This window comes from Brucella thiophenivorans (assembly GCF_002252445.1).
GTDB lineage: Bacteria > Pseudomonadota > Alphaproteobacteria > Rhizobiales > Rhizobiaceae > Brucella > Brucella thiophenivorans.
Genome location: NZ_NNRJ01000061.1, coordinates 1 through 115,343, shown reverse-complemented (window position 1 = coordinate 115,343; position 115,343 = coordinate 1). Strand labels below are relative to the sequence as shown.

The window sequence follows — 115,343 nt, the reverse complement described above, 5'->3', positions numbered from 1 at the left end:
ACCGCGAAATCAATGGTCGCATCCATTTCGGCGGTGATGCCACTATCCATTGCCTCAAGCTCTGTTTCCTGCGCAAAACCTTCTGAAACCAGCCGGTCACGCGTGAATTTCACCGGGTCTTTTTTGCGGCCTTCAGCTTCCTCCGCTTCCGCACGGTACGGGCTCTTATCCATGCGGGCATGACCGAAGAAACGATAGCACGTTACGGATAGGAAGCCGGGCTTTCCAAGACGAGCATCGTCGATAAGCCCTTGCGCTGTGGCTTTTACTTCTTCCACATCAATACCATCGACAATCGCGCCGTTGAGGCCGAAAGCATGTGCGCGCTGATCAAATGCCGTATTGGCCGTCGCCTGATCCACACGCGTTCCCATGCCATACTGGTTATTGATGCAGACAAACACCACCGGCAGGCCCCAGAGAGCCGCCATATTCATGCTTTCATACAAAATGCCCTGCTGCATAGCGCCGTCGCCAAAGAATGCGAGCGAAACAGAATTTTTCTTGAGGTACTTGCTGGATAGCCCTGCACCCACGACCGAAGGAATACCACCGCCGACAATCGCATTGGCCCCAAGATGACCCAGCGCCATATCGGCAATGTGCATGGAACCACCCTTGCCATGGCAATAGCCAGTTTCCTTACCACCGATTTCCGCCATCATCTGTTTCGGATCAGCGCCGCGTGCCAGAAAAATACCATGGCCACGATGATGCGTTGTAAACGTGTCCTGCGGCTGCATGGCAGCGCAAACACCGGCGGCTGCGGCTTCTTCACCAATCGACAGATGAAGCATCGAACCCGCTGTCTGGCCGCGCACGAACAATTCGCCGACGCGCTCTTCAAAGGTACGGATGCGCCGCATCGTACGGTATAGTTCGAGAAGATTAGAGTTACTCGGATTTTGCACGTGCGCCTCCGACAGACCTGTCTGTTGCAAATGTTTCATGATGTTTAGTTCAAGCCTTGCATGTGCTCTCAAAGGAGCTTCAGTTTGGTGGTGCGCGAAACAACCGCGACCGCGACGAGAATGATAAGACCCTTCACGATGCTCTGAATATATGTGTCCATGCCGATGAGGTTGAGGCCGTTATTGATGACACCGATAAACAATGCGCCAAAGAATGTGCCCGCTATCGTGGCCGTCCCCGGACGAAACATCGTCATTCCGATGAACACTGTTGCAAGGCCGTCGAGCAGATAGCGTTCGCCCGCATTTGGCTGACCAGAGCCAAGACGTGCCGCAAGAAGCGCACCGGCAACCGCTGCAAAAATCGAACACACGACAAGAGCGGCAGCACGATAAAACCGACCATTCACACCCGAAAGCTCCGCGGCTTTGAGATTACCGCCAACCGCATAGATGTATCGACCGAAAACAGTGCGCTCCATCAGGAACCAGGCGAATAAAACCACGATCACCATGGCATAAGCGAGCACCGGAATTCCAAACAACTGCCCCTGACCGAGCCAAAGATAATTTGCTGGCAGACCGCCATAGATTGCCCGCCCACCGGTCATCAGAAAATTGATGCCATAAAGGATCGATCCTATGGCAAGAGTGGCAATCAGCGATGGCACACCGACAAATGTAACCAGAATTGCATTGACCGAACCAACCAACAATCCAGCACCGAGGCCAGCAAGCAAGGCCACGGGCAAAGGAAATCCTGCAACCAGCATAAGTGGCACAAGAATGCCTGCCATGCCGACCATGTAACCGACCGAAAGATCCATTTCACGCGCCGCGAAGCCAAATGTGAGGCCTGCGCCAACGATGGTAAGCATCGAAATCTGCTGGATAATATTGAGAAGATTGTTTGCCGTCAGAAATCGGTCAACGGTTAGCGAAAAGCCTGCAAACAACAGGAAAAGCACGAAGAGTGTGCTATATTTAAGCAGCCACTCGCCTTTCAGCTTTTTGCCAAAGCTTTGGGCATGGCGGGATGATTGCGGTGACACCGCTGAAGATCGGGCATTCATGGGGTAACTCCTGCCATTGCGGCAATAAATTTCGCTTCGGAAAATTCGCCGCGCTCAATCTGAGGCCCCGGACTGCCATTTGCGAAGGGGATAACGCGGTCTGCGACGTCGGCTATTTCCAAAAGGTCAGATGAGGTAACGAGGATAGCGACGCCCTTGTCGGCAAGCCTGCGCATCTGCGCGTGAATCTCGCGCTTAGCGCCAATATCCACACCCTCGGTTGGCTCGATGAAGATCATCAGACGGTAATGATCATCAGCTCCGTAAAGCCATTTTCCAATCGAGACCTTTTGCTTGTTGCCGCCGCTCAAATCTTTGACGAACTGGCTGCGTGAATGCGCCTTCACGTTCATGATCTGCATTGTGCGGTCTGCTTCACCGGCTTCGCGACGCATGGACAAAATGCCTGTACCGCCCAAGGTCGCATGAGATGGATGCACCATTGCAAGGTTTTCACGTACATCCCAATCGCCTATGAGGGAGTTTTCCATTCGATGATCAGGTACGAGCGCCACACCCTTTTTCTGCATGGTTCGCGCATCGACCCTGTTTACGATTTCGCCCTGAAAGCGAAGACTGCCGCCTGTCACGCCGCTCGCGGCATAAAGTGAACGAGCAAAGCCAAAATGCCCTGCGCCAGTCAAACCGATCAGTCCTACGATCTCGCCTGCACGAATGATAAAGTTATCGGCACGAACACCCCCAGCCTGCCAATCACTGACCTCCAACACCACCGGACCAAGATTGCGGTTATGTTGGATTTCATTCTCCGGCGCATCCGTTCTTCCCGAACGCTGCAGCATCAGGTCGATCAGTTGCGCTTCACTTGAATTATCAGCATCAAGTGTTGCTATATGCCTTCCATCACGAAGGACAGTTATACGGTCACTCAGCGCTTTAATCTCAGAGAGAAAGTGGCTGATCAGTACAATGCCAACACCGTGTTGCGGCAAGGTTTTGATGATCTCCCAAAGGCTTTCTTTTTCGCGCGCAGGCAATGTTGCTGTTGGCTCATCAAGGATAAGCAACCGAACATTTCCACGCAGAGCACGGACAATCTCGATTATCTTCTGATCTGCCATCGGCAGCATATCAACCTGCTCATCAAGGTCGATATAAACTTGCGGAAACCAGCGTTTGAGAAGTTCTTCTGCGCGAGCGACAAGCTTTTTCTTGTCTATGATGCCAAGCCCCATGCGCGGTTCATCGCCCAGCAGAATATTTTGCGCAGCCGTCAGCCCCGGAACAAGGCTCCCTTCCTGCGAAACATGCGCGATACCCTTGCGCAAAGCGTCACCCGCGCTTGCAAGCTTCACCTCAACACCATCAATAGTGATATTACCAGAGGACGGGCTTTTGCTGCCGCCGAGAATACTGACCAACGTCGTCTTCCCGGCACCGTTTTCTCCGATCAGGCCATGCACCTCATCGAACCGGAATTCTGCACTGACCTGATCAAGCGCCAGCGTTCCGGGATAAGACATGACGATCTGTGAAAGGCTCACGGCCATCGACAAACTCCCGTGAATTGCATTTTCAAGCTTCAAAAAAGGCCGGAACGCGGAACGAACACGCCCCGGCCAATTGCAGGCGGGGTGGCCTATTTCTTCGGGAGGAAGTCTTTACAGTTCTGCTTTGTGACGAGCGGCGCATCGAGATAGACTGTCTTGGAAGGAATGACTGTTGCAGCATCTTCCTTCTTTACAACAATGCTTTCGATCCATTCACCTGTCTGCGCACCCATTTTTTCAAAGGGCTGCGAAACAGTCGCAATCATCAGGCTGTCTGGCTTGCAGACTTCTTCAATTGCCTGCGGATGCCCGTCAATACCAATCACTTTGACATTCTTCAAACCGGCTGCATTCAGAGAATTGATCGCAGCTTGTGCAGGCTCATCCCATGGTGCCCAGACTGCATTGATTTCTTCGCCAAAGCGCGACGCATAATCCTGCATGGAGCTGGTGGTGTCTTCAAAAAACGCAGTATAATCAATGTTGTGCTCTGCAAGAACTTTGATTTCTGGATATTCTTTTAGCACTGTGGCCATGACGTCGCCGCGTTTACGCGTGCCGTGATGCTCTGCCATACGCAGGAAAATCAGATTGCCTTTCCCACCCATTTCATTGAGCAGATAGGGGGATACTGCAGCCGACATCGCCCAGTTATTCGTCGTAACATCGACGAGAACACCATCGACCTGACCGCTATCAATGGCGAAAACTGGAATTTTTGCAGCAACGGCGGCATCAATGGCGGCGCGCGAAGCACGCAAATCCGACATGCTGACGATAATTGCATCGACACCACGCGATGCCGCATCCTGAATATTGGATGCGGTGCGCTCACCAGAACCACCGCTATCAAGAACACTCACATTCCAGTCCTTAGCGGTGTCCTTGAGCCATGCATCAAAGCCCGCTTTCGCACGCTGTTCAGACTGCGCGGCAGCATTCGAATGCACCCACGCAACATTCGTAGCCGATGCGCTTGCCGTACCCATCAGCACGGCCAAAGCTGCAACAGCGATAGATTTCTTGAAAAATCCCGATCCCATTTATTCCTCCCAGAAGCAACGTGGTTGGCTCCACTGTCCTGCTTCACATTGTTGAACCTCCGCATTGAGGACCAATGATGACATCTTGTTTGATGTCACATCTTCCCCAGACGCTTTCGGCGAAAGCTACGCGTTCCCCCGCCGCTCCTCCAAAACTGCCGCAATAACGCCGTCTGTCTCTGCTCCTCCAGAGAAAGACGTCCTCATTCGCTATCACTTCCGTCTCGCATTCCGATTGACCCGATCACTCATTCGCGCTCTTGTCCGTCGCAATGAATGATATTAAGCGTCGACAAATTACAAATGTCAAATAAAAATACATTTGTAATTTTGGGGCAGTGGATTGAATGAGGAACCAATGAGCGAATCCGAAGACAGCCTGATGGTACGCGTGGCATGGCTCTATTACGTTGGAGGATTCAACCAGGAGGCGACGGCATCCAGACTTGGATTGACGCGTGCCCGTGTAAACAAGATTCTGGGCGAAGCCCGCGAAAGCGGGCTGGTGAGTATTTCAATCGATCATCAGAATGCCGGTACGCTGCCTGTTGAAAACGAGCTAATGCGACGCTACGGATTGAATTTCTGCGTTACTACCCCGCCATTTGGCTTCGATATGGCTGATGATAATGCCTCTGAAATCCGTAAACAGGTTTCGTTCAGAGCTGTAGGTGTTGCAGCTGCAACCTATCTCAAAAATTTTCTGGCTGACAATCAGGAAGCAACCGTTGGCACCGGATGGGGACGAACCATCGAACAGATGACATTGCAACTTGCAGGTGTACGTGCACCGCAGGCCCGGTTCATTTCGGTAATGGGGTCGTTGACGGCAAATTCGGCCTATAATCCGTTTGAAGTCGTGCACATGTTGGCCCGTCGCACAGGCGGACAAGGCTTTTTCTTGCCTGTTCCGTTTATCGCTGATTCCGCTGAAGACCGAAAAGTTTTGATTTCTCAACGCTCCGTAGCTCGTGCGATGGAGATCGCTCGTACAGTATCGGTGTGTTTTATCAGCGCGGGCGAACTGACCGAGGATTCATTGCTGCGTCGTCAGAACATGTTAAGCAAAACCGAACTGGAAAGCCTGCGAGCAGCAGGCGCAATTGGTGATACCAACGGCATTTTCTTCGATAAGGAAGGCCATCAAATCGACCATGAGATGAACCAGCGCACCATAGCTCTGGGTTTTGCGGAGTTGCAAAAAGTGCAAGTTGTGCTTTTGATAGCGGGCCAAGAGAAAGCCGCTGCAGCCAAAGCACTGCTGAAAAGCGGCATCGTCAATGGCCTGATCATAGATGGCGATGCGGCAGAGGCGCTATTAGCTCTCTCGTAAGTTTATTTTTTGAAAATTACGTAAAATCGCAATCAAGGTCTATTTAATCGCTGCCTTCAAAGCTTCGAAAGTTTTGTCGGCAAATTTTCCTAAAACTCCTTTTTGCTGGCGATAATCTATGCCCTGAACAACACTGACTGTAACATTGTCGACATTGATACATTGCACAACGAAAGCGCCTTTTCCTTTGACGCCGCCTGTTACAACGACAAGCTGTCCGGGAAAATCCTGTATATCCGATCTTAAACCGGCTTTCTGTGCAGTTTCGGTGACAACATCCCCGCATTCCTCAATAGTGAGTTTGCTGGAGGGAGTGCGTTCGACATGATATGTCAGGTTGAAATCGTCATCCTGCGCAAGCGTCGGCGCAGTCATAGCCAAAATGGCGACGGATAAACCAAGGAATCGAATCAAATCAGGGTCTCCGCTTGGGTCTGTAGGCAGCTAGTTTAACGGAAACTATAATCAGAGGCACGGCCCCAAATTTTGTACCTTCACCATGCATGGGATGGTGAAGGTACACTTTGGGCGACTATTTAAAAACGGTCGCGATAGCTTTTGCCGTTGCATCAACGACCTTATCCGCCTCTTCGCGTGTCAGGCAAAGTGGCGGCGCGAAGCCAAGGATGTCACCCTCTGGCATCGCACGAGCAATCACGCCATTCGCAAGAAGTGCAGTGGAAATTTGCGCGCCAACCTTCAATGACGGATCAAAGAATTTGCGATCATCACGATCATCAACAAACTCGATCGCTGCCATCAGGCCTTCACCGCGTACATCACCGACATGTTTATGATCGCCAACAGCATCTTTAAGCGCTTTGCGGAAATATGCACCGGTCGACCCTGCATTTTCGACTAGTTTGAGTTCATCAATCAGCTTGAGGTTGGCGACACCGGCAGCAGCACAAATAGGGTGAGCGGAATAGGTCCAGCCATGGCCAATCGGACCCATCTGGTCGGATCCCTGTACCAAGACCTGCCACATGCGATCAGAAACGATTGAACCCGAAAGCGGTGCATAAGCCGATGTCAGGCCCTTGGCGATGGTTATCAGATCAGGCTTCATACCGTAATGATCGGAACCAAACATGCTGCCAAGACGACCAAAGCCAGTCACCACTTCATCGGCAACAAGCAGAATGTCGTAGCGATCAAGAACTGCCTGTATCTTTTGCCAGTATCCGGCTGGTGGCGGCACGATACCGCCAGTGCCCAGAACAGGTTCGCCAATAAAAGCAGCGATTGTATCTGGCCCTTCAGCAAGAATCATCTCTTCAAGCTTATCAGCACAGTGTTGCGAGAACTGTTCCTCGCTCATCGAACGATCTTCACGGCGGAAGTAATAAGGCGATTCCGTATGCAGGATCGGTGCGCGCGGCAAATCAAAGGCATTATGAAATGTCGCAAGGCCGGTCATGCTACCCGTCATAACACCCGAACCGTGATAGCCGCGCCAGCGTGAAATGATCTTTTTCTTTTCCGGGCGACCCAGAATATTGTTGTAATACCAGATCAGCTTGATGTTGGTTTCATTGGCATCCGAACCGGACAGACCAAAATAGACGCGGCTCATATGATCTGGCGCACGGTCGATAATCATCTTTGCAAGCGTGATCGACACTTCGGTGCCATGACCGACATAGGCATGATAATAGGCAAGCTTGCGCGCCTGCTCGGCAATTGCATCCGCAATCTCGGTTCGGCCATAACCGACATTGACGCAGTAAAGCCCCGCAAAGGCATCCAGACTTTTACGGCCATTGACATCAGCAATATAGACACCCTCGCCGCCTTCCAGTACGCGCGTGGGCGTTTCGCCGCGCGCATGCATTCCCATATGCGTGGAAGGATGGAAGAAATGATCGCGATCCCAGGCAGTGAGTTCGTTGCTGTTGTTCAACATCGGTTTGTTCCTTTCCTGTCGCAACGCTTTCACGCAGCGGTATCAATGCAGAGATATTTGAGTTCGGTGAAAGCTTCGATGCCCTGATGCGATCCTTCGCGGGCCAGCCCGGATTGTTTCCAACCGCCAAATGGGATCGGCGCACCGGTAATTTTTGCACGATTAATAGCAATCATGCCGTATTCGAGCGCCCGTCCCATCCGCAATTGCCGCGCACCATTCGATGTCACTACATAGGCCACAAGGCCATATTGCGTGGCATTGGCGCGTTTGAGGACTTCGGTCTCGTCATCAAAAACCGTGACGGCTGCGACCGGACCAAACGTTTCCTCATGCATAATGTCTGCATCATCTGAAACATTGGTCAGCAAAGTCGGCTCGAAGAAAAGCGTGTTATCGCCGATGCGCTTGCCGCCGACTTCGATCTTGGCGCCGCGCTTTTCTGCGTCGCGCACATGTTGCTCGATTTTATCGACCGCCCGGCTATGCATCATCGGACCGATCTCGACATCTACATCAAGACCATTGCCTGTTTTCAAACCACGAATGCGTGCGGCAAATGCCTTCGTGAACGCTGAAAAAATATCACGCTGGACAAAGATGCGGTTCGCTGCGAGGCAATCCTGTCCCGAGGTTGCAAATTTAGCCGCCATAGCAACATCGACTGCACGGTCAACATCGGCATCATTGAAGACAATTAAAGGTGCGTGCCCGCCAAGCTCCATCACCAGACGTTTGACGGTAGCTGCACATTTTGTGGCAATCATCTTGCCGATTTCAGTAGAGCCCGTGAAACTCAATCCCCGCGTGCGTTCATCCCGACAAAGCACGTCAACGATTGGTGCAGCTTTGCCTGTTACCACGTTGAAAATGCCTGATGGCATCCCCGCACGCTCTGCCAGCTCGGCTAAAGCCAATGCGGATAGCGGTGTTTCAGACGACGGATGAACAACGACCGTACAACCAGCGGCGATGGCCGCCGCAGCCTTGCGGGTAATCATGGCGTTCGGAAAATTCCATGGCGTTACAAGTCCGACAACCCCGAGCGCCTCGCGACGCACCAGCATTTCCGCATTGGGCAGATGGCTCACGATGGTTTCGCCATTCAGTCGCTTGGCCTCTTCTGCATACCATTCGATGAACGCTGCACCATAATCGATTTCGCCGCGCGATTCATTGAGTGGCTTACCCTGCTCAAGCGTCATCAGCAAAGCGAGATCTTCACGATGAGCAAGAACAAGCTCATGCCAGCGACGCAGAATTGCAGAGCGTTCCTGCGGTAACTTATCGCGCCAAGCTGGGAAAACCTTTTCAGCCGCATCAATGGCAAGCATTGTTTGTGCTTCGCTCAGGCTTGCAACACGCGCCAGTCGCTTTCCCGTAGCGGGATCGGAAACGGCGAATGTCTCAGCTGTGTCGCCAGCGACCCAGCGCCCGTTGATATAACTTAATTCGCGAAAAAGATGTTTGTCCCGAAGCCTGCTAAGCCCATCATGTTGTAGCGGATGATCCAGAACGGCATTCATTGTGCTTCTCCCAAATTCTGGAAGAACCATCTCATAGCTTCGACATCTATTCAGACCAAATATGCGAGAGCGAACAGTATGATTGGGCTAAACTTCGTCAGTCAAACAGACGGTTTAGACTATTCAACATCGTCTGCCATGATCGAAAGCGGCGTGCCGGTTCTTTCATCCTTCACCAGTTTGGTCACGATATAAGTGAAGTATCGCTCAATGCCGATATTCTGATCAAGCAACCGATCAACCAGCCGCTGATAGGCATCAATGTCACGCGTCATGATCATCAGAAAATAATCGACACCACCGCCAACCGACCAGCACGAGATGATTTCTGGAATGGCTGCAACCGCCCGCTCAAAGCGGTCAAAATCGCTTTGCCGATGGTTGCCGAGCGTAATCTGTACCATGACATGCGCGATGGCCGCAATTTTTCGATGGGCGATCCGCGCGTGATAACCCGTAACAATGCCCGCTTCCTCCAGCTTGCGCAGCCGCAGCCAGCAGGGTGTTGGAGAAAGACCAACCTTTTCCGCCAAGGCAATCTTGGTGATACGCGCATTTTCCTGAACAGCTTCAAGAATGCGAAGATCAACAGCGTCGAGCTTGAGAGCGGATTTCATTCGATCCTTCCAGATACATCAGCAGTTACACCATACTCATTGGCACGGTGATGCGCGCCGTTCAAGACTGAAGCACCAAAAGTCGTGACAGTACATAATTGTAATGATCCAATATAGTTATTGACATGATCAATCTCGTCTTACAATCATAGTCATAACGATAATAATCAAGCATATGGGGAACGAGAATGTGGCTTTGCGGCCGCAGACGGTGCTTTATTGCGCCTTATGTCAGCTCGTTTATGACGCAGCCCGATAACGGGATGCAACGTTTCTCCATCTGTTACAAAGCTGTGAGAGGCAGACAACGTGTCTGATATTATTGGCGTTGATAAGATAGAAAAAGCGCGTGACCGGCTCGAAGGTCAAATTGAGCGTACACCGCTTATGCGCTCTGAAAGCTTAAGCCAACATTCTGGCGCACCTGTTTTTCTCAAGCTCGAAAACCTTCAGCCGACCGGCAGTTTCAAACTGCGCGGAGCAACCAATGCCGTTCTGAGCCTATCGCCGGAAGAAACGCAGAATGGCGTTGTTACCGCCTCCACCGGCAATCATGGCCGCGCATTGGCCCATGCTGCGTCAGCGCAGGGGCTGACTGCAACAATCTGTCTTTCCTCACTTGTGCCCCACAACAAGATCGAGGCAATCCGAGATCTTGGAGCAGACATACGCGTTATTGGAAAATCTCAAGACGACGCCATGCTAGAAGTCGCACGTCTTGTCACGGAAGAAGGCATGAAAGCCGTTCCGCCTTTCGATGATCCGCGCATCATCGCCGGTCAGGGAACGATAGGACTGGAAATCATCGACGATCTAGCCGAAGTCGAAGCCATTCTCATTCCCCTTTCAGGTGGAGGACTGGCGGCAGGCATAGCCACAGCGGTAAAAGCTCGACGCCCACAAACCCGAATTATTGGTGTTTCCATGCAACGTGGCGCGGCCATGGATGCAAGCCTCAAGACGGGTAAACCCATTGACGTCGAAGAGGTGGATACATTGGCAGACTCTCTTGGCGGGGGCATTGGGACGAGCAATCGCTGGACATTTGCAATCTGCAAGGCATTGCTGGATGAAGTCATCCTGCTTGACGAAGAAGAAATCGCTGCCGGCATCAAGCATGCCGCTTTGCAAGAAGAACAGATCATTGAGGGTGCGGCGGCGGTTGGCATTGGTGCACTGTTGAGCGGTAAATTCCGTCCTGTCGGACCAACCGCCCTCATCATATCCGGTGGTAATATCGATCCTGAACAACACCGCGCAATCATGGAAGAACGCTATCGGAGGGCTGGCTGATGGCCGAAATGCGAATTCTGACTGAGGCCGATCTACGCGAGATCATATCGATTGATCTGGAAAGCATCGCTTGTGTTGAAGATGCCTTTCGCGCACTTGCAGGCGGAAAAGTCAGTATGCCGCCTATTCTGCGGCTCGATATTCCCGCAGAACGCGGCGAAGTCGATGTCAAGACTGCTTATATTTCTGGTCTCGATAGTTTCGCCATCAAGATCAGCCCGGGATTTTTCAACAATCCTTCCATTGGCCTGCCTTCCACCAATGGGCTGATGATCCAGTTTTCTGCAAAGACCGGGCTGATCGAAGCGCTGCTGTTGGACAATGGTTACCTGACCGATGTGCGCACCGCTGCCGCAGGTGCAGTCGCTGCAAAACATCTGGCACGTAGAGATGCACAAATCGCCACTGTCATGGGGGCAGGCATGCAGGCCAAGCTACAACTAAAGGCACTAACGCTTGTGCGTCCAATTACCGAGGCTCGCATATGGGCGCGCGATCTTGAGAAGGCGCAACGTCTTGCGCGTGATTTAACTCAACAATTTGGCTTTCCGGTCAATGCGTTAAGAGATGCACAGGAAGCCTGTCGCGGTGCTGACATTATCGTCACAACGACGCCTTCTGAAACGCCGCTCATCAAGGCCGATTGGCTGGAGACGGGACAGCACATCACCGCAATGGGCTCGGACGCAGAGCACAAAAACGAGCTTGATCCAGCGACTTTCGAGCGCCCGATCATCTATATAGCCGACAGTTTAAACCAGACCCGCAGGCTTGGTGAACTGCACCACGCCATCAAAGCAGGTGTTGTCGAGGCCGATGCAGCCTTTCAGGAGCTTGGTCAGATCATTCTTGAAGGCGACGTAACCCAACGCGATCGGAACGCCATTACGATTTGCGATCTGACGGGCACAGGCGTTCAGGACACGGCGATTGCCCATCTTACTACACAACGTGCCAGCCTTCGCGATGCAGGCGCAAAGATTGATTCAAGCAAAAACGCAGGAGCCAGCCGATGAGTGCGGAACTTAATTTCACGCGCGCAGAATATGATCTGCGGATTGCCAAAACACGGCGCGCCATGGAGAAGGCGGGCTTTGATGTCATCATCGTGACTGATCCTTCTAACATGCATTGGCTGACAGGTTACGATGGCTGGTCCTTCTATGTTCACCAATGTGTCGTACTGGCGATGGATGGTGAGCCGATCTGGTATGGTCGCGGTCAGGATGGCAATGGCGCCAAGCGCACCGCATGGATCAGCTTTGATAACATCATCGGTTACCCCGATCATTATGTGCAATCACTCGAACGCCATCCCATGGATTTGCTGGCCTCTATCCTCGAAGACAAAGGCTTTGGCAACAAAACGATTGCCGTAGAATTCGATAATTACTGGTACACCGCAGCCGCCCACCATGCGTTACAGAAGCATTTGCCGAATGCGAAATTCAAAGACGCGCAGGGCCTTGTCAACTGGCAACGCGCGATAAAAAGTCCGACCGAAATCGACTATATGCGAAAGGCTGGCCGCATTGTCGAAGTCATGCACCAGCGAATTGTCGAGAAGATCGAACCGGGCATGCGCAAATGCGATCTGGTTGCCGAAATTTATGATGCAGGTACGCGCGGCGTTGACGGCTTTGGCGGCGATTATCCGGCAATTGTGCCGCTCTTGCCATCGGGTGCAGATGCCTCCGCACCGCATCTCACCTGGAATGATCTGCCGATGAAATCAGGCGAAGGCACATTCTTCGAAATTGCCGGATGCTACAAGCGATACCACTGCCCGCTGTCGCGCACGGTATTTCTGGGCAAACCGACGCAGGCCTTCCTTGATGCGGAAAAGGCAACATTAGAAGGCATGGAAGCCGGGCTTGCAGCGGCACGCCCGGGTAACACATGCGAAGATATTGCCAATGGCTTCTTCGGCGTGCTCAAAAAATACGGGATTATCAAGGATAACCGAACCGGCTACTCAATCGGTCTGTCCTATCCGCCTGACTGGGGCGAACGCACCATGAGCCTGCGGCCCGGCGATCGGACGGAGCTACAACCCGGCATGACGTTTCACTTTATGACGGGCCTTTGGCTTGAGACGATGGGTCTCGAAATTACCGAAAGCATCGTCATCACCGAAACCGGCGTCGAGTGCCTGTCAAACGTGCCACGCAAGCTGGTCGTGAAGGATTAAGGACGGTTCATGATGATGCACAGCTTGCCTCCTTCCCGGCCTTCACCAATCACACCGACTGTCGATCTGAACCGCGACGGCATACAGCATGGCCATTTGCGACTGCCATGGTCGCGCGACGATTCCGCCTGGGGATCTGTGATGTTGCCGATTTGCGTGATCCGCAATGGCGATGGACCGACGGCTCTATTGACCGGCGGCAATCACGGCGACGAATATGAAGGGCCGGTGGCACTTTATGATCTTGCTGCCAATTTGAAACCCGAGCAAATCAACGGTCGCGTCATTATTGTTCCCGCAATGAACTATCCCGCTTTCATAGCTGGAACGCGGACATCCCCCATAGACAAAGGAAATCTCAATCGCAGTTTTCCCGGACGTCCCGATGGAACGGTTACGGAAAAGATCGCAGATTATTTCACCCGCTATCTGCTGCCAACAGCCGACATTGTAATGGATTTTCATTCAGGCGGTCGCACACTGGATTTTTTGCCTTATGCTGCTGCACACGCCCTGCCAGACACGGCACAGGAAGCCCGTTGTTTTGCTGCGGTCAAAGCGTTTTCCGCACCGTTTTCCATGCGGATGATCGAGATAGATGCGGTGGGAATGTACGACACCACCGCTGAAGAGGCTGGCAAGGTTTTTGTAACGACCGAGCTTTCGGGTGGTGGCACAATCACAGCCCACACAGCGGCAATCGCCAAACGCGGTATTCGCAATATTTTGATTCACGCGGGAATACTGGAAGGTGAGATCGAGACATCACCGACCAAATGGCTGGATATGCCATCAGACGAATGTTTCGGATTTGCCGACACTGATGGATTGTTGGAACCTTTGGTTGATTTAGGCGCTACGCTTCGAAAAGGTGACGTTATTGCACGCGTTCATCAAGTTGCACGCACCGGAAGCCCGCCACAGGAATATCGCGCTGCACTCGACGGAATACTCGCAGCCCGCCACTTTCCGGGTCTCATCAAGATGGGCGATTGCCTGTCTGTTATCGCCACAAACAGCGAGGAACCAACCTCGGGATAGACTATTCAACATCAATAAATTGACAAGCCGGAAAACAAACAACCGGCATTCATAAAGAGGAGTGAACACCATGCGCATGAAACTTACTTCGATCTCAGCTCTGCTTTCGGCAGCAGCATTTATCGTCATGACCATTCCGTCGCAGGCTGGCACAATTGACGATCTGAAAAGTGCTGGCTTTGTACGGGGGGCGACCGCCAATGAGGTGCCCTATGGCTATATGGATGCCAGCGGTGCAGCCAAAGGCATCGGCCCGGATGTTGCCGCGGCTATTTTCAAGAAGCTCGGCATTGAAGAAGTCGACTGGACTGTGACACCATTTGGCTCGCTTATCCCCGGCCTTAAGGCAAAACGCTTTGAATTTGTAGCCGCAGAACAGAATGTTCTGCCAGACCGTTGCAAGCAGGTTCAGTTTTCAGTTGCCAATTCCAGCTATGGCGAAGGTCTTCTGGTACCAAAAGGAAACCCAAAGAAAATCCATTCCTATGAAGACATCAAGAAAGATCCGTCGCTGAAAGTAGCCATCGTCTCCGGTGCAGACCAGATCGACTTTTTGCATGGGATGGGTATCGATGAATCCCAGATCATTATGATCCAGGGCAATGCCGATGCACCATCGACAGTGCAGACCGGTCGCGCCGATGCCTATGCAGCAACCGAGTTGACGGTCGCAAAGCTTGTCGAAAACGCACCACAGCTTGAACAGGCGCATCCATTTACCGATCCTGTCGTCGATGGAAAGCCAGCGCGCAGCTTTGGCGCCTTCAGTTTCCGTCCTGAGGATAAGGAGTTCTATGACGCTTTCAACAACGAGCTAATCGAGTTCAAAAAAACCGACGATTATGCAAAAATCCTTATGACATACGGACTTAGCGAAGAAAGCGTTGAGGCAGCAAGAACCGTTGATACAGCCAGCCTCTGCAACCCAAAATAATATTTCCTAACGCCTGCCAGGCCTGAAAACGGCCTGGCAGGCTTTGTCTCATCTCAGACGGGAGAGGACCATATGCACTGGACGGAATATCTACCCGCCCTTTTCAAAGGGGCTCAAGTCACGGTTGTCCTTGCGCTCAGTTCGATGGCCATCGGTACGATACTGGCATTTGCCGCAGGTATTGCGCGCTTTGCTGGCGGTCCGATTCTGTCTGCGATTGCAGTCGCTTATATCGAAATATTTCGCGGCACATCGCTCCTCGTGCAATTGTTCTGGCTCTATTATGCCCTGCCCTTGATCGGCATTTCGTTCGATCCGGTCACAACCGGCATCATGGGGCTTGGTCTGAACATTGGGGCTTATGGCGCGGAAGTGGTGCGTGGTGCACTGCAATCGGTTCCAGAGGCACAGCACGAGGCGGCACGCGCCCTTAACTTTAGCAAGACACACACCTTGTTTCATGTCGTTTTACCGCAGGCTATCGTTGAAATGATGCCGGCCTTTGGCAATCTTGCGATTCACAATCTGAAGGATACCGCTCTTGCATCGCTGATCGCGATTAGTGATCTGACCTTCCAGGCCCAGCGTTTGCGCAATCTGACACTTGATAGTGTTACGATCTATTCCCTGACGCTGCTTGGCTATTTTGCCATGGCGCTCGTGCTTGCATCAGCCATTCGTTTGCTCGAACGACACCTTCGTCGCAAAACAATGGCGGGAGGCTTCGCATGATTTACGGTTATGCATGGGACACCTCGTCCACGCTCTCCTTTGCTATCTCCATCCTGCCAATTTTAGCAATCGGCCTAACGGTTACGTTAAAAGCCGCAGCCGCTGGGTTTGCCATTGCTTTGGTTCTCGGTCTTGTCTTCGCGCTTTTGCGCCGCAGCCCTTACAAAATCATCTCATGGCCGACAGTTGTGGTGGTGGAATTCCTGCGCGACACACCACTCTTGGTTCAACTGTTCTTCCTCTATTATGTGCTGCCGGTTTATGGGATCGTGCTACCAGCCTTCATGACCGGAGCCTTGGCGCTCGGCCTGCAATATTCCGCTTATACGTCAGAGGTTTATCGCGGCGGCATTGAAGCAATTCCACGCGGACAATGGGAAGCCGCACGGGCGTTAAACCTCACCCCCTGGCGTACATATAAAGACATTGTCATACCGCAAGCTGTGCCGCGCATCATCCCAGCAATGGGCAATTACCTTGTCTCTATGCTGAAAGAAACGCCGGTTTTATCCGTCGTCAGCATCGTGGACATGCTCAACCTCGCCAACCTGATCGGCGATCGGACATTTGAATATCTCGTACCACTCTCAATGGTCGGTTTGATCTTCCTCGTCCTGACACTCATCTGCTCGGCACTCATTCGCCGGCTTGAACGCACACTTCCAAAGAACGGGATCGCTCTCAAATGACCCAGGAAATCATCCGCTTTCAGGACGTAACAAAGCGCTTCGGCGCGCTGACAGTACTGGATCGCTTCAATTTCTCGGTCAAAACGGGCGAGAAAGTCACCTTGATTGGCCCATCTGGTTCGGGAAAATCAACCGTTCTGCGTATCCTTATGACCCTGGAGCCATTTCAGGAAGGAACATTAGAGCTCGCTGAAATGCCCTATCACGAACCGAATGGCAAAGGGCATTTTCAGGCAAGCGAAGCACATTTGCGCAAAATCAGATCACATGTCGGCATGGTGTTTCAGAGCTTCAATCTGTTCCCGCATATGTCTGTTCTGCGCAACATCATCGAAGCTCCGGTTCATGTGCTCGGCATGAAACGCGCTGAAGCCGAAGCGCGCGCACTTGATCTTTTATCGCTTGTCGGCCTCACCGATAAGAAAGATCATTACCCATCACAGCTCTCCGGTGGGCAGCAACAACGTGTTGCGATTGCACGTTCGCTGGCAATGCGTCCACGGGTTCTGCTGTTTGACGAGCCGACATCAGCGCTTGATCCACAGCTCGTTGGAGAAGTGCTAGCGGTCATTCGCTCACTCGCACAGGAACACGATCTGACAATGCTTCTGGTCACCCATGAGATGCGGTTTGCACGCGAAGTATCTGATCGCGTTTGCTTTTTCGACAAGGGACGTATCTGTGAACAAGGAACCCCAGATCAGATATTCCAATCACCGAAAGAAGAGCGGACCAAGGAGTTTTTGCAGTCTGTACTCTGACGTCAGGCGATAGAACTCACATCATAAACCGGAGGCAATTGCGCAAATGTTTCGCGAATTGTCTCCAGAGCTGTCTGCAAAGCAGACCGCGAAAGCCTTCCGCCAAGACAGATACGGATACCGCCATTTCCTCGATCACCACCGGCAACAAACGGTTCCGAAGGTGTCACCGCAACGCCTTTACTTGCGAGCGCCCGCACCAGACCATCTTCCGACCAGTTGCGTGGGATATGCAGCCACGCGCAAAGTGAAAGCGGATTGCTTCCGGCCACATGTGTTCCCAGAATATCGCTAACCAATGCCTGTCTCAGACGCAACTCGCTGCGCTGAATATCAAGCAATCGCGAGGCCGTTCCATCCTCAATCCAGCGGCTGGCCATTTCCGCCACCAGGTTAACACCGCTCCAGCTCGTCACGCGCAGAATGGAGGTAACACGAATGGAGTAATGGGCTGGCACCACTAGATAGCCGGTGCGTAGACCGGTCATGACTGTCTTGGTAAAACTGGTGACGAAAAACCCCAATTCAGGCAGAAGTTCAGGCATTGATGGCAATTGTTCTTCGAGAATTGGCTTGTACACTTCGTCCTCAATGACAAAGACACCATATTTTTGGGCGATGTCGGCAATAGCGATGCGTCTTTCAGCACCCATCAGATGACTGGTTGGATTTCCGAGCGTCGGGATAAGTACCAGCGCTTTTACGTCACCGACCTCGCAGGCCGTTTCAAACGCTTCAGGCAATATGCCTTCACGATCGGTAGGCAACCCGCGCAAAGTGAAGCCGAGAACATTCGCCATTCCAATAATGCCGTGATCGGTAAGGCTTTCGGTCAGCACCAGTTCACCAGGCTGCACAACGGCAGCGACGGCCAGAAACAGTCCGTGCGCTGCACCATTGGTGATAATCACTCGGCCGGGGTCGACCGCAACTGACAAACCGCGCAGCCAATCGCAGGCAACGTTGCGATGATGATCCAATCCTGCAATGGGACGGCATGGCCGCATAAAGCTCGAATTGTCAGACTGGCTTAACTCTTCGAACAATTGTCGTGAAGCATGCTCATGTGCACCCATATAGACCGCCCGAATAATGGACAGATCGGCTGCGCCGCTCGGGTCTCGATCAAGCATAAATCGATCAGCGCGTTCTGTGACGCGATGACAAACATAAGTGCCACGTCCAACCTCACCGCGCAGATAACCACGCCGCTCTGCTTCTTTATAACTGATGCTTACGGTTTGAACAGATAGCCCAAGCTTATGCGCCAGATCGCGATGCGTTGGCATCCTGGTTTCTGGCTTAAGGACGCCCTTCTCAATATCTTCAACGATCTTTTCGGTCAGAAGCCGATGTTTGGTAGACCCCTTACGCATTTCCAGCACGGGTTGCCACACGTCGAAAGTCACAAGATCATTACAAGACATCGATTGTCCTATTTACAGGAATTTACCCCAGGACAATTTATCCTTCAATCATCGCGATTTGAAGCTAATTTTATGTGTTCATGATGATTATTCGATATCTCATGAGATGGTCTTTCTACCAACCCTCTCTCAGGACGGCTTCCAAAGTGTCGACGAAATAATCGGCACTCTGTTTTGTCAGGCAAAGCGGAGGCTTGATCTTAAAGATATTCAGATGATCGCCTGTTGGCTGCATGATGATGCCCAATTCCAAAAGACGATCACATAGGGCCATCGTTTCCTCTGTCGCAGGCTCCAGAGACGTGTGATCCCGAACGAACTCAAGCCCCATATAAAGCCCCATACCGTGTATGGCACCGATCAACGGATACTTTTGCTTAAGCTGTTCAAGCCGCTGTTTGATATGATCGCCGACAATGCGCGCATTTGCCTGCAGCTGTTCATCTTCCATAATATCAAGCACGGTATTGCCGACGACTGACGAAACGGGACTGCCACCAGCGGATGAAAAGAAATAGCCTTCCTTTTCAAGTGAATCGGCAATTTCCTTACGCGTGATCACGGCCCCCAATGGATGCCCGTTGCCCATGCCCTTTGCGATCGTGATAATGTCTGGCACAACTTGCTGTTCCTCGAAGCCCCAGAAGTAATGGCCCGTGCGTCCATAACCCACCTGCACTTCGTCCGCGATGCAAAGACCACCACGCGACCGGATTTCGCGATAGACTTTTTTCAAATAGCCCGCTGGCAGCGGTATCCCACCTGCATTGCCGTAGATAGGCTCACAGATAAAGCCCGCCAGCCCTTCCCCGTTTTGGTCAAGCTTTGCGAGCTTGCTTAAAACTGTTTCGACATATTCTTCCGCAGTCAGCTTGCCCCGATATGAATTGGGCGACACAACCGGATGCACCCATGCCGGTCGGGTTCCCAGCGCATTGGGATTGTCTGCCGTGGAAGTGGAAACAGCATCGCTGCCGACCGTCCAGCCGTGATAGGCTTCCAGCAAGCAAAGAATATTGCGTTGACCAGACCACGCCCATGCCAACCTCAATGCAAGGTCATTGGCTTCCGAACCGCTGTTTACCAAAAAAACGGTATCGAGACCGTCTGGCGCAAGCGCCGCAAGCCGTTCCGAAAAATCGGCAACTTCCGAATAATGAAAACGTGAGTTCGTGTTAAGCTTCAGCCATTGCTTGTGAACATTCGCCGCCAAACGCGGATGCCCATGGCCTACGGTGGTCACGTTATTGACCATATCGAGATACGCACGCCCTTCAACATCGAACAGATGTTCCTTCCAGCCACGCTCGATTTGTGGTGGCGTTGCGTAATAGTGTTTCTGGGTCCCGGCCAGGTTTTTGTAACGCTTTTCGAGCAAGGAAGCCTCATTGCTTTGAGACTGCTGAGGTTCAAGTCCAAGAAGGGCTGCCGGTGACTGACATAGCATCGACCATGCGGCTGATTGAGTCGGCTTTGCAAATTTTGGAAGCTCGTTACATGCCACATTGCAATGCTGTACCCGAACGATGCCGAAGTCATTCTGATCATTGCTGATTGTTCCAAGCAGATCACCTGACGAAATTGAACTTGTAAGGCCATCCGCCAGTTGCAAACCGTCGATATGCAGAAGGCCGTTGTCATCTTGAAGAATAACGCCACCATCAGTGAACGAAATATCCGCATCAAACGGAGCAACTATTCTCGTTTGGGCAGATGCACATACTGCAATATGTAATGCAAAGCTCTCTGGCTCTGTTCGACTGTTGATCTGCGTGCGTGTTAGTCGATATTCGCCATAACGCGTTAAGCTGGAACCCGCTTTAGCGGCTGCGTCCAGAAGAATTTGGCTTTCAATCTCCCGTGCTCCCCAATTGCCAGCGACCAAATCGTCGTTGGCTGTCGAGAGATCAACAATACTAGCTGATGTCAAATCAAGGTCGGGAAACAAGAGTTTCGCTTCACGGCGATGGGTTTCACTGATTTCGATCCCAAGCGCCTGAAATAGTGCCTTTTCCATGAGTAACGGCGGAACAGATGTTGCAGTATCAAAAATGGCCTGCTCATGTGCCGCATTTGCAGCGGCATAATCATTGCCGGGGTCGAGCTTTAATTGCTGCTGGGAAGCTGCCAGCAAAACGCATGCCCGCTCCACAATAAGCGGCCAGAGAGCGAGCAACTCTTGCTCATTCAGCGGGCAGACGGCATGAAAAGCCTGGACAGCTGGCAAAATTGAGAAAGGATCGTTATCACCGTGATGCAACAGAGAGGCACAGGTAGTAGCAAGTTCTGCAACCAGCCAACTCATCGTCATGTCACCGAAATCAATCACTGCATAGGGCGATATCGAGCCTGAAATATCCCGACGGCCAACAACATTATCATCGGTAATATCATGGTGGATCGCCTGAACACGTAAACCTACCTTGACCGGAGCAAGCCGGTGCCTGACGTCTTCCATAGCCGCAATAATTCGCGCCGAAATATCGCTGGATGTATCGCCCTGCAACAAAAACGGCACAACGGCTTCTGCATATGCAAGGTCCCACTGCGAGCCTCTCTCAAGACCCGGATGCGTAAAATCGGCCAAATTCCGTGCAACCTGTCCGGCGATTGCACCGAGCGTGCTGATAGCATTAGCGCTCAAGTACTTACGCGCAGTCAGCGTATCGCCTTCAACAAATGTGAGAAGACGAACGTAATATTCCAAACCACCAACGCTGGCTGTGCTGATGCTTTCACCATTTAGAGACGGGATTAAAGCAGGAAAAACGACTGTCGTGTCGGTATTGCTATCCCGCTTTAAAGCCAGATGTTGCAGAATGGCATTCTGCGCTTCAAGTTCCACTTTAGGATATTCGATGCGGCAAATTTTGAGAACATAGCCGTGGGTAGCAGTATCAACTTTGAAATTCCGGTCCTGCTGACTGCCAAGCTCCCGTAAATCACCCTTCAATCCATAGATCGAGCCAAGAATTTCGGCAGCGTCCTCAATTGAGATATTAGGACGAGGCAGCTTTGCTTTTGAAAAAAGTGGCATGTCAGACATCGGGGCTTCCAATAGAAAATTGTTCTGGCTTAGTAGCAGTTTGTGCGCCCGTTTCATGGGCGCACTAAAAACAGATTGTAAACTTACCGCTTATTGTGACGCGCGTAGTAACGCTCAATGCGGGACTGGATAAATTCGAACGAGATTGAGAGCATCCAGTAAATCATAGAAGCGGTAATCAGCATTTCGATATGACGGAACTCAGTCTGACCTTGCGTTCTGGCGACATACATCAATTCCCACACACCAATGACGGAAACGAGCGACGAATCCTTGAGCATAGCGATGAACTGATTGCCTGTTGGCGGAATGATGATACGCATGGCCTGAGGCAGAATAACGAGCCACATTGTCTGTGCCGATCCCAATCCGAGCGCCGTTGCACCTTCAGTTTGACCGCGCGGAATGCTCTCAATGCCTGCACGGAAGATCTCCGTCATGTAAGCGCCATAGCAGAGCGAAAGAGCAAGAATACCTGCAGGTATTGCACCAATCACATATCCGATCTGAGGAAGACCAAGATAAATGATGTAGATCTGCATCAACAGCGGCAGACCACGAAACAGCGATGTGTAGAAAGTTGAAAGACCGTAAATCACACCATTCGACGACAACTTCGCAATTGCACCAATCAGCGCGATAATTGTCGCAATCACAATGGAGATCGCGGAAATATAAAGTGTCGTGACTGTACCCTGTGTGATCAGGAAGCTGATTTTTCGGGCGATGAACGAGAAAGACAGATCAAATGAATAGAAGAAAAGCATCAGCAGCACAAAAAGCTCAACCCAGACGGCAACAACCTGCTGGTTTCGCGATAGCCGCTTTAGCATTTTCCAGTTTAGAAACAGAACAATAGAAATCAAAAACGCCGATGCCACTTTAGCTAAAGCAGGGTTTTCCTTCACCCAGGCTGCGAGATCAGGCGACAGAAAGCCAAACCAGTTTGCACTGATCCCCATCGAATAAAGAGCAATCATCGTAACGGCAAAGAGCACCAGACCACCAAGCCTGCGGGCAGTATCGGGATAGTTGAGAATAAATCGCCCAAGCATGAACGGTCTCCTTCAATTCAATGTGCACCTTGGACCCGTTGGCTCAAAGGATGTCGATATTCTGTAATGTATTTCAGATTTCAGGCTGCGCGCTCGCGCCACCAATCAAGAGCTTGCAGTTTCCAGTAAGTGAGTTGCGCAAACGCAAGTCCGGCATAACCGCCCGCCCATACCAGCCCGAATGGAGCAAAGAGCTTATATCGATCCGTCGAACCCAATATCGCTTCTGCAACCACCTTGCCGCCAATCGCAGTCGTGTTCAGACCATGTCCGCCAAATGCAGTGCAATACCAAACACCGTCCGGCATCTTGCCGATCTGCGGCATCAGATGCCGGGCATATGCCATCAGACCAGACCAGGCGAGCTCGGTTTTTAGTCCGGCTAATTGAGGATAGGTATTCGTCATCTCGCTGCGCAACTCGCGCACAAGGCCTTCTGTCGAAGCAGCCCGCGTCGTAATTCGCCCGCCCCACAACACGCGTTTGCCACCTTCAACGAGGCGATAATAATCACCAGCCCGACGATTATCGCCTATAGCAGCAGACGTTTTGATCGCTTCACTGATCAGCTCTGGTGCCTCTTCCGAGATCATCACATAGGTGGCGATTGGCAAATAGGATCGTTGCAACTTCTTGCTCAACGACCCAGTATAGCCCCCGGTTGTGATCACCAGATTTTTGGCACGAATTGTCCCTTGGCTCGTTCGGACCTGTTTCTGTGCTCCCGTGGCTTCAATCGCCTCGGCAGCAGAGTTTTCGTAGATCTTACCGCCAAGACGCTCAATCTCCTGCGCAACTCCGCGCGCATAATTCAGCGGATGGATGTGAAAGGCATTCGGATCACGAATAGCCTGATAATATCGATCGGACTTCAGCACCGATTGAACTGCATCACGGGACATATATTCGAGATCGTAATTGAAATCTCTTTTGGCTTCATCCACTTCGCTCTTCAACGCATCCGCGTCTTCGTAGCGCTGTACGCTGATCAAGCCCGCTTTGGGATCGGCTGAAGTGATATTGAGTTCATTGATCGTTTCGCGAACAAAATCCATGCCCTCTACAGAAAGCATATGGAGTTTTCTGGCTGCGTCCTCACCAATCCTTCCGGCAATCTGATCATGGCCAGTCGCATATCCGGGGCTGACGAACCCACCATTTCGTCCCGATGCACCAAAACCGACGCTTTCAGCATCAATGATGATGACAGAATGCCCAGCTCTTGCCAGTTCCAAGCCTGCGGACAGACCTGCTAGTCCTACACCAATGATGAGTGTTTCACACTCCTCCTTCCCAACGAGCGAAGGACGCGTCTTGGTGTCAGCCAACGTTCTTAGATAATGTGTATCGGGATAGGACATGTTGCTACCAGATTGATTATGCCTGCCGACTTCGTTCTCAGATCAACGCCCGCCTCCCTCTTGAAGTGAGGCTGGGCGTTGAATTCTACCGAGACAAAATCAGTGGTTACTTATTGGCGGTGATTAGTCTTTGCTGTAGTCCGCGCCGTACCACTTCGTCGTAAGGGTCGCGAGGGTACCATCATCTTTCATCTGCTTGATGATTTCGCCGATCTTTGCAGTCCACTCAGGATCGTTCTTTTCCGCAATCACGACAAGCGGCTCACGGAATGCATAACCACCCTCAAGAATGCGAACCGGATAGCCGTTCTTGATAGCCGTCTGCGCAGTCTGCTCAGGTGCAATCACCGCATTCAGACGCACGCCATCGCCCAGACGAAGATCGTCAAACGGCATCATAGAATCTTCGAAAGTCCGCACTTCACCCGGCGTTACTTTATATTCGAACGCTGGCAGATCCGGTGCATCAATTTCAAGACGGCGATTAATGAAGTCTTCAGAGGTCGTACCTGTCTCGACACCAATAATCTTGCCGTTCAGATCGTCGGTAGAATGCGCTGGACTGTCTTTGTGCACGACATAGACGTAAGGGCTGTAATAATAGATGCCAGCGAAGTCGATTGCCTGGGCACGTGCCTTGGTCGGCGTAACCGAACCAACACCGACATCGTAACGTCCCTGCCAATGGCCACCTGTCAGCGTTGGCCATTCCGGCGTTTCAAAACGAACCATGATACCAAGCCGTTTGCCAATCTCGTTTGCAACATCAATGTCGAAACCAACAAGTTCATTATTGTCATCCAGAAACCCTTGTGGAGGCCAACCCACATTGGTTGCGACGACCATTTCCTTCTTTTCATTCACACGATCAAGCGTTGGTCCGGCATGAGCCAGCCCGGAAATCAGAAACAGCGATGCTGATGCAAGTGCCACGAATTTATTCAAGTTACCCTCCGTTGGTGCGGTTATGTTTTTGTTCGAGTTGAAATCAGTGCAGAATCTGGCTGAGGAACAGTCTTGTGCGCTCATGCTGCGGATTGTCGAAGAATTCGGCTGGCGAATTCTGCTCAACGATCTGGCCCTGATCCATAAAGATCACGCGGTTTGCAACCTGACGCGCAAAGCCCATTTCGTGTGTGACGCAGATCATGGTCATGCCTTCATCGGCAAGGCTTACCATTGTATCAAGCACTTCCTTGACCATTTCCGGATCAAGCGCAGAAGTCGGCTCATCGAACAGCATGACTTTCGGGTTCATACAGAGCGCACGGGCAATCGCCACACGCTGCTGCTGACCACCTGAAAGCTGACCCGGATATTTGTTCGCCTGTTCAGGAATTTTGACGCGCTCCAGATATTTCATGGCCACTTCTTCGGCCTGCTTCTTTGGCATCTTGCGCACCCAGATTGGCGCGAGCGTGCAATTCTCCAGAATGGTCAAATGCGGAAACAGGTTGAAGTGCTGAAACACCATGCCGACTTCGCGGCGCACTTCATCAATCTTCTTGAGATCGTTGGTGAGTTCAATGCCATCAACAATGATCTGGCCCTTCTGGTGTTCTTCCAGACGGTTGACACAGCGGATCATCGTCGATTTTCCTGAACCCGAAGGACCAGCAACCACGATACGTTCGCCACGCATAACTTTCAGATTAATGTCACGCAGAACGTGAAACTCACCATACCACTTGTGCATGTTCTTGATCTCAATCGCCACATCGGTCTTCGAGACTTCAAGTTTCGGGCGGTCGATTTCAAATTGTGGGGTGAGGTTTTTGGGGATTGTGTTAGTCATCCTATCGCCCGTGAGCAATCATGACGTGACGCACTGTCGTGTAGTCTTCCAGCGCATAAATAGACATGTCTTTGCCATAGCCGGATTGCTTCAAACCACCGTGAGGCATTTCATTGGTCAGCATGAAATGCGTGTTGATCCAGGTACAACCATATTGAAGGCGGGCCGCGGCCTTGAGGCCTTTACTGATATCTTTGGTCCAGACAGATGATGCCAAACCGTAATCACTGTCATTGGCCCAGGCGATTGCCTGATCGTCTTCACTAAAGCGCGTTACGGAAACAACAGGTCCAAACACTTCGCGGCGGACAATTTCATCCTCTTGTAATGCACCAGCAACAACGGTCGGCTCAAAGAAGAAGCCCTTGTCTCCCGATGTCTTTCCGCCCGCAGTAATTTCGATATGTGCATTTTCGCTGGCACGTGCGACGAAGCTTTCAACACGGTCTCGCTGGCGGCGCGATATGAGTGGTCCCATCTCGTTCTGCGCATCGTCTTCGAGGTTGAAGCGAATGCTCGAAACAGCGGTCGATAAATCCGCGACAAGTCGATCATAAATGCGCGCGTCAGCATAAATGCGACAAGCGGCAGTGCAGTCCTGCCCTGCATTATAGAATCCGAATGTTTTGATACCTTCTACAACTGCATCAATATCCGCATCAGCAAGAACGATTACAGGTGCTTTTCCGCCCAGTTCAAGATGCGTGCGCTTCACCGACTTTGCAGCTGCTTGCAGAACCTTTTTGCCCGTCGCAACATCGCCAGTAATCGAAACCATGTTGATAGACGGATGATTAATCAGAGCGTTACCAACGGTTTCGCCGCGCCCAAGCACAACATTCACGACGCCCTCTGGCAAAACATCAGCCATAACTTTCGCCATTTTCAGTGCGGTGAGTGGTGTCTGTTCCGATGGTTTAAAGACAACCGTATTACCGCCCGCAATAGCTGGCGCGAGCTTCCATGCCATCATCATCAACGGATAATTCCACGGCGCAATCGAGCCAATAATTCCCACCGGATCACGACGGATCATCGATGTATGTCCGGCAATATATTCTGCCGCGAGTGGCCCCTGCATATTGCGAACGGCACCTGCAAAATAACGATAGCAATCAACGACCGCCGGTATTTCGTCATTCAACACAGCGTGCAACGGCTTACCACAGTTGAGAGCTTCAAGTGCTGCAAAGGCCTCGGCGTCTTTTTCAACTGCATCTGCGATTTTGAGCAGATAACCCGAGCGCTCTGCTGGCGTTGTGCGCGACCACGATTGAAATGCTTTTTCAGCGGCTTCTACAGCCTTGTCGACCTGCCTTAGCGAAGCTTCCGGCAATTTCAGAACCACATCCCCATTTTTTGGATTAAGGACGAGTTCTTCATTTTCAGTTCCAAGTTCAAAACGGGAACCAATAAGCATTTCCGAATTCATTATATTCTCCGGCATAAATTATGGATGCTTTCCGTTTGAACACACTTGTTCGGTGCCCTATCCGCAACAACGAAGCCAAAACTTCGCAAATCGTCTCACGACTTCACTGGTTTAAAAGCGAAGAAAATTTTCAGATCGTTAGTTTTGGAAGGCTTGGAAAGTTTGTTTCTTCGATACTTAACGGCGATGACCAAGACCAAATGCAGGCGACGACGCCAACACATTGAAGAATATAAAACGTGATCTCATCATTCTCTCCATTTTGCCGTTTTCCGGCTTTTCGTTCCTTGAAGAGAAGGTGATCTAAACTGCAAACATTCGCAAATTCATTTATAAGAATGTTGCTATCGGTTTTTCCGATTGATATAATAGAAAGGCAAGGAAACCGTAAAATAACTCTATAAAAATATAATAATTACATTACCTTGGAACTGTTTTCTCCTCACAGAAAATTGCATTATCGCTGCCTGCCAGACCGCGCTGCTTCCGCAATGCAATAAAATCACGGGCAGATTGTGGAAGACTTGAACCTTTGCGCCACACCATTCCGATCTGTACAATCGGTAATGAACCTGACACATCACGGCTTTCGATACGATCGCCTTCAAGCGACCATGGGCGATAGACCAAATCCGGCAGAAGAGCGACGCCAGCGCCTGTCGCCACAAGACTGCGCACCGCTTCAACAGAACGGGTTCTGAAAGCCACATGAGGTCGTGCGCCAAGTGCTGCAAGAAGCTTACCGGTATTCTCCTCAATTTCATCGACTGTGAGCATGATCAAGGGTTCTTTGGCCACATCGTCAATCGATATTCCATCAACTGAAACCAGTGAATGCCCTAATGGCAGCCATAATCTGTAAGGCGATGTTTCCAGAATTTCTGCATGAAGTGCCATGCGGTCGCGCAGACTGGAAATCACCACAACCGCAACATCAAGTTCTCCGCCGATAAGCAGATGCTCTAGATACGAGCCGTTATCCTCAATGGCGCTCACCACCACATCGGGGAATGCTCGTCTATAGCGCGCCAGTAAATCAGACAGCACATAGCCCGCAACAAGCGACGTGACACCCAGATGCAAAGTTCTCTTTTCGGTGACTTGCTTACTCGATATTGAACGCCGCGCATCAGAAACGTCTGCGAGAATCTTCGTCGCATGGCGCATGAATTGATGGCCACTATGGGTGACGATCAAACCGCGTGGATGGCGCTCGAAAAGCGTGACGTTGAGATCTGCTTCCAGTTCTTTGATCGCCTCGGTGATCGACGATTGCGAAATAGACAGAGACTGTGCAGCACGCGTTACGGAACCTTGCTCAGCACATGCGATGAAATAACGTAACTGCCTGAGCGTGAACATTTCTCTATCAACCGGTATCTTGCTTTGGGTTCGATGAGCCCGTTACTATATAAATATCAATTCATAACGTTAAAATCGCAAAACTAAAATGCCATGAGGACATGTTTCCTCATGGCTCCATACTTTCAAATTTTACTGACATAAAGACCAAGAACAGCGAACAAATTCAATTTTGGCTCTTCATTTTATCAATAAAAGGCGGTGGGTTAAACCCACTGCCTTTTATTAAAATCTCAATATCAGTTTTTTACAGTGTCCTCCAGGAAGAAGCGACCAAGCGGGTTCTGATAGAAGTTATCGATATTCTTGCCCGTAACGTTGATGTATGGGCTGTAATAGAGATCAATCCAGTTGACGTCGTCTTTCGCCATTTTCTGCAAGTCAATATACATCTCTTCGCGTTTTTTCGGATCGAGCTCCAGACGCGCGGCAGCGACTAGGTCTTTGACCTTTTCGTTATTGTAGCGTGTCATGTAATTCATATTGGTATCGTGACCCAACACGAATGTTGTCTTTTGATCGGGGTCGAGAACGTCATTGGTCCAGTACATAACCGAAATATCGTAATCACCAGCGACCAGCATATCCCAGCTTTGGCTCGCATCTACTTTCTGCAAATTGACCGTAACGCCAGCCTTTTGAAGCTGCTGCTGCAGAAGAACTGCAATCTGTTCGTCGGTTTCATTGCCGGCATTGACGATATAATTGAGCGAAAGATCGGATGCACCAGCATCGGCAAGCATCTGCTTGGCCTTTTCTGGATCATATGGACGCTTAAGATTATCCGCATAATGATAAAGCGCACCTTTTGGAATATAGGAATTTGCAACCTGACCAATGCCAAAAGTTACCGTGTCGACAATCGACTGTTTGTCGATGGCCATATCCAGTGCCTGACGGACTTCCTTCTTGGCAAGTGCGCCGTGCTCATGATTGATGAGAAGGTGATCTTCGCGGGTCGACGTATCTTCCTGAACCTTAAGATTAGGGTCCTTTTTCAGCTCCGCGACGCGTGAGAATGGAACGAAAATTGCTGCATCCAATTGGCCTGCCTGCACGTTCAGCATACGCGTATTATCATCAGGTACCGAAATCCATTCAACACCATCAAGCTTGACGCGATCCGCTTCCCAGAAATGCGGATTCTTTTTAAGGATCACGCGGTCGCCACGACGCCATTCGTCCACCACAAATGCACCGGATGCAACTGGCTTTTCGGCATAAGCATCCTCACCCAATTCCTCCATTCCTTTCTTCGAAAGAACAGAAACATTGGGAAGTGCAAGCGTTGACAAGAAAGGAGCCGAAGGCGTTTTCAGCTTGATGACCAACGTCTGGGGATCGGCAGCTTCCGCGGTATCGATCACCTTGTAAGAGTCGCTCCAGAGCGATGCCGGATTGTCGCGAACACGCAACAGCGAGAACGCCGCATCCTCAGCCGTGATCGGCGATCCATCCGAGAATTTCGCATCGCGCAGCTTGAATGTATAGGTCAAACCATCGTCCGAAATCATCCAGCTTTCAGCCAGACCCGGCTCAAGCTTAGTGCCTGTCTTGTCGACGCGAACAAGCACGTCGTAAACATTCGAAAACACCCAGTTATCAATGTTTTGTGCCGTTTTGATCGGATCAAATGTCGAGGAATCCTCGCGGCGACCGATTGTCAGAACACCTGCGGCTTCAGCAAGCGCTGCACCCAATGTCATGCTCGTCATGACTGTGACGAGACCGATTTTCATCCATTTTTTGAGCATATCTGTATTTCCCCTTTTATTTTCGGTTGGTGCACGTCATTCTTGATGTGTGTTCAGGATGCTTCCGCCAAAGCGCGCTCTTCAAACAACGATTTTGTTGGATCAATATCGGGTATCGCGTCGATAAGCGCCGCTGTGTAAGCCTCTTTCGGATGGGCAAACACGTCGGCGCTCAGCCCTTCTTCGACAATCTCGCCGTGGTACATCACGACGACACGCTCGCAGAGATTGCGGACAACAGCGAGATCATGAGCGATAAATAGCAATGTGAGTTGCATCTTGCTTTTAAGCTCGCGAAACAACTCAACGATTTGCGCCTGGATCGTCACGTCGAGCGCTGCAATGCACTCATCAGCGATGATGATTTTCGGATCAGCAGCCAGAGCCCGCGCAATGCCTGCGCGCTGGCATTGTCCGCCGCTCATGCTGCGTGGCTTTCTCGTTGCAAAGCTCTGATCAAGCCCCACCAGATCGAGAAGTTCAACGATCCGTTCCGGGATTTTTTTCACATCAATCTTGCGCTGAACACGGAGCACTTCGGCCAGCGTATCACCGATTGTCATGCGCGGATTGAGCGAGTTAAACGGGTCCTGAAACACCATCGCCGCATCACGACGCAATGCGGCTCGCGCCTCCTTGCGATCAGCACTCAGTGTCAATCCGTCAAAAGTGATGCTGCCTTCCGCGATAGGCGTCAGGCCAAGAATGGCACGTGCAAGCGTGCTTTTCCCACTGCCGGATTCTCCAACAATACCGATGGTTTCACCGGCCCGCACTTCAAGGCTCACACCTTTGAGTGCACTTGTTGTGCGACTTTTGAGAAACCCACCGGCAACCGGATAACGCACATGCAGATCATTGACCTGCAATAGAGGTGCCTCGCCCGGACTGGCCGGAGAATGCAGCACAACGTTATCAGGCATCGATGGATGGCTTGCGATAAGATTGCGCGTATAGGGATCATGCGGATGGCTCAGCACATCATGCTTTAAGCCCTGCTCGAGCAGTTTTCCGTTACGCATCACCGCAATGCGATCGCAGGTTTGCGCAACTACGCCAAGATCGTGTGTAATGAGGATGATTGAAAGGCCGCGCTGATCACGAATATGCATCAAAAGCTGAAGGATCTGCGCCTGAATGGTCACATCAAGAGCAGTCGTTGGTTCATCCGCAATCAGAATTTCGGGATCGCATGCAAGGGCAACAGCGATCATCGCACGTTGGCGCATTCCGCCTGAAAATTCATGCGGATAGCTGCTATATTGACGTTCCGGGTCGGTAAATCCAACCTGAGCCATGATTTCAACGGCTGACGCTCGCGCCTTAGCTTTATCCAGTCCTTTGTGAAAACGGATGCCTTCCGCAATCTGATCACCAACGCTCATCACCGGATCAAGATGGCTGGTGGGGTTTTGAAAAATCATCCCGATCTTGCCACCACGCACGCCAAGCATTTCGGCTTCGCTTGCCTGCATCAGATCAACCCCATCAAGCATCACTGACCCACCAGTGATCTTTAAAACCGACGACGGAAGAAGCCGGACGATTGAGCGGCAGAGCAGACTTTTTCCCGATCCGCTTTCTCCTACCAATCCTAGGATTTCCCCCTTGTTGAGATCGAATGAAACGCTATCAATCAGCCGACGATTTTCGTGGGGCAGTTCAGCCTCGACTTCGAGTTTGTGGATGGAAAGAGCTGGCTTGGTCATTCATTTACTCCCAGCGCTTCACCCAATCCATCGCCGAGCATGCTGAACCCGAAAGCCAGAAACACAATCGAAAGTCCTGGAAACAAGGTAATCCACCATGCGGTCGTCACGAATGGCTGACCTTCGGCAACCATCACGCCCCATTCGGCTACAGGAGGCTGCACGCCTAAACCCAGATAGCTGATCGCCGCACCATTGAGCAGCACGAGGACCGCATCTGACATCACGAAAACCAGCGAACCGGCAATCGCATTGGGGAGAAGATGACGGAACATGATGCGGAAGCGGCTAAAGCCAAGGCTTTCGGCAGCAACGGCATAATCTGTCGATTTCAGAACCAGAATTTGCGCCCGCACGAGACGGGCATAAGAGACCCAACCGACCAGCGCCATGGCAATATAGAAGCTCGTCAGGCCCGGCCCCAAAATTGCGATGATAGAGAGCATCAGGACCAGAAATGGAAAGGCCAGAATAATATCAATGATACGCATAAAGATCGTATCGATAATGCCGCCAAAGAAGCCTGCAATCGTGCCGACGATAGTGCCGATGGCAAACGGGAATATCACGCCGAAAATTGCGATCTGAAGATCAATCCGAGCACCCCAGATAACGCGTGACAGCACATCACGACCAAAATTATCGGTGCCAAACGGATGTAGCCATGATGGCGGTTGCAATCGCACTTCGGCATTCTGAATAACAGGATCGAAGGGGGCGATCAGTGGCGCGCCAAAAGCCAACAGCACAAAGCAAGCGAGAACGCCAATTCCGATGGCCAACGTGGTGCGACGACTGAGAAAACGACGCCAATCGATGAAGGTCGAAGGCAAAAGGCGCGCGCTCATAGCTTCACCCGTGGATCTAGCGCAACAGTCGCAATATCCGCCATGAAGTTGACCAGAACCGTTGCGCAGGCAAAAACCATGGCAACACCCTGCACCACCATATAATCACGCGAGAAGATGGCGCGCACCAGCAACTGTCCCATGCCAGGAAGTGCGAACACGCTTTCCACCACCACAGTGCTGCCGATCAACCAGCCGATATTGACCGCGAGTAGATTGACCGTTGGCACCAGTGAATTTGGCAGCACATGACGCCAGAAGACAATACTTTCCGGCATTCCGCGTGCACGCGCAGCCGTTGCAACATCGGAATTCAATGATTGTATCATTGCTGCGCGAAGGCTGCGGGCAAGTACCGTCGAAAGCGAAAGCGCAATTGTCAGGCTCGGTAATATCAGATGTGCGAGCTTTTCTTTGAACGTATTGCCATACCCAGATACGGGCAGGAGATCGAGTTTTACGCTGAACAGAATAATCAGCATCAAGGCCAGCCAGAAGGGCGGAAATCCGATGCCGAATGTCGAAACAGTTCGGATCACATGATCGCTTAATTTGCCGTTTTGCCGCGCAGCAATTGCAGCAAGTGGAACAGCAATAAGGATTGAAAGAATAACACTGCAAATCACCAGCATCAAAGTCGGTTCAATGCGCGTGGCAATCAGTTTCAATACGTCAATCTTATAGAGGATTGATTTGCCCATTTCGCCATTGGCAATGTTGCGCAGAAAATACAAATACTGAAGCCACATCGGCTCATCGAGACCATATTGCGCACGAATATTGGCAATCGCCGCAGGCGTCGCGCGCGTGCCTAAAAGTACGCGCGCCGGATCCCCCGGAATAAGCCTGACCAGCACAAAGGTTATGACGCTGATACCGAACAGAACCGGCAATAATTGCAGCGGGCGACGTAATACGAATTGAAAGCGATGCATGAGCTGCGCAGTTTCTCCCTAATAATCTGGTCTATCGAGAGGAACGATGTTGATTGAGAAAGCCGCTTAAGGCCGGATAATAATAAGCCGGATTTTCATAAAATGGCATATGGCTGGCATTTGGCACCACATGCAGTTCCGCATTCTTCAAGGCCATTTTCATGCGCAAGGCGCAGGCAGGCGTCAACTCATCATGCTCGCCGACCGTAATCAGCACAGGCACTTCGATTTTACCAAGGTCAGGTATGCGATTCCAATCTTTCAGATTGCCGGTATAAAGAAATTCATTCGGCCCCTGCATCGTGCCATATGGCCCCATATTCCAGTCATTAAGCGAACGTGTGACCGGTGCAGGCCATTCCGACAGGCGACAAACATGCCGATAATTCAGAATAGTAATCGCTGCGGCATATTCCGGATGATCCAGCGTCCCTTGCGCTTCATGCTTTTGCATCATCGCAACTGTTTCAGAACCCAGCGCACTGCGTAGCCGTTCGAGTTCGCTAACCAGATGCGGCATATCCGCAACCGTATCTTCAAGAATAAGCGTTTTGAGATTTTCAGGGTAGGTCAGCGCATAATCAATGCCAAGCCAGCCACCCCAGGAGTGTCCGAGCAGATGGACCTTGCCAAGACCGAGCGCGTGACGAACAGCCTCGGTTTCCTCGACATAGCGTCCGATTGTCCATAAAGCCGGGTCTGTCGGACGGTCAGATGCGCCTGTGCCAAGCTGGTCGAACGCAACAACCCGATAACCCTCATCAATCAGGCAGGAATGCGCATCTCGAAGGTAATCACAGGGCAGCCCCGGCCCGCCATTCAAGCAGAAGACCACATCATCGCCCGTTCCAAAACTATAGGCTACAACCTTATCAGCGCCCACAGACACTTCATACCGGTCATCCGGTTTCATCTCACGCCACATATGTTCCCCGATCGCCGCTCCGACTCGTTTCCCGCGTCGAATTGTCAGCATCATTTTTCTTTTGATTTTGGACCGAATAACTAAACTACACCAGCTATAAGAAGTGATAGGATGCACTTCATAACTCTGGGGGAAAGAGTTTGGCGGGAGGAAGTTTCGGAGAGCGGGATGCGAGACCAGATTGAAAACTTCAGGCAGAACTTTACCGCTCATAAGACGCTCGACGGGCGCATTGATGAGATATTTCTGGCTATGAAGCCACTTGGCTTCGAGGCTCTCATTTACGATTATACTCCGTCCGCTTTCGACATGAATGGCGAAATGATGGGGCCATCATTGATGAAACTGCGCAATATCAGCGATGACATGCCGGAGTTCTGGGCCGAAAAAGGCTATTTTCGTATTGATCCCGTTCAGCGGCTCGCTTGCCGCGCGTCAGTTCCATTCTTCTGGAACTATGAGGAAAAATCTGAATCATTGCTGCAAGAATTCATGACGGAAGATACGGCACCGGTCGCCCATTACCTGCACGAACGCGATATATCCGCAGGTGTCACCGTCCCCATCCATATGCCGCATGGCGATTACGCGACCGTCACCGGCGTTTTTTCCGGCACACGCTCGGATTTTAAACAGCGCGCCTTGCGCTATGTTGCCGATTTCAATCTGATGGCGCAAATTTTCCACCAGACCGCCTACGAGCTTTTCGATGAGCGCACGCGAGGCATTGGCAAGGTGCATCTGACCGACCGGGAACGTGAATGTCTGCGCTATGCAGCCGAGGGCTTCTCTGCAAAAGAAATATCCCGCATCATTACGCGATCAGTGCCCACTGTTGTGATGCATCTGAATGCGGCGGCAAAGAAACTCGGTGCAAAAAATCGCACACAGGCGGTTGTGCGAGCAACGCGCGCGCGCCTTCTCGACGCCTAGGCACGTCAGGACCTATAAGTTATGATAGCTGCCGCAGGCAAAGAAGCGGCGTTATGGTTCTCCAAAAACAGATAAATGGAGGATCAATTGGCTTCAATCAGGCAGACAGAAGGCTTTGTGCCTTTCCGTGATTATCAGACCTGGTATCGCATTACCGGCGCGCTCGATTCCGAAAAACTTCCACTCGTGGTCGCTCATGGCGGTCCGGGCTGCACGCATGATTATGTGGACGCCTTCAAGGACATTGCAACACTCGACGGTCGTGCGGTCATTCACTACGACCAGCTTGGCAACGGAAACTCCACGCGCCTCGTCGAAAAAGGCCCGGATTTCTGGACTGTCGATCTGTTTCTGGAAGAGTTGGATGCTTTGCTGAACCATCTTGGCATTCAGGATCGCTATGCCTATCTCGGCCAGTCATGGGGTGGCATGCTTGGTGCGGAACATGCCGTTCGGCAACCGGCAGGGCTCAAAGCACTGATAATCGCCAACTCGCCCGCCAACATGCACACTTGGGTCGCGGAAGCCAATCGCTTGCGGCTCGAACTTCCCACCGATGTGCAGGAAACTTTGTTGAAACACGAAAGCGCGGGCACGCTGACGGATCCTGAATATATCGCTGCGTCTCGTGTGTTTTATGATCGCCATGTCTGCCGCGTAAGCCCATGGCCCAAGGAAGTCGCACGAACTTTTGCCATCATGGACGAGGACAATACCGTCTATCGCAACATGAACGGCCCGACCGAATTTCATGTGATCGGCACAATGAAAGACTGGACGATTGAAGACCGCCTCAATCGCATTCAAGCGCCCACGCTTGTCATATCCGGTTACTATGACGAGGCAACACCCCTGGTGGTCAAACCTTATGTCGATAATATTCCCGGCAGCGAATGGGTGCTTTTTAAGCAATCAAGTCACATGCCACATGTTGAGGAACGCGACCTCTGCATGCAGACCGTATCAAAATTTCTGAGCGATGTAGAAGCCGTTTAAACAAAAGTCGCCAGATTTTAGTCTGGCGACCTGCTCAGCCATATATGCTGATCAGCTCATCATAGACGTCAGCATTGCCAGCAATCAACCTGTTACCGACCCTTAAACCATCATCCGCCAGAAAATCATTGGTGACCAATCCTGCGCCACGGATAACGGCTATTGCGCCAAGGCAATCCCATGAATTGATATGCGGTTCGATATAGCCGATCAGTCGCCCCGATGCGACATAGCACAATGTGAGTGCGCCCGATCCCTCGCGGCTGAACATGCCACCGGCGCGCAAAAGGCGACCAAACATCGGCAAAAACTCATCCGGCTTAACACGCGGCGAATAGCCAACACCGCAAATTCCATCTTTGACCGAGCGAGCCGGATGACGCTCCATAGGCTGACCATTCAGGGTGGAGCCTTCGCCCAAACCACTCGCGAACAACTCATCACGTGCAGGCGCATAAACAAGACCGAATTTCAATTCCCCATCAAGTACGAAGGCAATCGAAACACACCAGCTCGACATACCCGATATGAACGGCTGTGTGCCATCAATGGGATCAACCACCCAAATGCCCTGACCCGGATTAAAGTCGGTCATGCCAGTTTCTTCGCCAAGAAAGGCATCGTCAGGAAAGTTTTTCTCTAAACCGGATTTTATAAGCAGTTCGGTCTGCAAGTCGGCCTCGCTGGCCATATCCTGCAATCCCTTACTTTTAATCTCAAGCGTTTGACGGCGCTTGAAGTAATCATGCGCCAGATCACCGGCATCGCGAATGAGCTTAAGCGCATAATCATAACGCGCTTGGAGATCGGAAGAATTGGTCATGTGAAAATTCCAGACTTTAAATGGGGATGATTTGACATCTTGCGAGCATCACGCAGCAGCATTTTTCCAGAGCCAGGCAGCGCCACGCACGCCACTTGAATCACCATGAACAGCCTTCTTTATCGGCGTGTGAAACACGGTTGAGAATGTTCGCTTCGTCAATGCAGGCGGTAAATCCTCGTACAGTTCGTCCACATTGGACATGCCACCGCCCATGACCAGAACATCGGGGTCGAGCGTATTTACAACCGTTGCCAAACCGCGAGCGACCCGATCAATATAGCGTTCCCAAAGCATGGTCGACAATCGATCACCCGCACGCTTTTGTTCAATGATCTCACGCGCTTTCAACTCTGTGTTGGTATGTGACGTATATTCCGCTTCGAATGCACGGCCGGAAACCCATGTTTCCATACAGCCATGACGTCCGCAATAGCAGGGACGTCCCGGAATCTCCGAAGTCGTTGGGAAAGGAAGTGGATTATGCCCCCATTCACCGCCACTGTTGTTGGGACCATGATGCGCCTTACCACCAATCGCAATACCAGCACCGGCACCCGATCCCAAGATCACCGCGAAAACCACATTATGCCCTGCGCCTGCACCATCGACGGCTTCAGATGAGGCAAAGCAATCAGCATCATTTTCAACGCGCAAATCCCGGTTTAATGCCGCGAGAAGGTCTTGTTCAACCGGACGACCAAGAAGCCACGTCGAACTAGCACCCTTACCCAATCTGCTTACTGGTTCAAGCGAGCCCGGAATACCAATTCCAACCGAACCTTTTGACCCAGTCGTCATCTCGATTGAATCGATCATGTCTTTGATGATCGAAATACATCCGAAATAGTCGTGGCGAGGGGTCACTTCGCGCACACGCAGAAGCTCGCGCCCATCGGCATCCATCGCCACGCCTTCGATCTTTGTCCCACCCCAATCAATACCGATTAACATGCACAACTCCTCCTTGCCGTTTTCAAAGAAAACGGCTCTCCGATTCGCTAACTCAATAAATCAACTAAATAATATGTCTCGATCTCTGGCATATTCCGCGAGAAGCGGCAGGCTCGCCGCGCCTAAAACGCGCGCATCACTGCCGGTTTGCCCCTCCACAATTTCAACCGGCGCCACGCCCTGCATATTCATATTTGCCATTTTCTCGCGCGTGCGTTCTGCAACCTTCGAGCGCACATGCGCGGGAAAACCGCCATCGATGACGACGTAATGAAAATCGATGATGGAGATTGCAGAAACGACGGCGAAGGCAAGGCTATCAGTGGCCTGTTCTATCCATCTGTCCAGAACTGGACCGAGATGGCTCCAGTCGTCGGATTTGTGCCAGACGACCGTAGGGTCGCCACCTTCTTCTTTTATCATGCGCTCCAGCAGATAGATGGATGCACACTGAATAAGTTGTTTTGGAGTCTGCCCCGCAATTGGGGACGGCACGAGCGTTGAGCCGATAGAGCCTGCATAGCCACGCCGCCCCGGATAAAGCGATCCATCAAGCACAACGCCACCACCGATCAGCGTTGCAAAAAAAACATAGAGGAAATCAGGGTAATTGCGGCCTGCTCCAAATGCTATTTCGCCAGCACATGCCGCGGTGGCATCGTTATAGGAGTGAACCGGAAGTTTGAACAGGATCTCCAGCGTCCGCGCCAGATCGAAGTCTTTCCAGGCCTCGACCACATCGTGCGGGGCACCAACCTCTTCTTCCCAACTCCACATTTCTGATGGAACAGCAATGCCGATTCCGCGAACACGGCTGAACTGAAGCCTTGTCATATTATCGATAATCTCGTTGATACCTTTATCCACAAATTCTGTCAGAAGTTGCGGCGTCGGATATGCGTAATTTTGCTCCAGAGAATGGCGCTGCTGCCCTGCCATATCCATCAATACGATTTGTGCACTTCTTCTTCCAACCTTCACGCCGATTGAAAACGCACCTTCAGGGTTCAGAGACATTGGCACCGAAGGCTGGCCCACCTTCCCGCGCTGTGGCTCGCCACGCAACAACAGGCCGTCATTTTCCAACTGGGTCATAATGACGGAACTTGCCTGCGCGGATAGCCCGGTCAGCCTTGCAATCTCACCTTTGGATAGAGAACCATGCGCACGCACGAGCGAAAGTACCAAACGCTCATTGTATAGCTTAATGCCGGTCTGATTGGTTCCTCGACTGGGATCCGCCAGATTCTGGTGCGAATTTTCGATTTTCTCCATATCCAACGCAGCCCATTCTCCCGAAAGCATAGCCATGTTTATAACTTCCCAGCCATGACCATTGATGCCACTTTCCATCGCAGTATGAAAAAATCCAAATGCTTGTCAAATAAATAAATCATACCGATTGTCTAATCTGGCCCTATGATTACTCCATAATACGTAAATTATCGGCTTTTTCCTATTTTTTTTCTACGATAATAAATCATATGATGTTATGTATTGACAGATATGTCTTTTGCTGTTTGGAATAATGAGGAGCGCCGACGGAGGAGAAAGTGCTCTATCGATATCGCATCATCGACGAATTGCCGAAAATTCCAGGGAGGGAATGATGAGAGCAGTTACAGTTGGAGCTATCACAAGTTTTGCTATCGCAGCCGCGCTTTCAACGCCTGCAAAAGCCGAAGATGTCTCGGTCTGTCTTGTGACCAAAACAGAAACCAATCCATTCTTTGTAAAAATGAAAGAGGGTGCTGCGGCGAAGGCATCTGAACTCGGCATCAAGCTGATGACCTATGCCGGAAAAATGGACGGCGATGCCGACACACAGATTGCCGCAATTGAATCCTGCATTGCAGCAGGCGTCAAAGGCATCCTGCTGGTGCCAAACGATTCCAGTGCCCTTGTGCCGGTCGTAGAACAAGCGCGCAAGCAGGACATTATCGTCATCGCACTCGATACGCCGCTGGATCCTATTGATACTGCCGATGCAACTTTCGGAACGGATAACTTTAAAGCAGGCGAACTGATTGGCGAATGGGCTGCAGGCAAAATGGGCGATAAGGCAAAGGATGCCAAAATTGCACTTCTGAACCTCAACGCGCAGCAGATTACCGTCGATTACATGCGCAATCAGGGCTTTCTGTCCGGTTTTGGTATCGACATAAAAGACAAGACCCGCATTGGCGACGAGGATGATCCACGCATTGCAGGCAACGAGGCCAGCAACGCCAATGAAGAAGGCGGGCGCACCGCCATGGAAAGCCTGTTGCAGGTCAATCCAGACATCAATGTCGTCTACACTATCAACGAACCAGCAGCTGCAGGCGCTTTTGAGGCGATCAAGGCTGCGGGACGCGAGAAGGACATCACACTCGTATCGATCGATGGTGGTTGCCCAGGCGTACGCAACGTCAAGGATGGCGTAATCGGCGCGACATCGATGCAGTTTCCGCTCATCATGGCTGCAAAGGGCGTTGAGGCCATCAAGCAATTTGCTGATACCGGCGCAAAGCCTGCACCGTCATCAGGACTTGATTTCGTAGACACCGGCGTTGAGCTTGTGACAGACCAGCCGGTTGAAGGCATCAAGTCTATCAGCTCCGAAGAAGCCCTCAAGAAGTGCTGGGGCTAAATAATTTCGGGAGCGAACAACATTCTGGCTGACTTTGCGGTCGGCCAGAAATCGGGAAATTGACGTAATAACTGCTTTATGATGGCCGCTGTGCCATTATGGCCTTGCATGTCAGATCAGAGCGCACCCTATTTTGATTGACGCTGGGAAAGCGCTCTAAGTATTTGTTTTATCGCATTATCCCACGCAAAACCGCTACGCACTTTTGCTGGAAATGCTCTAGAAACGCAAGCCAGCCAGTGAATATGTCGGGCAGAAGGCATCGCTATGACAGAAGACCCCAATTCGACATCCGCGGATACGCTGCCGCAGAACCACGGCTATGCCCGGTTTGATGATGAACAGGTTGGCATCGTTGGTCGCATTCAACGTTTCCTGCATTCCTATCCCACGACAATTCCTTTGATCGTTCTGGCAATATCGCTTTTAGGCTTTGGGATTTTTGCAGGCGAACGGTTTTTCACGCCCTACAATATGTCATTGATCGTTCAGCAGGTTTCGATCATCGGCATTCTGGCCGCAGCGCAAAGCCTCGTTATTCTAACTGCCGGAATTGATCTGTCGGTCGCTGCAATCATGGTTTTGAGCTCGGTGGTTGCCGGTAATCTTGCCATCAAGCTCGGCCTCCCTCCGGCACTGTCAATTGCCGCTGCCTTTGCCTGCGGTACATTGATCGGCCTGTTCAACGGTTTTCTGATCACCCGCATCAAACTACCGCCATTTATCGCAACACTCGGTACCTGGAACATATTTTACGCGCTTAATCTCTACCTCTCAGGCGCACAATCCATAAGAGGCAGCGATATTGACACCACGGCTCCGTCGCTCAAATTCTTCGGCCAAACGATTTCGGTTTTCGGCACGGATATAAGCTATGGATCAGTTCTATTGATCATTGTTTTCATGGTGCTGTGGTATGCTTTGACTCGCACATCATGGGGGCGACACGTCTATGCCGTGGGTGATGACCGAGAAGCCGCGGAACTTGCAGGTATCCGCACGGATCGTGTTCTCCTCTCCGTCTATGCAGTCGCCGGGTTTATCTGCGCACTCGCTGGCTGGTCTGCAATCGGACGACTTGGTGCGGTTTCCCCCACCAGTTTCTTCGAAGGCAATCTGCAATCGATCACTGCCGTGGTGATTGGTGGAATATCCTTGTTCGGCGGACGCGGTTCCATTCTCGGCCCCTTGGTCGGAGCGCTCATTGTTGGCGTTTTCCAGTCAGGCCTGCGCATCGCCGGCGTGGATGTTCTGTGGCAACTTTTTGCAATTGGATGGCTCATCCTCATCGCCGTCTCGATTGATCAATGGATCAGAAAGGTATCGGCATGACCGACGCTGTCAGACCTGTCCTTGAAGCAAAAGGACTTACCAAGCGATACGGGCGTGTTGTTGCGATCGATCAGGCAGATTTCGATCTCATGCCCGGCGAAATCCTTGGCGTCATTGGCGACAATGGCGCTGGAAAGTCGAGCCTCATTAAAGCACTCTCCGGTGCAGTCAGACCGGATGGCGGGGAAATTCTGCTCGATGGCAAACCGGTTTCATTCGGCTCACCCATTGAAGCCCGACATGCCGGCATTGAGACCGTCTATCAAACGCTGGCTCTTTCGCCTGCTCTGTCGATCAGTGAGAACATGTTTCTTGGACGTGAACTTTATACGTCAGGACTGATGGGGCGCTTCCTGCGCCACATGGATCGGCCTGCCATGGATCGCATTGCGCGTGATAAACTCTCAGAACTGGGACTTCTGACTATCCAAAACATCAACCAGCCGGTCGAAACCCTTTCGGGTGGACAGCGACAGGGTGTGGCTGTGGCAAGAGCTGCGGCCTTTGGTTCCAAAGTCATCATCATGGATGAGCCAACAGCGGCTCTTGGTGTGAAGGAATCGCGCAAAGTGCTCGATCTTATTCTCAAAGTGAGAGCGCGCGGCGTTCCAATCGTGTTGATCAGCCATAATATGCCTCATGTATTTGAAGTTGCAGACAGAATCCATATTCACCGGCTTGGAAAAAGAGCAACGATTGTCAAACCCGGCGAAGTATCCATGTCGGACGCAGTTGCAATCATGACGGGTGCAATGCCTCCGCCAGTTCATTGAATGGGTTACTCACCAAGGCTTAATTGACCTCCCTTTAACAACATGCGACGAATAATTGTCATGCATCAGGCAGCAAATATCGAGCGCAAAACATGTTCGACTATTGTATCGTGGGAGGCGGGATCGTCGGCTTGGCGACCGCATTAAAGATTGTGAAAAGCGAGCCGGATGCTCGGCTTCTTCTGTTAGAAAAAGAAAGCACGCTCGCCGCTCACCAGACCGGGCATAATAGCGGGGTGATTCATGCCGGGATTTATTATAAGCCCGGCAGCCTGAAAGCCGAGCTTTGCCGCGCAGGCGAGCGCATCACAAAGCAATTTTGCGACGAGAATAATATTCCCTACCGCACACCCGGAAAACTTGTCGTCGCAACCAACCAGATCGAATTGCAGCGTCTCGCGAACCTCGAAACAAACGCGGGCGCAAACAATATCAACTGTCGCAAGTTATCTGCCGCAGAGCTTATCGAGATGGAACTCGCAGTGACCGGACTTGGTGCCTTGCTGGTCGAGCAAACGGGCATCGTTGACTATCGCGCAGTTTCCAAAGCCATGGGCAATATGATCAGAGCTACGGGTGGCACAATCATATTCGACGTCAAAGTTGATCACATCGAAGAGCGTTCCGATAGCGTCCGGGTGCATACCGATAAGGACGTATGGGAAAGCCGCTATGTTATTGCCTGTGCCGGATTACAAGCTGACCGGCTCGCGCGACGTTCAGGGCAGGCCGTCGATTTCCAGATTGTACCATTTCGCGGCGAATATTACGCGCTAAAGCCGGAACTGAGTAATCTCGTCGAGCGCATGATCTATCCGGTGCCTGATCCAGCCATGCCATTTCTCGGCATTCACCTCACTCCCATGATGGATGGCAGATTAACCGTCGGGCCAAACGCCGTTCTTGGTATGTCACGCGAAGGCTATGCAAAATTCTCGATCAATCTTCAGGACATGGCCACCTATGCGAAGTTCCCTGGCTTCTGGAAGGTCATTTCCAACAATCTTCGCTCCGGTATTCAGGAGATGAGAGACAGTGTCTTCAAATCGAGCTATCTGGAAAAATGCCGCAAATATTGCCCGTCGCTTCAAGTTGATGATCTTTTGCCTTATCGGGCGGGAATACGGGCGCAGGCCGTTTCCAAAGACGGTGAATTAATACATGATTTCAAATTCTTACAGTCAAAGCGCGTTCTGCATGTATGCAATGCGCCCTCGCCGGCAGCAACCTCAGCAATCCCAATTGGCGATCTGATTTTCAGAACGTTGCGCCAATCAGAGAGCTAAACGCGCTTTAACTCTCCTCAATCACGCGAACACTATGTCCGGCACCAATATCCATCAATTGCGTCAATGGCGGCGGCTGATGCACATCATGCGTACCAAAGCTCGTTGGATAAAACGCATAGCCTTGCGGTGCTAGAGGCGCAGTTCTCTCATCAATGAGGCGCGTGCCGGTCAGCTCCGCAATCGGATCTGGAATGGCGGATATTAGTCGACGCGTATAGGGATGCGTCGGGTTTGAGAATATCCGATCCCATGGCCCGGTTTCAACAATCTGTCCAAAATACATGACAGCTACCCGGTCGCTCATATGTTCAACAACGCTCAGATCATGGCTGATCATGATGTAGGATAACCCCAGTCGTTCTTTGAGTTCCAGCAACAGATTGATGATCTGTGCGCGGATGGAAACATCGAGCGCCGAGACTGGTTCATCAAGCACGATGACTTTTGGATTGAGCAACAATGCGCGAGCTATGCCGATACGCTGGCGCTGACCACCGGAAAACTCATGCGGAAAGCGCTTAGCCTGCTCTGGTTTCAAGCCAACGAGCGTCAAGATTTCCTCAACACGTCCATCGACTTCGCTGCGGGATTTAACACCATGAAGCTTGAGTGGTGCAGCAAGCGACGTATAAATCGTCTGACGGGGATTGAGCGAAGCGAATGGATCCTGAAAGACCATCTGCGCCATTTTCGCGCGTTCAAGACGCGACGGTTCGTTTGTGCCGGTAATCGGCTTGCCCTCGAAATAAATCTCTCCGCTGCTGGGCTTCTGCAATCCCACAATTGAAAGGGCGAGCGTGGATTTACCGCAACCGGATTCGCCCACAATCGACAGACACTCGCCTTTGTTCAGATCGAGGCTCAGATCATTGACTGCATGCAAAAATTGCTTGGAACGGGTGAAAATGCCGCCACTGACCGCAAACTTAACGGATACATCTTCAATGCGGACGAGAGACTCTGTGGCTTTGGTGGAAAACATCTCATTCATGATGAAAGCACCTCACCGAACCTGCATCTGGCAAAGGTGTCCATCCCGGTTTTTCAGCGCGGCAAATATCCGTTGCACGCGTGCAACGTGGCTCAAACCTGCAACCTTGAGGAAAGGCAGAAATCGACGGAACAACGCCTTCAATTTCCTGCAATGGGTGCTGTCCCTGCTTTTGGCGCGAACCCAGCCGGGGCAGTGATGCCAGAAGACCATGCGCATAAGGGTGCGTTGGGTGCTGAAAAAGACCCGCTGTTGCTCGCTCCTCTACCAGATGCCCGGCATACATGACGCCGACACGGCGACACATTTTGGCAATCACACCAAGATCATGGCTGATCATCAGCACCGAGGTTCCGCGTGCCGTGCAAAGCTCCTGCATGAGACGTAGGATTTCCGCCTGCACCGTCACATCAAGTGCTGTGGTGGGTTCATCGGCAATCAGCAAATCAGGATTACAGGCAAGTGCGATGGCAATCATCACACGTTGCCGCATACCACCAGACATTTGATGCGGATAGTTTTTCACCCGCTGATCGGGTGCAGGAACTTGCACACTTGCCAGTGCTTCAACAGCCTGACGCTCCGCTTCATGCCATGTTGCACCCTGATGCAGCACGAACATTTCCGCGATCTGTCGCCCAACAGGTGAGACGGGATTGAGTGCTGTCATCGGCTCCTGAAAAATCATCGCAATGCGATTGCCACGCAATTTACGCATATCTCGCGATGACAGTGTCCGTAAATCCTGCCCTTTGAAGCGGATTGCACCGCCAGTCACAGAAAGCGGTTTGCGCAACAGCCCGATCATCGCCAGCGCTGTTATGCTTTTGCCGCAACCAGACTCACCCACCAGACCGAATGTTTCCCCCGCGCCAATCTTGAAAGATACGTCCTCAACCACATTATGCCGGGTTGAGCCCGACGTAATATCGATGCGCAGGTTTTCCACCTCAAGAAGTGCGTTTTCGCTCATACCTTGCGCGTCCTCATATGCGGATCGAGCCAGTCTCTAAGGCCATCACCGAAAAGATTAAGCCCAAGCACAGCGAAGAAAATGGCAAGGCCCGGGAAGATTGCAGCCCAAGGCGCGTTCACAATCAGTTCGCGCGCGTCGCTCAGCATATTGCCCCAGCTTGGCTCAGGCGGACTGATGCCGAGGCCAAGATAAGAAAGCGCTGCTTCCGCGAGAATTGCATCACCCATTCCAAGCGTGCCGATGACAAGGATCGGTCCAATCATATTGGGCACAATTTGCGTGATCATGATGCGGGCATCACTATAGCCAAGCATTTTGGCTGCCTGAATATAGCCCTGCTTTTTAAGCGAAAGTGTCGAACTTCGCGCGATACGGCATGTCCATGACCAGTTTGTAAGGCCCAATGCAAGCAAGAGGCTTGGAAGCCCGGGCCCAAGGACCGCCATGATAGCAAGCGCAAAGATGAGCGAGGGGATTGCCAGCATCAGATTGGTGAGACCGCTTACAAAATCATCCCACCAGCCCCCGAAATAGCCTGCTGAAATGCCAAGGCAAAGCCCGATGACCGTGTTGATACATTGCGACACCACACCCACGGTCAAAGAGACTTGCGCACCGTAAAGCAGGCGGGAAAAAACATCGCGCCCCTGCGCATCGGTGCCGAACCAGAACTGGCTGTCTGGCGGCAGTTCAGCATTCATAAGATCGGCATCCATAACCGGATGATAAGGGGCAATCCACGGCGCAAAAATCGCGCCTGTCACCATGATAGCGCAGATGACGCCGCCGAATACGAGATTGAAACGCAGCTTCATAGGCCTACTCGTGGCTTATACGCGGATCGATGACCGCGTAGAGAATATCAACAACCGTATTAATGATAAGAAACCACAACACGATCACGAGAATAGCCCCTTGCACGACTGGAATATCGCGCATCGAAACACTATCGATCAAAAGCGATCCAAGCCCCGGCCAGGAGAAGAGCTTTTCAACCACCACGGCCTGCCCCATCATTGAGCCGAACTGCAAGCCGATGGTTGTGATAATAAGCACCAGCGCATTGCGCATGACATGCCATTTTACAAGACGAAAACTGCTCATGCCTTTGGAACGCGCCGTGCGGATAAAATCGGCGCCCATCACTTCAAGCACGGCTGCGCGTGTGGTTCGCGCCAGAAGGGCGAGCGGTGCCACACCCAGAGTGAGTGCGGGCAGGATCACATGTCTTATGCCACCATCGCCATAGCCGAAACTCGGCAACCAGCCGAGCGTCAGCGCGAAAAAATACATTAACAGCAAGCCAAGCCAGAACTGCGGCAACGACAGACCGGAAACCGCGCCAATCATTGTCACGCTGTCGAGAATACTGCCGGGTTTGAGCGCTGCCAGAAAGCCGAGCGGCACGCCCACAAGAATCGCAAAACCCATGGCCGCAAATGCGAGTTTCAGCGTCGGCCCCATACGCTCCTGAATCAGCGAAATGACCGGCTGTCTTGATCTGTAAGATGTCCCGAGATCAAATTGCGCAAGCTGAACCATGTAATTGCCGAACCGCACGTGGACAGGCTTGTCGAGGCCGAATTCCTGCGTGATCTTTTCGACCATTTTTGGGTCATTCATGCCCTTGCCATTGGCGATCAGCCCCGAGGCGATGCTACCCGGAACCACGCTGAAAATGACAAAGATCAGCAGTGACACTGCAATGACCGTCGGTATCATTTGCAAAACACGGCGGACAATAAAATAGAGCACACAGTCCTCTTTTCGGATCAGCGGCCCGCCCAGAACGGGCGAGCCAAACCTCGTCAAAAAGGCTTAACGCCCGGATGGAACCGTGTCGTCAACCCAAAGCTTTTCATAGGACTGAACTGCAAGTTCCGCCGAGTTGGGCTGAAGACCGTGCAGCCATGGCTGATGCGCCATTACAGCTTTATTGTAGTTGAAGAACCAGACTGGCGCTTCTTCCTGCAACAGATTGTTAGCTTTCTTCAGCAGTTCGTTCTTTTCTTCTTCGGTTTTTGCAAGCTTCGCTTCATCGACAATTTTATCAAAGTCAGCATTTGCGAACTTCTGATAATTACAGGACGATTGTGGTGTCGTGGAATAGAAACACTGCATCGCAGTCAGTGCATCAGGACCGCTTTCGAGCGACCACATATAGGCCTGGAAATTACCTGACGGAACCACATCTGCGAGCACGGAAGCCTCGACCGGCTTTGCTGTGACCTTGATCCCGACTTTAGCTAGCATCGGAATGATGGCCTGAACGATGGTCAGCCCCCAGCTTTCATTCTGGGTCGCGGTCAATTCAAACTCGAAGCCATCCGGGTAACCGGCCTCTGCAAGCAGCGCCTTCGCCTTTTCAGGATCATATGGATAAGGCTTTGCATCCTTATCAAAAGCAGGCGATGAATTTGGCAGCCAGCCAACCGCACGATAGGCCTTATCCTTCACAAGACGCTTGATGATCAGATCGCTGTCGATGGCATAATTGATCGCCTGACGAACGCGCTTGTCCTGAAATGGTTTGAAATCCGGATTGAAGCCCACGGTACGCGTGTAAACTTCCGCGACTTCCACCATGTTTTTCGCCAACTCAGAATCGGCAAGATAGGCAGTATATTGCGCAGGTCCAAGCACTGCGACATCGATTTCCTTGTTGCGGAAAGCCACATCGCGTGCAGAGGCATCGCCCATGATCATGATATTGATCTTGTCCGCGAAAGGCTTGCCCTTTTCGTAATATTTGTCCCACTTCTCGACCGTCAGACGCGAACCGGGAACATATTCGGCAAATTTATACGGTCCAAGGCCTATCGGATGACGCTGAAATTCATCGCTGTCACCCTCCCCAGCCGGATAGATCGCAGTGTTATTGCGCATGAACTGGTAGCCGGGGTCAATCGGCTGCTTGAGTGTGATTTCCAGCGTATGATCGTCAATCTTTTTCAGACCGGAAATTTCTTTGGCCTTGCCTTGGGTATATTCTTCAGCGCCCTTGATTTCGGAAATATAACGCGCTGGAGGAAAAGCCTTTTTCGGGTCCATTATCCGGGTAAAGCTCCAGATAATATCGTCAGCCGTCAACGGCTTGTCATTATGGAAAAATGCGTCTTCCCGCAGCTTGTAAGTATAAACAAGCTTGTCATCAGATACAGTTACATCTGTCGCCAAACCCAGCACAGGCTTGTTCTGATCAGCATCCCAATCATAAAGCGTGCGATGGATGGCCTTAGCATAAAACTCATCCTGCGTGGTGGGTGACGCCTGAATATCGAGCGTAGAGAAACTATCGCCGTAAGGTGCTACGAAATTGATGACGCCACCAGAACGTGGCTCATCCGCAGCAAAAGCAGCAGTGCCGGTCATTAGAGCAGCCGACAATGCCGCAAGTAACGCAAACTTTCTCATATTCTTCCCCATCTTATCCTCCCTGTTATTTTATTAAGAACGTTCGAACACCACTTCACCATCGCGGATGGTAAGAACGCAATGCGTATCGTTGAGAATTTCTTCTGGCTTGGCAGTCAACATGTTGCGTGAAAAGACAGCTATATCAGCAACTTGCCCGGCGATAAGCTTGCCTTTGACATCTTCCAGCTTCTGAGAAAACGCACCATATTCCGTATAGACCTGAAGCGCCTCTTCAATGCTCACCCGCTCGCGCGCATCCATTACTGTGCCTTTGCCCGTCTTGCGCGTCAGCATCGAATAGATGTTCGGATAGGGATTTGGATGACAGACGGGCGCATCGCTACCCGTTGCAGGCTTGAAGCCAAGGTCTTTCCAGGTCTTGAGTGGATAGCTGGACAAGGCCTTTTCTTCGCCCAGAACCGAAATATAGGCATCGCCAAAATCATAAATGAATACCTGCTGCGGGCATGGATAAATCCCTGCCATCTTCATGCGTTCATGCTGTTCGGGCGTTGAGAAGCCACAATGTTCAATACGATGACGACGATCAGGATCAGGTTGGGCGGCAAGCGCCTTTTCATAAGCCGTGATCAATTGTCCGATCGCTGCATCACCAATAGCGTGGCAAGCGAGTTGATAGCCTCTCTTGTGGGCATCAAGCACCAGCGCTTCAAGCTCCGCATCGGGCAATATCTGCACACCGATATTGTTGTCATCGCCAAGATACGGCTTGCTCATCCATGCGGTGCGACCGCCTGCAGAGCCATCAAGGAAAATCTTGACGGCACCCACTGTCAGCATGTCGTCGCCAACGCCCGAGACGAGACCAGCCTCATAACACTTATCGACAATCGAAGTGCCTGGATCGCCCAAAAGCACCAGCCAGGTGCGAACCGGCAAGCGCTTTTGGAGCTTTGCAAGATTGTAGGCGCGGATTTCATCAAAGCCTGCAACATGCCCGACCGCTGCATCCATGACACTGGTAATGCCATAGGACAGCAACAGATTGCCTGCCGATTCAATCGCTTCGATCATTTCTTCCGTGGTTGCCGTCGGGATAGCCTGACGCACAACGCCTTGTGCATTTTCGGCAACCATGCCGGTCAGTACACCGTTTTGTTGTTCGATCAAACCGCCATCCGGCACCGGCGACTTTTCGTCGATCCCGGCGAGCTCAAAAGCTTTAGAATTGAAAATCGAAACGTGACCGCAGGCCCTCACCAGCATAACCGGATGATCTGGAGCAGCCGCATCAAGCTCGGACTTATGCGGATGGCGACCAATATCGAGTTTGGTTTGATCGTAGCCGCGCGCTTTGATCCATGTACCGGCAGGCACTAAAGCCGCTTGTTGGCGTATTGCGTCAAGCAGTTTTTCCAATGTGGGCGCCGCTTGCGGCGTCGCATCAATCCAGTTGAGCGTCAGCCCAACGGATATGAGATGAAGATGCGCATCATTTAAGCCGGGAGTGGCAAACTGCCCTTCAAGATTAATCAGCCGCGTGTTTTCACCTTTGAACGACCAAATCTGGTCCTTCGTGCCTGCTGCAAGAACCTTGCCCTGCCAGATAGCCAGAGCGTCAACTATGTCCTCTTCATATCCACACCAGATAGTACCGTTATAAAGTATCGTATCGGCACGCAATTCGGGCACTGCTGACATTTGGCGATCTCCTCCTGAAAACGTACTGATCATATCGGCACGTCTTATTTTTCTTGTTTTGGCACATAAAAAGAAAACTATTTCACATTCTCAGGTTATGCGCCAAATCCCTACTTTATGGAGGATGATCAGAGTCCCGCTAATCTATCAACTGATTAAGCTGCGGAACCCTTAAAATTTATGAGCCAACTTATCCAAAAAGCGGTTAGGCTACAGAAAGATGGTTATCGACAAACGAGCGTGCGTGCCGCGCCAGTTCAAACCCATCGGACCATGTATCGCGCCAAATGGCGAGATCGTTTGATAAGCCTTCCGCAATCACTGCGGACGAGAAGGACTCGAATGTTATCGGTCCTTTATACCCAATATCAACCAGCGCGTGGAAAAAGCCCGTGAAATCAATATGGCCTGAACCAAGATAGCCGCGATGGTTTTCGCCAATGTGGATATAGCCCAACCGATCACCGACCTCATGCAACGGACGGATCAGATTGTCCTCCTCGATATTCATATGGTACGTATCAAGATGAATAGCCGTGTTATCGGCACCAATATCATCAGCCAATGACAATGCCTGCCGCGCCGTATTGATGAGGTGTGTTTCGTAACGGTTGCAGACTTCCAGACCCAGCGTAATGCCAAGCTTGCTGGCTTCATTGGCCAGATCCTTGATAACCGCAACGGCATTCTCACGCCCTTTGGCGCTGGCCGGTTTGCCATATTTGCCCAATGCACTGTAAAGCGCGCCAGTGAGCAGCTTTCCGCCAAGCCCATGAGTTGCAATCAGCGACTGATGCAGGAGTTCTGCACCTTTGCGCACAACGGCGGTGTCATCGCTTGAAACATCGGCATCAAAAGCCAGTCCACGCGAACAGACAATCGAAAGATCAGAAGCACTTAAAACAGAGCGTGCATGTTCAACATCGAGATTATCGAGATCATGCAGCGAAAGCTCAAGCAGATCATAGCCGGCTTCCACACTGCGCTTTGCAGCAAGCTCAATTGAAGCTTTGGACGTGTCGCCGGTCCAGACCAGTGCATGAACGCCGATCAGATTGTCATAGTTATTCATTATGCGTTCTCCCTCGCACACGTTTCCACATCGACCCAACCGTTTGCGGCCTGATTGGAGCGGATGCAGGCATCAATAAAATAAAGACCATTCAGGCCATCTTCGATTGTCGGATAGGCGATCTTGCGCGGATCGCTCACGCGTTGCTGATGACAGCGAATGGCAGTGGCTGCGGATTTATAAATATTCCCAAAGGCTTCAAGAAAACCTTCCGGATGACCGGGTGGAACACGTGCGGAATGCGTATTACCATAGGTCGCACCAGTGCCTGCGCGTGTGAGAACACTGCGCGGTTGGCCAGCTTTACAATACCAGAGCCGGTTCGGGTCTTCTTGCGACCATTCAAGCGAGCCTTTGGTGCCAAAGATACGGCAGTTCAGCCGGTTTTCATTGCCGATAGCAACCTGACTGATCCAGAATTGCCCTTTGGCACCATTATCATAACGCAGCAGGATCGAGGCATTATCATCGACCCTACGCCCCTTGATAAAGGACGTGAGATCAGCGCAAAGCTGACCGGGTGTCAGCCCCGTCACATAGGATGCAAGATTATAGGCATGGGTCCCAATATCTCCGATTGAACCACCCGCGCCGGCCTTTGACGGATCAGTGCGCCATTCGGCAGCTTTTGAGCCATGCAGTTCGACAGGTTCGCTCAGCCAGTCCTGCACATATTCGCAATTGACGAACCGTATCTCGCCCAATTCACCGGAAAGCACCATGTCCCGCATCTGCCGAACCATGGCATTGCCGGTATAGTTATGCGTCAGGAAGAACAATCCCGGCGCGTTTCGGACAATATCGACAAGCGCGACAGCATCTTCCAAGGTGGACGTCACCGGCTTGTCGCAGATGACGTGAAAGCCGCCCTGCAAACAGGTTTTGACTGCTTCAAAATGCAGATGATTTGGCGTCACGATTGCCACGACTTCTGCACCGTCAGGTCGGTTTTTCTCGCCTTTGATCAGATCTTCCACCGTGTCATAAACACGGTCTTGGGCAACGCCCAATGAAGCTGCGGACTTCAAATTGCGTTCAGGATAGGAACTGAAATCACCCGCGACCAGTTCAAACTCATTATCGAGACGTGCAGCTATGCGGTGGACATTGCCGATAAGAGCACCTTCGCCACCACCAATCATCGCCAATCGAATTTTTTGCATAGTTTCCTCCCGGTCAAACTGTTTGGGATTTAGAGCTGTTGCATGAAACAACGGATTCCCGAACACGCATCTCCGTCATATGTGTAACATGTGAAAGTGATCGATCCGGCTCGCCAATTCTCTGCATAAGAAGCTGCCATGCGCTATCGACCATCGCATAAATCGGCTGAGCAACCGTGCTGATGGTCGGTGTTAAAACCGTCATCCAGTCGGAATCGTCAAAACCCAGCAAAGACAGATCACGTGGGATTTCCAGCCCTGCCTGTCTTGCCGCCTTAATCGCCCCAAGCGTGACGATATAGGCAGATGCAAACAAGGCCGTCGGCGGCTTTTGGTTGAAAACCTGATGCTGTAAGGAATGTCGGCATTCCTCTATCGTCACACCTGCATAAATGACCCGGACGTGATCCGAAAGACCAGCTTCCGCCATGGCACGTTGATAGCCTTCAACGCGCTGTTTCATATGAACCAGACTATCACGCGTTGCGACAAAGGTGATGTCGCGATGTCCCATTTCAACGAGATGGGACGTACCGGCATGGGTTGCCGCGATATTATCAATGGCAACCGTATCAAAATCGGGAAGTTCTGCACCACGATCCACAAGGACAGTGGGAACGGAGCGGATAAGCGAACCACCGCTTGATGAAATTTCTTCGTCGCTGAGGAAAACAATCATGCCGTCCACCTGCCTTGCAATCAAGGTATTAATCAGATCAGCCTGCGTTGCCAGAAGCTCGTTGCTGTTCATCAGCAACAGCTGCATTCCATCCTGCATTGCCACCGTGCCAGCACGCTGCACAAATTCCGAGAAGAACGGATTGGTAATATCGGGCACGATAATCCCAATGGAATTGGTGCGTCCCTGCCGCAGACTGGAAGCCACAAAATTCGGCTTATAGTTCATCTCCTCTACGGCTGCGAGAACCGTTTTTCTGAGATTTTGATGCACGAACTTTCGTCCGGTCAGCACATTGGAAACAGTGCTTGGGGCAACACCGGCATGCTTTGCCACATCCTGAATAGTGACCGGTTTCGTGTTATCTGGGGGGGACTGTCGAGTCATGATGGCAGGCAAACGCTCCTGTTCACTTTTTGGTAGCAATCAATCGATCAAGCGTAACCGCTACAATGATGAGACCGCCCATGACAACCAATTGATAGAACGTTGGAACCCGCATCAGATTAAGACCATTGCTGATCGTACCAATGATAAGACCACCAATCACCACGGATGGAATACGGCCCTTGCCGCCAAAGAAGCTGGTTCCACCGATGATGGCCGATGCAATCGCGAAGGTTTCAAAGCCGGTGCCTGCGGCGGGTTCTGCTGCCCCCAGACGTGCCGTACTCAACACGCCTGCTAGTCCCGCACAAAGGCCTGAAATCATGAATACAATCAGCGTGTGGCGCTTGACATTGATGCCAGAGAAAAACGCCGCTTCACGATTGCCACCGATTGCATAAATGTTTCGGCCAAGTCGCGTCTGTTGCGTGAGATACCACAGAACTGCGGCCATACCGAAAGCCACAATCACCGGAACTGGAACCCAGAAAATCGTTCCCGCAAAAGTCTCTGTGAAACTATAGGGAAAGCCAAAGACAGGGCTCGCACCGGAAATAATCAGCGTAATGCCGCGGAAAATGGCATTCGTGCCCAAAGTGATAATGAAGGGATGAAGGCCGGTAAAATTGACCAAAAGGCCGTTGAAGGCACCAAGTGCCAGCCCGACACCAGCGCCGCCAATGAGTGCCGCACTATAAGGATCAAAGCCTGCAAGCAACAGTTTGCCGGTCACAATACCGGCAAGCGCCAGAATGGAGCCAACGGAAAGATCGATACCCGCAATCAGGATTGGGAAGAACTCACCCAATGCCAAAAGTATGGTAATCGAGCTTTGCAGCATAATCTGAACAAGGTTCTGACGACGCAAGAAATATTCAGGTGAAAGGACACTGAACAGAACGAGAATGACGACTAGAATGCACAAAGTGCCGTATCTGTCCCAGTTTTCCTGAAACTTTTTCATGCTGCTGCTCCACCAATCGCGTGGCTTAAAAGTGTTTCTTCGGTTGCGCTGTGTCCGTCGACGATTGTGGCAATGCCGCCATCGCGATAGACCGCAATACGGTCACAGACACCGAGCACCTCCGCGAGTTCTGACGAAACGACGATGATCGCTTTGCCCTGCAAAGCCAGTTGTCGGATAATGGCGTAGATTTCAGCTTTAGCACCCACATCGATACCGCGTGTCGGCTCGTCAAAGATGATGAGATCGGGCTCGGTCGCCATCCATTTGGCAACAATCACCTTTTGCTGGTTGCCGCCGGAAAGTTCCGTCACCATCTGATCAACGGAAGAGCTTTTGACCGCCAGCTTCTTGCGTTCGATTTCAGCAAGTCTGCGATCATCGCGTCTGTTGACCACCGCACCCATTCCGCCCAGCGGCGCATCCTTCACACGCTTGGAAATGATGATATTTTCCAAAATAGTGAAATTCTGAAAGAATCCGGTTTTCCTGCGGTTTTCAGTGATGAGGGCCATCCCGTTCTTCAAAGCCTGGGACGGCGAACTGGGCGTAATATCACGGCCATTCAGTTCGATTTTGCCAGATGAGCGCTTGTCCGCACCAAAAAGACATTCCATCAATTCCGTACGGCCCGAACCAATAAGCCCCGCAAAACCGAATACCTCGCCATCACGCACCTCAAAACTCACATCGCGCACGCGATCATTGGTGGCGGAGCTGACATTGCTGACTTTGAGCACCACCGGCGATAAATCATCAAGCGCCGGATTCGTATAATTGTGAATGAGCGCACGACCCACCATCATCTGCACCAACTCATCATTGGTGTAATCCCCAATCATGCCGGTGCCGTTGGAACTGCCGTCTTTGAGTACCGTAAAGCGGTCGCCAATCTGGCGCACTTCGTCGAACTTGTGCGAAATGAACAAGATTGCCATTCCCTCTTGCCGAAGCTGGTTCACCAGTTGCAGAAGGCTTTCAATCTCGACGCGCGTCAGCGACGACGTCGGCTCATCCATCACCAGAACTTTGACATTCCCCATCAGCGCTTTAGCGATTTCAAGAATTTGCTTATGTGCAATCGGTAGATCCCCTGCCCGCCGATCAAGATTGATATTGATCTTGAGCTTGGCAAGAATGGACTTCGCGCGTTCACGCATCTGCGCCCAGTCGATCTTGGTCAAAAGCAGCGTTCGCTTGACCGGCAGATTGCCGACGAACAAATTTTCGAGCGCGGAAAGCTCATCAATAATGCTGAGTTCCTGATAGATAATCGAAATGCCGGCCTGTGCCGCCTGACCAGGCGTGAGGCGCGTATGCGTTTCATCACCGATGGTGATGTCACCGCTTGTCGGCGCAAAAATACCCGACAGAACTTTCATCAGGGTGGATTTGCCCGCACCATTTTCACCGAGAAGCACGTGAACTTCGCCGGCATGAATATCGAGATCGACGCCTTTCAATGCCTGAATGCCGCCAAACGACTTCGCAATGTTGCGCATCTCGATAAGAGGACGTGACAATTCGTGGCCAGAATCCGGCATAAGACTCTCCCGGTTTAGGCTTTGTTGTGAATTTGGGTGCGGTGGTCAAATGATTTACACCGCACCCCGCATTCCTATTCCTTGGTCACAAGCACCGATTCAATATTGACCTGTGGTGCTTCGGCATCCGGTGCAATCAGCTTACCAGATTTAACAGCTTCAACAGCAGCAACCAGCGCATCTGCACCAATTGTAGCAGGATTTTGGGCAACCGTCGCATCAAGACGTCCGGCCTTGACCGATTCACGCGCTTCCGGTGCACCATCGGTGCCAACAACAATCACTTCGCCGGTTTTGCCTGCATTCTGCACGGCCTGAACAACGCCGAGCGCCATTGTATCATTGGCGCAATAGAAGGCTTTGAGATCAGGCGAAGATTGCAGAATATTGGCTGCAACATCGAGCGCCTTCAGACGATCCCAATCCGCAGGCTGACTGGCAACCAGCTTGATATTGGATGCCTTGCTGAAGGCATCAGTGGCACCGGCCTTGCGGTCTTCACCGGATGCAACGCCTGCCTTGCCTTCAATGATCGCAACTTCACCACCATCAGCACCAAGCTTCTCAATGATGAAATTGGCACCATTGGCACCAACGGCCTTGTTATCGGTAGTTATGAAGGCCTGAATATTCGCGCCTGCCTGCTTAAGCGCAGCCAGATCGACCTTCTCGTCGATATTGATCAGCGGAATATTCTTTTTATAGGCTTGGGCCGCGGGCTGAACCAGATTGACCGGAGAAATCGGTGCAAACATGATCGCCTTATAATCGCGGTTCAGCACGTCCTCAAACAATTGAAGCTGTGCCTGCGTGTCGTCTTCGGTGGGTGAGGCAAAAATATCGACTTCGACGTTGAGTTCTTTGGCCTTATCCTCGATCCCCTGCTTCATCGACTGCCAGAACGGGTTGGAAAGGGTTTTCAGAATAACAGCATAATCAGCAGCTTGAACGGCAGATGCGTTGATCAACGCACCGACGGCAAAAACAGCTGACAACAAGAGTGATTTACCGGCTTTCATGTTCATTATCCTCCATAGAACGTGAAAATATTGGTAGGCTTGTTTTATGTTTATGAAATAGATACCGGCTTAGACCGGAGTTTCGCAGCCGTTGCCGGATCGGCCCGGCGGCATAATTGCGGCGGCAAACCTTTCATGATCAGTTCTGCGTCTGCGACGGTCATCGAACCAATTTCATAAAAGGCATCGCGGGTTCCGCCCGTGCGATGTGCCGAAAGCAGAAGTCCGTCGATAGAGCGCACGGGATCATTGGCGGCAACTGGCTCATCGGGAAATACATCGGTTGCAGCCTGAATGTGACCTGATTGAATGGCTTCAAGCATGGCCGGAAAGTCGACGACAGCAGCACGGCTCATCAGCAGAAACTTTGTGCCCTTCTGCATCATCGCAAGTTCACGCGCACCAATCAGCCCCTGATTTTCGCTCGTGACGCTGGCAAAAACCAGAATGAACTGACTTTCCTTCACGACCTCATCAAGCGATGCCGGGATACAGTCAGCCCGCTCGATAATTTCAGTCGGCAGCCATGGATCATAAACCAGTGTCTTGTTGCGAAACGGACGGATCAGATCGCGGAACTGTCGTCCAAGGTCACCAAAGCCGATTATGCCGACCGTTGCGCCCATAAAACGGACGGTATCAACATTGCCCTCAAGACCATATTGTTCTGTGCCTGCACGAACTTCACGGTCGGCAGTGGTAATCCCGCGTGCCAGATCAAGCGCCATAGCAAGGGCAGATTCGGCGACCGGACCAGCAAAAGCAGAGGCGGGCGTAAGCACCCATATGCCGCGCTCAACGCAAGCCTGGTAATCAATGTTGGGCAGAAAATTCGTTTCGACGTTGAAGATGCCCTTGAGCTTTGGTGCGCGATCAAGCCGCTCTTTCGGCATGGCCGTCTGGCCAATCAGAAGAACCGTATCAGGCAAATATTGCTCGATGACATCGTCATCCATCGGCTTGTCTTCGCTGATGACAAGTTCACCAAGCGCCTCAAGCCGAGCCCTCACATCCGGACGCATAATCAAGTCCAGAGTCCGCGGCAACGGATCCACGAGAATTATATTCCTAGTCATAGCTCCTCCCACAAAGCTTGATCAGCTTGGTGGAAAAATCGATTTTCTGCAACAGAAATCTTAAGCAATCGTATAATTTTTGACTTTTCCATTTTCGAAGGCGGGAGTTTTCAGGCTTCGCACCACTACTCGGCTAAGCGCGTCAGAAACGAAACCTTATTCGGACAGGAAACGGAAGACGTAATTCTGCCGTCCTCGGTTAGATGCGCGACGAAAACATGCCCGTCTATTGGATCGCCCAGAACATAGTGGCCTTCTTTAGGCCGGATAAGTCCTTCGGCCAGACGATAATCGTTATCCCGCCAGATAACATCTGCTTCCCATGCCCGGCCCAGACATTTCTGTGCCAGACGCACATCTCCTGCAATCAATGCCTCGCGAACACGAGTGGACGAAAATTCTCGCTGTAGCGGGATAATATCAACACCAATGCCAACACTGCCTGCAAGTTCAACAAGCGATGTGCAATCGCCTTTACGGCCTGCGCCGAAGCGAAAATTTTCACCAACAATTATATGCGAAACATCGAGCTTGCCATGCAGAATATCGATGATAAATGCCTGCGGCGTCAGCGATGCAAATTCCCGGTCAAATGTCGGCTCAAAGATAAAATCAAGCCACAGCGTTGCAGCCGTTCGGTGTTTTTGTTCGGGCAGAGCCAGTCTTTCAATCAGAGTGTCAGGATTAAAGAACTGACGCGGATGCGGCTCAACCGACATGATGGCAACGGGGCGCATTCCGCGTGCAATCTGATGCGCCTTTTTGATCAGGAACTGATGGCCCAAGTGAAAGCCATCAAAATTACCCAACGCAATCACCGCCCCCGCCAGACTGGTATCTGTCCGAATACCAGTCCGTACGATCTCAACAGGTTTAACAACTGCGGGAGATGAAGCAGAAATACGTTCAATAATCATGCTCTCCCCCTGTTGCTATCTCGCGCCACGCACAAAGCTTTCGCCCAATGCCTGCGGCAGGCTGGCTTTTCGGCCTGCGATCAGAAGTACCAGCATCACCATCACAAATGGCAGCATCTGGATGATGTCGGTCGGCACATTGACGCCTGCCACCTGCAAGGCGGTCGCCAGAGAAAGGCTTGCACCAAAGAGCAACGCGCCGCCGAGAACCCATATAGGTCGCCCGCGCGCGAGCATGGCAAGAACAATCGCGATAAAGCCATTGCCGTGACTCATGAAAGGAATAAAAACGCCAGCCACTGCCACCGACATAAATGCACCGCCAAGTCCTGCCAGCGCACCGGTGATCAACACGGCGATGCTTCGTGTGCGAACAACGTCGACACCCGTTGCATCCAATGCCGCTGGCTTATCACCCGCTGCCTGCAATGCCGTGCCCCAATGTGTCATCCGGTAAATCCATGCGAATACGGCAACAAGAACGATTGCCAGATAAACGATTGGATTGTGATTAAACAGGATCGGCCCCAAAATCGGAATTTCCGATAATGGCCAGATCGGCCATTTGGATGCGCCATCCAGACGCGGATAGCTGCGCGAAAACTGTACAAAATGCAAAAGCGCGGTCAGACCCTGAACAGCCAAAGTCAGCGCAATGCCGATGACGATCTGATTGAGGCCCAGCCGTACGCATAGCAAAGCCATGAAGGCTGCAACAAAAGCACCGGCCGCTGCACCGCCAACAAAGCCCAGCCCCATATTGCCCGTGCTCCACGCGGTCAGAAACCCCGCATAAGCACCAGCCAGGATCATGCCTTCAAGTCCGATATTGAGAACGCCTGCTTTCTCGGAAAGCTGCTCTCCCAATCCTGCAAGCAACAAGGGCGTTCCAGCAGCGATTGCCCCAAGAAACAAAGTGATGATGAAACTTTCTGTAAAAAGTGACATTTTTTATTCCTCAGAACTTCGCACGATATTGACGATGCTTGTCGATATATTCAGCCAGTGCCAGTGTGATCAGCAGGAGTGCCACAATGACCAGCGAGAAGAAGCTCGGCACACCAAGGCGACGAGCGGCACTCTCACCGCCGATTGTGAGTGCTGAAAACAAAAACACATAAGCGATTGAGCCAAACCCGTTTAAACGGGCGAGGAAAACCAGCGGCACGACCGTAAGACTGTAAGCGGGGTTCCAATCGGCACGCACATTGCCCTGTGTTCCAAGAATATCCACTGCACCGGAAAGACCGGCAAGACCGGCAGAAATTGCAAACACCGCGATAGTTAGTTTTGGAACCGAAAGTCCGGCATGAACCGCCGCACGAGGATTAGCACCCACCAGACGCAGTTTCATGCCAAACGACGTGCGCGTCATCATCAGATGCATGGCAATGATAACGACCAGTCCGATGATAAGGCCCGACGAAATCGTTGTATCGAACAGCTTCGGCAATCGCGCATCAACAGGCAACGTACGGGTCTGGGGCGTGGTGGTTGCAGGGTCCAGAAATGCGAGCTTCACAAGCACATTGGCGAGCGAAACGCCCAGGAAACTCATCATCAGCGTTGTGATGATTTCATTGATACCGTGCCAAGCTTTCAGCATTGCAGGCAGCAGCCCCCAAAGCGCGCCAATAATCAGGCCTATCACCAAACCAATGGCAAGGTTAAGCCAGATCGGCAAACCAGCCTGATGCATCAAGGGCGTGGTGGCAGCAACAATCACCGCAGCAAGCAAAAACTGCCCATCGCCGCCGAGATTCCAGATGCCAGCGCGAAAAGCCACGATCAGGCTGGCTGCGATAAGCAGAAACGGTCCCATGCGGGTGAGTGTTGCGGACAACCCTGATGGCGACAATATTGCGCGTTCCACGACGTAGCCATAATAGTTCAGCGGATTGACGCCCATTGCGAGAAGGATCAAGCCTCCCAGTACCAGTGCCGCGACCAGTGGCCCGACGCTGACGGCGAATATTTTGCTCCAAGCCGAAAAAGGGGATCTCATTGTGGCACTCGCCACTCCAGCCGTGCTGGCTTGTTGATCACTCATTCTTCTTCTCCGGCACTCATCAGGCGACCGATTGCATCGCGCGCGCCCGAACCATTTTGAACGGTACCAACTATTCTGCCCTGGTCGATGACAGCGATCCTGTCAGCAAGCTCCAGAAGCTCATCGAGATCGGTTGAGATCAGTAAGACCGCCTTACCAGCATCAGCCGCATCACGAATACGCTGCCGGGTGGCGCGAATATTTTTCACATCAAGCCCATAGGTAGGCTTTGCAAAAATCACAGCTTCTGATGCCCCCGTGAGCTCGCGTGCCAGCAGAACCTTCTGTATATTGCCACCCGAAAGGGTTCCAACCGGGGTCTGAACATCCGGTGTGCGAATATCAAAATTTCGAACATGCTCTTGCGCCTGCGAGCGAATGGATTTCGGCTTTTCGAGACCATTGCGCCAGAAAGGCGATGAGCCAATATCTTTGAGCAGAAAATTAGTTGCGACGGCAAAAGCTCCTACGGTTCCTTCACCCAGCCGATCGTCTGTGACATATCGCAAACCGGCAATACGGCGCTCACCGACGGAGCAATGCGCAATCTCGGCACCATGCAGTTTTACACTTCCCGAAGAAGGAGACTGTCCTGCCAATGCTTCCGCCAGTTCTTTCTGGCCGTTGCCATCAATACCGGCAATGCCCAGCACTTCCTTCGATTTAAGGACGATTGAAACATCGCGAACAGGAATTCGACCTGCATTGGAATTGAGTTTCGACACTTCCAGAACGACTGGTCCCAGCTCACGATTGCCAAGAAATGCGCTTGCATCTTCACCGGTTGCCGACTGTCCAAACATAAGCCGAATAATATTGGCCGTGTTTTCCTCGTCGCTATTGGCATGAAGTTCATCAGGCGCGATGGCCCCAGCATTTTTGCCAAGCCGCAAAACAGAAATCCGGTCCCCACAGGCAAGGGCTTCATTCAGCTTATGCGTGATAAAGATGACCGCAAGCCCTTCCGCAACCAGACGCCGCATCAATTCCCCAAGCGAAACAGCTTCGTTTGGGGTGAGCATTGCAGTCGCTTCATCAAGGATGAGGCAACGACTACCGCGCATCAACGCGCGCAATATTTCGACCTGTTGGCGTTCACCAAGCGAAAGGGTGGAAACCAGTGCAAACGGATCAACCCGCAAACCAACCCGGCTTGCAGTTTCATTGATGCGTTTTGCGAGACCTCTGCGGTCAGGCTTGCGCCACCAGACGCCGCCCAGCGTAAAATTATCAACAACCGTCAAATTTGGCACCAGCATGGAATGCTGGAAAACGGTTCCAATGCCCAATGTCAAAGCATGGCGCGGCGATGTCACGCTAACCTTCGAGCCGTCAATTTCAATCCATCCGTCATCGGGCTGTTGCAGTCCCGAAAGCATCCCAACGAGTGTGGATTTGCCAGCGCCATTCTCGCCAAGAAGCACATGGACTTCGCCGGGCCAGATATCCGTGCTGACATTGTTATTGGCAATCACACCGGGAAAACGCTTGGTTATGCCACGCAGACCGAGAAAAGGCTTGGTCGTGGAATTTGATGAAAAGGCTACTTTTTCAGTTGTCGCCTGCATCTTACTATCCTTCATGCAAATCCGTCTCGTCGCATTGTGATAGATCGCTACAAAGTGCGATCCATCACAATCTACCTGGAACCATTCACATTGATATGCGATCACCTAAAGCGGTGGCACAATCGAAAGCGACGAGACGGGTTCGAGCGGTTCCAGTTAAAACGGAGCCATTGGAACCGCTCTAACTTGTTATTGACGCATTATCCTACGCAAAACCGTTTCGCACTTTTGCTGGAAATACTGTGAGCAGGCTAACTCACTTGGCTGCGACAGTCTTCACCAGCTCATGAACGCTGGCCGCATCAAACTTCGGCTCAACCTTGATCGCACCGGAAACAATCTCGGCCTGAAGGTCCTCGATCGCTTTCCAGACATCATCCGGTATGTTCTTCGTCTTCAACAGTCGAAGGCTGCCGTCGCTGAGCTTGATGTTATAGTTCTGATCACCGTATTTTCCGTCTTTCACATCCTTGATCATCGCGGAATAAACAGGCGTCAGATCCCAGATGACAGACGACAGCAGATGCCCCTTATCGATGGATGTTTTATCGCCTATAACATCAATGAAATACGCTTTCCCGCCATCAGTCGCTGGTGTGGTTTCAACCGCCTGCAACATGCCGAAGCTCGAACCGTTGCCCTGTCCGAAAATAATATCAGCACCCGACGCAATAACCGTTTCGGTCACACGCTTTCCGCCCGCAGCATCCGCATAAGCAGCAGGTCCGATCACCGCATAACGCACATCAACTTCTGGGTTCTCCGCCTTCACGCCCTGTGCAAAAGCAACCGACATATTGTTCCACGATGGCGGCTCACCCGAAACGACAATACCCACAACCTTAGTGCGGCTCATTTTGGCAGCAAGGCGGCCTGCGAGATAAGCACCATCACTACCCGCAGCCGTGTAATCGGCAACTTTGCCAGGAGACAACTTGTCAGGGCTATCGACAATAGCGACAGGAACTTTCATTTCTTCGCCGATTTCTGGCGCAGAGGTATTATAACCGGAAGCGTGCGCAATCAGCAGACCGGCACCATCTTCAGCGAGTTCGCGCAATGTTGGGCGCACATCGCCATAGCCAAGGTTTTCGGCAACGATAACCTTGACTCCAGCAGCCTCTCCCGCGGCCTTTGCAGCATCGACACCCTGCTGATTCCAACCCATGTCGGTTCCCATTTCAGGTGCCAGAATGGCGATGGATTCAATGTCTGCCGCCAAAGCAGTGCTGGCCATCATGCCACTTAGGGCAAATGCAATGACAGCACTACTAATTGTTCTTTTTTTCATTTTATTGTTCCCTCTTATAGATTTTTGTTGACTATTTACTCAGTCCCGGATGATTTTTGAAGTAGAAACCGGGAGCAATGTTTCAAAATGCAAATTCACATCGCCTTTCTTGCTACAGCATTTCTTGGTCTTAACACTGCATCAGCGTCTGTTAACAACCAATCATTTGACATCACGATTGAGAACAGCGGCAAGACGCCGTTGGTCTGCTCTGCTTCAATTGCGCATTGGTTTTCTGCCGATCTTGGCGAGGTCACTCCCGGTGCAAGCCGTTCCTTCAGCTTTGGCGTCGATGTAAAATCGGGCAAAGTCTTCCAATTAAATTCGGTTGGCGACGAGATGGCAGTGCAGCGGGTCTGGTGTGGGCATAAAGGCAATGATTGGGCCACGCGTGCAGAAATTCCAATGGAACGCCGCGCCGGAGTAAGTCCAAAACCTGTCCGCCTGCGCTGTGCAGCAGATGTAAAGACAACCCGATGCGCTGCAAAATAGCAGCGTTCAATCAAGCTGATTTTAAATCCCTTACAGCCTTGCATCTGACGCCTCCGTTCGGAAGGGTCGCTCTATGAGGAAGATCACCGAGAGATCTGCGGCTCATAAAACCATAACCCCGATTGACAGTGCGAGAATACGATAGCATGATCATACCGTAATACAATAATGAAAAATCAACTGTTGGAAAATTTCGGAAAAATCTTTTATCCTACTGGATAATAAGGGAAAAATCTAAAATAGTCCCAGTTAGCGTTCGCGAGAGAGTTAAAATGCGCACAGCAATTGTCACTGGAGCCAGTCGTGGATTGGGTAGAGCCTTCGCCCTCGCACTGGCAAAAGACGGATTCGCGCTAAGCCTTTGTGCCCGCGATGCAGACGCACTCAAAGAGACTGCCGAGCTTGCTCGCGCAGCAGGCTCACCACAAGTTATCATCATTGCAGCCGATTTGTCGCAAGTTGGCGCAGCCGAAAAAGTCATCTCCGAGACGCTTGCCGCGACCGGACAGATTGATGCGCTCATCAATAATGCTGGCGCAACCAAACGCGGTGATTTTTTATCACTGACAGACGAGGACTTTCAGGAGGGTTTTGCGCTCAAATTCCATGCAACAGTGCGCTTCTGCAGAGCAGCCTGGCAGTCTTTGACGGACAGCAAAGGCGTAATCGTCAATATATCGGGTGTCGGCGCGCATACACCTGAACCAGATTTTACAATTGGCGGCTCGGTCAATTCCGCGCTCATCAATTTTACAAAGGCTATTTCCAAACGCGCTCAAGGCACAGGCATGCGGATCAACACGCTCTGCCCCGGCCATATCCTAACCGACCGCTTGAACCGTCGCATCGAAGTGCTTGCGAAAGAGCGTAATATTTCCATTGAAGCGGCGCGTGAGGAAATCCGTGAAGCACAGGGCATACAACGCTATGGTGAGGCTGAAGAAGTGGCCGACGTTGTCCGCTTTTTATGCAGTCCTGCCGCAGCTTACGTGCATGGTACGGTCATCAATGTCGATGGTGGCGCAACGCCGGGAATATAATTCAAACATAAACGCCGGGGACAAATCCCCGGCATCAAAATTAAGCGTCCGCTTCTTCGGCCAACCGCTCGCGCAGGATGGCGATGGCGACCTTGCCTGCATTCATGACGTGATGGGCGGCTGCCTTGCGCGCTTCCTTGCCACGTCTGGCGGCTAGGTGTCCGACAACTTCTTCAAGTTCAGCAAGGCTTTCACGCGTACGCCCCGGCGCGCCCAACGACGTCGCACGCAAGACCATGACGCGCGCATTCAGCGAAGAAAGCGTATGGCCAAGCGCTTCGTTATGTGCACCAAAAATCAGGCAATCATAAAACGCATTCTTGGCTTGCAGGCGCTCGAGCGGATCGGTGACTTTGTCGCCTTGCTTTAGCACTTCAAAAGCGGCTTTAAGCGCGTCAATATCTTCGTCAGTTGCATTGCGGGCAAACAATTCGCATGCCAGCCCTTCAAGCTCAATACGGACCTGATAGATGCCTTCCGCCTGCTCCGGCTTCAGACGTGCCACAATCGGTCCACGATGCGGCACAACCTCAACCAGACCTTCACTTTCAAGCTGCCGAAGTGCCTCGCGCACAGCCGTACGGCTGACACCGGTCATCTCGCACAAGTCACGTTCCGTGATACGCTGTCCCGCGGTAAAATACCCAACCGCAATCGAATTACGGATACTCTCCGTCACGCTATGACGCACGGGAGCGGCAGCTTTTACCACTTTAAAATCAATCGGCGGAGTTCGTCCGTTCATAGATACAGCCATAAATTTGTACCCCGTCGGTTTATGGGGATCGGTATTACCGTATTACTATACGCTAATTGCTTGTTTTGAAAGCACCAGATTACCGCCCTGCCTGTTTTAGGTGCAAAACCTTAGTCTTATGCCGCATCTATAATCGACATCGTGGCGGCAACGCCTGCACCAATATCGATCCCCTTGATACCCGCAGCCTGCAATCCACCAGCAATCGCTGCAACGGATATAAGCGAATAAGTCGGGCGTGCTGTTGGTCCCATATGCCCGATCCGCGTGAGCTTACCCAGCGTCACGCCGCGACCTGACGAAAAGACTACGCCGTAACGCTCGCGAATGGACGCACGCAATTTTGCTTCATCTATTCCATCGGGAATAGCTACGGCGGTACAGGTCGCAGATGCAATTTCTTCGCGTGCCGCCCAGAGTTTTAGACCTGCGGCCTGCACACCTGCGCGACAGGCTTTTGCCGTCAGCGCATGACGTGCCCAAACAGCCTGCTCACCTTCTTCGAGATAAATATCAAGCGCTGCATCCAGCGCATTGATTTCGGAAACCGATGGCGTGAAAGGAAACGGCCGATCAGCCCTATGCGCCTCTTTCCAGTCAACAATCGAGAGGATGGAAGCCTTTGGCGCGTCCGGATTTGCTGTCATTTTTTCCCACGCGGCTTCGCTCACATGCAAAAGCGTCAATCCGGGCGGGCAACCCAGACATTTATTCGGGCCGGTCACAAAAATATCGGCACAAGAAGTTTCGGGCAACACATCCATTCCGCCGAAAGCCGAAACAGAATCCACAATGAACAGCTTTCCCGCGTCCCTCACGACGGCACCAATTTCAGCCACCGGATTAACCGTACCGGACGGCGTATCGTGATGGCAGATCGAGACAACTGCAATGTCAGGACGCTTTTTTAGAAAGTCAGCAACCGCTTGAGCCGTGAGCACTTCATTATAAGGCACTGCAAGTTCAACAACGTCCTTTGCATAGCGTGCAGCCCAAGAACCAAAGCCTTTGCCGTAGACGCCAGATACCAGATTAAGGACGACATCATTTTTGGTAATCAGCGAGGCTGCGGCAGCTTCTAATCCTAAAACAGGTTCGCCCTGAAGAATGACAGGCGGTGTAGAGGTGTGAAACACGTGCTGCACCTTGGCATTGACCGATTCATAAAACGCAAGAAATGCCGGATCATAATCATAAAGCACAGGTCGCGACAGCGCGCGCAGCACGGACGGATAAGCATCGACCGGTCCTGTGGTCAAAGTGAATATTGGATCGGCAATTTTCCCGTGGCTCATAGCACTCTCCCTTAGCTATTCCTATTATCTCGCGTCATAGCGAGAAAAGCAGTTCCATCCACCGCATCTTCAATCGTCTCAAGCGAAGCGATCAGCGCATCACTTTTGAGTTCAATACTGCGCCATCTAACCTGCGCGCGAAACTTCGTCGCCAGATCGGCATCGGTCATCGGATAAATCAATCCGCCTTTGGCAGCATCTACCCTTCGCAACAGCCTGCGCCCATCCTGAAGGGTCAGACAAACTTCAGCAGCTTCGAATGTAAAGGAATGATCATCTAAAAATGACAGCTTGCTACCCAGTGCCCTGATATGCGGATCAATAACAGCCTGATCGGAGAAAGCTTCCCTATCTGCCCTGCCCCATAGCAGACTGACCGCCACGGCGTGCTGCGCACTGACTTGCGATAATCTGCCAGTGGCAACATCAGGCCGATCCGTACGTTGGCGTAAAAGCGGATGTCCAGTGAGAGTTATGGATGCAATATCGTCCGCAACGAAACTCGCTTCAGCCTGAAGTGCAAGGCAGGCTTCAATGACCGGGTTCAGCACCACGCCGCATGGGTAAGGCTTGAACGTATTTTTCAGTATCTCCCAACGCTCACCCAACCCTTCAGTCAGTGCCGAAACGTCGGGGGCCTCGGCGTGAAGCGCAAGGAAACCACGCGAACCCTCAATCGGCGCTTGCGGTCCGGTATAGCCATTGGCTGCAAGCAGCGCAGACATCAATCCGGCGCGTGCAGCCTGCCCCACGGATAGGCTTTTCGACATTGTACCCAATGTTTCAACGGAGCCGGAGGCTTGCGCCAGCGCGTGTCCCAGCGCGTCCACAAGCTGCGAAGGCGTAAGCTTCAAAAGTCTGCCTGCTGCGAGCGCTGCTCCAAATGTTCCGCAGGTCGAAGTAATATGCCAGCCACGCGCATAATGCACCGGATGCAGAGCGTTACCCAGTCGGCAAGTGATTTCTGCACCCAGAACAAAAGCTTCGATCAGCGCCTGCCCCGACACGGGGCGGCCTTCCAGAACCATTGTCTCAGCCAGCGCCAGAACAGCCGGTGCGACAGGGGCCGAAGGATGAATAACTGTCGGTACATGCGTGTCATCATAATCAAAGATATTGGCCGACGCCGCATTGATATAAGCAGCCCAGAGCATGTCGGCACGTTCAGAACGGCCAATGATCGTCGTAGTTGCAGGACCGGAAAAAGCTGGCAACATTGCCACCAGTTTTTCAATTGTAGCCTCATTCGAGCCGCCTATCGCCGTGCCGACCATATTGAGCAAGGAGCGACGCCCGGCGGCACGCACCGCTTCGGGCAGTTGCGGCGACGCATGCACAAATTCAGCAATGAATGTGCTCAAACCCGCCATGTCAGACGCCAGCAGCTTTGCCACGCACTTCCGTCTCCGCCCATTGTTCCAGAGGCCGGATAATTGCGGTCATATCCGCATCCGGTCCAAGTTCGGCCTTGGTAATCGAAAAGAGCATGCGAACGGCGTTACCGACCATCATCGGAACGCCAAGACGCTCGGCCTCCTCAAGGCAAAGCCGAATATCCTTGAGTGACAACGAAATCGCAAAACCAAAATCAAAGCCACGCGGCAAGACAAAACGCGGAATCTTGTCGAAACTGGCCGATGTGCGACCTGATCCGGCATTGAGCACTTCAATCATCACATCTGCATCAAGGCCTGCTTTGGCACCCATGACCATTGCTTCCGATGTGATTGCGAGGGCTGCCGCCGAGCAGATATTATTGATTAGCTTCATCACCTGTGCCTTGCCCGGCTCTTCCGCAACGCGGATCACTTTTCCAAGCGTCAGAAGCATCGGCTCGACAATGGCAAAATCCACAGATGGACCAGCGGCCATCAAAGCCAGTGTCCCCTTTTTAGCACCTGCAACACCGCCCGATACGGGACTATCGATCAAGGAAACGCTGGCAGCAGACAATATCTCCGCCAGATCCATCTCAGCTTTTGGTCCGGTCGTCGACAGATCGACAACGCGTTTCACAACACCGGGATTTGCAGCAATACTTCGCCCGACAGCCAGCACCACATCAGGCGTTGGCAATGAAAGGAAAATGGTTTCAACCCGGGTTGCCAGTTCATCAAGGCTAGAGGCTTCCTCAGCACCCGCTGAGGTCAGCGCCGCAACCGCTGCTTGGGCCCGATCATTAACGACAAGCTTATAGCCCGCGCCGATCATGCGTTCCGCCATCGGACGCCCCATATTGCCAAGGCCCACAAAACCGACTTCGCTCATTCCACTCTCCTGTTATCGTGGCCCCGCTTTCAAGCGAAGGACCAGCCATTATCTACCGGGATAGCCGCACCATTGATGCCTTCGCTGGCAGCGCCGCAAAGGAACAGCGCGAGCGCCGTCACCGTCTCCACTGGAATAAATTTGCCACCCGGCTGACGGGAGGAAAGGAAAAGCTGCGTTGCCTCATCAAAGCTTAAGCCGTTTTCAGTGGCCAGCGTTTCAATGCGGCCAAGCGCTGAATCTGTCGCCATCAGTCCCGGACAAATCGCATTACAGGTAATCGATGTGGCAGCAAGCTCCAGCGCCACCGTGCGTGTCAGCCCGATCATCGCATGTTTGGTGGTAACGTAATCCACCCGTCCCGCAAGCGCGATCAAACTATAGACAGAAGCCATATTGATGATCCGCCCCCAGCCCCGCGCCTGCATTTGCGGCAGACATGCACGGATCAGCCGGAACGGCGCGGACAGATTGACCTCCATCGCGCGATCCCAATCCAAATCGGCAAGCGATTGCACCGGGGACATTTTGCGAATGACAGCATTGTTTATGAGAATATCGACCGAACCAAGATGCTCTCTTGCATGAGCAACAAGCCGATCAGAAGCGCCTTCTTTGGATAAATCAGTTTCAAGCGAACCGACAGGCTGACCTGTTTCTTCAGCCAAAACCAGTGCAGCATCGCGCACATCAGAACGAATATCGCTCAGAAACACCCGATCACCAGCTTTTGCAAAGACCCGCGCAAGTTCCAACCCCAATCCAAGTGCTGAACCTGTGATTAGAACGCCGCGTCCCCCGCCATTGCTCATCGCGCAAGCTCCTGCCAGCTTAACATCGGCGCAACATCCAGCCTTGCCACGATGCCTTCCAATGCTGGTGACAAGGCAGGATAGGCTCGCATGACTGCTGGATCATGTCCCGGCACGATATGATCAAGGCTTGGCGCAAGCTCAATCAATCGCGCATAGCCCCGGATCAGCGCAGCTTCATCAAACAACACTGGAAATGGATTTTCCCGCTCCATATTGGCATAAAAATGCGTGGCATCAGATGCGATAACCACCCAGCCACGCGCAGTATAAGCGCGAACGACCTGCAAGCCTGCGCTGTGGCCCGGCACGGAATGCAGCCATAAGCCGGGTACCAATTCTTTGTCGCCGCGATAAAACTCAATTCTACCGGCATAAAGATTGCGGATATAAGCTACGATGTTTTCTACATCGAAGGGCGCACGCGCCTTTGTATCGCACATACAAGGCCCGGTCGCATGGCCTGCTTCATCGACCTGAAGATGAAAATGCGCTGCCGGAAACTCTCCGAGCGTGCCTGCATGATCATAATGGAGATGGGTCAGAATCACCTGACACACGTTCTTTGCATCGACATCCAACAAAGCGAGTGCATCCACAGGACGGCGTAACAATGTGCGTCCACGGGCATCGGCAGCTTCTTGACCAAAACCCGTATCGATAACGAAAACCTCGTCACCCCGACGGGCTAGCCAAATGAAATAATCGAGATTTTCACCCTGTTCATGCGGATCGGCATAAAGAAAATTGTCTTTCGCCTTCCGTCCCTGATGGGTAGCATAACGCAGGGCATAAAGCTCAAACGGTGCTATTTTCTCATCGATGTCTGATGCCGGACCCGCCATGATTCCCCTGCTTTGCACCTTTGTCTGCTGAAACAAATCCGACCTGGCTGAAAGAACAATCTCGCCTGAAGTTTTCAGTATGACCGTAATCTTGTCATACAATCTATTGACAGGTCAAGTCCGACATGTCTAACCTTGAGACAATCAGAACAGCAAAGCCAGAGGGGCCAAGCTACCGAACTTCCTACCTTAATGGAGAGATGCATGACTCGTCCTGAATTCAGCGGTGAACAATTCCAGAAAGGGTTGAAGGTTAGACGCGAGGTTCTCGGTGACGGCTATGTTGCGCCTTCACTTGCAAACGCCGATGACCTGACGGCCCCGTTGCAAAAACTGGTGACAGAATGGTGTTGGGGAGAAATCTGGACCCGTCCCGGACTGGAACGCAAAACCCGCAGTTTTCTAAACCTTGCCATGCTGACCGCATTGAACCGTCCGCATGAAGTCAAAATACATGTTCGCGGTGCGCTGAACAACGGCGTCACAGAAGAAGAAATCGTCGAAGTTATTCTTCAGGCGGCAATCTATTGCGGTGTGCCAGCAGCACTTGATTCAATGCGCGTTGCCACCGAAGTCATCCGCCAGATGCGTGACGAAAAGGCTGAAAGCGCCTGATCTTTAATACCGGAAACGCTCAATAATAATTCGGGGAACACCCGCGATTCCAATTGTAATAGGAGGCCCATGTGACACAGGGAACAGCAACGAAACTGGCGAGTAAGCCACACCGGCTGAAAACCGGCGAACAATATAAAGAATCGCTCAAAGACAACCGTCAGATCTGGGTCGGCGGACAAAAGCTGAATTCCGTTTATGACGAACCGGCGCTCGCCAAGGGCATCGATCTTCTCGCGTCGATGTTCGATGACCAGTTTACCGATGAACATGCCGACGCCACCACCTATTACGACGAAAAGGCCGGTGCAGTTCTGAGCCGTTCATGGCAGATTCCGCGCACAAAGGAAGATCTCGCTGCCCGTCGCCGGATGATTGAATACACATCGCTTAAGACCGCCGGTACGTTTGGTCGTCCACCGGATCTTGCTCCATCGATCGTTGTTGGTCTCTATGCCTATCTCCCCACCTTCAAGAAGAAGAAGTCGCTTATTGAAGGCATCGATCCGGATTTTGCGGAAAATATCGAACGTTATATGGAATATGGCCAGAACAACAATCTGACTGCATCCGAAAGTCTAGCCGGACCGCAGGCTGATCGTTCGTCGCCAAAGGCTTCGGAAGCTTCGCTTCTCAAAGCACGCAAGGTCACCAAAGACGGCGTCTATATCTATGGTGCGAAAACCGTAGGCTCGATTGCTGCACAGGCCAACGATATTTTCTTCACCAATCTTGGCGGCATTCAGGAAACACCGGCCGATGCCTGTATCTGGGGTTCTGTGCCTATCGACACTCCTGGAATCAAGATGATCTCGCGCGAAATGGTCTCACAGCCATTGTCGAGCAAGTTCGATCATCCAGTTGCAAGCCTTGGCGAAGAAGCTGACCAGTTCATTGTTTTCGATAATGTTTTTGTACCGAAAGAACGTCTGTTCAATCTCGGTGATCCGACAGCAATGAGCTATTACGGCCCGGTCTGCGTGTTTGCCCACTGGCACGTTCTGACACGTCTTGCGGTCAAGGCCGAACTGTTTGTTGGTGCCGGTCAGATGGTGCTGGATTATCTTGGCACGGGTAAAATCCCTGCCGTTCAGATGATGCTTGGACAGCTTGTCGAATATGCACAGACGCTTCGTGCTTTCGTTACGGCAGCTGAAGCACTTGCCGTTCCGACCGAAGGCGATGTGATGCGTCCCGATGTCGGTATGCTGACAGCCGGTCGGCTCTACTCTATCGAAAACTATCCGAAGATCATCCATATCCTTCAGGAATTGTGTGGCCAGGGGCTCGTTATGCGCTTTGGCAAAAAGGCGTTCGATAATCCGGAAGTCGGGCATTTTCTGCATGAACTGCTTCCGGGTCATGGTGTTTCAGCCATGGTCAAGGAGCAGCTGATGAACTTCATCTGGGATATGACATCCGGTTCGCTGGCTGGTCGCGTTGCACTGTTTGAAAACGTCAATGCAACCCCTGCGCCTGCCCTTCGCGCAAGACTTTATAATGAAGTCAAACGTGACGGATATGTTGCCCAGGTGAAGAAGATTGCCGGCATCGAATAGACCCCGCCTGCCCCGTCTGGCCAAAATCGGACGGGGTTCTTTTCGGGATGATCTGGAGAATGCGATGGATTACGCCACGCTCATCGACCAATTCTATAAAGCCTATGCATCACGCAATGCGGACGCTGCTGCTGCCCTTTATCATACCGATGGCTGGCATGAAGAAGTCGCTATGGGTAAGCGTCGCGCAGGCCATGCAGCGCTCGCCGAAGGGCTTGTCGGTTTCTGGCGCATGCTGCCTGATGTTGCATGGGAACGTCGTGGCTATATCCGTGCGGCCAATCAGGTTGCTATTCCTTATTTTATGACCGCGACCTGCAAGCCGCGCGAGGAAAATGCAACGCCGCGCAAGATTGCGCTTGATGGCCTGCATATCTTTGAAATCAAGGATGGTCTTCTGACCGGCACAAAAGATATGTGGGATATTGATCTCTTCAAAGCGCAGATGAGCTAAGCGATGGACGATCTGGCAAAAAAAGATGGCATCGCAATCGGCGAACTGATTTCAAAAGGTGAAATCAGCGTAACCGAAGTGCTTGAAACGAGCATCACACGAATAGAACGCCTGAACCCTCAACTGAATGCTGTTGTGCATGCGCATTTTGATCTCGCGCGACAACAAATCAAAAATGGATTGGCAAAAAGCCCACTTTCCGGCGTGCCTATGCTTCTTAAAAACACCGGCTTTGAAGCCGAAGGCATGATCCTATCGAGCGGCTCTGAACTCTTACGCAATGCAGTCAGCAAACGCGATTCCACCATTACCGCACGCTATAAATCCGCAGGCATGGTGATTGTAGGTAAATCCAACACGCCGGAATTTGCGCTGAGTTTCACAACCGAATCCGTGGCTTTCGGCCCAACGCGCAATCCGTGGGACCTGAATCGTTCGGCTGGTGGATCGTCCGGCGGCTCCACCGCAGCAGTGGCAAGCGGCATGGTTCCTCTTGCGAACAGTTCCGATGGAGCGGGTTCTACAAGACTTCCCGCAAGCCATTGCGGACTGTTCGGTTTCAAACCATCGCGGCTGGTTAATCCTGTTGGCCCCACCGTTGCCGAAGCGATTGGCGGAATGTCGACGCCGCATGCTGTGACATGGTCGGTTCGCGACAATGCAGCGATGCTCGATATTTCGCGCGGCAGCGATCTGGGCGATCCGTGGGCTGCTCCTGCTACTTTTGGCAGCTATCTTTCAGCACTCGAAAAGACCCCGCCCCCCCTCAAAGTGGCTATGATCCTTGGCGCACCAGACGGCAGTGCCATTGCGCCGGAAATGATCGCAAGCATTCGCGAAACAGCGAAACTACTGGAAGCTCTGGGACATTATGTCGAAGAGGTCGCAGATGCAGGCTATGATGCGGAAGCTATCAAAACTGCGTGGCGTATCGTTGTTGGGGTCAATGTTGCGCTTGGGGTGACTGGTGGCGATGCCGCTTCTGCCAATACCGCAAAGCTCGAACCCGTCAATCAGCAATGGGTCCGCGAAGCGCTGGAAGTTTCCGGCACGCGTTATCTTTGGGCGATCAATCAGCTTCATGCCTCATCCCGTGCATTGGGGAAATTCTTCACCCAATATGACATCATGCTCACGCCTGCCGCCGCTGAACCGGCGCCGCTTTTGGGCAAGCTAGCAGGTAAAGACAAATCGCTTGATGAATTTTACGATCTGTTCTGGTCGCATTCGCCGTTCACGGCTGTGTTCAACACGTCGGGCTGTCCTGCAATGTCGGTTCCGCTCGGCATGAGCCCGACAGGTCTGCCTATTGGCTCGCACATGGGGGCTGGCTTTGGCAACGATGCATTGCTTTTTGCGCTGGCCGCAGAACTCGAACGTGCAGTCCCATGGATAAACCGCCGTCCACCGGTTTTTGGCTAAGGAAAACTCTATGAAGAATACGGAAATCCTTGCCCTGACTACTCGCGAAATCGCTTCCGTCGTCGAAACTAAGCAATTGAGCGTGCGCGCAGTCACAGAAGCCTATCTGGAACGGATCGCGCAGACTGACGGGCCGATCAAGGCATGGCAATATCTCAACATCGAGCAAGCACGCAAGAATGCCGATGCTATGGATAAGAACGGTGCCAAGGGAGCGCTTGCAGGCATCCCCATCGGTGTCAAAGATGTAATCGATACGAGCGATATGCCAACTGGCTATGGAACTCCGATCTATGAAGGGTTTCAGCCGCCATGGGATGCGCCAGCGGTACAAATCGCAAAGAATTCGGGCGCTCTGATTTTAGGCAAGACAGTCAGCACAGAACTTGCGATGGCAAGCCCCAACAAGACCCGCAACCCCCACAACCCTGCACATACACCGGGCGGCTCGTCGTCAGGCTCGTGTGCGGCAGTTGCAGCCGGAATGGTTCCGCTGGCATTAGGCACACAAACATCTGGTTCCGTTATCCGCCCGGCCAGTTTTTGCGGCGTCACCGCCTTCAAACCAACCTTTGGGTCAATCAACACTGTCGGCATCAAGGTCCTGTGCCATGGACTTGATACGCTTGGTGTGATTGCCCGCAACATTGGCGATGCTGCCTATTGTGTCGCCACACTCAGCGGTCAATCCGAACTTGCCGCGTTGACACCACCAACGCGGTCGCGCATTGGCGTGCTTTTGGGAACCCGCCTCGAAAAAGCCGAAGCCTATGCGATTGAAGCGGTCAATCGTCTGGCATTGGCTGCTGAGGCTGCTGGTGCCGAGGTCACGATTATCCCAGCACCAGCGTGGTATGACGGCATTTTTGAGCTTCATGAAGCCGTTATGGGCTGGGAAGTCACCCAGTCACTTGCATCAGAAATCAGCCATCACTGGAATGAACTGACACCTGTCACCCGCACCATGCTGGATGACCAGGGCCGCATTGATGAACCGCGCTATCGCGCAGCCATGACCGAAATTCACGGCATTCGCCATCTGATGGATTCGATCCTGTCACGCTTCGATGCTGTTTTGACATTGGCTGCTCCCGGTGAAGCGCCTGAAGGCATGGCAACAGGCGATCCGATCTTCAACAGGCTCTGGAGCGTATTGCAAGTTCCGCTGATCTGCCTGCCTGTTTCAAAGGGGGCAAAAGGCTTGCCGGTCGGCGTTCAGCTCGTAGGTGCGCGTGGCGCAGACCTGCGCCTTGGTAACGCTGCTCTCTTCCTCGAAAACGTGATCGCTGCAAAAGGAGGCACCCTGTGACCCAGCCCGCAACGGATCAACTCACCGATGATTTTCGTACTGCGATGCGCCAACTTGCTGCGACGGTCAATATCATCACCGCAGGCGAAGGCAACAACCGTCGCGGACTAACGGCGACTGCCGTCTGTTCAATGTCGATCACGCCGCCTTCAATGCTTGTATGCGTCAATCGTTTCGGTGAAGCACATAAAGCAATTACCTCTGCCGGAAGCTTTTGCGTCAACATCCTCGCCGATGCCCAGCGCGAAATTGCGCTGCGTTTTGCAGGCCAGATTGGGGAGCTGGGTGAAGATAAGTTTTCACCCTATGGCTGGACGAATCTCGCGACCGGCGCCCCCGCTCTTGATCATGCAATGGCAAATCTCGACTGTGAAATTGCATCTGTTTCAGAAACGGAAAGTCATTCGATTTTCATTGGCAAAGTAATGGCCATCCGCTTTGGTCCAGAAACATCGCCACTGCTGCATTACAATCGGAACTTCTTCACGCTGGCCAATCAGACCGCGCTATAGAAACATCAAAATCAGAGGGAAACGCCTGCGCCGCATATTAAATAGAAAGAGCACGTTGAATTGAACCGAAGCTCTTCCGGTCGCAGCCACATACAAGCGGGCATTGCCCCACGGAGGTAATAATATGTCTATCAGTGACGCGCAGTTCTTGAAGGGCTGGAGACAGGTGCTTGAAATGTGCAACCTGAAACCCGGCGAACAGGTAACGATCCTCACAAGCGACGATAGCAATAAGCAGATCGCGTATATTGCAAAGCTAGCGGCTTCTGATCTCGGTGCAGTTGTCACCGAATTAAACCTCGCGCCAGTGAACAGCGAAAAAGCGATTTCACCCGACAAATCAGGCTATATCGGCAAGACCCCTCTGGATGGCAATGTGGCAGCTCTTGCCTGCCTCAAGGCATCCGACCTTGTCATTGATACATTGCAGCTTCTGTTTTCCAAAGAACAGGAGCAGGTTTTGAAAACCGGTACACGCATGTTGCTCGCGGTCGAACCGCCTGCAATTATGATGCGCCAGATTCCGCGTCCCGAAGACAAGTTGCGTGTTCTTGCCGCAGCAAAGAAAATAGGCGCGGCCAAAGAAATGCATGTGACATCAAAGGCAGGCACGAATTTTCGTTGTCGCCTCGGCCAATATCCGGTGCTCACACAATATGGCCTTGCAGACGAACCGGGGCGCTGGGATCACTGGCCAAGCTGTTTCTCGGCACGCTGGCCCGATGAAGGCAGTGCCGAAGGCACAATCGTCATTGATGAAGGCGACATTCTGCTGCCCTTCAAGAAATATGCACGCGCACCAATCACCGTGACCATCGAAAAAGGCTTTATCGTCGACATCAAGGGCGGCTACGACGCTGAATTCATGCGCAAGTTCATGGAAAGCTTCAACGATCCGCGTGCTTACGCCATGGCACATGTCGGCTGGGGACTTGAGAACCGTGCAAACTGGACCGTTCTTGGCCTCTATAATCCCGAAGCACAGCTTGGCATGGATGCGCGATCCTTTGCAGGCAACTTCCTCTGGTCGTCTGGTCCCAACACAGAGGCAGGCGGAGATCGCGATACACCATGTCATCTCGACATCCCGCTTCGCAATTGTTCGGTATCGCTCGACGGCGAAGTCATGACACTTGAAGGCGCGGTTATCCCGCAAGATCAGAAGTAAGACCATGGCACACTATGATGTAGCAATCATTGGCGCTGGCTCTGCTGGCGCTCTTCTCGCCGCACGTTTGAGCGAAGACCCCACCAGTAAAGTCGTGCTGATAGAGGCAGGTGGCGAGCCAACAGACCCGGATATCTTAAAGCCTGGAATGTGGCCTGCTATCCAGCACCGCCACTATGATTGGGACTACAAAACCATCCCTCAGCGGGGAACCGCCGGACGTGTTCACGCATGGGCACGAGGCAAGGCGCTTGGCGGCTCCAGTCTTTTGCACGCCATGGGTTACATGCGTGGCCATCCCGCTGATTTTGCTGCTTGGGCGGAGGCGACCGGCGACGATCGCTGGAACTGGGAAGGATTGCTGCCAGCATTCAAAGCTATTGAAGACCGTTCATGGGGCGACGATGGCACACATGGATCGGGCGGACCAATGCCTGTGTGGATACCGGACAAGGATGTCAGTCCATTGGCACGATCTTTTATCGAAGCTGGTGCCGCACTTGGTCTGCCACACATCCGCGGCCACAATACCGGCCAAATGATCGGTGTCACGCCCAACTCCTTGATGATCCGAGATGGTCACCGAGTGACCGTTGCCGAGGCATGGCTTACGCCTGAAGTACGTACGCGTCCAAATCTGACAATCATGACCGGCACGCTGACACGTTATCTGAAGCTCGACAAAACGCGCGTTAGCGCGCTGGAACTCGCAGGGCCGGATGGTTTGTGCAAAATCGCAGCCGATGAAATCATCCTTTCTGCCGGATCGCTGGAAAGCCCTGCACTTTTAATGCGCTCTGGTATTGGACGAGAAGACGTGTTGCGTGAGGCCGGCGTAAATTGCCGTATCAAATCACCCGAACTTGGGCGCAATCTGATGGATCACCTACTCGGCGCAGGCAATCTTTATGCCGCGCGAAAAGAGGTAGCACCGTCACGTTTGCAACATTCCGAAAGCATGGCCTATATGCGCGCGGGTGACTTTACTGCCGATGGCCAACCGGAAATCGTCGTTGGATGTGGGGTTGCACCCATTGTTTCAGAGTGTTTTGATGCACCTGCGCTGGGTAGCGCCTATTCCTTTTTGTTTGGTGTAACGCATCCTACAAGCCGGGGCAAAATTCGCATAACCGGGTCACAACCGACGGATCCTTTGCATATAGATCCTTGTTACTTGCAAACAGAACATGACCGTCGACTTTTCCGCACCGCCCTACATGCTGCGCGCGAAATTGGCCACAGAGCAGAACTCGACGAGTGGCGCGATCATGAGATTTTTCCGGGTCCGCTCAAATCTGAAAGTGAACTCGACGCTTTTATCGCGAAGGCAGCGATAACCCATCATCACCCCTCAGGGACTTGCCGGATGGGAAAGGACGACACATCGGTCGTTGATACAAATTTGCGCTTACGCGGTCTGGATAATCTCTATGTCGTTGACGGTTCAGTCATGCCGAGCCTGACCGCGGGGCCAATTCACGCAGCAATATTGGCGATTGCAGAAAGCTTTGCCGCTCGGTTTCCTAAAAACTAAATAGCGTCATCAAGGCCCAGCGCCGGATACATTGCTTTGATAGCATTAATGTCATCCATCAGCTCTGCAATAATCCAGTCACGCACTTGAGTGACTATGGGGCGAACGGGCCTATCGCGCAAACGTACAAGATGGCATTTGCGATGTGTTGGAAGCAAACGGTTATGCGCCGGTATCAACGCTTTGGTCCGCAACCAATGCGCACAAACATTTAGCCAACCAATTGCAACGCCCTGCCCCAGCAAAGCCGCCTGAACGACAATCGCATAGTCAGAGAAAAGCATTTCGTCATGCGTACCCCGCCCGCGCGCGGGCAGAAAGAAATCCGGCCAGTTGGGTTGCGCTTCGCTTAAATTTATCAATGTCGTGACAGGCTGATTGAGAACTGCGTCCCCTTCATCGTGTTCTCTCTGATAGGTCGGACTGCAAATCGGCAAAAGAATTTCGGGCATAACAAAAGTTGCTTCATGATTGACATCCGCGCCTTCGACGAAACGCATACCGAGATCAACATCGTTTACCGGGCCCGCCAAAGGCCCCATGATCAGCTCAAAACGCAGATCAACGCCGGGAAAGGTTTTCTTGAAAGCCGCCATGCGCGGCATAACCCAATGGGTGGTAAACCCCGTTGAGAGAGAAAGCGTTACCGTCTGCACCCCCTGCTTGCGGTCGCTGATTTCCTGCAAAGCCTGCTCAATACCCGCAAAACCACGCTCAATGGCGTCATGCAGAATTCTGCCATACTCGGTCAGATTGACACCACTGGTCGTGCGAATAAAAAGCTGCACATCGAGGTGCTCCTCCAATCGCCCAATCATACGGCTGATCGCAGCCGGTGTTACATTGAGTTCCTGCGCTGCCTTTGAAAAATTTCCATGCCGCGCCGCAGCCTCCAAAGTGAAGAGGCCGTTCATAGAGGGAATTGCGCGCCGTAAAGCTGTCATTACATTTTGTAACATCGTATCAAGCTTTTTTCAATTGCTTGTCGCTTGGTAATTTGTTCTCCTGCTAATCAAGAAAGGAGAAAATCCTTCATCGTCGTCAGGGGAACAAAACATTTGGCTGCTGTAAACGTTAGAGCGTTTACGTGCGCAGGAAGTGTTTGGTTTTTCCATTGAATGCAGCAAATCGTGCTTAATCATCTTCCGATAAGCCGATAATTTATTTAGTGGAATCAAATGACTAAAGCGATAAAGTCAGCAAGCGTGGGCGTTTCCATTCGGTCAGCCACAAAGACCTATGGAGCTTTTCACGCGCTTGATAATGTCAGCCTTGATGTCGCTCCGGGCGAATTCGTTTCAATTCTTGGACCTTCGGGCTCAGGTAAGACAACCTTTCTGGGAATTCTTGGTGGCTTTGTTCAGCCCACGTCAGGATCAATCTGGCTTGGTGACCGCGATATTACATTGGAGCCACCACACAAGCGTGACATCGGCATCGTCTTTCAGAACTATGCCCTATTCCCACATATGAATGTCGCCGATAATATCACATTTCCTTTACGCGCTCGACATTTGCCAAAGGCGGACTGGCCGGAAAAATTGCGCGATGCGCTGGCCATGGTCGAATTGACCGGACTTGAAAACCGCAAGATCGACGAGCTTTCCGGTGGTCAAAGGCAACGCGTTGCGCTGGCGCGCGCAATGATCTTTGAGCCACGCCTTATCCTCATGGACGAACCGCTGTCAGCACTTGACAAGCAATTGCGCGAAAATATGCAGATCGAGCTTAAGCAGCTGCATCGCAAGCTGGGAGCGACCATTGTTTATGTGACGCATGATCAGCGCGAAGCGCTCACAATGAGCGACCGTGTCGCCATTATGAACAAGGGCAAGATCGTTCAGATCGATACGCCTGAAATGTTGCATGACCGTCCGGTTAATTCCTTTGTTGCAAGCTTTATCGGTGAAGCCACACTGCTTCCTGTCACAAGAGATGGCGAGAACAGTGTCAAGCTTGCAGGCACCACACTGCATTCTGCCTATCCGATACCTCAAGGTGAAAAACTCTTTCTGGCGCTTCATTCAGAAAAGCTGATCGTGAGCGATCAGGCCGCAGATCACGGTATAAACCGGCTGGGCGGCAAGGTGATCGAAGCGCTTTATCAAGGCGAAAGCATTCGCGTTTTCATGCAGCTCAGCTCGGGTGAGACACTAAGTTTCCGCCTTCCGGCCAATCATTCCGGACGATCGCAACTGCGCGCCCCCGGCGAAGAAATCGAAATCGCACTGCACCCTGAAGACACGGTGATCGTGCCAGAAAACAACTAACCATCATGCTTAGCACTATGAGGAAAACAGCAATGAAAATCACCGATTTTAAAGTGATGACCTTCGATGTCGTGGGCACTTTGATTGACTTTGAGACCGGCGTTTTGAATGCAACGCGCAAGGTCGGCGGCGAAAAGGCTGCCAAACTCAACGATGATGAAATCTTCGGCCCTTATATTCGCGGTCGCGATAAGTTCTACGGACGCTCATCATCTGCGATGAAGGACGTGTACCTTCACATGGCTTCAGAACTGGGCATCAATAGCGATCAGGCTTCAGCAAATCTGTTCCAGTTTGCGATCCTGCATCATCCTGCTTTTGAAGATTCAATCGACGCACTCAAGCGCCTGCGTAAGAATTTCCGTCTTGTCGCCATGACCAATGCCGACCGAACCACGTTCTCAGCTTATTCGGAAACGCTCCAAAACCCGTTCCATGACAGCGTGACCTGCGATGAAACCGGCTATGCGAAACCAAATCCGAACTTCTTCGCTTACAACAAGGGTCGCCAATCGGCATTTGGCTATAAGCCTTCGGAGATCTTACACGTAGCCCAGAGCCAGTATCACGACATCGGCATCGCCAAGGAGCTTGGCTACACTACATGCTGGATCGAACGCCGTCAGGGACAGAACGGTTTTGGCGGCACGCCGACACCGAATGGTGTGACAAAGCCTGACTTCCACTTCTCCACATTGAAGCAGCTTGCAGATGCGATTGATGCTGAACTTCTTGCAGCCTCTGTCGCCAAAGCAGCGTAAGTAAGGAAACGTCACGCACCATGTCGACACGCCCTCCCTTCGATGACATCAAATCCCTTTGGCAGGCAACGGCCGCGTCGCGCCCTCAGTTTTCAGCGCTTGCAGGCAACGGCCAATATGATGTTGCAATCATCGGAGGGGGCTATACCGGGCTCTCAACAGCCCGCTATCTGGCACGCACGGGCTTATCCTCAATTGTGCTGGAAGCAAGCCGTATCGGTTGGGGCGCAAGTGGTCGCAATGGCGGCGTTGTTTCCGCAAAATTCCGGCTGGCATATCGCGATATTGCCAGCCGTTTCGACATCGACGTCGCCCGACGCATGCATGACATCAGTATTGAAGCCGCAGACCATGTTGGCGAGCTTGTCAGCGATTATGCGATTGAAGGTGCTGACTATCATTCGACCGGGTCGCTACGTTGCGCGCACAATCACCTCTCGCTTGATGCGTTAAAGGCCGAATGTGCATGGCTCAACGAGGCACTGGGCGACACAGCCTGCTCAATACAATCGGCTGAAGAAGTAGCAGCCGAAACCGGATCCAATGATTTCGTCGGCGGCATGCTCAACACCCATGGCGGTATCATCCATCCCTTGAACTTTGTTTTGGGTCTTGCGCGTGGTGTGCAGGCAGAAGGCGCAACGATTTGCGAAAACACGCCAGTCTTAGGTATCAAACGCGATGCTAACGGCGTGGTTGTTGAAATAGAAAACACAACTATCCGCGCCAAAACGGTGGTGATTGCCACCAATTCCTATTCCGACCTAACGAAGGCAACGGCACCTGTCCGAAAATCGATCATTCCCTTCCGCTCTGCAATGATTGCGACAGAGCCGCTCACCGGAACCCCAGGCGAGCACCTCCTACAAAACGGACGCAGCTATACCGAGACCCGCCGCATGATGCGGTGGTTTCGCAAATCAGGCGACAGACTTATTTATGGCGGGCGCGGCGCTTTCGGAAAAACCGATTCCGAAGCGGCTTTTGCAGCCCTGCATAAAGCGATGGCGAAGCAGTTTCCAGAACTTGCCTCGGTTCAGGTCACGCATCGCTGGTCAGGGCTTGTCGCCATGACGCTCGACAGTCTGCCACATGTCGGGCGTATTGATGACAGATTGATCTATGCCGTTGGTTATAACGGAACCGGCGTCGCCATGTCGTCTTACATCGGCAAACATGTTGCTGAAATTGTTGCAGGCCAGCCTGTTGATCTTGGTTTGCTGACCCAACTCCCGCTCAAGCAAATTCCTTTTTATGGCCTGCGCGCGCCTGCGGTGCGTGTGGTTGCAGGCTGGTATCAGTTTCTTGACGCCATCGGGCGTTGAGGGAAATCGAAAGCTGCGTGCCGGGGCAGTTGCCAATCCGATCCGGCAGACAAGAATGGACCAAGAAGTCCACATAGAGGAGAACGAACATGCGCATTCCAGCTCTAGCATTTCTCATGTCGTCCGCAGCCCTTGTCGCTGGCAACGGCCACGCATCTGCAGAACAGATCACGTTCGTTTCGCAGGGCGGCGCCTATCAGGAAGCACAGACCAAAGCCATTCTCGACCCGGTTGCAGAAAAGCTTGGCATCACCATCAATCAGGATAGCGCGCCCGACGCCTGGCCTGTCATCAAGACACAGACAGAGACCGGAAAGCCCGTCTGGGATGTTATCGACACGCCAGCCAAAGACTGCATCCGCGGCGGCGAACAGGGCATGATCGAAAAGCTCGATTTCTCAAAGCTGCCCAATGTCAAAGACATGCCAGCCGAATATAAATCGCCCTATTCTGTCGCTTACGAATTCTATTCAAGCGTGCTTGCCTATAACAAAGACAAGTTCGGCGATAATCCACCGAAAACCTGGGTCGATTTCTGGGACGTCAAGAAATTCCCCGGCACCCGTGCTTTGCGCAATCATCCACTTGCAACATTGGAAGCAGCACTGATTGCCGATGGGGTGCCTGTCGATAAGCTCTACCCGCTTGATGTTGATCGCGCCTTCAAAAAGCTCGAAGAAATCAAGCCATTCGTCACCGTCTGGTGGACATCGGGCGCACAATCCGCGCAGCTTCTGGCGGATGGCGAAGTCGATATGACCATGGCATGGAACGGTCGCGTTTCCGCGGTGGTGAAGGAAGGCCTGCCGATTGGCTACACTTTCAATCAGGGCTTCCTGCAATATACATCGCTCTGCATTCTGAAAGGCGCACCTAATCTCGAAACCGGCGTTAAGTTCATCAATGCCGCGCTCGATCCTGAAATTCAGGCCAATTTCCCAGCCTATATTGATTATGGACCTGCAAATCCTGCCGCTTACAAAACGGGTAAGATTACACCTGAGCGTTCCGCCGAAATGCCAAGCTCGCCGGACAATGCAGCAAAGCAGGTTCTGGTGTCTGACGAATGGTGGAGTTCACCGGCAGGCGAAGAAGCTCAGAAGCGTTGGGCTGAATTTATTCAGAAGTAAAATTGGCAGCGCGCACGTCATAACGACGTGCGCGCATTTCGTAGTTTCGAAGCCCGGCATTAACTGAATGTCACAGCCTTTAATGGTGATGAGATGAGCAGACTGGCCCTAAATCCGAGTGAACTTTATCGACGCAAAGAGATGCGTCTGATGCTGTTCCTTTTGGCTCCGGCACTTGCAGTGGTGACGGTTCTGCTGATCGTACCGCTTGGCTGGCTCGCATGGCAATCCGTCTGGCAGGATGGCGGCTTTACAGCCGTTCATTATCAGCGCTTTCTCACCGACAACGTCTACTGGATGACGTTCCTGCAAACATTCAAGATTGCATTCATCGTCACCATTGCAGCGCTTCTGCTCGGATACCCGATTGCTTATCTCGCAGCCACTGTTCCACAAAAATGGAGCATTCTCATTCTGGCAATGGTTATTCTGCCGTTCTGGACCAGTGTTCTTGTGCGCGCTTACGCATGGCTGATCCTGTTACAACGAACCGGATTGGTCAATTCTGCACTCAAATCGCTTGGGCTGATTGATACGCCATTGCTGCTGGTCAATAACGAATTTGGCACCGTGGTAGCGACGATCCATATTCTGCTACCATTCATGGTGCTGCCGCTTTACGCAACCATGCAGAAAATTCCGCGTGAACTTTCAATGGCCGGTTCGAGCCTTGGAGGAACACCCTTCTATGTCTTCACGCGTGTTTTCCTGCCGCTGTCGCTGCCGGGAATGATCGCAGGCATGGTGCTGGTTTTCGTGCTGACACTGGGTTTCTATATCACGCCGGAACTGCTCGGCGGCGGACGAACCTATATGGTTTCCATGCTCGTTTCGCGCAATATTGAGGTCTATCATGAGTGGGGTGCAGCTTCGTCAATCAGTGTTGTATTGCTGATCTGCGTCTTCCTGATTTTCCGTCTAACCAGTCTGCTGATCCCGTTTGAACGCATTATGGGAACGAGGTAAGACCATGTCCGTATCCCGCGCAATCCTAATCACCGTCGTATCACTGATCCTGATCTGGCTGATCATTCCGATCCTGATCATCGTGCCAATGTCGTTTTCCGGAACACGCTTTCTCACGTTTCCGCCGCCAAGCTGGTCTTTTCGCTGGTATGAAGCCTATCTTGCCAGCAGCGCATGGATGCAGGCAACGAAAGTCAGCCTCATCGTTGCGGTGGCAAGCGCTATTCTTTCCACCATCATCGGGACCGCAGCCGCCTATGCACTCAATCTGACATCCTCCCGGCTTGTCCGCAGCATGCAGGTGGTTTTGTTGCTGCCGCTCGTTGTGCCCATCGTCATTACCGCGGTTGGCGTTTTCTTCGTCTATGCGAAGGTTGGGCTGCTGGCGACCTTATCGGGCCTGATCCTCGCTAATATCATGCTCGGCCTTCCTTATGTGGTGACATCGGTTCTGGTGGGTTTACGCAAATTCGACCCGACACAGGAAATGGTTGCGCGTAGTCTCGGCATGAACCGATTTCGCGCATTCTTTTCCGTGACGCTACCGCAGATCAAACCAAGCGTGATTTCCGGCCTGCTGTTTGCGTTCATTTCGGCAATCGATGAAACGGTAGTGTCATTGTTCATTTCAGGTGGCCAGTATCAAACGCTCACAAAGCGCATGTTTACAGCCCTGCGTGACGAGATCGATCCAACGATTGCGTCGATCAGTTCACTACTGACCGCAGTCTCCTTCATCGTCGTTATGCTCGCAGCACTGAGCGCAGGCAGGCAGCGTAAAGATCAGGCCGCAGCATGATTGCCGATCATCTCATTTTAGGCGGTGGCTCCGCGGGTTGCGTCCTTGCCGCCCGTCTATCCGAAGACCCGAACAGACGCGTTATTCTGGTGGAAGCTGGTCGCGACATAAGTGCGTCCGACATGCCCGATGCCATTCGCAGTCGCTATCCCGGCCGCGCTTATCTCGACACGCGCAATATCTGGGAAAAGCTTCAGGCGCGTATGGGCCATTTTGGCAAAAGCGGAGAAAGTATAGCTTCCCGCCGCTACGAGCAGGCCAAAATTCTAGGCGGTGGCTCGGCGATCAATGCCCTGATGGCCAATCGTGGCGCTCCTGCCGATTATGACGAATGGCATGAAATCGGTGCTCGGGGCTGGACTTGGGAAAATTGCCTGCCCTACTTTCGGAAGATCGAAGCTGATCGTGATTTTGACGGACCACTGCATGGTCATGACGGCCCGATTTCGATCCGCCGTATCGATGATGAACGAATTTCGCCATTCGTTGATCGCGTCATGCAAACAATCGACAAAAATGGCTGGCCAATCGGCAAGGACCAGAACGGAGAATGGCGCGATGGCACTTATCGTGGCGCTGTTGCTGTCAGCGACCAAGGCGAACGATTACCGACTTCCATAGCCTATCTGACAGACGAAGTGCGAAAGCGTCCCAATCTGCAAATCATGACCGGCTTTACAGCCGTAAAGATCACATTTGTTGGCAAAAAAGCCACTGGCGCCATCGTCAAAGCGGATGGACAAACCGATAATATTCAATTGAACGCACATGAAGTCATTGTTTCATCGGGTGCAATTCATTCGCCAACCTTGCTGATGCGCTCTGGCATTGGCCCCGGCGATCACCTGACAAGCCTCGAAATACCTGTTGTTCACGAACTTCCCGGTGTTGGCCAAAATCTGATGGAGCATCCTTCCATCGCCGTTGCTGCATATCTACCACCCGCAGCACGGAACAAAAATGCAAAAGAACATCACGAACAGGCAATCTGGCGTTACTCATCCGGCCTAAAAGATACACCTCCAAGTGACATGCATGCCGCCATTCTTGCTCGGTCCGGCTGGCATTCTGTCGGAAATCGGATCGGCAGTCTGTTCTTCTGGGTGAATAAATCCTTCTCACGTGGTCAAGTCACGCTTGCATCATCCGATTCAAGCGATGAACCCAATGTCGATTTTCGCATGTTGAGCGACGAGCGCGATCTCGCACGCTTAAAAGATGCGGTGCGAAAAGGTGCCGCTATCCTCTCCGACCGGAACATGCGTCATTTTGCTGGCACGGTCTTTCCATCAAGCTACACGCCACGCGTTGCGCGTGTGGCGGTTCCCGGAACATGGAACGCGCTACAGCGCGGCAATCTTTCAGCTATGCTCGACGTGGCAGGCCCGTTACGGACCGCACTTGTTCATGCAGTAATTACGTCGGGTGTCAGCATAGGCTCGCTACTGGAGGATGATGCCGCATTGACCACTTTTGTGCGCAAACATGTTGGCGGCACATGGCACCCCTCCTGCACTTGCCGCATGGGTGCCAACTCCGATCCGCTTGCCGTCACCAGTCCGGAGGGCTACGTACATGGCATAGACGGACTTCGCATATGCGATGCTTCAATTTTCCCAAGCATCCCATGTGCAAATACCAACATGCCTACCATCATGGTAGCAGAGCGCATTTCTGATTTAATAAAATCAGCGCTCTAATCATTTTTTTGACGCGTATCTTTGTCCAAAAACCGTTTCACACTTTTTGGGATGCGCTCTTAAGTAATCGCCTTACGAACTTGCGCAGAAATCCATTCGGAAATCACAACTGTCGATAGGATAACCAGAAAAATAGTCGTGACTTGAGGCCAAGCCAACATGCTTAGCGATGACTGAAGCTTAAGACCAAGTCCACCGGCTCCGACCAATCCCAAAATCGCCGATTCACGAATATTGATGTCCCAGCGAAACACCGTAATTCCGAGAAACGACGGCAAAACTTGCGGCACGATTGCGTAATCAATCACCTGCATCCGGCTCGCTCCTGTTGCAGAAACTGCCTCTACCTGGCTCTGATCAACTTCTTCAATCGCTTCATAAAGAAGCTTGCCGACGAACCCGATGGATCGCAGAGCGATGGCAATAATGCCCGCAAGCAAACCCGGACCAAGAATAGCAACAAGCAAGAGAGCCCAGATCAACGAGTTGATCGACCGGGAGGCAACAATCACGAAAAGTGCTAATGGCCGGAATATCAACAGGCTTGGCGTTGTGTTTCGTGCTGCCAAAAATGCGATGGGAACAGCAAGAATTGTGCCCGCTGCAGTCCCAAGCGTCGCCATATTCAACGTATCCCACAAAGGAACAAGCAATTCCGGAACGTAAGAAAGACGTGGCGGAAAGGCACGCGAAAGAATATCTGCGCCTTGTCGCGGCGCATCTTCAACAAATGCCCAGATCGTATCTTTCGTCATGATCTGCCAGCAGAACACAAAGAATGCGAAGAGCACAAACCAGCCGCTCCACTGGATCAGTTCAGCACTTGGTTGAAGCTTTCGCCAATGCTTGCGGCCATTGGCCAGAATTGTCGTGGGCATTTACTGTATCCGTTTGCGAATAAGGCTCGAGCCGTATTCGGCGAGCATGACAATAATGATGATAAGGATTAGCACGGCACCTGCGCTGTCATACTCATAACGGTCGATGGAGGTGTTCAGCGTTGCACCGATGCCGCCGGCGCCGACGATGCCGATGACTGCGGATTCACGGAAATTGATGTCGAAGCGATAAAGCGAAAGCCCAATCAACCGTGGCGCAACCTGCGGCTGGACGGCGTAATTGATCAATTGCAACCAAGACGCCCCGGTTGACCTGATTGCCTCGGCCTGTTTCTCATCGATTTCCTCAATAGCTTCAGCAAGCAATTTGGCGATAAAACCAATTGTGGCAAAAGCAAGTGTCAAAAAGCCTGCGAAAGGCCCGAAACCGAACATCGCAACAAGCAGGATCGCAATGATAATTTCCTGAAACGCACGCGATACGGCAATTATTGAGCGACAGATGTAATAAACCGGTGCCGGTGCCATGTTACGCGCAGCGCCGACGCCGATCGGGATAGAGACGATAATTCCAACAATCGTGGAACAAAACGTCATCGTCAGGCTCTCTTGCAGCCCGGCCGCAATATCCCGCCAACGTGTTGTAAAATCAGGGACGAGAAAGCCTTGTAAAAAACGCCATCCCCTATCCATTCCTTCATAAGCACGCGCCCAATTCACGTCGATTGAAGCGGTCGCCACTAAAAAATATAAAATCGCCACGCCATAAACCAGCCAGCGAACAGTCGCGGATTGGATGAATAGGGGCGGTCTTTTCCACGCCTTGGGATATGTTTCAAAACTGGCCTGAGACATCACAGAACGCGCGCCAAGCGATTTTCAACCTGTACCAGTTCGTTGGCCGCAAGGCGTTCTTCATCGGCATCTTCTTCGGCTTGCTTTTGCATCGCAGCCCAATCTTCTTCGCCATAGATACGCGTTAACGCATCTGTATCCAGGTCCGCCGGTGTGCCATCGAAAACCACCTCGCCCGCACGCAGACCGATGATGCGTTCCACAAAAGCCTGAGCAAGCAATACATCGTGAATGTTGATAATCGCCGGCAAGTCCCGTTCTTTGCATATTTCAACGATCAAGCGCATGATTTGTCTTGAGGTTTTTGGATCAAGCGATGCAGTGGGCTCATCAATCAGCAGCAATTCTGGGTCCTGCTCAAGCGCGCGCGCAATGCCGACGCGCTGACGCTGACCACCCGACAATGCATCGGCACGTTTATCAACATGCGCGCTCAATCCCACCCGATCAAGAAGCGCAAACGCATTCTCAACATATGCGGATGGATAACGGCGCAGAAAACTCCGCCAGAATGGAACATAACCCAATCGACCTGAAAGCACGTTTTCCATAACTGTCAGGCGTTCGACGAGCGCATATTCCTGAAAAATCATTCCGATTTTGCGCCGCGCAAGGCGTAGATCACCGCGCGATAATCCCGCAATATCCTTGTCATTGAGAAATATCTGACCGGAACTCGGTTCGATCAGTCTGTTAATGCAACGAATGAGACTGGATTTACCCGCACCAGACGGACCGATAAGCCCGACAACCTGTCCTGATGGTATTTCCAGATTGATGCCATTGAGCGCTTTATCGCCCGTCTTATATGTTTTTGTCAGCCCCGTAATTCTGAGCATTAACGTTCCCGCCTAAAAATAAAGAGAGGCACTGGGTCAAAGATCCAGTGCCCTAAAATTAAGAGAAATTACTTGCAGGCGTAGGAAACGCCATTTGCATCGTCGATCTGACGAATAACGGCCCAATGCTCCTTAAACGTAATCGGAATAAAGGCTTCCTGCGGTGGTTCTGAGGTTCCGAATTCCTTAAGCAACGCGGACCCATCCCAGTCGTAGGAGAAGAATGCTTCTTTGATCTTTTCCTGCAGTTCCGGCTTCAAATTATGGGCAACGCCATAGCCAGTCGTTGGGAAAGTCTGCGATGTGAAGATCGTAACCAGCTGATCGTCCTTGACCACATCACGCGCGACCATGCGCTTGAGCACGGAATTGGCGATTGCCGCAGCCGGGTAATCCTTATTGGCTACACCCAGGATCGAATTATCGTGCTTGCCAGAGAAGACAGGTTCGAAATCAGTACCTGCGGCGAGATTGTATTCGGCCTTCAGGAGAGCCGAAGGGGCCTTGAACCCGGAATTCGATGTTTCCGAGGTAAAAGCGAGCTTTTTTCCCTTAATATCTTCAATCTTTTCAATGCCGGACTGAGGATATGTGATGATTTCCATTTCATAGCCAAACTCACCATTTTTGGATGCCATCATAGCGAAAGGACGGAAACCAGCGCAGGCCACGGCAATAGGATTTGATCCTGTGTTGAAGCCCGAAACATGCAAGCGACCAGCGCGCATCGCTTCAATCTGGGCTGCATTTTCCTGAACGGGGAAGAACTGAACTTTCTTGCCTGTCTTGTCAGCCAGATGGTCAAGGAAGCCTTTCCACACATCGGCATAAACAGCAGGATCTTCCACTGGCGTATAAGCAAATACCAGCGTGTCCGGATCGACGAGTTTGCTTTCATCCGTTGGAATGTCAGCCACCATATCACCGTCTGCATCAACGTAGCGGCTATCGAGCTTAAATTCTGCGTAAGCCGGCACAGAGAATATCGCCGTTGACAGCGCAAGTGCTGCTAGAATTCTGTTCATTGAGATCAGCCCCGTTCAAAATATTGTTTTCAACGGGTTTCATATGTTTTGCTTATGTTACAGCATTATGAAAGATGGAATTTTCAGAAGAATTTGTTCTGGATAGATTATCTAATTTCACCATCTTTTTAGACTTCGAGAGAGCGAAACGCTTCTGTCTTTCTTGGCAGATAAGTTATCTCTTTGATCAATTAAATCAATCATACACCAAATCACCCCGCAATCCCGCAAGGCAAATAAACCAGTTCAGACGTCGAAAAAGCGTATCACAAACGTGTTTAGCTTAAACCATCTGGCGCATGAAAAGCGGTAAGGTCTTTTATTTGCGACGTGATCTTTAGTATAATTTATCTATCGATTTTGTAGGTTTTTAGATCAACTAACATCGTGCTCCGCTCAGAGCGCCGCCCGTTTTGCTGGACGGGCGAAGGACGCTCTAATTTATTGAATATACGCATCATATTCCCCGAAAATCAAAATCGATTTTTGGCTGATACTGTTGCGGAAATTGAGGTTGTGAATGACAAAATTCGAGAATGCGCAAGCCAGTCAGGCTCGCTTTTATGCCATTCGGCTTGAGCCGGGGGATGACGTTGTTAAAGAATTGCGCGCCTTCGTTGATGCGAAAGGTTTAAAGGCCGTATCGATTGTGTCTGTCGTCGGCAGCCTTAATACCGCCCTTCTGCGTTATGCCAATACGGGTGTCTGGGCCGAGGTATCCGGGCATTTCGAAATCGTCTCTCTCGTCGGAACAATCGACGAAAAAGGGGAGCATCTTCATATTTCGCTTTCAGATCGAACCGGCAAGACAATCGGCGCTCATTTTGGTGTCGGATCAGCCGTCTACACCACAGCCGAAATTATTCTGGCTGAACTCGAAGACCTCAGCTTCCGCCGAGAATTATGCGCAAAGTCCGGCTGGGAAGAACTGATCGTCGAACCAAGACAACAATCTGAATAAGCAAATTTTAACAGGGGGTAAGCCGATGACGGCTATAGCAAAAACTCATTTCGATACGCGGATACTCGCGCTCATCGCTGTGGCGATTGTGATCAATATTGTCGGTGGACAGCTCAACGATCTGCTGCGGCTGCCAATCTTCCTCGATTCCATCGGCACCATACTGGTGGCTGTGCTGGCGGGGCCAATTGCAGGCGGCTTAACCGGTCTTCTCACAAATCTTATAATCGGGCTGATCTTCGCACCAGTCGCTGCTGCTTTCGCACCCGTCGCACTGGTCATTGGCGTTGTTGCGGGTCTTTTGGCTCGTGCTGGCTGGTTCAGAACATTCTGGCAGGCAGCGTTGTCCGGTGTTGTGATTGCCGCTGCTCTTACCGTGGTTGCAGTGCCTATCCGTATTTATCTGTTTGGTGGGGTGACGGGTTCAGGCGCTGACTTCTTCATCGCCTATCTGGCAAATGTCGGACAGACCTTGTTAAGCTCGGTCGCAGTCACAGTATTCACCGCCAATATCGCCGATAAGGTCATCAGCGCGCTTCTGGTCTGGGCCATCATCAGCAAGCTTCCCGAACGCCTGTCATCCGGCTACTCCTATTTGAAATATAGCCGCAAAGCATGAGTTCACATAATTCCTTTATTTTCAGCCCGGGGGAGAGCATTCTCCACCGGGCTAACCCATTGACCAAGCTTGCCTTGCTTGTCTGGATCATTGCGCTGTCATTCGTGCTGTCATGGCCAGCGCTCTGGCTATCCAGCTTCATTCTGGTGGCACTGTCCATACCGTTCGGCTTTAAGGGAAAAGTGCTCAAGCGCTTCGCTCTGTTATCACTGCCGTTTGTGCTCGCTGTTTTCATTTTTCATGGACTAATTCTCCCGCAGAATGATTTTATATCAACTGGTTATCTAAGATACAGCGCTGACGGATTGGCCCATGCGGCTCTGCTTTCAGGGCGCATTTCGCTGATGCTGGCGGGCTCCCTGCTTTTTGTATCATCAACACATCCATCTACATTACTGCGGGCGTTCGATGTGGCACGCTTTCCTCCCGGCGTTTCCTATCTGCTGGCTTCCCCGCTCCTGCTTCTTGATGAGTTCGGCGCGCGCGCCAAGGCCATCCAAGACGCGCAACGTTCAAGAGGACTGAATACGGAATCCGGCGTAAAATCGCGCCTGAATGCATTGTCGATGCTGGTTGTGCCTTTGGTCACGAGTGCACTCTCGGACGCCCATGAACGCGCAGACGTTTTGAACGCCCGCGGATTTCGCGCATTGCCCTATAGAACAACCCTTCACGCCCAAAAAGACAGCGGTAGTGAAAAGCAATTCCGCCGTGTGCTTTATCTGTTATCGGTCCTGCAAATTGGCTATGCATTATGGCGTTGATTGAAGTTTTAGATCTGAGTTTGGCTTTTGGCGATCAAACTATTCTGCACGACGTGAGTTTCGAGATTAATAAGTCTGAGCGACTTGCAATTTTGGGCGGCAACGGTTCTGGAAAGTCTTCTCTTGGCCGCCTGCTTGCTGGCTGGAATGTAAATTCTACGACCTCTGGAAATGTACTTTTCAAAGGACGTCCGTGGAAGGACTATTCAAGCTCCGAACGTGCCTCAGCAATACAACTCGTGGGGCAAATTCCGGTCCAGCATCTTTCAGGCCGGGCTTTCACGGTAGAAGAAGAAATTGCTTTTGGGCCAGAGAATTTAGGTCTCCCCGCCCATGAAATCCGTAAACGTGTTGACTTCGCAGTCGATGTCACCAATCTCGGCCATTTGTTAGAGCGCAGTCCGTTTAGTCTTTCAGGCGGAGAGCAGCAACGCCTTGTCATCGCTGCGTCTCTGGCTTTAAAACCGCAAGTACTTGTTCTGGACGAACCATTTACGAATCTCGATCCTGAATCCCGTGATGCCATGCTTAATGTGTTTGATGGACTGTCGTCCGATCTGACAATCATCTTGCTCGAAACCAACCCAAGTCTCGCAGCAACACTTGCAGAGCGCTTCATATTTTTAGATAATTCGACCATTTTTGCGGAAGGCAATGCGCGTGAGGTTTTATTCAACCCGCAACTTGTAGAACGTCTTGGATTACCCGCCGTGACGCAGGCGATTGTTTCCTTTTTGGGCGAAAAACACAAATTAACCAGCCCAACAACGCTTCCGATCGGACCCGCAGAGTTCGATGCTTTCATTGAAAGTCTCAGCAATGTTAAAAATTAATCGCCTTTGGTTTGTCTATCCATCCTCTACCCCACTATTTGATGATCTTAACGCTACACTCTATCCCGGAGACGTTCTGGCAATCATCGGCAGAAACGGCGCGGGAAAAAGTACGCTTTTGCGATTGCTGAACGGGCTTCTGAAACCACTAAGCGGCCATGTTGACGTTGATGGTAAAAATCTGTCGGAACTTAAGATACACGAAATTGCTCGCCATATCGGCACTGTCTTTCAAAGCCCTGAACAACAGCTTTTTGCTTCGACAGTTGAAGACGAGATTGCCTTTGGACCAAAACAATTCGGGCTGGAACAACAACAGATTGACGCAAGAGTTTCGGCGGCACTCGAAAGAACAGGACTTTCATCCTTCACAAGCCACCACCCACTTGATCTCGATTATGCGAGCCGTCGTTTTCTGACGCTCGCCTGCGTATTAGCCAACAGCCCGGATATATTGCTTCTTGATGAGCCTCAACGCGGCTTGGACAGAGGGTGGACCGAACGTCTTGAGCAGATCATTGCGGAAGAAAAACAATCGGGGCGCATTGTCATTCTGGTGTGTCACGACATGGATTTTGTTGAGCGCAATGCGACGGTTATTCTGCCACTCGGTGGGAAAACGATCAAACAACAAACCGTCAGCGACTTCTTTTCCGATAAAGCTCTGGTCGAAGATACAAGCGTTGAAACACCGTGGAAAATAAGAATTCGACAGGCGGTGCATCGCAAAAAGACGCTTTTGGTCGGCTGACCTTTCTTCTTTTCAAGCCGATTTTCTCAAGCGGGAAATCATTAGAAGACCTGCCAAAGCACCTGCTGTGCAAAAGACAAGAAACACCCAGCCCGATAAGGCACCAGCATGAATACCGGATAACAGCACGCCAACGGTGCAACCCAACCCAGTCATGCACCCCAGCCCATAGGGACTTCACCTATAAAACGCTCTGCCAATCCTTTTAACGATGGCCATGACGGCCTGAATTGCCCGGCAATCAAAGCAGAAGCAAAGCTGGACAAAACAAGACCAATCACAAATACCCCGTTCGGAGAAAGCAGGGCAGTTTTGACAGCACAGATACACCCACGAACGGTATCAAGGCCAATAAGGGTTTCGGGTATGAGCGATGAGGACGAAGCTGCAGTTCGGACGAGACTTCCCAGTTCTGCAGTGACACCGAGACGGGCAACGCGCAAATAGGCGAATGCACTTATAGCTGCCACAAGCAGTCCTGTTATAATGGGTGGCCAGCGTTTCACAAAAATGGCTTCGGCGTTGCTGATATTCTTTGCGCTGCTACGATCTCTGTCGTCATTCTTGGATCGTTTAAGAACAAAGATTGCGATTGAAGCCAAAACAGCCAGAGAAATAACCGTCGTAAAAACATAGCCAAAAATGCCGGGGAGCCAGATGGCCGGGTCACTATAGACGGTCAATGTGTAGAGGTTGTTCCACGTCAAAAAAACCATTAGAAAACCAATACCCGCACCGATAAGTGCTGCGATAGAACCGAAAGCTCCCTCACCAAGTCGATAGAAATGGGCTGATAGGCATGAGCCCGATATAGCCATGCCAAGCCCGAAAACGAGTGATGCTGAAGCAAGCACGACCCCTACCGGCCCGATATGCGCGCCGGGCGGCAGGCGGTCTGGCTGTGGAATGGGAACCCATGCTCCCAACACGATCTGATAGAGAACTATCCCGCCAGCCAGTGCTATGATGATAGACAAAATGCCTGTGGGATCACGATCTTCTACAAAATCGCGTAAATTACAGAGAAAGCAAAAACGCCCTCTTTGCAGTACAATGCCAAATGCGCATCCCGCCAGCAACGAGAACGACAGCGCTCTGCCGGGCGCATCGCTTGCTAGAAAAATACTCCAGAGAACCAGTGCTGCGAGGATAAAAACCGCGCTCATCCGGGAGAGTGCTAGGCGCATGCGACAACCATTCATTTGATAAGCCTGATGGACGAAGTCGTAAGGCTTCGTCCATTTCGAGCCATTCTGATGCATTGAACCGTAATTACTTGCCGGTCCAGACAGTGCCCGCGAGATTGGTAACCGGCACGCCTACAGCATTTCCATATTCGGTCCACGAGCCATCATAGTTGCGGACATCGTAACTGAGGATCTTTTTCAGTGCGAACCATGTATGGCTCGAGCGCTCACCAATACGGCAATAGGTAATGACCGGCTTTGAACCATCAATGCCCTGTTCGGCATAGATCACCTTGATCTCCTCAGGCGATTTAAATGTGCCATCCTCGTTGACGATTTTGCCCCAAGGGACGTTAACCGTTCCCGGTATATGCCCTGCGCGAACAGAGAGTTCCTTCACGCCTTCCGGGGCGAATATCTTGCCGGAATATTCGTCAGCCGAGCGAATATCGACAAGCTTGGCTTCACCTTTGCCTTCGGCAACCGAAACCACATCTGCAAACCGTGCACGCACAGAATTATCACGCTCGGGAAGTTCGATGGTTGAATCTGCATAATCGTGCGCTGCCGTATCGAGCGGCAGGCCTTTTGCCTCCCAGAGCTTACGTCCACCATCAAGCAGTTTTACCTGATCACCAAGGCCATAGACTTCGAATATCCATGATGGGGTTGACGCCCCTCGGCGGCATCGATGTGCCATAGTGGGTGGTGTTTAAACAGCCACGAGAAGAGGAGGCGTCCGCAATGGAAGTTAGCATAATTGGTCTTGATCTGGCGAAGAATGTTTTTCAGGTTCACGGTGCTGATGCCGCTGGCGCTGTTGTTTTGCGCAAACAGCTTCGGCGGAACAAAGTCCTTGAGTTTTTCTCCAGGCAATCGCCATGTTTTGTCGCTATGGAAGCGTGTGGTGGTGCGCATTATTGGGCGCGCGAAATCGGTAAACTGGGCCACAACGTCAAGCTGATTTCGCCTCAATAGGTGAAGCCCTTTGTAAAGCACCAAAAGAATGACATGGCAGATGCTGAGGCGATTTGCGAGGCAGCGCAGAGACCGACTATGCGCTTCGTTGCAGTCAAGAGTGAGGAACAGCAAGCGGTTCTGCCGTGTTCCGTGCCCGGGATTTACTGGTCCGCCAACGCACCCAGCTCATCAATGCGCTGCGGGGCCAGCTTGCCGAATATGGCTGGATCGTTGCTCAGGGGACTTCGCATGTCGCAAGGCTTGTCGCGGTTGTCGATGATCCCACAAGTGGGCTGCCGCAAGCCGCACGTGCTGTGTTTGCAATCATGGGATCACGCTGAGGGCTCTTGCTCCTGACCCTGCCATCTTCACCAAGGGACGTGACTTCGCCGCTTGGCTGGGGCTGACGCCATTACAAAATCGACCGGCGGTAAACAGAGACTGGGAGCCACGTCGAAGATGGGGGAGCGAACCTTGCGGCGTTTGCTCATTATCGGAGCGAGTACCGTGGTGATGCATGCAGTGCGTAAGGGCGCCCCAAAGGGATCGTGGCTGGCGCGCATGATTGCGTGCAAACCACGTATGCTGGTTGTCGTAGCCCTTGCCAACAAGATGGCTCGGATTGTCTGGGCACTGATGGCAACGGGTGAAATTTACAAAGCTCCGGCGGTGATGCAGTAGTCGTTCACCGTTAGAGCCGTCGTAAGGGTGTAGGACAGACAAAGGATTATATGGCGTAACAGTTGATGAGACGGGATCAGAAAAACCAGTTTGGTGCATCGTGCTCAAGCACGCATCCATGATTTGGATCTGGTCCACGAACTCCCATATTGGCCCTGGCATCTAAAAAGCCAACAAAGAGGCCGGACAGATGACAGTGCTCAACTACACTCCATAAAATCAAAATTTGTCTTGCATTCTAGGGGGCGTCCACAGATGCACCCCAAGCCGCGAACCAGTTATTGTTGTCGCCATAAAGAACAATTGTTGTATCCTTATCGACGCCTGCATCGCGAAGAAGCTTCTCAAAAGATTCACGCGTGGCGATATCGCGCTTTTCCGGATCAACAAGGTCCGTGTGCCAGTTCAGATGAGCCGCACCCGGAATATGTCCGCGCTCATAAACACCTGCATCGACGCTCACCTCGAAGACACGAACATTCGCACTTTTGAGATTATCCTGCAACCAATCAGCTTTAACGAGCGCATCAGATGCCGAGGCCGAACCAGCAAAGGTGATCGCGGCAACAGCACTGAAAAACAGCGACTTTAAATTTAATTTCCCCACCATAAATATCTCCAAGATTGATAAAACCCGGAGATAATATTAATTACATCACCAATGATAATAAGGCATAATATTCTATTCTAAAATATACTATAGAAATATTTATCGGCGATGAAGCGTTGAAAAATGGTTGAGGCACCTTATTCCTTCACTCTTACTTCCGCCCGGAACAAGCTTTTTGATAACAGCTAGAGCGCGTGGCGCTTAATCGTATCCACCGCGCTCGCTCTATCCATCTGTTTTTAAGCATGTCTCCAAAAACCGGTTCCCACCTTTGGCAGACATGCGCTAAATCATCCGCGTGATGATTGCCTTGATTTCCTGCTCAAAGAAATCCGAAAATGTTGCAATGCGCGGCGGCAATTTCTGAAACGGCGGATAGTAAAGCGTGAGCCAAAGTTGTGGCGGCGACCATTCCGGTAATATCTGAACCAGACGTCCAGTGCGCAGATGCTCAGCTACGATAAACACCGGCAACATAGCAACGCCTGCCCCATCGGCCGCCATGTTCGCCAGCACCTCACCGTTATTTGCACTGATCATGCGGCCAGCTGAAACCGTAATCGTCGCATTCCCGTCGGATAGCACCCAGTTTTCGCGCCTGCTTTCAGAACTATAACCAAGGCAGCCATCTGTAGAAAGCTCGGTCGGATGCCTTGCATCAACATAAGGCGTACCGGGTGCTGCCACCAGAATACGCTTGATCGCGCTGATCTTGCGCCAAATCGTGAACTTATCCGATGGCGCACCTGAAATACGGATCGCAAGATCAAAATCCTGCTCAACAATATCAAGCATATGATCAGTAAGAGAAAGCTCTACTTCAATCCTTGGGTAAAGTTCTCGAAATGCAGAAAGGATTTGTGGCAAAACCTGCTGACCAAGAGACATAGGCGCATTGATCCGCAACCGTCCCTGATCGGCCTTGTGCACATTCATCAGTTCCAGTCTTGCTTCCTCCAGCGCATTGACCGCAGGCTCGATACGCGCCGCAAACACGGCACCATCGCTCGTCAACGAAACCTGTCTTGTCGTCCGCACGAAAAGCTGGACACCCAGCCCTTCCTCAAGTGCTGCAATCGTGCGGGTCACGGAGGCGGGCGTCATATCCAATTCTCGTGAAACTTGCGCAAAATTGCGCTTTTCAGCGGCCAGCAGAAAGGTTTTCAGCGCCTTGAGCTCATTCATATCAATTATTGCATCCTGCGTAATAGAATAGAAATTATTGCATCAATTGTTGTTAACGATCAATCTTATTAGATTTGCCTCAACAAGATTTCGAAGCGGACATACCGCAGAAAGGCAAATATCATGCTCAACCAGATCAAGGGCCTTCACCACGTCACATCAATGGCAGCCGATGCCCGCCAGAACAACAGCTTCTTTACCGACACACTCGGCCTGCGTCGTGTGAAAAAGACTGTCAATTTCGATGAACCAAGTGTCTATCACCTTTATTACGGCGATGAAGTCGGCACCCCCGGCTCCGTCATGACTTATTTCCCGTTCCCAAACATCGTTCGCGGTCGTCCGGGCGTCGGCGAAGTAGGCGAAACAGAATTTTCCGTACCAAAAGGATCGCTTGGTTTCTGGAAAGACCGTCTGGTTGCAAATGGCGTAACCGGACTTGAAGCAGACAGCATCTTTGGTGCTGAACGTCTGCGTTTTCAGGGACCGGATGGCGATGGTTTTGCGCTTGTTGAGACGACCGATGACAAGCGTGCGCCATGGATCAGCGCTGGCGTATCTGAAGATGTCGCCATCCGGGGCTTCAGCGGTGCGCGCGTGCGTCTTCACGATATTGATGCCAGTGCAGAACTGCTCAAATTCATGGGCTATGAACGTGTTGAAACCCAAGGCAATGTCAGCCGCTTCATCATCCCGAATGGTAATGGCGCCGATACGATTGACCTCGAAGCTTTACCTTCGGCGCAGGCTGCACGTCAGGGCGCAGGCTCTGTGCACCACATCGCCTTTGCGGTGCCGGATCGTGCCGCACAGCTTGAAGTGCGCAAAGCGCTGTTGGATACCGGCTATAACGTGACGCCGGTGATTGATCGCGACTATTTCTGGGCGATCTATTTCCGCACACCGGGCGGCGTGTTGTTTGAAGTGGCCACCAATGAGCCCGGCTTTGACCGCGACGAAGATACGGCACATCTTGGCGAAGCACTCAAACTGCCGAGCCGCTATGAGGCATATCGCGATCGCATCGAAGCCAATCTTATCCCTCTAACCGAAAAATAATCGGCTGCCTCCGGCTGTGCCGGAGGCCTTTACCGTTGGAGGATCATCATGAGCAGAAACGATTATCACACCTTCCGACAAGAAGGTGTGGCTAGCTCCTCGATTGTCATCGCATTGCATGGAACTGGCGGCAACGAGCATCAGTTCACCGGCCTTATCCAGCAAATACTTCCCGATGCGGGCATTGTTGCACCGCGTGGTAACGTTTCAGAATTCGGTGCGAACCGCTTCTTTCGACGTACTGGTGAAGGCGTCTATGATATGAATGACCTTAATTTACGCACCGCGAAAATGCTGGCGTTTGTTAGCGACATTCGTCAGCAGAACCCGGAGCGCGAAATCTATGCTCTCGGCTATTCGAATGGAGCCAATATTCTCGCATCCATGCTGTTTCGCGATCCGCGATTATTCGACCGTGCCGCACTCATGCACCCGCTAATCCCGTGGACACCGGAACCCCAGCCTGAACTTGCCGGTAAACGGGTTTTGATTACTGCGGGTCATGCCGATCCGATCTCACCGCTCAAGCTCTCGCAAGGCCTGATCGATTGGTTCAAAACGCAAGGTGCAAAGGTTGAAACGCTTATCGCACCGGGCGGGCACGAAATCCGTCCTGCTGAGCTTGAAAGCCTTACAAACTTCCTGCGCTCAGCCTGATCAGGCATATTATAAAAAGCGCCCAATCTAAAAAAATGAAACCTCGGTGCGTTGTGCGCATCGAGGCTTTTTGCATTTCCGGTTTTGATCCACTCCATCATTATTACATATAACGCAATATAATAAGAATTATTGTCACAATTGTTGTCAATTATAAATCCGACTAGTTTGAGTTCAACAAGCTCGAAGTCCTCACCCCACTCAACAGCCAGATTATCTTCATTGATCATCAGCACAGATGGCTTTTGGTGTTCAGTCCAATGATCGTCAGGTTTTGAAAAACAACACTGCCGGACTGGCAAAAGCAGCCAAGGTTTTCAATATTCCGACCGTTATCACCACCGTCGAAACCGATAGCTTTTCAGGTCAGACCTATCCTGAGCTTCTTGATGTCTTCCCTGATGTTCCGCTTCTTGAGCGTACCTCAATGAACTCCTGGGATGATCTAAAAGTCCGCGAAGCGCTTGCAAAAGGTGCAGCCGATGGCCGTAAAAAGATTATCGTTTCGGGTCTCTGGACTGAAGTCTGCAATACCACTTTCGCGATTTCCGCTATGAATGATACCGATTACGAAATCTATGTGGTTGCCGATGCATCCGGTGGCACTTCGCTTGAAGCACATAACTATGCGATGGACCGCATGGTTCAAGCTGGCGTTATCCCTGTTACATGGCAGCAGGTTCTGCTTGAGTGGCAGCGCGACTGGGCACACCGCGAAACCTATGATGCCGTCATGAACATCGAGCGTGAACATTCAGGTGCTTATGGCATGGGCGTCGATTATGCCTATACGATGGTTCACGGCTCAAACTGGCGCAGCCAGCACAATGCGCCGCGACTTGCTCCAAAGCCAGCACTTTAAATTATGAATAGGCCCGGCATCTCAGGCGGGCAAACATGACCCGGTGTTTCTATACACCCCCCCCCGAAAACCACGCATAATATGTGCAGGTGCGCTGCATCCCTCCCCTCAATGCATCTGATTTTCGAGAAAGAAACAAGATGACAGCCGCCACTTCTCCGAAACAGGACGCCTCCTCCGGCCCGTTGAGCTTTCACGTTTTCAGAGCGCTTTGGATAGCCACAATCATATCCAATATCGGCACATGGATGAACGATGTCGGCTCCGCATGGCTGATGACCTCACTCTCGCCAAGCCCGATGTTCGTGGCACTTGTGCAAGCTGCAACAACCTTGCCGATGTTCCTGCTCGCTCTTCCTGCAGGTGCCATGGCAGACATCGTCAATCGTCGAAAACTGCTGTTGAGCGCACAGGTTCTGGGGCTTAGGGTTGCCGCAACGTTTGCATTGCTGACCGCAATGGGCTGACACCCCCTTGGATGCCGCTCGGTGTCACTTTTGTGCTTGGCATATCTGCAGCACTCAGCGCCCCGGTCTTTCAGGCAATTGTGCCAGAACTCGTCGACAAACAGGCGCTTCCCGATGCGGTTATGCTGAACAGGCTTGGCGTCAATATCTCTCGTGCCATCGGCCCGGCATTTGGCGGTGTCATTGTTGCAATCGCCGGGATTCCTGCTGTCTTCGCCCTCAATGCGGTTTCTATAATTGCGGTTCTGATCGTCCTTGTTTTCTGGAAACGCACTCCCTTTCAATCAGCACTCCCGCCAGAGCATCTCTTCGGCGCACTACGCGCTGGCTATCGCTACGCACGCCACTCGGCTGCCATGCGCCTTGTTCTGATCCGCTCGGCTGGATTATTTCTATTTGGCAGTGCACTTTGAGCGATATTGCCGCTCGTGGGTAGTCGCGAATTGGGGCTTGATGCGGCTGGCTATGGCGCATTGCTTGGATGCATGGGTGCGGAAGCCGTTCTAGGTGCACTTCTTCTCAAAAAACTGCGCAAGAATGTTACGGCAAACACAATCTCCATCTGGGCAACACTGCTGTTTTCTTTCGCAACGCTCACATTAGCTCTGGTGCCAAATGCATGGATTGCAGGCGGTGTGTTGTTCCTTGCTGGCCTTGCACGGATCGGCATGCTGACTTCGCTCAAAGTTGCAGCCCAAATGGCTTCACCCGGCTGAGTTAAGGCACGTGCACTCGCCGTCTATCTGCTGGTCTTTCAGGGCGCAAAGACCGGCGGCAGCATCCTTTGGGGTACGATTGCATCGCGCTTCAATGTGACAACTGCTCTCGTTGTCGCTGCCATTGCCTTGGTTATTTCATTGGTTCTCGCTCGCATATGGCAACTGCCAAAGGACGCAACAACCGATCTCGCGCCTTCAAACCATTGTGCAGAACCCGTCATGGCTGTTCGTCCTGAAGGTGATCGCGGGCCGGTATTGATTGAGATCGAATATAAGATCGAACCACAGCGCTTTGTCGAATTCACAGCAGCCTTGCGCAAGTTCAGCGCAGTCCGCTACCGCGATGACGCAATAAGGTGGGATGTGTGGGAAGATGTTGCCGTTCCCGGTCGTGTTGTTGAAGCCTTTATCGTCGAAAGCTGGATTGAACACCAGCGCCAGCATGCCCGCGTCACTCATTCCGATCAATTGAACCAAAGCACAATCAACGATTTTCATCTTGGCGACAACCAGCCTGTTGCCCGCCTTCTGCTGAAGCCTGTTTAAGAACTATTTGCTGGAGATACCTTCTTCCAAATGACATCCTCCACCAATCGATTATGTATTGAGACGAACTGCTCCCACTATGTGTGGGGGCAATTTATTGAAGCTCAGATTATAGCAAACCAGAGCTAATCGGCACCCCGCTCACGGCGTCGGCGCTTCCATGGCCATTCGCCATCGATTTCTGCTTCGAGAGAGAAACTAAGAAAGGTTCTGATTAGAACGATCAGCCCCAGCAAGCCAACGCTTTCCCATGTAAGCGGGGAAATAATCGTAGCAATAATATCGGCACCAATGAGAATTTCGAGGCCAAGCAGAATGCCCCGGCCAAGATTTGCGCGGTAACGTGTATATGCAGTTTCACCGGAAAGCGTAAACACGTCTTTGAGATAGCCAAGCGTTGCAACCGCCACACCAATCAAGATCACGGCTACACCAAAGAACTCGAGAGCAGATGCCATCGGCTCCAGTATTGGAGCAATCAAACTGACAAATTCGCCGCGTTCAGCACCAACATTCATTCTAAAGCTTCCCTCGCCCGTTCCGGAAACTGGGAGCTTAATCAGAAAAGCTTAAAAAAATGCGGCGGGTTTTCCCACCGCATCATAGCCAGATCACCGAATCTTAGGCGAATGCACTGACTTTGCGAGACCGTGCTAACGCCAGCTCACACAGCCCAGCAAGCGCACCCCAATGCGCCAAAAAAACCTTAAGGTCAGCAATCTGCAAATGCGACCCCCAAGCGCTCGCATGATCATGCCCATGCACGCCACAACTATTTGAACAACCACATGTCGAGATTGCAGTTCGACGAAGGCTGTGCCTGCCAGCACCATCCGGCTCACCCCATGCTGCATAACCACCGAATTTACGAACCAGTGACCAGTCTGGCATCGCAGGCGACACGGGATTTTCATCCAACTCATTGAATGCTTTCGCGCCATAGACAATCTTGCCACCGACCATAGATATCGCGATTATTATAGGAGGTATCGTCCAGTGTTCCGGTCGATGAATAGATACCTTTTGGAACAACACGATTTCCATGTTTGTATGTCGATGCCGACAAGCGGTAATCAAAGCCGTTCTTGTTTCCCGACACTGCAGCCCAGCTCTGCCAGCCTTTGCTTACAGAGAAATAGCTGCCACCGGCCTCTGCCTGAATAGGCTTATCAGCTCCTTTTTTGGTCGTGATATTGACCACACCGCCAATTGCCTTTGCGCCATAAAGAACGGAAGAAGGTCCTTTTACCACCTCGATACGCTCAATCGTGTAGAGATCAACCAGAATAGGCGTTCCATAGGTGCTATGATCGGTAATTTCCTGCCCGTCGACAAGTATCGTAACGCGACGTGACCTCTCACCGCGAATGCGCAGACGCTTCATTCCGGCAACGGATTCATCGCTCACCTCGACACCCGGTATATCGCGCAGAAGCTCAGCAACGCTGTCAGTGGGGCGACGTTCGATATCTTTTGCATCGATCACCGCGACAGAACGCGGATTATCCTTGATCGCAAGTTCCGTTCGCGTGCCGACCAGAGTAATCCTATCGAGCCACGTCATCGGCGCTGTTTCCTGCGCATAGGCTGATCGAACGCCGATAAATGACGCAGAAAGCAACAAGGCTGCAATGCGTTTATAGCATATCGATTTCAGCTCCGTCCCACCGGAAGTCTGTGCCATATAACCTCTCCAATTATGCTTATATATGGATCGCTCTCACCCGCCGTGAGCGATCAGGCTCTGTGTCGATGTGGTGCAATAATTCTTCTGCCCCACATTGGCCTTACGCAGTTGCTCAAGGGATTTTGCGCAGTCTTCGACGCTTAGATGCTTACGGATGAGTGCACGTTCCCCATCCAAGCTCACGAGAAAACTGTATCGCGGCGGGTCTTCTGGCATCGAATGATCAAAATCATCGAACTGTGCGGAACTGTAAAAACAACCAGCTTCTTTAAGCTTGGTTTCGCCGCCTTCTAAAACAGGGAGAATGCGTTCCAATCGCTCCAAACATTCGTCACGCTTATCGATATTGACGAAGGTTGAAGCCCCCCCCTGAAAGAAGGGTCAGGATAATCATAACAACACCAGCATCCATTCTGGTTACTCCTGAAGCGCTTAAGCTCGAAAAAACTGATTAAATAAGTGCCAATGCGAAGAGAGTGATTGGATTGGCACATTGCATACGCCCGGAATCCACGACTGCAAAAGCGCGGCCGATGGTTGCCGGATCACTCAAAATGCGCAGTATAAGCAACGCGACGTCGTCACGGTGAATGAAGCCATGCATTTCCGGATCGTCTGACAAAATCCCCTTGCCGGCTGCAGGCTCTGAAACAAGCCCGCCGGGCCGAACGATTGTCCAGATCAGTTTTGATTTGCGCAGACAGGCTTCGGCTTTCGTTTTGGCATCAACGGCGGCACAGAATGCTACAATTGCGCGTTCCGAACGAAATGGAGCCATTTCTCCGCAGCCAATTGAAGTGGTGAGCACGAAGCGCCGCGTGATCCCGCCTGCGACTGCCGCAGCAATCGCTTTAATATTAGCGTCATCATCCGCACGGCGTCCGTCTTCGGCTTGCCCTCCCAATGTCGAAACCACGTCGATTTCTACGCCAGACTGCGCAAAGGCGCGCGCAACATCTTCAACGCAAACGCGTTACCCCGAATAATTTGCGCGCCGGTTTCCGAAAGTGCTGTGGCATCTGAACCTGCCCGCACCATCGCGACGACGGACCGACCGTTAGCGCAAGCGTGACGCGCCAATTCCAGTCCAACGCCACGGCTTGCACCAAAAATCAGAAGCGTGGACATCTCAGGCATTTCCCGCGCTTGATGCAAAACGGATTGCAAGTTGATTGAAGCGCTCGACCTGATCCTGCGCTAGCTGGCGTTTTTCATCGCGGCCAACATAGACTTTGAAAATCGTCTCGCCATCGCCATTGAAAAACTGGACAGACAATGTGTCCACGCCCATGAAAGGACGGCGAACAAGGAATATCGCCTTGCAGTTTTCGTGGCGCAGATGGCCTGAAAGACCGCTTGATCCGCCTTGCAGATTATACATGCCATGTCCGGGTTTGCCGTGAGGCACAGGTCCGCAAAATTCTACAATCGCGTCTTTGGAATGGCAGATGAAAGTGATGTCACCCCACTCTGCAATATCACTCATCACATCGACAAACTGGCTGCCATCAATGCGCGTGACGCCACCTGCCGGAACACATTCAATAACAGTCTGGATCGGCACATCATATTCGGTGGCGAGACTTTCCAGAATACCATCCGGCTTTTCAGCAATGCTTGCACGGATACGTTGAACTTTTTCTGCATGGTTGAGTGATTGCATGTTTGTCTCCATTCATTGAGGTGGTTAGGCGGCATTGCGGTTAAGCATCAGCCGACCCTGAAGAATGTCCTGAAAAGCGGAAATGAGATTGGCGTACCAGAAACGTCCAGCGACACTGAGCTCAATAATGTTATCGTGAAAAGTGAGCAGCCCTGCGCGCTGCGACTGCAAGACAAGCGGCACAACATCACTCGATGAAAGCCTGTGATCGGCAAGCTGCAACAATTGAGCAAATGTCGAGAAAGCCCACTTCAAAACTTGCCGTTATAAAATTGCGCAGATGCTGATTGCCGTCAGCTTTGTTCAACATGCCAAGCGGCTTAAAGCCTGCTTTGAAGCTCTCGGAATAGCTGCCCAGATCGCTTTTTAAACCATAGATATAAGGCCCGATTGAACCACCGGCACCAGAACCAAAGGTAAGGCAATCAGCACCTTCCTTAATCAGAATATTATAGAGATTAAGCTCGCGGGTGGTTCGTCCCCAATGATTGTTGGTTAGCTGCCGCCAGTTGCGGCGGCGGAAAAATTCAACGCCGGTCTGATAAAGAATACCGATGTCACCCAATCCGGCTGCTGCGGGAAATTTGCCTGCGGAAATTGCAGTAAAAAGCGGAGTGCCGGGAATAAGATTGAGTCCATAAAGGTCGATACCATCAGGACAAAGTTCTGCTGCTGTTTCAATATCCCGTCTCCAGACATCAAGCATTTGCCCTGGTAATCCATAGATCAGATCAATGATCAGCGCTGCTTGATCACGATCTCTAATACCTTCCAGAAATCCGATCACATCCTCGCGACTGGCCTTTCGACCTTGTCGCCGCCGCACGTCGGTATCAAAGCTCTGAACACCGACTGAAAATCGGTTCACACCCGCTTCAAGACAGCATCAATCTTATCATCCGTGAAATGGATGATGCGCCCCTCGACGGTAATTTCGCAGTCAGGCGCAAGCGGCAGTTCCTTGCGTATGGTGATCAGTAGTCGGGATAATTCGTCAGCAGAAAGCGCTGTGGGCGTACCGCCGCCCAGATAAACCGCATGGAGGGGATTATCACGCAGTGCTGGCTTGGAAGCATCACGGCATATCTCGTCTATAAGCAGATCGACATAGCCTGACGCAGTTTGGGGAACATAGGCATTGCGGTAGAAGCCACAAAACAGGCAGTGATTGGCGCAGAATGGAACGTGGATATAGGCAAGACGCTTGCCGCGCGCCGATGGTTTTGACAGAATATCAATCCATGCATGTTGCAAATCATCGCATTCAAGTTTTGACGTACCTCGAAACGGCATAACCGCACGGCGTTTTGAAAACGCATCTTTTAGCGGATTTGTGCCGTCTTCATTGGCAAAATAGCTCTGAATGTCGAAGTCTGGCATCATGCAAGACTGCCCCCATGCGTAATCTCTTATGCTGGGGAGCTGTAAGGCAATTTAAACATGAGTTATTTGCGCCGGAACAAATAACTTGATAATTGGAATCAACTTATAACTTGGCGTTTTAACGACACGGTAAAGCCCGCCATTTGGCGGGCTTTGTTTATTGTTTATGCGCCGTAAGGCACCCAGATATTTTTGACTTGTGTGGCTCTGCGCAGGTAATCACGGCCTTGCGCTTCTTGCGTGTTGCTCCAGTTGGGCAGACGACCATTGCTGACCCAGGTGGCCTTGAGGTTTCCAGCCGATGTTTTTTCGACCATGCCACTGCCTTCCTTGGAGCCAAAATACCAAAGCGCTGCCACTTCATCATGTTCGGTCAGGGTCTTGGTCAGCAGATCGCGCTCGCCGGTGACGATGTTGATGACACCGCCCGGCACATCCGAGGTATCAAGCAGTTGATAGAAATCGCCGGCAATCAGCGGATGACGGCTTGAAGGCACGACCACCGTGCGATTGCCCATGGCAATGGCAGGCAGTACCAGCGAGATAAGCGAGAGCAGCGGCGCTTCATCCGGGCAGACAATGCCCATCACGCCCCATGGTTCGTTCATGGCGAGTGTCACATGGCGTGATTTGGTGGCATGCACCGCACCATCGAACTTATCGGCCTGCGCTGCATAATAAAAGATGCGGCGCAGCGATGCTTCGACTTCCTCGGTGGCTTTTTTGTCGCTGATGCCGGTGCTTTCAACAAGGCCATTGATGAAGGCATTGCGACGTGCATCAAGGTTTTCGCCAAGATAATAGAGCACCTGCGCACGGTTATGGGCCGTGGCACTGCTCCAGCTTGATGCCTTGGCTGCTGCCTCAACCGCATTGCGAATGTCTTTGCGGTTGCTGATGCCCGCTTGACCAATCACGGCACCGCCTTTGCCGGTGACCGAATAGCTGTAACCACTATCGGGACGCGCCTGCTTGCCGCCAATATAGTTCTTCATCGTCCGGTCAATGCCATTGATGACGATCTTGTCCGTGCTCGATGGCAAAGCGGATGGGATAAAGGCCTCGGTCGTCGCTTTGGGTGCGACGAGTGCTTTTTCCCAATCGGCAGTGAGATATTCATAAAGGCCTTCACGTGCGCCTTCACGACCGTAACCGCTTTCGCGATAGCCGCCAAAACCTGCACCAGCATCCAGCATATTGGTGCAATTGATCCAGACAACACCGGCTTTCACCCGCGCTGCAAGATCAAGCGCGACATTGATATTTTCCGACCAGATGGAAGCCGCCAGACCGTAACGGGTATTGTTGGCGAGAGCGACGGCTTCATCGGGCGTGCGGAAACTTGTAGCAGCGGCAATCGGGCCAAAGATTTCCACCTGACAGACCGTTGCCGCCTGATCAACCTCGGTGAAGAAACCGGGCGCGATATAATTACCCTTGGCAGGCAGCGGGTTTGGCGTCTGCCAAAGCTGGCCGCCTTCCTCAATGCCTTTCTGGATCAGATCGGAAATCCGTTTTACCTGTGCAGGCGAAACAATCGCGCCCACATCAGTGGATTTATCGAGTGGGTCACCAACACGTAAAGTCTCAAGCCGCTTTCTCAGCTTGGCATAAAAGCGCTCGGCAATGCCTTCCTGCACCAGAAGGCGTGAACCCGCACAGCAGACTTCACCCTGATTAAACCAGATCGCATCGACCACGCCTTCAACGGCGGCATCAAGATCCGCATCTTCAAACACGATGAATGGCGATTTGCCGCCAAGCTCCAGCGAGAGCTTCTTGCCCGAACCTGCAATCTGCTCGCGGATAATGCGGCCCACCTGCGTTGAGCCGGTGAAGGCAACCTTGTCGATGCTGTCATGGCCGCAAACGCTCGCACCCGTAGTGCCATCGCCCTGCACGATATTGACCACACCCGCAGGCAGGCCGACTTCATGGCAGATTTCTGCAAAGGCAATCGCTGTCAAAGGTGTGAGATCGGCGGGTTTTAACACCACGGTGTTACCCGCAGCCAAAGCCGGTGCAATCTTCCATGCCAGCATCAGCAGCGGAAAGTTCCATGGGATCACTTGTCCGCAGACACCAACCGGCGAGAAGCCCCTGAACTCATCTTCGACCATCTCCGCCCAACCGGCATGGTGATAAAAATGACGCACGGCCAATGGAATATCGATGTCGCGGGTTTCACGCAGCGGCTTGCCATTGTCCATGGCTTCGAGAACCGACAAAAAGCGCTCACGCTTCTGGATATGACGAGCAATGGCATAGAGATATTTGGCACGTTCATGGCCGGAAAGTTTCGACCATTTGTTGAATGCGTTGCGTGCGGCTTTCACCGCCTGATCGACATCGTCAGCGGTGCCAAGCGCAATCTCTGCAAGCTTGTCGCCATTGGCAGGATTGGTAACTATGATGGTCTTATGGCCTTCCGGCTTGACGAAAGCACCATTGATATAATGGCCAAACGAGCGGCCATGATGCTCCAGCCACTGCTTCACATCGCCGTTGGCTTCAGGAGAAGGTCCATATTCCATGGTCTTCAGAATGTCCTTGATGGGTCGCATTTATAGTATCCTTACGAGCATTTCCAGCAAAACTGCGTGAGCTTTTTGCGTTCGGAGAATGCGTAAAAGCCAAGTTTAAGCAGCAGCGTGACGGTTGGCGCTCGAATAGCGTCCGGTCACAAAATGCTCCAATTGTCGTTCAATATCGCCAAGCATCGATGAAGCACCGAGGCGGAACAGATCGGGTTCCAGCCAGCGATTGCCGAGTTCTTCCTTCATCAAAGTGAGCCAGGCCAGCGCATCCTTGGCCGTCTTGAGACCACCAGCAGGCTTGAACCCGACGATCTGGCCGGACAGTTCGCCATAATCACGCAAGGCCCGTACCATGGTCAGACTGACCGGCAGCGTCGCATTGACATCTTCCTTGCCGGTCGAGGTCTTGATGAAGTCTGATCCTGCCTGCATGGCCACCATCGAAGCGCGATAGACATTGGTGAGCGTGTTGAGATCACCGGTCGCAAGAATTGCTTTCATATGCGCTTCCCCACAGGCTTCGCGCATCGCGGCAATCTCGTCATAAAGCGCTGACCAGTTCTGTGTCAGAACATGCTCGCGCGTAATCACAATGTCGATCTCATCGGCACCCTGCTCGACCGCATAGGTGATCTCGGCCAATCGCAGCGGCAAAGGCGTCAGTCCTGCCGGAAAGCCAGTGGCAACCGAGGCGACAGGAATGCCGGAACCTTGGAGCGCCTTGACCGCATGTGGAACCATGGTCGGATAAACGCAGACAGCACCGGTGGTAATACCAGCATCGCCAAGCCCCAAGGCTTCCAGAATATCATCGCGCACCGGACGCCGCGCTTTGGCACAGAGCCTGCGCACACGGCCCTCGGTGTCATCACCCGCAAGCGTGGTCAGATCAATGCACTCAAT

At 51.9% G+C, this 115,343-nt stretch carries 104 protein-coding genes and 7 pseudogenes (1 of these 111 running past the window's edge); 42 read left to right on the top strand and 69 right to left on the bottom strand.

Annotated elements, in window-relative coordinates; genetic code table 11:
* The 4 genes from CEV31_RS19140 to CEV31_RS19125 form a co-directional block, all read right to left on the bottom strand.
* Window positions 1–911, bottom strand: partial view of a thiamine pyrophosphate-dependent dehydrogenase E1 component subunit alpha gene (locus CEV31_RS19140; RefSeq protein WP_094509627.1) — the 5' portion only. Its footprint begins 118 nt before the window's first position; only the first 911 of its 1,029 coding nucleotides appear in the window; its start codon is at window positions 909–911; its stop codon lies off the left edge, out of view.
* A 68-nt stretch (window positions 912–979) separates the two neighbouring features.
* On the bottom strand, window positions 980–1,984 hold the full coding sequence (locus CEV31_RS19135; protein ID WP_094509546.1) for an ABC transporter permease: 1,005 nt from the start codon (window positions 1,982–1,984) through the stop codon (window positions 980–982).
* Window positions 1,981–3,495, bottom strand: a complete 1,515-nt coding sequence (locus CEV31_RS19130; RefSeq protein WP_094509544.1) for a sugar ABC transporter ATP-binding protein — start codon at window positions 3,493–3,495, stop codon at window positions 1,981–1,983. The genes CEV31_RS19135 and CEV31_RS19130 overlap by 4 nt, the downstream gene beginning before the upstream one ends.
* 89 nt (window positions 3,496–3,584) lie before the next feature.
* A complete protein-coding gene (locus CEV31_RS19125; RefSeq protein WP_094509542.1) occupies window positions 3,585–4,538 on the bottom strand; it encodes a sugar ABC transporter substrate-binding protein in 954 nt (317 codons plus the stop codon).
* Between the two features lie 358 nt (window positions 4,539–4,896).
* On the opposite strand from CEV31_RS19125, the gene CEV31_RS19120 reads away from it, so the two are divergent.
* Complete coding sequence (locus CEV31_RS19120; RefSeq protein ID WP_094509540.1) at window positions 4,897–5,871, top strand: sugar-binding transcriptional regulator; 975 nt, start codon at window positions 4,897–4,899, stop codon at window positions 5,869–5,871.
* 39 nt (window positions 5,872–5,910) lie between these two features.
* Here the strand turns inward: CEV31_RS19120 and CEV31_RS19115 are convergent, their stop codons facing one another.
* The 4 genes from CEV31_RS19115 to CEV31_RS19100 all read right to left on the bottom strand — a co-directional run bounded on the left by CEV31_RS19115 (window position 5,911) and on the right by CEV31_RS19100 (window position 9,920).
* Window positions 5,911–6,285, bottom strand: a complete 375-nt coding sequence (locus CEV31_RS19115; protein WP_143850990.1) for a DUF6180 family protein — start codon at window positions 6,283–6,285, stop codon at window positions 5,911–5,913.
* A 118-nt stretch (window positions 6,286–6,403) separates the two neighbouring features.
* Entirely contained in the window at window positions 6,404–7,777 is a 1,374-nt protein-coding gene (locus CEV31_RS19110) for an aspartate aminotransferase family protein (RefSeq protein ID WP_094509625.1), read from the bottom strand.
* A 29-nt stretch (window positions 7,778–7,806) separates the two neighbouring features.
* Window positions 7,807–9,303, bottom strand: coding sequence for an NAD-dependent succinate-semialdehyde dehydrogenase (locus CEV31_RS19105; protein WP_094509536.1), 1,497 nt, complete (start codon window positions 9,301–9,303; stop codon window positions 7,807–7,809).
* Window positions 9,304–9,422: 119 nt separating this feature from the next.
* Complete coding sequence (locus CEV31_RS19100; protein WP_094509533.1) at window positions 9,423–9,920, bottom strand: Lrp/AsnC family transcriptional regulator; 498 nt, start codon at window positions 9,918–9,920, stop codon at window positions 9,423–9,425.
* Between the two features lie 309 nt (window positions 9,921–10,229).
* On the opposite strand from CEV31_RS19100, the gene eutB reads away from it, so the two are divergent.
* From eutB to ehuA, 8 genes are all read left to right on the top strand, one after another.
* The gene (eutB, locus tag CEV31_RS19095) at window positions 10,230–11,213 is read left to right on the top strand and encodes a hydroxyectoine utilization dehydratase EutB (protein ID WP_374847377.1); all 984 of its coding nucleotides are present in this window, start codon (window positions 10,230–10,232) and stop codon (window positions 11,211–11,213) included.
* Window positions 11,213–12,229, top strand: a complete 1,017-nt coding sequence (locus CEV31_RS19090) for a cyclodeaminase (RefSeq protein WP_094509531.1) — start codon at window positions 11,213–11,215, stop codon at window positions 12,227–12,229. Before eutB ends, CEV31_RS19090 begins: the two co-directional genes overlap by 1 nt.
* On the top strand, window positions 12,226–13,404 hold the full coding sequence (doeA, locus tag CEV31_RS19085) for an ectoine hydrolase DoeA (RefSeq protein ID WP_094509529.1): 1,179 nt from the start codon (window positions 12,226–12,228) through the stop codon (window positions 13,402–13,404). Before CEV31_RS19090 ends, doeA begins: the two co-directional genes overlap by 4 nt.
* Before the next feature lie 12 nt (window positions 13,405–13,416).
* Window positions 13,417–14,445: a N(2)-acetyl-L-2,4-diaminobutanoate deacetylase DoeB gene (gene doeB, locus CEV31_RS19080; RefSeq protein WP_094509621.1), complete on the top strand. Its 1,029-nt coding sequence runs from the start codon at window positions 13,417–13,419 to the stop codon at window positions 14,443–14,445.
* A 70-nt stretch (window positions 14,446–14,515) separates the two neighbouring features.
* On the top strand, window positions 14,516–15,379 hold the full coding sequence (gene ehuB / locus CEV31_RS19075) for an ectoine/hydroxyectoine ABC transporter substrate-binding protein EhuB (RefSeq protein WP_094509527.1): 864 nt from the start codon (window positions 14,516–14,518) through the stop codon (window positions 15,377–15,379).
* A 72-nt stretch (window positions 15,380–15,451) separates the two neighbouring features.
* Window positions 15,452–16,111: an ectoine/hydroxyectoine ABC transporter permease subunit EhuC gene (ehuC, locus tag CEV31_RS19070; protein WP_094509524.1), complete on the top strand. Its 660-nt coding sequence runs from the start codon at window positions 15,452–15,454 to the stop codon at window positions 16,109–16,111.
* Window positions 16,108–16,800, top strand: coding sequence for an ectoine/hydroxyectoine ABC transporter permease subunit EhuD (ehuD, locus tag CEV31_RS19065; protein WP_094509520.1), 693 nt, complete (start codon window positions 16,108–16,110; stop codon window positions 16,798–16,800). The genes ehuC and ehuD overlap by 4 nt, the downstream gene beginning before the upstream one ends.
* Window positions 16,797–17,561 (top strand): ectoine/hydroxyectoine ABC transporter ATP-binding protein EhuA, encoded by a 765-nt coding sequence (ehuA, locus tag CEV31_RS19060; protein ID WP_094509518.1) that lies wholly within the window; start codon window positions 16,797–16,799, stop codon window positions 17,559–17,561. The genes ehuD and ehuA overlap by 4 nt, the downstream gene beginning before the upstream one ends.
* A 2-nt stretch (window positions 17,562–17,563) precedes the next feature.
* On the opposite strand, the gene ehuR is transcribed toward ehuA, so the two are convergent.
* From ehuR to CEV31_RS18990, 13 genes and pseudogenes are all read right to left on the bottom strand, one after another.
* On the bottom strand, window positions 17,564–18,988 hold the full coding sequence (ehuR, locus tag CEV31_RS19055; RefSeq protein WP_169717406.1) for a MocR-like ectoine utilization transcription factor EhuR: 1,425 nt from the start codon (window positions 18,986–18,988) through the stop codon (window positions 17,564–17,566).
* 115 nt (window positions 18,989–19,103) lie between these two features.
* Window positions 19,104–22,034 carry an aminotransferase gene (locus CEV31_RS19050; RefSeq protein ID WP_094509516.1) on the bottom strand — a complete coding sequence of 977 codons (2,931 nt, stop codon included), beginning with the start codon at window positions 22,032–22,034 and terminating at the stop codon, window positions 19,104–19,106.
* Between the two features lie 83 nt (window positions 22,035–22,117).
* Complete coding sequence (locus CEV31_RS19045; RefSeq protein ID WP_094509514.1) at window positions 22,118–23,089, bottom strand: amino acid ABC transporter permease; 972 nt, start codon at window positions 23,087–23,089, stop codon at window positions 22,118–22,120.
* Window positions 23,090–23,169: 80 nt separating this feature from the next.
* On the bottom strand, window positions 23,170–24,450 hold the full coding sequence (locus CEV31_RS19040) for an NAD(P)/FAD-dependent oxidoreductase (protein ID WP_210190961.1): 1,281 nt from the start codon (window positions 24,448–24,450) through the stop codon (window positions 23,170–23,172).
* 123 nt (window positions 24,451–24,573) lie between these two features.
* Window positions 24,574–25,395, bottom strand: coding sequence for a transporter substrate-binding domain-containing protein (locus CEV31_RS19035; RefSeq protein WP_169717405.1), 822 nt, complete (start codon window positions 25,393–25,395; stop codon window positions 24,574–24,576).
* Window positions 25,396–25,438: 43 nt separating this feature from the next.
* On the bottom strand, window positions 25,439–26,245 hold the full coding sequence (locus CEV31_RS19030; RefSeq protein ID WP_094509510.1) for an amino acid ABC transporter ATP-binding protein: 807 nt from the start codon (window positions 26,243–26,245) through the stop codon (window positions 25,439–25,441).
* Between the two features lies 1 nt (window position 26,246).
* Window positions 26,247–27,677 carry a gamma-aminobutyraldehyde dehydrogenase gene (locus CEV31_RS19025; protein ID WP_094509507.1) on the bottom strand — a complete coding sequence of 477 codons (1,431 nt, stop codon included), beginning with the start codon at window positions 27,675–27,677 and terminating at the stop codon, window positions 26,247–26,249.
* Between the two features lie 457 nt (window positions 27,678–28,134).
* Window positions 28,135–29,039, bottom strand: a pseudogene (locus CEV31_RS19015) (LysR family transcriptional regulator).
* Window positions 29,040–29,278: 239 nt separating this feature from the next.
* Window positions 29,279–30,793, bottom strand: coding sequence for an ABC transporter substrate-binding protein (locus CEV31_RS19010; RefSeq protein WP_094509503.1), 1,515 nt, complete (start codon window positions 30,791–30,793; stop codon window positions 29,279–29,281).
* 53 nt (window positions 30,794–30,846) lie between these two features.
* Window positions 30,847–32,502: a dipeptide ABC transporter ATP-binding protein gene (locus tag CEV31_RS19005; RefSeq protein WP_094509501.1), complete on the bottom strand. Its 1,656-nt coding sequence runs from the start codon at window positions 32,500–32,502 to the stop codon at window positions 30,847–30,849.
* Entirely contained in the window at window positions 32,499–33,350 is an 852-nt protein-coding gene (locus CEV31_RS19000) for an ABC transporter permease (protein WP_094509499.1), read from the bottom strand. The genes CEV31_RS19005 and CEV31_RS19000 overlap by 4 nt, the downstream gene beginning before the upstream one ends.
* Entirely contained in the window at window positions 33,347–34,285 is a 939-nt protein-coding gene (locus CEV31_RS18995) for an ABC transporter permease (protein WP_094509497.1), read from the bottom strand. The genes CEV31_RS19000 and CEV31_RS18995 overlap by 4 nt, the downstream gene beginning before the upstream one ends.
* A gap of 31 nt (window positions 34,286–34,316) precedes the next feature.
* Window positions 34,317–35,210 carry a proline iminopeptidase-family hydrolase gene (locus tag CEV31_RS18990; protein ID WP_094509615.1) on the bottom strand — a complete coding sequence of 298 codons (894 nt, stop codon included), beginning with the start codon at window positions 35,208–35,210 and terminating at the stop codon, window positions 34,317–34,319.
* Between the two features lie 168 nt (window positions 35,211–35,378).
* Here CEV31_RS18990 and CEV31_RS18985 point away from each other — a divergent pair, with 168 nt between their 5' ends.
* Together CEV31_RS18985 and CEV31_RS18980 are read left to right on the top strand one after the other, a co-directional pair.
* Window positions 35,379–36,143 carry a helix-turn-helix transcriptional regulator gene (locus CEV31_RS18985; protein ID WP_094509495.1) on the top strand — a complete coding sequence of 255 codons (765 nt, stop codon included), beginning with the start codon at window positions 35,379–35,381 and terminating at the stop codon, window positions 36,141–36,143.
* 87 nt (window positions 36,144–36,230) lie between these two features.
* On the top strand, window positions 36,231–37,139 hold the full coding sequence (locus tag CEV31_RS18980) for a proline iminopeptidase-family hydrolase (protein WP_094509613.1): 909 nt from the start codon (window positions 36,231–36,233) through the stop codon (window positions 37,137–37,139).
* A 34-nt stretch (window positions 37,140–37,173) separates the two neighbouring features.
* On the opposite strand, the gene CEV31_RS18975 is transcribed toward CEV31_RS18980, so the two are convergent.
* Genes CEV31_RS18975 through CEV31_RS18965 form a run of 3 tightly spaced genes read right to left on the bottom strand, consistent with a single transcriptional unit; the run spans window position 37,174 to window position 40,227 of the window.
* A complete protein-coding gene (locus CEV31_RS18975; RefSeq protein WP_094509493.1) occupies window positions 37,174–37,962 on the bottom strand; it encodes an inositol monophosphatase family protein in 789 nt (262 codons plus the stop codon).
* A gap of 48 nt (window positions 37,963–38,010) precedes the next feature.
* Window positions 38,011–38,916: an ROK family protein gene (locus tag CEV31_RS18970; RefSeq protein WP_094509491.1), complete on the bottom strand. Its 906-nt coding sequence runs from the start codon at window positions 38,914–38,916 to the stop codon at window positions 38,011–38,013.
* A gap of 60 nt (window positions 38,917–38,976) precedes the next feature.
* Entirely contained in the window at window positions 38,977–40,227 is a 1,251-nt protein-coding gene (locus CEV31_RS18965; protein ID WP_235818177.1) for an ROK family transcriptional regulator, read from the bottom strand.
* A 295-nt stretch (window positions 40,228–40,522) separates the two neighbouring features.
* On the opposite strand from CEV31_RS18965, the gene CEV31_RS18960 reads away from it, so the two are divergent.
* From CEV31_RS18960 to lhgO, 4 genes are all read left to right on the top strand, one after another.
* A complete protein-coding gene (locus tag CEV31_RS18960) occupies window positions 40,523–41,548 on the top strand; it encodes a sugar ABC transporter substrate-binding protein (RefSeq protein WP_374847271.1) in 1,026 nt (341 codons plus the stop codon).
* Between the two features lie 267 nt (window positions 41,549–41,815).
* A complete protein-coding gene (locus CEV31_RS18955; protein ID WP_094509489.1) occupies window positions 41,816–42,880 on the top strand; it encodes an ABC transporter permease in 1,065 nt (354 codons plus the stop codon).
* Complete coding sequence (locus CEV31_RS18950) at window positions 42,856–43,653, top strand: ATP-binding cassette domain-containing protein (protein ID WP_094509486.1); 798 nt, start codon at window positions 42,856–42,858, stop codon at window positions 43,651–43,653. The genes CEV31_RS18955 and CEV31_RS18950 overlap by 25 nt, the downstream gene beginning before the upstream one ends.
* A 92-nt stretch (window positions 43,654–43,745) precedes the next feature.
* On the top strand, window positions 43,746–44,939 hold the full coding sequence (gene lhgO / locus CEV31_RS18945; protein WP_094509484.1) for an L-2-hydroxyglutarate oxidase: 1,194 nt from the start codon (window positions 43,746–43,748) through the stop codon (window positions 44,937–44,939).
* Window positions 44,940–44,946: 7 nt separating this feature from the next.
* Here lhgO and CEV31_RS18940 read toward each other — a convergent pair whose 3' ends face one another.
* The 18 genes from CEV31_RS18940 to CEV31_RS18855 all read right to left on the bottom strand — a co-directional run bounded on the left by CEV31_RS18940 (window position 44,947) and on the right by CEV31_RS18855 (window position 65,718).
* Window positions 44,947–45,933, bottom strand: a complete 987-nt coding sequence (locus tag CEV31_RS18940; protein WP_094509482.1) for an ABC transporter ATP-binding protein — start codon at window positions 45,931–45,933, stop codon at window positions 44,947–44,949.
* Entirely contained in the window at window positions 45,926–46,906 is a 981-nt protein-coding gene (locus CEV31_RS18935; protein WP_094509480.1) for an ABC transporter ATP-binding protein, read from the bottom strand. Before CEV31_RS18935 ends, CEV31_RS18940 begins: the two co-directional genes overlap by 8 nt.
* The gene (locus tag CEV31_RS18930; protein WP_094509478.1) at window positions 46,903–47,724 is read right to left on the bottom strand and encodes an ABC transporter permease; all 822 of its coding nucleotides are present in this window, start codon (window positions 47,722–47,724) and stop codon (window positions 46,903–46,905) included. Before CEV31_RS18930 ends, CEV31_RS18935 begins: the two co-directional genes overlap by 4 nt.
* Window positions 47,725–47,728: 4 nt before the next feature.
* Complete coding sequence (locus CEV31_RS18925) at window positions 47,729–48,664, bottom strand: ABC transporter permease (protein WP_094509607.1); 936 nt, start codon at window positions 48,662–48,664, stop codon at window positions 47,729–47,731.
* Between the two features lie 63 nt (window positions 48,665–48,727).
* A complete protein-coding gene (locus CEV31_RS18920) occupies window positions 48,728–50,323 on the bottom strand; it encodes an ABC transporter substrate-binding protein (RefSeq protein ID WP_094509605.1) in 1,596 nt (531 codons plus the stop codon).
* Between the two features lie 33 nt (window positions 50,324–50,356).
* Window positions 50,357–51,988 (bottom strand): amidohydrolase, encoded by a 1,632-nt coding sequence (locus CEV31_RS18915; RefSeq protein ID WP_094509476.1) that lies wholly within the window; start codon window positions 51,986–51,988, stop codon window positions 50,357–50,359.
* A gap of 205 nt (window positions 51,989–52,193) precedes the next feature.
* The gene (locus CEV31_RS18910; protein ID WP_094509474.1) at window positions 52,194–53,060 is read right to left on the bottom strand and encodes a sugar phosphate isomerase/epimerase family protein; all 867 of its coding nucleotides are present in this window, start codon (window positions 53,058–53,060) and stop codon (window positions 52,194–52,196) included.
* Window positions 53,060–54,223 carry a Gfo/Idh/MocA family protein gene (locus CEV31_RS18905; protein ID WP_094509472.1) on the bottom strand — a complete coding sequence of 388 codons (1,164 nt, stop codon included), beginning with the start codon at window positions 54,221–54,223 and terminating at the stop codon, window positions 53,060–53,062. Before CEV31_RS18905 ends, CEV31_RS18910 begins: the two co-directional genes overlap by 1 nt.
* Before the next feature lie 13 nt (window positions 54,224–54,236).
* Entirely contained in the window at window positions 54,237–55,289 is a 1,053-nt protein-coding gene (locus CEV31_RS18900; RefSeq protein ID WP_143850989.1) for a LacI family DNA-binding transcriptional regulator, read from the bottom strand.
* 22 nt (window positions 55,290–55,311) lie between these two features.
* On the bottom strand, window positions 55,312–56,253 hold the full coding sequence (gene alsC, locus CEV31_RS18895; RefSeq protein ID WP_094509468.1) for a D-allose ABC transporter permease: 942 nt from the start codon (window positions 56,251–56,253) through the stop codon (window positions 55,312–55,314).
* On the bottom strand, window positions 56,250–57,797 hold the full coding sequence (locus tag CEV31_RS18890) for a sugar ABC transporter ATP-binding protein (protein WP_210190960.1): 1,548 nt from the start codon (window positions 57,795–57,797) through the stop codon (window positions 56,250–56,252). Before CEV31_RS18890 ends, alsC begins: the two co-directional genes overlap by 4 nt.
* 74 nt (window positions 57,798–57,871) lie before the next feature.
* Window positions 57,872–58,816 carry a D-allose transporter substrate-binding protein gene (gene alsB / locus CEV31_RS18885; protein ID WP_094509601.1) on the bottom strand — a complete coding sequence of 315 codons (945 nt, stop codon included), beginning with the start codon at window positions 58,814–58,816 and terminating at the stop codon, window positions 57,872–57,874.
* 50 nt (window positions 58,817–58,866) lie between these two features.
* Window positions 58,867–59,892: a hydroxyacid dehydrogenase gene (locus CEV31_RS18880; protein ID WP_094509466.1), complete on the bottom strand. Its 1,026-nt coding sequence runs from the start codon at window positions 59,890–59,892 to the stop codon at window positions 58,867–58,869.
* A gap of 125 nt (window positions 59,893–60,017) precedes the next feature.
* Complete coding sequence (locus CEV31_RS18875; protein WP_094509464.1) at window positions 60,018–60,809, bottom strand: FAD synthetase family protein; 792 nt, start codon at window positions 60,807–60,809, stop codon at window positions 60,018–60,020.
* Between the two features lie 15 nt (window positions 60,810–60,824).
* Window positions 60,825–61,757, bottom strand: a complete 933-nt coding sequence (locus CEV31_RS18870) for a putative B6 ABC transporter permease subunit 1 (RefSeq protein WP_094509462.1) — start codon at window positions 61,755–61,757, stop codon at window positions 60,825–60,827.
* Between the two features lie 10 nt (window positions 61,758–61,767).
* Window positions 61,768–62,859, bottom strand: a complete 1,092-nt coding sequence (locus CEV31_RS18865) for a putative B6 ABC transporter permease subunit 2 (RefSeq protein WP_094509460.1) — start codon at window positions 62,857–62,859, stop codon at window positions 61,768–61,770.
* Window positions 62,856–64,442 (bottom strand): putative B6 ABC transporter ATP-binding protein, encoded by a 1,587-nt coding sequence (locus CEV31_RS18860; RefSeq protein ID WP_235818176.1) that lies wholly within the window; start codon window positions 64,440–64,442, stop codon window positions 62,856–62,858. Before CEV31_RS18860 ends, CEV31_RS18865 begins: the two co-directional genes overlap by 4 nt.
* Window positions 64,443–64,683: 241 nt before the next feature.
* Complete coding sequence (locus CEV31_RS18855) at window positions 64,684–65,718, bottom strand: putative B6 ABC transporter substrate-binding protein (protein WP_235818175.1); 1,035 nt, start codon at window positions 65,716–65,718, stop codon at window positions 64,684–64,686.
* Window positions 65,719–65,805: 87 nt separating this feature from the next.
* On the opposite strand from CEV31_RS18855, the gene CEV31_RS18850 reads away from it, so the two are divergent.
* Both CEV31_RS18850 and CEV31_RS18845 read left to right on the top strand, forming a co-directional pair.
* Window positions 65,806–66,210 (top strand): hypothetical protein, encoded by a 405-nt coding sequence (locus tag CEV31_RS18850; protein WP_094509453.1) that lies wholly within the window; start codon window positions 65,806–65,808, stop codon window positions 66,208–66,210.
* A gap of 272 nt (window positions 66,211–66,482) precedes the next feature.
* Complete coding sequence (locus CEV31_RS18845) at window positions 66,483–67,250, top strand: SDR family oxidoreductase (RefSeq protein WP_094509451.1); 768 nt, start codon at window positions 66,483–66,485, stop codon at window positions 67,248–67,250.
* 40 nt (window positions 67,251–67,290) lie between these two features.
* On the opposite strand, the gene CEV31_RS18840 is transcribed toward CEV31_RS18845, so the two are convergent.
* The 6 genes from CEV31_RS18840 to CEV31_RS18815 form a co-directional block, all read right to left on the bottom strand.
* Window positions 67,291–67,995, bottom strand: a complete 705-nt coding sequence (locus CEV31_RS18840; RefSeq protein ID WP_210190959.1) for a GntR family transcriptional regulator — start codon at window positions 67,993–67,995, stop codon at window positions 67,291–67,293.
* Window positions 67,996–68,123: 128 nt separating this feature from the next.
* Window positions 68,124–69,302, bottom strand: a complete 1,179-nt coding sequence (gene ppaT, locus CEV31_RS18835) for a pyridoxamine--pyruvate transaminase (RefSeq protein ID WP_094509447.1) — start codon at window positions 69,300–69,302, stop codon at window positions 68,124–68,126.
* Window positions 69,303–69,313: 11 nt separating this feature from the next.
* The gene (locus CEV31_RS18830; RefSeq protein WP_094509445.1) at window positions 69,314–70,696 is read right to left on the bottom strand and encodes an MmgE/PrpD family protein; all 1,383 of its coding nucleotides are present in this window, start codon (window positions 70,694–70,696) and stop codon (window positions 69,314–69,316) included.
* A complete protein-coding gene (locus CEV31_RS18825) occupies window positions 70,674–71,570 on the bottom strand; it encodes an NAD(P)-dependent oxidoreductase (protein ID WP_094509443.1) in 897 nt (298 codons plus the stop codon). Before CEV31_RS18825 ends, CEV31_RS18830 begins: the two co-directional genes overlap by 23 nt.
* Before the next feature lie 29 nt (window positions 71,571–71,599).
* A complete protein-coding gene (locus CEV31_RS18820) occupies window positions 71,600–72,382 on the bottom strand; it encodes an SDR family NAD(P)-dependent oxidoreductase (protein ID WP_094509441.1) in 783 nt (260 codons plus the stop codon).
* Window positions 72,379–73,227: an N-acyl homoserine lactonase family protein gene (locus tag CEV31_RS18815; protein ID WP_094509599.1), complete on the bottom strand. Its 849-nt coding sequence runs from the start codon at window positions 73,225–73,227 to the stop codon at window positions 72,379–72,381. Before CEV31_RS18815 ends, CEV31_RS18820 begins: the two co-directional genes overlap by 4 nt.
* Window positions 73,228–73,431: 204 nt before the next feature.
* On the opposite strand from CEV31_RS18815, the gene CEV31_RS18810 reads away from it, so the two are divergent.
* The 8 genes from CEV31_RS18810 to CEV31_RS18775 all read left to right on the top strand — a co-directional run bounded on the left by CEV31_RS18810 (window position 73,432) and on the right by CEV31_RS18775 (window position 81,800).
* Window positions 73,432–73,842, top strand: coding sequence for a carboxymuconolactone decarboxylase family protein (locus CEV31_RS18810; RefSeq protein WP_094509439.1), 411 nt, complete (start codon window positions 73,432–73,434; stop codon window positions 73,840–73,842).
* A 71-nt stretch (window positions 73,843–73,913) separates the two neighbouring features.
* Complete coding sequence (locus CEV31_RS18805) at window positions 73,914–75,401, top strand: 4-hydroxyphenylacetate 3-hydroxylase N-terminal domain-containing protein (protein WP_210190958.1); 1,488 nt, start codon at window positions 73,914–73,916, stop codon at window positions 75,399–75,401.
* Window positions 75,402–75,465: 64 nt separating this feature from the next.
* Window positions 75,466–75,855 (top strand): nuclear transport factor 2 family protein, encoded by a 390-nt coding sequence (locus tag CEV31_RS18800; protein WP_094509437.1) that lies wholly within the window; start codon window positions 75,466–75,468, stop codon window positions 75,853–75,855.
* A gap of 3 nt (window positions 75,856–75,858) precedes the next feature.
* The gene (locus CEV31_RS18795; protein WP_094509435.1) at window positions 75,859–77,277 is read left to right on the top strand and encodes an amidase; all 1,419 of its coding nucleotides are present in this window, start codon (window positions 75,859–75,861) and stop codon (window positions 77,275–77,277) included.
* Window positions 77,278–77,287: 10 nt separating this feature from the next.
* Window positions 77,288–78,586, top strand: coding sequence for an amidase (locus CEV31_RS18790; protein ID WP_094509433.1), 1,299 nt, complete (start codon window positions 77,288–77,290; stop codon window positions 78,584–78,586).
* Window positions 78,583–79,098 (top strand): flavin reductase family protein, encoded by a 516-nt coding sequence (locus CEV31_RS18785; protein ID WP_235818174.1) that lies wholly within the window; start codon window positions 78,583–78,585, stop codon window positions 79,096–79,098. Before CEV31_RS18790 ends, CEV31_RS18785 begins: the two co-directional genes overlap by 4 nt.
* Window positions 79,099–79,222: 124 nt before the next feature.
* A complete protein-coding gene (locus tag CEV31_RS18780) occupies window positions 79,223–80,266 on the top strand; it encodes a M29 family metallopeptidase (protein ID WP_094509429.1) in 1,044 nt (347 codons plus the stop codon).
* A 4-nt stretch (window positions 80,267–80,270) separates the two neighbouring features.
* Entirely contained in the window at window positions 80,271–81,800 is a 1,530-nt protein-coding gene (locus CEV31_RS18775; RefSeq protein ID WP_094509427.1) for a GMC family oxidoreductase, read from the top strand.
* Here the strand turns inward: CEV31_RS18775 and CEV31_RS18770 are convergent.
* On the bottom strand, window positions 81,797–82,744 hold the full coding sequence (locus CEV31_RS18770) for a LysR family transcriptional regulator (protein ID WP_094509425.1): 948 nt from the start codon (window positions 82,742–82,744) through the stop codon (window positions 81,797–81,799). The genes CEV31_RS18775 and CEV31_RS18770 overlap by 4 nt on opposite strands.
* A 234-nt stretch (window positions 82,745–82,978) precedes the next feature.
* Here CEV31_RS18770 and CEV31_RS18765 point away from each other — a divergent pair, with 234 nt between their 5' ends.
* The 7 genes from CEV31_RS18765 (at window position 82,979) to CEV31_RS18735 (ending at window position 90,751) form a co-directional block, all read left to right on the top strand.
* Window positions 82,979–84,070 (top strand): ABC transporter ATP-binding protein, encoded by a 1,092-nt coding sequence (locus CEV31_RS18765; RefSeq protein ID WP_094509423.1) that lies wholly within the window; start codon window positions 82,979–82,981, stop codon window positions 84,068–84,070.
* Between the two features lie 32 nt (window positions 84,071–84,102).
* Complete coding sequence (locus CEV31_RS18760) at window positions 84,103–84,831, top strand: HAD-IA family hydrolase (RefSeq protein WP_094509421.1); 729 nt, start codon at window positions 84,103–84,105, stop codon at window positions 84,829–84,831.
* Window positions 84,832–84,851: 20 nt separating this feature from the next.
* Window positions 84,852–86,156, top strand: a complete 1,305-nt coding sequence (locus CEV31_RS18755) for an NAD(P)/FAD-dependent oxidoreductase (protein WP_094509419.1) — start codon at window positions 84,852–84,854, stop codon at window positions 86,154–86,156.
* Window positions 86,157–86,272: 116 nt separating this feature from the next.
* The gene (locus CEV31_RS18750; RefSeq protein ID WP_235818180.1) at window positions 86,273–87,286 is read left to right on the top strand and encodes an ABC transporter substrate-binding protein; all 1,014 of its coding nucleotides are present in this window, start codon (window positions 86,273–86,275) and stop codon (window positions 87,284–87,286) included.
* Between the two features lie 93 nt (window positions 87,287–87,379).
* Window positions 87,380–88,252, top strand: a complete 873-nt coding sequence (locus CEV31_RS18745) for an ABC transporter permease (RefSeq protein ID WP_094509415.1) — start codon at window positions 87,380–87,382, stop codon at window positions 88,250–88,252.
* 4 nt (window positions 88,253–88,256) lie between these two features.
* Window positions 88,257–89,051: an ABC transporter permease gene (locus tag CEV31_RS18740; RefSeq protein WP_094509413.1), complete on the top strand. Its 795-nt coding sequence runs from the start codon at window positions 88,257–88,259 to the stop codon at window positions 89,049–89,051.
* Window positions 89,048–90,751 carry a GMC family oxidoreductase gene (locus tag CEV31_RS18735; RefSeq protein WP_094509411.1) on the top strand — a complete coding sequence of 568 codons (1,704 nt, stop codon included), beginning with the start codon at window positions 89,048–89,050 and terminating at the stop codon, window positions 90,749–90,751. Before CEV31_RS18740 ends, CEV31_RS18735 begins: the two co-directional genes overlap by 4 nt.
* 59 nt (window positions 90,752–90,810) lie before the next feature.
* Here CEV31_RS18735 and phnE (CEV31_RS18730) read toward each other — a convergent pair whose 3' ends face one another.
* The 4 genes from phnE (CEV31_RS18730) to phnD all read right to left on the bottom strand — a co-directional run bounded on the left by phnE (CEV31_RS18730) (window position 90,811) and on the right by phnD (window position 94,309).
* On the bottom strand, window positions 90,811–91,629 hold the full coding sequence (phnE, locus tag CEV31_RS18730; RefSeq protein ID WP_094509409.1) for a phosphonate ABC transporter, permease protein PhnE: 819 nt from the start codon (window positions 91,627–91,629) through the stop codon (window positions 90,811–90,813).
* Window positions 91,630–92,445, bottom strand: a complete 816-nt coding sequence (gene phnE / locus CEV31_RS18725) for a phosphonate ABC transporter, permease protein PhnE (protein ID WP_094509406.1) — start codon at window positions 92,443–92,445, stop codon at window positions 91,630–91,632.
* The gene (gene phnC / locus CEV31_RS18720; protein WP_094509404.1) at window positions 92,445–93,284 is read right to left on the bottom strand and encodes a phosphonate ABC transporter ATP-binding protein; all 840 of its coding nucleotides are present in this window, start codon (window positions 93,282–93,284) and stop codon (window positions 92,445–92,447) included. The genes phnE (CEV31_RS18725) and phnC overlap by 1 nt, the downstream gene beginning before the upstream one ends.
* 68 nt (window positions 93,285–93,352) lie before the next feature.
* Window positions 93,353–94,309, bottom strand: coding sequence for a phosphate/phosphite/phosphonate ABC transporter substrate-binding protein (phnD, locus tag CEV31_RS18715; RefSeq protein WP_094509402.1), 957 nt, complete (start codon window positions 94,307–94,309; stop codon window positions 93,353–93,355).
* Between the two features lie 520 nt (window positions 94,310–94,829).
* Here phnD and CEV31_RS18710 point away from each other — a divergent pair.
* From CEV31_RS18710 to CEV31_RS18690, 5 genes are read left to right on the top strand one after another with little or no spacing between them, the layout of a single operon-like run.
* A complete protein-coding gene (locus CEV31_RS18710; protein ID WP_094509400.1) occupies window positions 94,830–95,270 on the top strand; it encodes a PPC domain-containing DNA-binding protein in 441 nt (146 codons plus the stop codon).
* Between the two features lie 25 nt (window positions 95,271–95,295).
* Window positions 95,296–95,889 (top strand): ECF transporter S component, encoded by a 594-nt coding sequence (locus CEV31_RS18705; protein WP_235818173.1) that lies wholly within the window; start codon window positions 95,296–95,298, stop codon window positions 95,887–95,889.
* Window positions 95,886–96,653: an energy-coupling factor transporter transmembrane component T family protein gene (locus CEV31_RS18700; RefSeq protein ID WP_094509398.1), complete on the top strand. Its 768-nt coding sequence runs from the start codon at window positions 95,886–95,888 to the stop codon at window positions 96,651–96,653. Before CEV31_RS18705 ends, CEV31_RS18700 begins: the two co-directional genes overlap by 4 nt.
* Window positions 96,644–97,486, top strand: coding sequence for an energy-coupling factor ABC transporter ATP-binding protein (locus tag CEV31_RS18695; RefSeq protein WP_094509396.1), 843 nt, complete (start codon window positions 96,644–96,646; stop codon window positions 97,484–97,486). The genes CEV31_RS18700 and CEV31_RS18695 overlap by 10 nt, the downstream gene beginning before the upstream one ends.
* The gene (locus CEV31_RS18690) at window positions 97,473–98,237 is read left to right on the top strand and encodes an energy-coupling factor ABC transporter ATP-binding protein (protein ID WP_169717402.1); all 765 of its coding nucleotides are present in this window, start codon (window positions 97,473–97,475) and stop codon (window positions 98,235–98,237) included. The genes CEV31_RS18695 and CEV31_RS18690 overlap by 14 nt, the downstream gene beginning before the upstream one ends.
* A 152-nt stretch (window positions 98,238–98,389) precedes the next feature.
* Here the strand turns inward: CEV31_RS18690 and CEV31_RS18685 are convergent, their stop codons facing one another.
* Entirely contained in the window at window positions 98,390–99,403 is a 1,014-nt protein-coding gene (locus CEV31_RS18685; protein WP_328587698.1) for a YeeE/YedE family protein, read from the bottom strand.
* Between the two features lie 106 nt (window positions 99,404–99,509).
* Window positions 99,510–100,100 (bottom strand): annotated as a pseudogene (locus tag CEV31_RS18680) (sulfurtransferase); the annotation flags it as partial.
* A gap of 68 nt (window positions 100,101–100,168) precedes the next feature.
* On the opposite strand from CEV31_RS18680, the pseudogene CEV31_RS21590 reads away from it, so the two are divergent.
* A pseudogene (locus CEV31_RS21590) lies at window positions 100,169–101,065 on the top strand (IS110 family RNA-guided transposase).
* Between the two features lie 256 nt (window positions 101,066–101,321).
* Here the strand turns inward: CEV31_RS21590 and CEV31_RS18670 are convergent.
* Together CEV31_RS18670 and CEV31_RS18665 are read right to left on the bottom strand one after the other, a co-directional pair.
* A pseudogene (locus CEV31_RS18670) lies at window positions 101,322–101,675 on the bottom strand (sulfurtransferase); the annotation flags it as partial.
* A gap of 285 nt (window positions 101,676–101,960) precedes the next feature.
* Complete coding sequence (locus CEV31_RS18665) at window positions 101,961–102,860, bottom strand: LysR family transcriptional regulator (RefSeq protein WP_094509390.1); 900 nt, start codon at window positions 102,858–102,860, stop codon at window positions 101,961–101,963.
* Between the two features lie 123 nt (window positions 102,861–102,983).
* Between CEV31_RS18665 and CEV31_RS18660 the strand changes: the two genes are divergently transcribed.
* The 4 genes and pseudogenes from CEV31_RS18660 to CEV31_RS18645 all read left to right on the top strand — a co-directional run bounded on the left by CEV31_RS18660 (window position 102,984) and on the right by CEV31_RS18645 (window position 107,170).
* On the top strand, window positions 102,984–103,919 hold the full coding sequence (locus CEV31_RS18660; protein ID WP_094509388.1) for a VOC family protein: 936 nt from the start codon (window positions 102,984–102,986) through the stop codon (window positions 103,917–103,919).
* 48 nt (window positions 103,920–103,967) lie between these two features.
* Window positions 103,968–104,576 carry an alpha/beta hydrolase gene (locus CEV31_RS18655; protein ID WP_094509386.1) on the top strand — a complete coding sequence of 203 codons (609 nt, stop codon included), beginning with the start codon at window positions 103,968–103,970 and terminating at the stop codon, window positions 104,574–104,576.
* A 212-nt stretch (window positions 104,577–104,788) separates the two neighbouring features.
* Window positions 104,789–105,438 (top strand): annotated as a pseudogene (locus CEV31_RS18650) (hydrolase).
* Between the two features lie 140 nt (window positions 105,439–105,578).
* Window positions 105,579–107,170: pseudogene (locus CEV31_RS18645) on the top strand (MFS transporter).
* A 125-nt stretch (window positions 107,171–107,295) separates the two neighbouring features.
* Here the strand turns inward: CEV31_RS18645 and CEV31_RS18640 are convergent.
* From CEV31_RS18640 to deoC, 12 genes and pseudogenes are all read right to left on the bottom strand, one after another.
* Window positions 107,296–107,688 (bottom strand): DUF1622 domain-containing protein, encoded by a 393-nt coding sequence (locus CEV31_RS18640; RefSeq protein WP_094509384.1) that lies wholly within the window; start codon window positions 107,686–107,688, stop codon window positions 107,296–107,298.
* 146 nt (window positions 107,689–107,834) lie between these two features.
* Window positions 107,835–108,139: pseudogene (locus CEV31_RS18635) on the bottom strand (amidohydrolase); the annotation flags it as partial.
* Window positions 108,090–108,734 (bottom strand): TonB-dependent receptor plug domain-containing protein, encoded by a 645-nt coding sequence (locus CEV31_RS18630; protein ID WP_235818179.1) that lies wholly within the window; start codon window positions 108,732–108,734, stop codon window positions 108,090–108,092. The pseudogene CEV31_RS18635 and the gene CEV31_RS18630, both read right to left, overlap by 50 nt.
* A gap of 156 nt (window positions 108,735–108,890) precedes the next feature.
* A complete protein-coding gene (locus tag CEV31_RS18625) occupies window positions 108,891–109,172 on the bottom strand; it encodes a hypothetical protein (protein WP_094509380.1) in 282 nt (93 codons plus the stop codon).
* A gap of 136 nt (window positions 109,173–109,308) precedes the next feature.
* Entirely contained in the window at window positions 109,309–109,773 is a 465-nt protein-coding gene (locus CEV31_RS18620) for an NAD(P)H-binding protein (protein WP_235818171.1), read from the bottom strand.
* Window positions 109,774–109,781: 8 nt separating this feature from the next.
* On the bottom strand, window positions 109,782–109,985 hold the full coding sequence (locus tag CEV31_RS18615) for a Rossmann-fold NAD(P)-binding domain-containing protein (protein ID WP_094509376.1): 204 nt from the start codon (window positions 109,983–109,985) through the stop codon (window positions 109,782–109,784).
* A gap of 1 nt (window position 109,986) precedes the next feature.
* A complete protein-coding gene (gene hutX / locus CEV31_RS18610; protein WP_094509593.1) occupies window positions 109,987–110,520 on the bottom strand; it encodes a heme utilization cystosolic carrier protein HutX in 534 nt (177 codons plus the stop codon).
* 24 nt (window positions 110,521–110,544) lie between these two features.
* A complete protein-coding gene (locus tag CEV31_RS21180; RefSeq protein WP_169717401.1) occupies window positions 110,545–110,703 on the bottom strand; it encodes a hypothetical protein in 159 nt (52 codons plus the stop codon).
* A 4-nt stretch (window positions 110,704–110,707) separates the two neighbouring features.
* Entirely contained in the window at window positions 110,708–111,388 is a 681-nt protein-coding gene (locus tag CEV31_RS18605) for a hypothetical protein (RefSeq protein WP_094509374.1), read from the bottom strand.
* Entirely contained in the window at window positions 111,385–111,903 is a 519-nt protein-coding gene (locus CEV31_RS18600) for a radical SAM protein (RefSeq protein WP_094509372.1), read from the bottom strand. Before CEV31_RS18600 ends, CEV31_RS18605 begins: the two co-directional genes overlap by 4 nt.
* A 164-nt stretch (window positions 111,904–112,067) precedes the next feature.
* The gene (locus CEV31_RS18595) at window positions 112,068–114,467 is read right to left on the bottom strand and encodes an aldehyde dehydrogenase family protein (protein WP_169717400.1); all 2,400 of its coding nucleotides are present in this window, start codon (window positions 114,465–114,467) and stop codon (window positions 112,068–112,070) included.
* A 75-nt stretch (window positions 114,468–114,542) separates the two neighbouring features.
* On the bottom strand, window positions 114,543–115,343 hold an 801-nt coding region (deoC, locus tag CEV31_RS18590; RefSeq protein ID WP_143850987.1), incomplete at its 5' end, for a deoxyribose-phosphate aldolase.

Coding starts and splice junctions, on each gene's coding strand:
- CEV31_RS19135 (WP_094509546.1), bottom strand. CDS start 1,984: ATGAATGCCCGATCTTCAGCGGTGTCACCGCAATCATCCCGCCATGCC.
- CEV31_RS19130 (WP_094509544.1), bottom strand. CDS start 3,495: ATGGCCGTGAGCCTTTCACAGATCGTCATGTCTTATCCCGGAACGCTG.
- CEV31_RS19125 (WP_094509542.1), bottom strand. CDS start 4,538: ATGGGATCGGGATTTTTCAAGAAATCTATCGCTGTTGCAGCTTTGGCC.
- CEV31_RS19120 (WP_094509540.1), top strand. CDS start 4,897: ATGAGCGAATCCGAAGACAGCCTGATGGTACGCGTGGCATGGCTCTAT.
- CEV31_RS19110 (WP_094509625.1), bottom strand. CDS start 7,777: ATGTTGAACAACAGCAACGAACTCACTGCCTGGGATCGCGATCATTTC.
- CEV31_RS19105 (WP_094509536.1), bottom strand. CDS start 9,303: ATGAATGCCGTTCTGGATCATCCGCTACAACATGATGGGCTTAGCAGG.
- CEV31_RS19100 (WP_094509533.1), bottom strand. CDS start 9,920: ATGAAATCCGCTCTCAAGCTCGACGCTGTTGATCTTCGCATTCTTGAA.
- CEV31_RS19090 (WP_094509531.1), top strand. CDS start 11,213: ATGGCCGAAATGCGAATTCTGACTGAGGCCGATCTACGCGAGATCATA.
- doeA (WP_094509529.1), top strand. CDS start 12,226: ATGAGTGCGGAACTTAATTTCACGCGCGCAGAATATGATCTGCGGATT.
- doeB (WP_094509621.1), top strand. CDS start 13,417: ATGATGCACAGCTTGCCTCCTTCCCGGCCTTCACCAATCACACCGACT.
- ehuB (WP_094509527.1), top strand. CDS start 14,516: ATGCGCATGAAACTTACTTCGATCTCAGCTCTGCTTTCGGCAGCAGCA.
- ehuC (WP_094509524.1), top strand. CDS start 15,452: ATGCACTGGACGGAATATCTACCCGCCCTTTTCAAAGGGGCTCAAGTC.
- ehuD (WP_094509520.1), top strand. CDS start 16,108: ATGATTTACGGTTATGCATGGGACACCTCGTCCACGCTCTCCTTTGCT.
- ehuA (WP_094509518.1), top strand. CDS start 16,797: ATGACCCAGGAAATCATCCGCTTTCAGGACGTAACAAAGCGCTTCGGC.
- ehuR (WP_169717406.1), bottom strand. CDS start 18,988: ATGTCTTGTAATGATCTTGTGACTTTCGACGTGTGGCAACCCGTGCTG.
- CEV31_RS19050 (WP_094509516.1), bottom strand. CDS start 22,034: ATGTCTGACATGCCACTTTTTTCAAAAGCAAAGCTGCCTCGTCCTAAT.
- CEV31_RS19045 (WP_094509514.1), bottom strand. CDS start 23,089: ATGCTTGGGCGATTTATTCTCAACTATCCCGATACTGCCCGCAGGCTT.
- CEV31_RS19040 (WP_210190961.1), bottom strand. CDS start 24,450: ATGTCCTATCCCGATACACATTATCTAAGAACGTTGGCTGACACCAAG.
- CEV31_RS19030 (WP_094509510.1), bottom strand. CDS start 26,245: ATGACTAACACAATCCCCAAAAACCTCACCCCACAATTTGAAATCGAC.
- CEV31_RS19025 (WP_094509507.1), bottom strand. CDS start 27,677: ATGAATTCGGAAATGCTTATTGGTTCCCGTTTTGAACTTGGAACTGAA.
- CEV31_RS19010 (WP_094509503.1), bottom strand. CDS start 30,793: ATGCTCAAAAAATGGATGAAAATCGGTCTCGTCACAGTCATGACGAGC.
- CEV31_RS19005 (WP_094509501.1), bottom strand. CDS start 32,502: ATGACCAAGCCAGCTCTTTCCATCCACAAACTCGAAGTCGAGGCTGAA.
- CEV31_RS19000 (WP_094509499.1), bottom strand. CDS start 33,350: ATGAGCGCGCGCCTTTTGCCTTCGACCTTCATCGATTGGCGTCGTTTT.
- CEV31_RS18995 (WP_094509497.1), bottom strand. CDS start 34,285: ATGCATCGCTTTCAATTCGTATTACGTCGCCCGCTGCAATTATTGCCG.
- CEV31_RS18990 (WP_094509615.1), bottom strand. CDS start 35,210: ATGTGGCGTGAGATGAAACCGGATGACCGGTATGAAGTGTCTGTGGGC.
- CEV31_RS18985 (WP_094509495.1), top strand. CDS start 35,379: ATGCGAGACCAGATTGAAAACTTCAGGCAGAACTTTACCGCTCATAAG.
- CEV31_RS18975 (WP_094509493.1), bottom strand. CDS start 37,962: ATGACCAATTCTTCCGATCTCCAAGCGCGTTATGATTATGCGCTTAAG.
- CEV31_RS18970 (WP_094509491.1), bottom strand. CDS start 38,916: ATGTTAATCGGTATTGATTGGGGTGGGACAAAGATCGAAGGCGTGGCG.
- CEV31_RS18965 (WP_235818177.1), bottom strand. CDS start 40,227: ATGGCTATGCTTTCGGGAGAATGGGCTGCGTTGGATATGGAGAAAATC.
- CEV31_RS18960 (WP_374847271.1), top strand. CDS start 40,523: ATGATGAGAGCAGTTACAGTTGGAGCTATCACAAGTTTTGCTATCGCA.
- CEV31_RS18955 (WP_094509489.1), top strand. CDS start 41,816: ATGACAGAAGACCCCAATTCGACATCCGCGGATACGCTGCCGCAGAAC.
- CEV31_RS18950 (WP_094509486.1), top strand. CDS start 42,856: ATGGATCAGAAAGGTATCGGCATGACCGACGCTGTCAGACCTGTCCTT.
- lhgO (WP_094509484.1), top strand. CDS start 43,746: ATGTTCGACTATTGTATCGTGGGAGGCGGGATCGTCGGCTTGGCGACC.
- CEV31_RS18940 (WP_094509482.1), bottom strand. CDS start 45,933: ATGAATGAGATGTTTTCCACCAAAGCCACAGAGTCTCTCGTCCGCATT.
- CEV31_RS18935 (WP_094509480.1), bottom strand. CDS start 46,906: ATGAGCGAAAACGCACTTCTTGAGGTGGAAAACCTGCGCATCGATATT.
- CEV31_RS18930 (WP_094509478.1), bottom strand. CDS start 47,724: ATGAAGCTGCGTTTCAATCTCGTATTCGGCGGCGTCATCTGCGCTATC.
- CEV31_RS18920 (WP_094509605.1), bottom strand. CDS start 50,323: ATGAGAAAGTTTGCGTTACTTGCGGCATTGTCGGCTGCTCTAATGACC.
- CEV31_RS18915 (WP_094509476.1), bottom strand. CDS start 51,988: ATGTCAGCAGTGCCCGAATTGCGTGCCGATACGATACTTTATAACGGT.
- CEV31_RS18910 (WP_094509474.1), bottom strand. CDS start 53,060: ATGAATAACTATGACAATCTGATCGGCGTTCATGCACTGGTCTGGACC.
- CEV31_RS18905 (WP_094509472.1), bottom strand. CDS start 54,223: ATGCAAAAAATTCGATTGGCGATGATTGGTGGTGGCGAAGGTGCTCTT.
- CEV31_RS18900 (WP_143850989.1), bottom strand. CDS start 55,289: ATGACTCGACAGTCCCCCCCAGATAACACGAAACCGGTCACTATTCAG.
- alsC (WP_094509468.1), bottom strand. CDS start 56,253: ATGAAAAAGTTTCAGGAAAACTGGGACAGATACGGCACTTTGTGCATT.
- CEV31_RS18890 (WP_210190960.1), bottom strand. CDS start 57,797: ATGCCGGATTCTGGCCACGAATTGTCACGTCCTCTTATCGAGATGCGC.
- alsB (WP_094509601.1), bottom strand. CDS start 58,816: ATGAAAGCCGGTAAATCACTCTTGTTGTCAGCTGTTTTTGCCGTCGGT.
- CEV31_RS18880 (WP_094509466.1), bottom strand. CDS start 59,892: ATGACTAGGAATATAATTCTCGTGGATCCGTTGCCGCGGACTCTGGAC.
- CEV31_RS18875 (WP_094509464.1), bottom strand. CDS start 60,809: ATGATTATTGAACGTATTTCTGCTTCATCTCCCGCAGTTGTTAAACCT.
- CEV31_RS18870 (WP_094509462.1), bottom strand. CDS start 61,757: ATGTCACTTTTTACAGAAAGTTTCATCATCACTTTGTTTCTTGGGGCA.
- CEV31_RS18865 (WP_094509460.1), bottom strand. CDS start 62,859: ATGAGTGATCAACAAGCCAGCACGGCTGGAGTGGCGAGTGCCACAATG.
- CEV31_RS18860 (WP_235818176.1), bottom strand. CDS start 64,442: ATGAAGGATAGTAAGATGCAGGCGACAACTGAAAAAGTAGCCTTTTCA.
- CEV31_RS18855 (WP_235818175.1), bottom strand. CDS start 65,718: ATGAAAAAAAGAACAATTAGTAGTGCTGTCATTGCATTTGCCCTAAGT.
- CEV31_RS18850 (WP_094509453.1), top strand. CDS start 65,806: ATGCAAATTCACATCGCCTTTCTTGCTACAGCATTTCTTGGTCTTAAC.
- CEV31_RS18845 (WP_094509451.1), top strand. CDS start 66,483: ATGCGCACAGCAATTGTCACTGGAGCCAGTCGTGGATTGGGTAGAGCC.
- CEV31_RS18840 (WP_210190959.1), bottom strand. CDS start 67,995: ATGAACGGACGAACTCCGCCGATTGATTTTAAAGTGGTAAAAGCTGCC.
- ppaT (WP_094509447.1), bottom strand. CDS start 69,302: ATGAGCCACGGGAAAATTGCCGATCCAATATTCACTTTGACCACAGGA.
- CEV31_RS18825 (WP_094509443.1), bottom strand. CDS start 71,570: ATGAGCGAAGTCGGTTTTGTGGGCCTTGGCAATATGGGGCGTCCGATG.
- CEV31_RS18820 (WP_094509441.1), bottom strand. CDS start 72,382: ATGAGCAATGGCGGGGGACGCGGCGTTCTAATCACAGGTTCAGCACTT.
- CEV31_RS18815 (WP_094509599.1), bottom strand. CDS start 73,227: ATGGCGGGTCCGGCATCAGACATCGATGAGAAAATAGCACCGTTTGAG.
- CEV31_RS18810 (WP_094509439.1), top strand. CDS start 73,432: ATGACTCGTCCTGAATTCAGCGGTGAACAATTCCAGAAAGGGTTGAAG.
- CEV31_RS18800 (WP_094509437.1), top strand. CDS start 75,466: ATGGATTACGCCACGCTCATCGACCAATTCTATAAAGCCTATGCATCA.
- CEV31_RS18795 (WP_094509435.1), top strand. CDS start 75,859: ATGGACGATCTGGCAAAAAAAGATGGCATCGCAATCGGCGAACTGATT.
- CEV31_RS18790 (WP_094509433.1), top strand. CDS start 77,288: ATGAAGAATACGGAAATCCTTGCCCTGACTACTCGCGAAATCGCTTCC.
- CEV31_RS18780 (WP_094509429.1), top strand. CDS start 79,223: ATGTCTATCAGTGACGCGCAGTTCTTGAAGGGCTGGAGACAGGTGCTT.
- CEV31_RS18775 (WP_094509427.1), top strand. CDS start 80,271: ATGGCACACTATGATGTAGCAATCATTGGCGCTGGCTCTGCTGGCGCT.
- CEV31_RS18770 (WP_094509425.1), bottom strand. CDS start 82,744: ATGACAGCTTTACGGCGCGCAATTCCCTCTATGAACGGCCTCTTCACT.
- CEV31_RS18765 (WP_094509423.1), top strand. CDS start 82,979: ATGACTAAAGCGATAAAGTCAGCAAGCGTGGGCGTTTCCATTCGGTCA.
- CEV31_RS18760 (WP_094509421.1), top strand. CDS start 84,103: ATGAAAATCACCGATTTTAAAGTGATGACCTTCGATGTCGTGGGCACT.
- CEV31_RS18755 (WP_094509419.1), top strand. CDS start 84,852: ATGTCGACACGCCCTCCCTTCGATGACATCAAATCCCTTTGGCAGGCA.
- CEV31_RS18750 (WP_235818180.1), top strand. CDS start 86,273: ATGTCGTCCGCAGCCCTTGTCGCTGGCAACGGCCACGCATCTGCAGAA.
- CEV31_RS18745 (WP_094509415.1), top strand. CDS start 87,380: ATGAGCAGACTGGCCCTAAATCCGAGTGAACTTTATCGACGCAAAGAG.
- CEV31_RS18740 (WP_094509413.1), top strand. CDS start 88,257: ATGTCCGTATCCCGCGCAATCCTAATCACCGTCGTATCACTGATCCTG.
- CEV31_RS18735 (WP_094509411.1), top strand. CDS start 89,048: ATGATTGCCGATCATCTCATTTTAGGCGGTGGCTCCGCGGGTTGCGTC.
- phnE (WP_094509409.1), bottom strand. CDS start 91,629: ATGCCCACGACAATTCTGGCCAATGGCCGCAAGCATTGGCGAAAGCTT.
- phnE (WP_094509406.1), bottom strand. CDS start 92,445: ATGTCTCAGGCCAGTTTTGAAACATATCCCAAGGCGTGGAAAAGACCG.
- phnC (WP_094509404.1), bottom strand. CDS start 93,284: ATGCTCAGAATTACGGGGCTGACAAAAACATATAAGACGGGCGATAAA.
- phnD (WP_094509402.1), bottom strand. CDS start 94,309: ATGAACAGAATTCTAGCAGCACTTGCGCTGTCAACGGCGATATTCTCT.
- CEV31_RS18710 (WP_094509400.1), top strand. CDS start 94,830: ATGACAAAATTCGAGAATGCGCAAGCCAGTCAGGCTCGCTTTTATGCC.
- CEV31_RS18705 (WP_235818173.1), top strand. CDS start 95,296: ATGACGGCTATAGCAAAAACTCATTTCGATACGCGGATACTCGCGCTC.
- CEV31_RS18700 (WP_094509398.1), top strand. CDS start 95,886: ATGAGTTCACATAATTCCTTTATTTTCAGCCCGGGGGAGAGCATTCTC.
- CEV31_RS18695 (WP_094509396.1), top strand. CDS start 96,644: ATGGCGTTGATTGAAGTTTTAGATCTGAGTTTGGCTTTTGGCGATCAA.
- CEV31_RS18690 (WP_169717402.1), top strand. CDS start 97,473: ATGTTAAAAATTAATCGCCTTTGGTTTGTCTATCCATCCTCTACCCCA.
- CEV31_RS18685 (WP_328587698.1), bottom strand. CDS start 99,403: ATGAGCGCGGTTTTTATCCTCGCAGCACTGGTTCTCTGGAGTATTTTT.
- CEV31_RS18665 (WP_094509390.1), bottom strand. CDS start 102,860: ATGAATGAGCTCAAGGCGCTGAAAACCTTTCTGCTGGCCGCTGAAAAG.
- CEV31_RS18660 (WP_094509388.1), top strand. CDS start 102,984: ATGCTCAACCAGATCAAGGGCCTTCACCACGTCACATCAATGGCAGCC.
- CEV31_RS18655 (WP_094509386.1), top strand. CDS start 103,968: ATGAGCAGAAACGATTATCACACCTTCCGACAAGAAGGTGTGGCTAGC.
- CEV31_RS18640 (WP_094509384.1), bottom strand. CDS start 107,688: ATGAATGTTGGTGCTGAACGCGGCGAATTTGTCAGTTTGATTGCTCCA.
- CEV31_RS18630 (WP_235818179.1), bottom strand. CDS start 108,734: ATGACGTGGCTCGATAGGATTACTCTGGTCGGCACGCGAACGGAACTT.
- CEV31_RS18615 (WP_094509376.1), bottom strand. CDS start 109,985: ATGTCCACGCTTCTGATTTTTGGTGCAAGCCGTGGCGTTGGACTGGAA.
- hutX (WP_094509593.1), bottom strand. CDS start 110,520: ATGCAATCACTCAACCATGCAGAAAAAGTTCAACGTATCCGTGCAAGC.
- CEV31_RS18600 (WP_094509372.1), bottom strand. CDS start 111,903: ATGATGCCAGACTTCGACATTCAGAGCTATTTTGCCAATGAAGACGGC.
- CEV31_RS18595 (WP_169717400.1), bottom strand. CDS start 114,467: ATGCGACCCATCAAGGACATTCTGAAGACCATGGAATATGGACCTTCT.